The following is a 115,343-nucleotide window of genomic DNA, read 5'->3' on the forward strand; positions in this document are numbered from 1 at the left end:
CGAGTTTCATGGCAATACGAACAAGAACTACGGATTTGCGTCGGGCGGAGGTGGCGCAATCGCACACAGGCCCGATCTCATCGCAGAGGTCGATACGCAGCAACTTCGATTGAGCAATTGCCTCTTCGCGGACAACGCAAGCGTCTTCCCCGGCGGCGGAGCGATTCTCGCCGAGCGCGGCGCGAATGTGTCCGGCTGCACTTTCTATGCAAACGATGCAGGAAGCGGATCCGGTGGCGCAATCATGGTGGGTCGACTCGGTAGCGTGCAGCATTGGGAGGCTGTGCTCACGATCTCGAACAGCGTGCTCTGGGGCAACACAAGCGCAGATCCCCCTGGCGATCTTGAGCGGCAGTACGCGTGGCCCTTGAGTTACAATGTGACCCTGACCTCCGAATACAACTGCGTGCAGGCGTCCAGCGTGCCCGCGGGATCGGGCAACATCAACGACGATCCGCGATTTGTGAATGAGGCGACGCGGGATCTCAGGCTTCGGCGTTTCTCACCGGCCATCAACGCGGGGGATCGCTTGATTCGCCTGACCGATATCGAGGATGTCAACGACAACGCTAATGACGAGGAGCTCCACCCGCTCGACTTGGACCTACTGAGGCGAGTGCGTGGATCCGAAGTGGATATGGGCGCCTACGAGGGTCCTCCGTGCCTCGCCGATCTCAACGACGATGGGGTCGTGAATGGCGCTGATCTCGGAACACTGCTTGGCAGTTGGGGAGCCTGCCCGGGTTGCGAAGCAGATCTCAACGGCGACGGGACAGTGGACGGTGCCGATCTCGGCACCTTGCTTGGAGCCTGGGGATCCTGCCCGGGCGATGCCGAGGACGAGGAGGCAAGGATGTTGAGCTTGGGCGGAACTGGGCTTGTGCCTTCGGACCTGATGGAGCTCCTCGGGGCATCGACGATCGAGGATTTGGTTGAAATCCTGATGGAGCTCAGCCCGGAGGCCAGAAAGGGCGTCCTGAGTCTGCTTGAGGGATGGTGAGGCCGTTGTGAGGTTTGATTCGGGCTCCCTCGGGTTGATTCACGCTCGAGGGGGCCCGTGTTGCAACTCCCCCGGTTATGACCCTCCGCTCCGTGTCTCTGTTTCGCCTTCGCCCGAGTTCGAAGACCGTCCGACACGCTCTACTTCGAGGCCGGCTGCAAAGTGGACCGGCCCACCGGTTCAGACGAAACGCCGCCGAGAGACCTCGGCGGCGTTTCTGCTTTCTCCGCAGGGTTTCGGGGGGTTGGCGGCCGGGCGGGGTGTCTCTGGTCGCCCCGTGGTCATCACCAGCCGGGTGGCCTCGCGGCGCGACGGAGCGCCGATTCGGGCCAAAGTCCCTGAGTCTCTACTCGAGACTCGTGCACGGGTTATGACGGGGTTGGTCTCCCTGTAGCGCGACCAACCGGGGAGGTTGGGAGCGGACAGCGCGAGCAACACTGTTCGAGCGTGCGCCGGTGGTGAACGCGCCGCGCATCGCGCGAGCGCGCGCGCGCCATCACCAGTAATGGCCTGCTCTCGATTTCGATCTCATCAGGCTCTTATCGTGCAGAGGCCGATCTCGACCGCAACGGCGTGATCAATTCGCTCGACTCGACGCTTGCGAACCGCTCGGCCAGCGCGCTGCCTGTCGGCGACATCTCGATTAGTTCAAGCGGCGGCCCCGACAGTTCCGTCGGCTGGAGCGGGTATGTGTTCAACCGCGTCACCCAGCAGTACCTGGTGAGGTTCCGCACCTACGACACCGTGCTCGGCCGGTGGCTCGAGCGCGATCCCGCGGGAGCGGATACACTCGCGATCGGAATTGAGGTAAAGGAGTTCCTAGAGGCAGATTCGCAGGAGCGATACGAGCGGTGGGAGCAGGTGCGAAACCAAGTGTGGGAGGACTCTGACGAGTCGATCAATGGAAATCTGCGCCCTAATGAGGATCCGTTCGAGGAGCTCCTCCGGTTCCGTGGCGGGCACAGAGACTGATTGCACCCTCCGTGCCGAAGCAGCCTCGAGACACAAGGAGTGCTAATGTGATGGGCGCACCACAGATCGAACTGCGATGTATCTCGCGTTCTCGTTTCCCAACCTCGGAAGAGCGGGAGCGCATGACGCTAAACGCACTGGGTTGGAGGAACCTCCAAGAGCATGTGTATTTCACGGATGTACTCTGCTTACGCGAAGGCACCTCGACCATGACGGACTGGTGGGAATCCCCAGGTCGCCTCCGACTACGGCGAACTGGCAGAGCATGTCCCGGCATAATCTTCCATGGCGCGTGGCCGCTGCTGCGTGAAGATGTGCTTGCATCAATGCAGGAGGTCGCGGCCGTGGACGCTCGAGAGACGATCACGGAGGCGCTTGTCGATGTTCCGGTTGAACCTCGGGGCGATCTTGCCACGGCTCCGGTCTGGTTCTTCAGCGATCAAGCCGAGATTATCGCCAAGCGGGATGTTCCAGCGCTTCGAGTCGGCGCACCGAAATACTATGAGCTTCTAATCCCCTCGATCGCTTGCAGCCGAGATCGACAGGATGGGGAGGTACTTGACCTTGAGATAGCGGAGTCAATCGACCACAGGGAGGCTGAACCGCCGCTATTGCGTCAGTTCAAGCATCAGACAGCTAGTACGGAATGGCTAAGGCGAAACGAGATCTTTGAATTCTGTGGATTGTGCGTGTCGCTCCGGCTCTTCGAGCTTCTTGAGCCACATACGCGCACCGATTGGCTGGCCGTCCATCGTGTTAGTGCAGTCCGGTGTACGAGCGCGTGAAGTTGTGAGGTCGCGATTGAGACGGACGCCAATCCCGAGTACGGAGATCAACTCACTCAGGTCGCGTTCCTCCGAAAGATGCGCTTGTCCGGCTCCCCGAAATGTCCGCGTGAAGTGCGATTGAGTTGAGTGGAGTAATCGGCGGTCTCCGCAAGAAGAACAAGCCCACAGTCAGGATCTCCCAATCGATCCCCACAGCACGGTGGCGACCGAATGAGCGGTCCGACCGATGAAACTGGCGCGCGACATTTCGCATTCTGTCCGGTTCCCTCTACTTCGAGGCCGGCTGCAACAGAGACCGGCCGCAGAGATCACGCGAGACGCCGACGGCCAGCCCTGCTGGCGCCTTCCCCGTCTACGAGTCGTAAGGCAGCGGTGCTCGATGTGTCTACGACCCGGTCAAGACAACGAGGTCCTCGTGGTCGATGGACACGCGATCGCGTGCGGAATTCGCGGCCTTCCTGCCTTCTGCGCGCCGTTAGCGGTCTAGCTTGGCTTCATGACGCGGGGGCTTCTGAAGCATGGGCTCCTCCCGTGGTGGGCCATGGGAATGGTGATGGGGACTCTTGCCGGAGTCACCCTGACTGAAGCGGCATGGGAGCAGGCGCTCCTTCGTCACCTCGCCCACAGTCCCGGAGCGGCTTGGCGCATTCACGATCTGCTGATCGATGGCGCGCTCATCGCCTTGGCCGCGCTGATGGCACTCGCTCTGATCGCGTCATACGGGCTCCCTGAACCCCGAGAAGATCCTCGGCACGGCGTGACCATGATGCAATGCGCAACCGTGCTGATGATGGCGCTCCTTCTCGGATTCGTGAATGGATCAATGCATGGCGCCTATCGATCGGCGCTCGATCCCGATTCGCTCACACCACGCTCGGCCACACTGGTCTCGGTCGAGGGAGTGGTGCTCAGTGAGCCGATCACGCAAGGAAGGGCGCCGGCGACCTCGCGCGCGACCGATCTTCTTGCCTCTTCGCGGGGATGGGGTTCGCAACGCACCGCCTTTCTTCTCGCCTGCGGAACATCCGGTCTTCGCCGAGTGCAGGTCCAGTGCACTTCTCTTCCGTTCCCAGTCGAACCAGGACATGGTCTGCGCGTGCGCGGATGGCTGACTCCTGATCCGGACGCGCGAAACCCGGGCGGCTTCGACACACGCTCATGGCGTGAGCGACAGGGGGTTTCCGGCCTCCTGAGAGTGGACCACTCGGCGCTGATCGAGCGAATCGACCCGCCCTTTGCACGATCGTGGGGCGATCGACTTCGGTCAACGCTTGCATCGCAACTTCGCGATTCGCTGCGGGGTAGTGCAGATCCGCTCTCGCGCGATCTCGTGCTGGCCATGACGCTTGGAGTTCGGGGGGAGGCGACCACTTCCATTCGATCGCTCTTTGCTCGAACGGGCATGAGCCACTTCATCGTGATCTCGGGGTTTCATCTCGCGGTGATGGCGGCGGGGGTGCTGATGGTGGCGCGCTCGCTTGGCGCTTCGCCGCGCCTCTGTGGCGTTGCCCTGCTGGCCGCGTCACTCGCGTTCCTCATCGTGCTCGACGCGCATATCTCCGTGATCCGCGCGGGTCTCTGCGGTGTGTTGACGGGAGGCGCCATGATGCTCGATCGCCGCTGGTCGGCGCTGAGCATCCTGGCGCTCGTGGTGAGTGTTGTCCTGCTCATTGATCCCCTCGCGGTCATGGAGGCCTCATTTCAGCTCAGCTTCGCCACCGTTGCTGCGCTACTGACCGTTGCCGCTCCACTGGCTCGGCTCCTGCAAGGCTGCGCAGAGGCGCTTCTTGCGCCGCGAGCGTGGTGGATGCACCGCTGGAAGGCGCTCCCTCCACGGCGCCAGAACGCGCGTTCGACGCCCCACCCCGATGCGTACCGCCGCGTGGTCGCGGCGCGGATCGCGGCACGCCCGCTGGCCGCAGCCATCGCCGCATGGCTCGTGGCAACTCCACTCACTCTCCATCACTTCGGTCATGCGAGTTTCTGGGCGATTCCCGGCTCGGTGCTCCTTGCGCCACTTGCGTCCTTCATCACCATCGTCGGCATGTCCGCCGCGATCGTGGGGTGCCTCCTGCCAGCAGTGGCGCTGATCCCAGGAGTTCTCACTGCGTGGAGCGCGGCCTGCTTCCTTGGCGCGGTCGAGTGGATGGCCACGCTGCCGGGCGCCTGTGTCCAGCGCGCCCTTCAACCTGCGTGGTGGGTCATCACGATGATGGCGCTCCCGTTCCTCGGGTCACTTGCGATCAACCGAAGTGGTCGAATGGCACCGCCGTGTCGCATCTCACTGCTGGCGGCGCTCGTGCTTGCGTGGATGATGCTCGCAGGCCGGCCGTGGTGGCACCATCCGCGCGGTGACACGCAGGTCGTCGCGCTCGATCTCGGGACTGGTCGGTGCGTGGTGGTGCGCCATCGCGGAGTGACCCTCGTCTTCGATGCTGGCGCGGAGTCGAGTTCGGCGGGATCACGCCGCATTGTTCCGGCGCTCGCCGCCATGGGGATTGATCGTGTCGATCTTCTGGTGGTCTCGCGCCGTGCCGTGACCGCTCTCAGCGGTGTGCCCGAAGTGATGAAGGCGGCGCGCGTCCGACGCGTGGCCGTGGCCGATGCGCTTCTCGCCGCTCCGAGCCGCTCCATTCCGTGGCGTCTCCTTCGGTGGTTCGAGCAGGAGGGCGTCCCGCTCGAAGTGCTGCGGGTGCCGAGCGAGATGGTCATCACACCCGGGCTCGTCCTCTCGGCAGTCCCTGGCGCGACGGGCGACAGCACACTTCAACTGCGCGCCGAGGACGGTGCACTTGATCGCATTCTCGGAGCGGCCTGTGGCCCAAGCGAGCAACCCGGCGCACGACGATGGACGCACGATCCCGTCAGGGGCTGGCGGATGGAGCGCTTCTCGGCGGGTCGCTGGGTGATGGCGCCGTGCGAGGCAGCAGCATGGCTCGCTCCATCATGACTCCATCCTGAATGGCGCCACCTCCCGTGTCGATGATCTCGAACTCCACGGCGGGGGGGTCGACTGGCGCCACCACCGCAACGGTGCGCGAGAGACGGTTGAAGCGCTGCCGAGAGAGCTCCCGATCTCCATTGCGGACGATCAGCTCGAAGTCGCCGAGGCTCGCGCGATCCCTCGGCAGGTTGAGCCGCAGCGAGAGGATCGACGGTCGACTCACTTCCACGCGCAAGGTCGCCGGTCCATCGAAGCCGACCGCGGGAACGCCGAGAACCCACGCGTCAATCTCATCGGCCGAGGGGGGCATGCCCGTGTCCAACGCCACGCGCTCGCCGCGCCAGGTGATGAAGTCGGGCGGAGTCATCGCGTAACGAAGCACCGAGCTCTGTTCACTCTCGACAGCCTTCATCGGTCGATGAACCAGCGCCTCTCCCTGAAGGTCGCCCGAGATTCCAGCCAAGCGACGCAAAGGAATGTCGAGTCGCTTGCCGTTCGCAGCGGCGACGCCATCGATCAGCAGGCGATCGCCCTTGAGCGCGAGACCCGTTGCATCGAGCGTCGTGCCCTCGTTGAACCAGATGCGGCGCGCGCCAGGCTTGCGATCGGGCGCACCACTGACGAAGGCGATCGATTGCACGCTCTCGATCGGCAGTCGTGTCACCGCGCCACCCGCCAGCGCTTCGATGGCGATCGGGTCGGCGATCTGTGAGACGAAGCCATCGAGTCGATCACCGGTGCGCAGCCGCACTGAGTCAGCGTCAGGACGCGCGGTGACCGCGGGACCACCATCAAGCGACAGCCACTGCATCGAGTCCGCGCGAAGATCGACGGCTCCAAGCCAGCGATGGAGCAGTCGAACGCCCGAGGCGTTGGCCTCGAGTCGCCCGGGAAGTCGCTCGCCCGTGGCCATCCTCACCGTGGCGAACCCGGGAATCGTGTCTCGATCAAGCGGAGCACCGGTGATCACGCCAACCACCGACGCCCAGGGCAGGCTCCGCATGGAGCCGTCGCCGAGCCGCAGGGTCACCGCGTCGTCGTCGATGGACTCGAGCAAGCCCTCGATCTGCTGACCCGAGCCGTCGATCACCTCGACCATGAGCCGATCGTCGAGCGGGAGATCGTCGTCGCGCGTCTCAACTTCGGGCGGAGCACCCTGAGGCGTCGCCGACGCAGTGCCGACACCTGCAAACCCGGACGCCAGCATGCATGCGAGCGCGATCACACCAGCGCCGCACAACCCCGCACCGCGCCGCGCCGATCGGCACACCCGGTCCATCCACATTCGATGCGTGCTTGTGCGGTTCACTTCTGGAAGATCGGCAGATAGCGCTTCGGCATCTGGAGAATGATGAGCGCCATCGAGGTGGAGTAAGCCGGACCAAAGGAGAAGTCAGACCACGAACCGCTGTCGTCCTGTCGCATCACGATCTCATCCCGGATCGCCGGCCACCACCGTGCCCAGCGTTCGCTGCCTGCCATGTACATCGCTTGCACGGCGTAATAGTGCCCGTAGAAGTAGTGCGTCTGAGCGCCGGGGCCACCTCCATCGGGGAAGGCGCTGCGCACCAGATAGTCGAGCCCGCGATCAATGGCGTCATCCTGGTAGATGCCGGCGTAGTAGAGGCTCGCCACCCCTGCGGCGCTTCGCGGCCAGGCGCTCTGTCCGGGCTGTAGCATGTATCGGAAGCCACCGTCGGGGTTCTGGCAATCGCGCACATACTGCACGGCGCGATCGATCGTCTCGCGCGAGACCTTGATGCCTGCGTTTCGAGCGCTTCGCAGGGCCATGATCTCGCAGATCGTGACGCTCACATCCGCATCGTTGGGCACCGGGTTATATCGCCATCCACCCTCGTTGTTCTGGCTGTTCTGAATGAGCTGCACGGCCCGCACGAGCGCGTCGCGCACGCGCTCGTCGTCGGGATTCATGCCGTAGATCTCGCCCAGAAAGAGCGCCGCGAAGCCGTGGCCATACATTGGACCGTGAGATCCCTCGGCGACGATCAGCCCCGTCTCGGTGCTCGACGCAAGAATGAAGTCGAGCGCACGACGCACCACTTCGCCATAGCGACCGCGATCGGGAAGATTGCCGTCGGCCATGAAGGCCAAGCCGGAGAGCGCCACCACCGCGACATTGCGCGAGTAGCGCCCTCGCCCGAAAGTTCCGTCGCTGTTCTGGATGGAGGCGAGATAGCGAAGCCCGCGCTCGACGGAATCACTCCACGCGGCGTTCGTTTCTCCAGCCGTCGGGTTGTTCTGAGCGCTCGATTCGGCGCGTTCGATCGGCTCATCCGTGGCCGGGACCTCGGGCGCTCGTGGAGCCTCCTGAGGATCGGCTCGCGCATCCTCTCGGGCGAGGACCACGGAGGTCACGAGCACAAGCGCGAGGAGCGCGCTGCCGTGGAGGAGCGCTCCGCGCGAGCGAGTGAGGAGTGGCCACAGTGAACACATGATCATCGCGAGGCCTCTTCCGCCATGCGACGGTAATACTCCTCGGTCAGCCGCAGATAGAGGCTGGACACTCGATCGCGCCGGCCCTGTTGCACCAGGTCTCGAATGCGCGGAGGCAGTGATCCCCATTCGACACGGCCCTCTTCCATCACTTCGTTGAGCGCGCCTTCCTGGAGCTCAGGTGGCTCAGCTTCACCCTCGCGACCGGCGTTCTGTCGCGCCTCGCGACGAGCGGCCGCATCCTGACGCCGCTCCGAGGGACGAGACGCGGCCTGTTGCTGCTCCTGCTCCGCCTGATCCTGTTGCTGCTGCTGTTGCTGCTGCTGATCCCGCTGCGACTGCGATTGCTGCTGCTGTTGCTGGCGCATTCGCCTCGCCGCGTCAATGAGCGCATCGAGGCGACGCACCGCATCCTCCTGCATTCGCTGCGTCTCGATCCCTGGGTCCTGATGCACGCCGAGGCGCTCCATGGAGCCCCGCATCGAGGCGACGGCCTCCTCGAAGGTGTCCTTCAGTTCCTCCTCGCGCAGTGCACGATCCAGGCGTTCGCGCCGCGCACCCTCGCGCGGAGGCTTCGGGACGCGGTCACTTCCCGGCGCCTCTGATGGCGCCGGTTGTCCCGCACCGCCTCCGGGCGGTGTGATGCCCAGAAGGTCGTCAAGCGTTGGTGGAGCGGCGGGCCGAGGCGCGGCCTGCGAAGGTGGTGAAGGCGCCGCCGGAGAAGGGGAGTCATCGGCAACACCAGTGGCTGAAGTGATCAGGATCGATGACGCGACGAACATCACGCGCACCTGCGTGCGCGCCCATCCATGTCGGTTGCTCCCGACACTCGCCGCGCGGCACTCACGGTCGATCGACCTGATGCTGGCGGCAGATGACTCGGCTCGATGTTCACTGCGGTTCATGGTCACCTCGCTCGCCGGGCCCTTCGCCCTCCGGTGCGTTTCGATTCTCCGCGCCGCCACCCTGCTGCCTCAATCGTTCCGCCCACGCCTCGCCCTGTTCAAGCAACTGCTGTTGAAGAAGGGCCAACTCGCGAAGCGCCTCGGTGCGCTCGGCGGGCACGACGACGATCTCATCCACCATCCGCGTCCGCCGCGACAGTTGCGCCTGGGTCTCGCGCAGCAATCGAAGCTCGGCGATCGGCGGAATCTGCGGAGCGCCTTCGCCTCCCGCGCCGCCGGCGCCGCCCTGCTCACCAGCCTCGGCCATCGCCTCCGCGAAGGGGTCATCCGAAGCACTCGGATCAGCCAGCGCCTGGCCCATCATGGCCAATGTTTCCGCGGCAAGGGACTGATCCATGAGTGTGCGTTCCGAGACTGTGACCTGGGTGAGATGCTCAGCACTCCGGCGCATCCACTCATCCAGGCGTGCGCACGCCGACTCGAACAGTTCGCTTGCCGCGATTTCCTCGTGATCGCGTCGAAGGTCGGCCACCGCGCTCCGGATCAGCTCCTGTTCAACGCCCAGTCGACGGCTCTCGACCAGTCGCCTGCGATCACCCGCCGCGGCGCCGACCAGCGGCTCTGATGCGCTCCGAACTCCAGCCTGGCGCTCGGAGAGCGCTCGCAAGGTCGCGGCGAGTTCTCGGCGTCGCTCCTCGGACTGCTGCGCTTCAGCCTGCCGACGCTGCTCACGAATCACATCGAGCGCCTCGGCGAGAAGTCCGCGTGATCGAGCCAACGCATCGTCGCCGCCAACCAGATCGGCGGGATCGACGCGAAGCCTCGCTGCTGCCGTCGCGCTGCGCTCACCCGCGCGGTCGAGGAGTCGAGCGACGCGCTCAGCGCCACCACCGGCTCTGGCCTCATCGGTGACCGCGCCGATGTTCCGGTCGAGCGTCACGACCCGCGAGGCGACCGAAGCGATCTCACTCCCCAATGGCTCGGCGGGAAGCCCGCGAAGGCCCGCAAGTCCGGCGTCAGCCTGTGTGACCAGGCGTCGGACACTCTCTTCGAGCGATGCGAGGCGCCGACGGAGTTCCTCGACGCGCGAACGCCGGTCATCCTGGATCGCCTCTCTCATGCTCTGCGCGGCTTCAAGCGCTTCGCGCAGCGACTGCTCCGAGTTCGTCGGCTGATTCTGCGCCGCCTGTTCAGCGGCCTCATCGAGACGCCGCGCGAGATTGCGCTCCTCGCCGCGTCGCGCGGCTTCCTGCATTCCCGCCGCCCGCGATCGATCCGCTTGTGCAAGGCGCTCCGCACGATCTCGCAGCTCGTCGAGGGTCTCGCGGGCCTGGTCCGCGGCCACCCGGTCGCGCCCCGCAAGGCGCTCGATCTCGATGCGCTCCTCTGCGGAGAGTGACTCGAGCGGTCGCCCCACGGTGCGCTCACCCACGCGACGGGTCTCTTCGAGCAGTCGCTCGACATCCTGGACCAGGCGCTCGATGCGGCGAGTGGCGACCCATGCATCCTCGTCTCGGTCGAGAAGCCGCACGAGATCCTCGAGTTCGGCCCGGACATCCTCCTGCGAAGCCTGTGCCGCATCGGCACGGGCCTCCGCTTCCGCGAGCGCCTGGGCTGCAGCCTCAGCCGCGGCCTGGGCCGCGTCGCTCTCGCCCGGGCCCGCCTGCGCCGCCCGCTCCTGCGCTCGTGCCGCCTCAGCCTCAGCGGCAGCCTGCGCTCCGAGCTGGGCCGATGCCTCGGCGCTTGCTTCGCCCGCCGCATCAAGAAGGTCCTGCGCCTGACGCATGATCTCCCCGAGTGCTTCGCGCTCCAAGCCTCCGGCTCTTGCGCGGCTCTCGAGCGCCGCGACCGCATCGCGCATCGTGCGCACCCGGTCAGAGAGCTGCGCCTGCCGACGCGCCTGATCTGATGCGGGTGAACGCTGTTCACCCTGCTCCTGTCCCGCCTGAATGAGGTCGCGCTGCGTGGCTTCCGCGCGCATCGCCGACTGCCGAACCGACGCAAGCTGCGCCCGGAGCTGTCGAGTGAACTCCTCTTCACCGACGATGCGAATACGCCGTGGCGGTGACACGGTCGGCAGCCGGCGCTCACCATTCAGCTCGTAGCCGTCGCTGGCCACGGCGAAGACGAGCAGCGTCTCACCCGGACCTGCGCCAAGCGACTCCGGGGTCGTGGTCCACTCGACGGAGCCGTGGTCGGCTCCGATGCGACGCTGCTCCTCGCGCGGATCGGCACCAGCCCGCTCCACACGCAGCGCGAGGTCCACCAAGGCGACATCGTCATGCGCCTCGGCGACGAGGCGAATGGTGGCCGTGGGTAGGACCACTTCGTCAGCCGAAGGTTGCGTCACCGACGCGCTTGGCGCCCGGTCGGGCACCACGCCGATGCGGTATCGCGCATTGTCCACGCTCGCAATGCCATGCTGATCCCGAAGCATGACCGGCAGCGTGAGATCGTCACGAAGCTGGGCACGAAGCTGCACACGACCTTCGAGTGGCGCCGCACGGTGCGCATCACTTCCTGCACGAGGTGTCGCAGCGTCGCCCGAGGCGCCATCACCTGGCGTGATGATCTCGATCCCCTCGGGAAGCTCCGAACCAAAAGTCGCCCGCGCCCATGCCGATCGCGCCTCGGGTTCGGCGGGCACAGGCACGGGCCGAGTGAGTTCGAAGTCGATCTCCACCGTGCTTCCCGAAAGGATCGGTGTCGCCAGAACGGCGCGAGCATCGGTGCCGCTCCCGAGTTCGGCGCGGCGACTTTCGATGAAGGGCGCCGCATACTCGGGCGGTGTCGCCGTCACGATCGCCTGACGCACGGCTGGCGGCGGAACCAGCTCGATCGTGGCGGCGGCGGTCATCGCATCGGCCGTGCCGAAGGCGAACTCGATCGCCTCCGCCTCGGCGTCAATCGGTCGCTCGAAGATGCCGCCCTGCTGCCGTGCAAGCGCCGCTTCGCGCCACGGACCCGGCCGACCCTCACGCACCAGTCGGTAGCGCACGAACGGTCGCATGCGCGAAGGATCGCCGCGCACCGCTTCTGCGCGAAGGAGCACGGCGTCTCCGCGCGGCAGATGGGTGACGCCCTCCATGAGCGAGGCCACCATCGTCCGCGCGGGCCACTCGGCGCCGCTCCATGGAAGGAGAGCGCGCCGAAGACCGATGCCTGCCGAGTTGGGATCGGCGAGCACCAGCGCGGCACCAACCGCAACCGCGAAGAAGAGCCCCACCACCGCGCGAAGCAGGCGATCGCGTCGAAGCGCGCTCTCGAACCGAGCGCGCCCAGCGGCCGACTCCGTGCGGGAGATCGTTCGTGATTCAAGTGCTCCCGAGGTCGAGCGCTGCTGGAAATCGATGCTCGAGGCGAGGTCGCCCGCCAGTTCAGGGTGATGGCGCTCAAGCCGCAGCGCAAGCTCGGTCAGCGGGGGATTGAATCGAACCGCAGGCCACCACCAGCGCAGCACCAGCAGCGTCAGAGAGCCGGCACCCACGAAGAGCGCCGCGAGTCGGATGGCGAGAGGAAATCGCGCGAGCGCGTCAAGGAGAATCCACGACCCCAGCACGGCGAGCGCGAACGCCAGCAGGACCGCCGTGCGCTCGATGACCAGCACCGCTCGGGCGCGGCGGCGAAGGCGCTCCAGTCGCCGGACAAGGGTGGTCACGGGCGGATCAATCCTCCGTAGGGTGGGCTCACCGAAATGGGCTCGCCCCTCGTCAGGCTAGCCTCGACCATCTTCGGACACTCCATTCGATGGCTGGAATCACAATGAGCAGGATGAGGGCGAGGGGGGTGTCCCACAGGGGTTGTGTCAATGGATGTTCAACCGTCACCGCCCGATTTGGAAGCAGTTCGGGTCCGGAGAGCAGGGGGATCTCCCTCCGCGTGAGGACCTCGCCCCCCGTGGCTTCCGCAATCTGGCTCAAAAGAGCATGATCCGTCTCAGGCTGAGCCAGTTCGAGGTCGCGGCGCACCACTTCCAATTCGCGGGGTTGAACTGATGGATCGCCCGAAACCGTGATCCGATAGGTTCCCGGTCGATCTGGGAAGTAGGTCGTCGCAGAGCGATCAGGCGCGTCGACGATCGGGGTGAGTTCCATCGTGACCGGCTCGCGCGATGGGTCGGTGGGCAGAAGCGTGTCGGGATCGACTGTCTGAAGTTCGATGGTCGTTGCGCCGCTGCGACGCGTCAAATCGAGTTGCGTCACCTCGATCCTGACGGGATCGCCCACCTCGACCCGCCTCGGTTCGACCGAGAGGATGGCCCCTTGGCTGCTTCCGTCGATCGACGCGCGCGCGAGGTGACGAAGAAGCTGAAGCCAGAATCGCTCGGGCAGAGTCTCGCCTCGCCCGTAGCGCCAGCGCCAAGTCTCATCGGTGGCCAGGTACATCGCCTGGCCAGCGCCGTAGCGCATCGAAACAAGCAGCGGCATGGCAACACCGCCATCACCCGATGCCGTCTCCGCGATGACCTCCGCGGTCGGCTTGAGATCTGATCCTTGAATGCGCTGTGCCCACTCGAGACGCGACCATCCCGATGCCGCAGAAGCGAGTTCGGGCGGCCAGGTCTCGTCGGCGTCGCGCGAAATCCGAAGTAGCCCGAGGCGATCGGCCCGCGTCGTGGGCCGCATCGTCACGGCCTCGTCGTGACGCTCAAGTTCGAGCGAACCTCGCAAGGGCAGCACCTCTTCGAGTCCACTGCCCTTCCATGATCGAGGCATGGCTCGGGAGCCGGCGATCCACAGGAGACCGGCGCCGCGCTTGGAGACCATCTCGCGGATCGCCTCCATCTGCGTCTGGGAGAGCGCTCCCGCAGGAACATCGCCGAGAATCACGAGATCGAATGGCGCGAACTCCGCGGCGTTGCGCGGGAGGCGCGAGATCGGCGCGTTCCCTTCCTGCGCGAAGTCGCGATCGGCGGAGAGGAGCATCACTGAGCTCTCGATGCCGCGCTCGCGAACCAGAAGGTTCTTGAGATAGCGGTACTCCCAGCGCGGATAGCCCTCGATGTAGAGGACTCGCATCGGTCGATCGACGATCTCCACGCGGAAGGTGCGACTGTTGTTCTCTTCGATGAGGTCGCGGCCATCGGGCTCGATCTCGACGCGCCACTGACGCTCGCCCGGTTCATCGGCGCGACCCACCAGCGTGACGCTGCGCCAGCCCATCTGTGAGTCGTCGAAGGAGCGGGCATCGAGCACTCGACCGGTGGCTTCATCGACAAGCTTCACACGAAGGGCGCCACCCACCGTGGGCGAGCGATCAAGATCGACTTCGACGGGAATCTCATCCTTGATGAAGGCGCGCTGGGGCGCTTCAACGCCTCGAACGGCGTGGTCGCCGCTCGGTGTCTCAGAGCCGAGCGGCACCACATGCACGCGCACTCCCTCGGCCTGAAGTCGTCGAAGGAGCGCTCGATCGGGCGCGGCGGTCGTGCGGCCATCGGAGAGAAGGATCACTCCACTGACCGGGCGCGAGGCGACCCGCTCCATGGCACCCGAAAGCGCGGGGCCGATCTCGGTGGCCACACCATCAGACTCGCCCAACTGCGGAAGACCCTCGTCATCGGTCGCGAGCTCGCGTACGCCTGCGTCGAAGCCGAGGTAGAGCACGCGTCGCGCCGTCGACAGCGAGCGCCAGATCTCGGCGTGGTCGGCAAAGACGCGCGCCAACTGTGATTCGCGCGTCATTGGCTCGCCATCGAGCGTGACATCGGGAATCGTCAGCGAACGACTGCGATCGGCGAGCACCAGGACCCAATCCGGCTCGGTCCGCTCGCGTGGCAGCGTGAGCTGCGGACCACTCATGTAGAGCGCCAGCAGCATCAGTAGCAGCCAGCGCAGCGCGCCCACCGTGACGCGGCGTGGGGTGGAGAGTGTCACTCCGCGTAATGACCAGATCACGCCGAACACGAGCGCCGCCGCCAGAAGCAGCCACAACCACGCCGGCATGGGACGCTCGAAGGTGATGCGCCAGTTCGAGAGATCGCTCTCGGTGGGCAACCGAAGCAGCCAGTCGAGTGCCGCCTGCCATGCGCTCATGACGGCACCTCCTGCAATACCGAGCGGCTCAGGATCCGACCGAGCACCATCTCGCCCACAGCGATGACGGCCGCCGCGATCAGAAGCACCAGGCTCCACGGCGCCGGCTCACGCGAGCCGGCACTCTGGGCTTCGTCATTGGAGTCATCCACCGCCATCCACGACCCCGAGGCCTGGAGCCAGGAGTCGACACCGGCGCTCGGGTTCGGCTCGATGTCTGCTCGACGCGGATCGACATTCACCGCCACGGCGCCGATGCGACGACCAGCGCTGTCAAAGGCCTCATAGAGGCCCGGAATCACCACGGCATCGCGAGTTCGGCCATCACCAGCAATGGGAATAGACCCTGTCTGCGCAGCAGCGCCGACACGCGGGCGTTCCGAGAGTTCGCTGGGTCCCCGACGCAGCGCAAGGGTGGCGCTACCGGGCGGCGCCGCAACGCGTGTTCCGACGAACGCCGCTTCCTCGCGTCGAGCCAGCGAACGACCCTGGCGCACAAGCTCCTGCATGAGCGGCACCATCAATGGCCGCACCACGAGGTCACTCCAGGAGAGCTCCGGCGCCACGGTGAGAAGCGCGATCCACCCTCGACCTCCGGGGCCATCGCCGGCCACGAGCATCGGGGCACCATCCTCAAATCGCAGCACGACTTCCGCCTCGGTGGCGGGAACTTCAACCCGCATGCGCCGCTCTGCCGTCACAGCCGAGGCGAGCAGAGACACTTCCGATCCGAGCATGCGGAGTGTGGCCGAGGGCGGTTGCTGCGGCGCCAAGCGCCATGGCGAGGCGGCCGGGTCGGTCAGCATCTCGATATCCGCGTCGAGTCGCCATGACGGCGCCAACGATCCACGAAAGGCCTCGACCCAGCGCTGTCCCACATCATCGGTCGTAGGAGTCACCACAAGCGCGCCACCGCGATCGACAAACTCGCGCAGCAGCGACCATCCCTCGGGCATCAGCAGGTCGGGCCGAGCAAGAAAGACCACTTCACTTCGTGCGAGGAGAGTGCGGTCGAGTGAACCCGGGTCAATCTCGTCGACCTGCACACGACCGCCGCGCCCAGGCTCGATAGCCCGGGCCATCCACGCGCCCGCCGAGAGACGCTCAAGGTCGCCACGACCCGAGAAGGTCCGTCGATCGACGACCATGACGCGCGGCGCCTGTTCGACAGGCAGGACGAGAAAGCGCTCATCATCGCGCGGCTGCGCATCGGGGTCGAGCTGGATCGAAATGAGCTCGCCCTCTTCGGGCGTCATCGAATCCTGGCGCAATCGAAGGTCAACCCCCGCTCGGCGCTCCCCGCGCTCAAGGGGCGCATCGACAGCCGAGGTCCCGACTCCGACGGCGGTCACGCGCCGCTGCGAGCGCGCCAGCCCCGTGCCGCTTCGCTCGATGGCCAGTCGAATGGGGCGCTCCTGCTGGGAGAGCGCTTCATCGCCGCGGCGCAGCGCCTCGATCTCGGCGATCCATGCATTCTCCGATGCCTGCCCGGGCGGTTGAAGCGCCAGCAGTCGAGCCCCTCTCGGAAGCGCGCCTTCTAAGACGGGCGGCGGCGTGCCCAAGTCGAGCGACCCTCGACGGAACGCGCTCAGGAGAAGAATCTCCATGCGACCTTCATCGCGGCCATCGGTGGAGCGCGCCGCTTCGCGCAGCGCCTGCGGAAGATCGCTGCCGGTGAACGCCGGCGTGAGTCCGTCAAGGAACGAGAGGACGCTCTGGAGATCGGCTGTGGGTGGATCGATGGCTCGACGGACCGGCTCGGCCGCGGTGATGACACCAACGCGATCTCCGGGAGCGAGCGCGGCGATCGCGCGCTGCGCTTCATCACGACTGCGCGAGAGTGCCGTCCCGCCATCGGGAAAGCGCTCCGCCGAAGCGACACCATCGTCGATCACCAGCCAGAGCGTGCGCGACATGCGTGGGCCGCCTGCCGACGATGCCATGAACGGCTGCGCAATGGCCACTCCGGCAAGCGCAAGCAGAAGGCACCGAGCCGCGAGGAGCAGCCATCGCTCCAACCGCTGCCGACGCCGATCGCGCCGCATCGCGCGGGCCAGCAGATCCATCGCCGCCCACTGGATGACGCGCTTGCGCCGACGAAGAAGCAAGTGAATCAGGATGGGCACGGCCACCGAGGCCAGTGCCGCCAGCGCAAGGCCCGGGTAGAGCACGCTCATCCGCCGCGGCTCCGACGCTCGAAGGACTCTCGCCTCGCGAGCAGCGCCGAGAGCGCAGGCCCGACCGAGTCATGGCTGTCGAGCGACACACGGTCGTAGCCGAAGCCGCGCACGATCCGCTCGATCTCTCCCCGGTGCCGCGCGAGCTCCTCGAGATACGCACGGCGGACCAGCCGGGCATCGGCGACCACTCGGCTCTCATCCTCAAGTCCCTCAAAGACCGTGGGGTCATCGAGCTCGAAGCGAATCTCCTGCCTGTCGAGGATCTCAACCAGCACGACATCGTGGCCGCGATGCCTGAATCGGGCGAGCGCATCGCGCAACTCTGCCGGCGCATAGAGAAAGTCGCTGAGCACGAAGAAGAGACAGCGATTGGTCACCTTGGCGAGCGCCTCATCGGCGGTGCGCACGATGGCTGTCGGACCACCCACGCGCTCCGTGGCCAACGCCTGCACGATCTTCCGCCATTGGTCGCGCACGCCGGAGCGTCGCAGCGACGCCTTCACCCCATCGGAGAAGAGTGACATGCCCACGCGGTCGCGCTGGGCGAGGCAGAGGTACGCCAGGGCCACGGCCGTCGCGGTGGCGCAGTCGTACTTCGTCCAGCGATTGTTGGTGTTCCCCGCATCGGTTCCGCCCCAGCCGCTCTTCATGCCCAGCGTGCCGAAGCGCATCGACGCGGAGCAGTCGAGCATCAGCATCACATCGAGGTTCGTCTCCTGCTGATAGCGCTTCACATACAGCTTGTCGCTGCGGCCGAAGACTTTCCAGTCGAGGTGCCGAAGGCTCTCACCCGGCGTGTACGGACGATGCTCGGCGAACTCGACCGCCAGCCCCTGATAGGGCGATCGGTGCATGCCGCTCGTCACGCCCTCGACGATCATTCGAGCGCGCAGCGTGAACGGCGCGAGTTGCGCCAGCGTCTCCGGAGCGAGGTACTGCTCGGCTCGCATGACTTAGTTGAGGACGCGACCCACGGGACCTGCGGTCGCGACATCGTCGATGGGAATCTCCGAGAGCAGCGCCTCGATGATCCGATCGGTGGTCACCCCGTCGGCCTCGGCGTTGAAGTTGGTGATGATGCGATGCCGCAACACGGGCAGCGCCACCGCGTGAAGGTGGGCGGGGCGGACATGGTCGTCACCTTCGAGCACGGCAGTCGCTTTGGCCGCAAGCACCAGGAACTGGCTCGCTCGCGGGCCAGCGCCCCACGCGAGATAGTCGCGGACGATCTTCGGTGCGTCATCGCCCTGACGGGTCGACCGGACCAGTCGAAGGGCGTACCGAACGAGGTGATCCGCAATCGGAACCTGGCGCACCAGCTCCTGGATGCGCATGCAATCCCGGGCATCGAGAACGGCCGTCGGTTCGACGGGAGTGCTGCTGGTCGTTCGCTTCACGATCTCGAGCTCATCGGCCTCGTTCGGATAGCGCACGCGGATGTTGAACATGAACCGATCGAGCTGCGCCTCGGGCAGCGGATAGGTCCCCTCCTGCTCGATGGGGTTCTGCGTGGCCAGGACGAAGAAGGGCGCTGGCAGCTTGTGTGCCACGCCTCCCACGGTCACCTGACGCTCCTGCATCGCCTCGAGAAGGGCCGCCTGCGTCTTCGGTGGAGTGCGGTTGATCTCATCCGCCAGCACGACATTCGCGAAGATCGGACCGCGCACGAATCGCAGGCTTCGCGAACCGCTCATCTTGTCCTCTTCGATCACCTCGGTTCCGGTGACATCGCTCGGCATCAGGTCGGGCGTGAACTGAATTCGGCTGAACTCCAGGGACAGCGACTTGGCAATGGTGCTGATGATGAGCGTCTTCGCGAGCCCCGGAACTCCCTCGACCACGGCATGGGAGCCGCAGAAGATGGCCACCAGAATCTGCTGGAGTACCTCATCCTGCCCGACGATGACCTTGTGAATCTCACTCTGGAGGGCGGCAAAGGCGGCTTTCGCCTCCGCCAGCGCCTGCACCGGATCCTGGCTTCGAACATGACCACCGGGCGATGCCTGATTCATGGGCGGAGTATAGGAAGCACCCATGCCGGAACTTCCCGAAGTTGAAGGAGTTGCTCGGACCCTTCGCCGCTCGATTCTCGGAGGGATCGTCACCGGCGTGTCACTGCAGCGAATGGACATGCTGCTCCTCGACACGCAGGGTGAGCCGCTCCGCGCCGCGATCAGGCGGAGAAGAGCGGGGACCAGGTCGGACTCTCCAGCCATCCGCTCATCCAGTGCACCCAGAACCGAAGGGGCCATGCTTCATGGCGGCCGAGTGAAGGCGATTCACCGCCAGGGCAAGCAGTGCGCAATCGAAGTGGATGATGGACGGGTGCTGGTGGTTCATCTCGGGATGAGCGGACGCCTTCAACTGCTCCGTCCCCGTGACCCGATGGCGCCTCACACCCACGCGGTGTGGACGATCTCGACTGGTGATCAGACGAACGAACTTCGATTCGTCGACCCGCGGAGGTTTGGCGGCCTCTGCGCCATTGCCTCCTTGACGGATCTTCGTGAACGAATCTGGTCGCATCTCGGTCCCGACGCCCTGACCCTCTCGGGGAAGGCTCTCGCCCAAGCATGCTCGGCTCGTCATCGTCCGATCAAGGCGCTTCTGCTCGACCAGGCATGCGTTGCGGGAATCGGCAACATCTACGCCGATGAGATCCTGCATGCCGCCGGCATCCATCCCCTGGAGCCAGCTAATCGCCTCGTTGCTCAGGCCACCCTCATCGCTCGTCTGACGCGTTCGATCTTGGCCGATGCCGTTCGGCTCGGCGGCTCGACCATTCGCGACTACATCGATCCTGCTGGTCAGGGCGGCTCCTACCAGCAGCGCCACCGCGTCTATGGACGGCTCAATGAAGCCTGTCGAGGAAGGAACGGCAGACCGTGCACCGCGAGAATCGAGGCGGTGACCGTGGCCGGGCGGACATCCTGGTTCTGTCCTCGCTGCCAGAAGTTATCCACAGGTCATTCAAGACCAGTGGAGAAGTCGATCAGGTCGCCCGTAAAGGCTCGTTCGCGTGCGTCTGGTCGGTCGCTCTGACTTCTGGAAATCCACCACTGAGAGATATCTCTCTATTCCCTCGTAGAGAGTCCCGGCGTTTGGTGGATATGTCTAGGAGAGACGCATGTAAATCTCGGCTCCAGATCGCCTTATGATCACCACACTGGTCGTGGATCGCCTGTCATCTGGGCGTCACTCCGAGACTCTGGCGGACAGGTGCGGCCGGGTGGCGGCGTGCGGAGGCGTGGTCCGGCTCACTTCCGGCAGTCTGAGATGACGGTGAACGACACGAACGGGACAACTTGTCAACAGGTCCTCCCTCGCTCTGATGACAGGGCGCTCCCTGTCAGCGCTCGCAGCCGGCACCGATTTCGACCAGCCTCGTGGCAGGGTTACTCCTGTGCAGGGGTCTCTTCATCGCGTCGCGCGAGGGAGCGCTCGAGCCTGGCAACATCGCTCGAGAGCGAGCCATCGATCTGCCGGCGGTGATCGACGGTCCGCACCGCGTGAAGAACCGTGCTGTGGTCTCGGCCGCCGATGTGACCGCCGATCTCCTCCAGACTGTACCGCGTGTGCCGGCGGGCAAGCCACATGGCCACCTGGCGCGGCAGCGCGACCGACTTGTGCCGCTTCTTCCCCAGGAGGTCGGTGACCTTCAGGTTGTAGTAGCGGGTGACGGCCTCGATGATGACATGGATACTCGGGCTTCGTTCCGAGTCGCGCCGCGGCTCCTGCGCGAGCGCCTGCTTGGCGACATCCAGCGATACGGGCGCAATGTTCGCCTGCGCCATGGCGCGGATCCGCGCGAGGGCTCCCTCGAGCTCGCGGATGTTGGTGTCGATGCGTGCGGCGACATAGGCCGGCACATCGTCGGGAATCTCGAGCTGCTGAAGCTTCGCCTTGGCCTTGATGATCGCGACCCGCGTCTCAAAGGAGGGGCGATCGACCCGTGCCACCAGGCCCGAATTGAAACGACTCGTGAGCCGCTCCTCGAGGGCGGGAATCTCCGTCGGCGCCACATCGCTGCTCAGCATGATCTGGCGGCCGGACTGGTGCAGCGCGTTGAAGGTGTGGAAGAACTCATCCTGCGTCTGTTCATGGCGCGAGAGCAGGTGCACATCGTCGATGACAAGCAGGTCGACATTGCGGAACCGATGCCGGAACTCGGGCATGCGGCCCGCCTTCACGCACTCGTGGAAGGCATCGATGAAGGTTGCACAACTGATGTAAACCACCCGCGCGGAGGGCTGACGGGCCAGAACAGCCTGACAGACGGCCTGAAGAAGGTGAGTCTTGCCGAGGCCGACACCGCCATGAATGACGAAGGGGTTGTAAGCGCGGCCCGGTCGATCGGCCACGGCGAGCGCTGCCGCATGGGCGAGCCTGTTCTCGGGGCCGACGACGAACTGATCGAAGCTGAAGTCCGGGCTGAGCACCATCTGCTCATCGAGCGACGCTGGCGTGTCAGATCCGTCGAGCATCGGCGCCGATCCGATTCCGGAACTCCGGTCGGGGAAGCGTGTTGCCGATTGGCCGTTCAGTGGTGCCAGGAAGCGCACGGGGAGAAGGCGGCCCGTGACTGCCTGCGCAGCCTCGGAGAAGGCATTGGTGGCCGTCCGCTGCAGATATCGCAGGCGCACGGGCTCCGCCACCACAAAGCGAAGGACACCGCCCTCCACCCCGATCATGTCCAGATCGTCGAACCAATGCCGGCAGATGTCGCCGTGGTGCTTCCTGAGGTACTCCAGGATTTTCCCGCGCAGCTCACGGTCCGATCGTGCCATGCGAACGCGCACCTCAAGTGGACGGCCCACGCACGGCAAGGGCAAGGTGCCGACGCGAAAGCTCCACCCACCAATCTGTCCTCGACCGCAACTCAATGTCGAGGGATGTCTCGAAGAAGAACGGAACTTTGAAGCACTCGCGCAAGTGCCCACCAGCGCGAGGGCGAAATCTCAACGAGCGAGAATGTAGATCGTGATCAAGGCCGCGTCAACTCGATTCCACCGAGGACTCCGACTCGTTGATCGACGACTCCTGAACCGGCTCGTCGGGTGACTTGACATCGGCGCGTTCTCCACTCTCGAGAACTTGGCGGTCGTAGCGCGCTCGATTCGCGCGGTGGTCCATCAGCAGATGGATACGCTCCGCATCGTCGCCACACACTTCACGAAGGCGCTCACGCGCGAACCCGAGATGCGTGCGACGAGAGACATGAATGACGATGACTTCGCGAGCGCTCCAGACCTTCAGCAGCACCTTGAGGTCTTCGACATGCAAATGCTTGCCGATCTTCGCTCGATCTCGATGATCTGACTCGAAGAAAGTGCATTCGGTGATCACGATCGGCGCTTGCGCGAACTCATCACGGAAGAGGAACGGGCCGGCCTCCGTGTCGCCCGTGTACGCAATCAGCGGGATTTCCAGGGCTTGGGTGATGACCGTCCCCGCCAGCTTCAGTTCGCGAATCTTGTCCTGCGGGAGGTGATGGAACTCAGGTCGCAGCTTGCTGCGCGTCTCGATCGCGGCGAAACCGAGACTGGGACCGGTGTGGCTCACTTCGAGTCCGCGCAGGAGGAGATTCGGTCGCAGTTGCAACGACTCACCCGGCGCGAGCGCGGTGATCTCATGCGGCGTGCGCTGGCGCTCGAGGTCAACCCAGCTTGCCATCATCGAGCGCAGCGGATGGACCAGCTCCGGATGACAGACCACGCGACCGGTCCCGAGTTTCTGGAAAGTCCGCTGACTGAAGTAGTAGGGAATCCCACCGGAGTGATCCATGTGCGCGTGGCTCAGCGCGAGCGTCGACGCCGTCAATGTCGGGCGGGGGCAGAGACCCGCATCGAACGCGAGGTCCAGTTCCGGAATGTGAATCGAAGTCTGCTCGCCCGCGACGCTGATCCCCTGGATGCGATAGGGGGGCGAATAGATGAACCCGAGATGCCCCTCTCGGGGCGGTGGCTTCGGCAACACGGACAATCTCCTGGCGTTGCGCCTTCGCGCAACGAGGCGGGGTGGGTGGACGCTCCGATTGTAGGGTCCATGCCGGGGGAACCTGCTTCTCGGTCGATCGGAGGGGCGTCGGGGCCCGCCGAGTTGCCGATAGCGACTTCCGGCCTTGTCTCGGACCGGGCCGAAACGCACCTTTGACAGCCGCGCAAGGCGGAGGAGTTCACTCTTGATCCAGGCCAATCGCCCGTCGGTGGTGGGAGGAAGAGGCGACAATCCGTCTCAGGTGCCCGAGCCTCCGCTCATCAGCCGCTTCGTTGACGATCCCGAGATGGCGGAGATCATCGCGCTCTTCGTCGCCGAGACTCCGGAGCGGCGCCGCGAGTTCAGCTCGTCGTGGGATCGTGGAGATCTGCATCGCGTGCGCACGCTGGCCCATCAACTCAAGGGCGCCGCTGGCGGCTACGGATATCCCGAGCTGAGCGCCGCAGCCTCCGAACTCGAAGCCGCTCTCGACAGCCATGTCGCGGACCAGACCTCTGTGGCGTCCGCCTACGATGCGCTCATGGCCCTTTTGTCACGGGTGGAGGCCGCCTGAGCCGTGATGACCGAGGATGTGTTCAAGCCCAGCGTGCCGAAGCTTCTCGTCATTGACGATTCGGAGCTCATTCATCGGCTGCTCCGGGTGCGCCTCCAACATGAGCGCATCGAGATTCACAGCGCCATGTCGGCGATGGAAGGCCTTCGCATGGCACGACTCCTTCGGCCCGAGGTGATTCTCCTGGACATCGAGATGGATGAGATGGATGGCTTCGAGGTGCTCTCGCGCCTCAAGAGCGATCCGGAGACACAGCAGATCGCCGTCATCTTCATCAGTGCCACCAGCGACACGATGGACCGAGTGCGCGGCCTCGACCTTGGCGCCGTCGACTTCATCTGCAAGCCATTCGAAGTGGTCGAGCTCAAGGCGAGGGTCCGCAGCGCGCTGCGTATGCAGCACCTCGTCTTCATGCTTGAACAGAAGGCGCAGATCGATGGGCTCAGTGGTCTTTGGAATCGACGCTACTTCGAGCAGCGCCTCCAGCAGGAGGTGTCGGAGGCCATCCGTCACAAGCAGCCGCTGGCGCTCCTGATGTGCGATCTCGACCGCTTCAAGCGAATCAATGATCAGTACGGCCATCCCTTCGGCGACTCGGTGATCGAGCGCATGGCGCAGATCCTCTCCTCGGGTCGCACGAGCGACATTCCCTGTCGCTATGGCGGCGAGGAGTTCGGTGTCATCCTGCCGAACACGGGGCTCGACGAGGCGGCCGAGGTGGCCGAGCGGCATCGAGCCGCCATGGAAGCGCAGGTCTGGTCGATCAATCCCGAACTCGTGGTCACGAGCAGTTTCGGCGTTTGCGACCTTGAGTCGGTGAAGGGCCCGCAGACGGCGGAGACGCTCGTCGCCTGCGCCGATGCGGCGCTCTATCGAGCCAAGGAGCGAGGCCGCAACTGCGTCCACCTCTTCGGTCGGGAAGGGGCGCAGCGCCGCAGCTCCGAGAGCGGCTCGCCTCCGCGGTAAGGCGCTCCGACATCCGGGGTTCAAGGGCCGCGTCAGGCGCCGAGCGGAGCGCACAGGCGCTCTTCTACGATGCGCGACGCATGCCGGCCGTACGCGATGAGGGAATCTGTCTTCGGCACTGGGACTGGTCGGAGACGAGCCAGACGGTCTCACTCTTCGGTCGATCGCTCGGCGTCATGCGTGGCTTGGCCAAGGGTGCGCGGCGCGAACGAGGGAGTTTCGGTGGTGGTATCGACCTGATGGCTCGCGGCGCCTTCGGCGCGATCGTCAAGAGCGGAAGCGAACTTGCGACGCTGACGGAGTGGGATCTGATCGAGACCTTCCCGGCGTTGCGCGAGAAGCTCGCCCGGAATCGCGCGGCGTTCTATGCCGCGGATCTCGTCCTTCGCATGGTGCCGCCAGGCGATCCGCATCCGCATCTGCATGACGCGCTCGTTGAACTCCTGCGCACACTCGGGGAGCGCTCCGAGCGATCCAGTGATGGTGCCGTGAGCGCCACCGAGAGCGTTCGAATGGCGGTGGCCCTCCTCCAGTTCCAGTGGAGGCTTCTCCGGGAGACGGGATTCGCCATGTCGCTCGAGGGAATCACCGATCGCAAAGGGGGTCCGCTCTGGTTCGATCCCCATCATGGTCACTTCAGTGAGACGGCGCTCAGGGGGCCGGCATGGCGCGTGCGTCGTGAGACCGTCTCGCTTCTTCGCCGTGTGGATGAGCTCGAGCGGACTCCTGATCCGGTGAATCCGTCTGAACCGAGTGGAGCGATCGCCGCGGCGGCGCCGATGGTGATGGATGGCGGGCCCGCGGCTGCCGATCCGGGTTCCGCCGCGGAAGCGGTTGACCGAGCGAATCGTCTCCTCGCCGCGTATCTCCGCGAAATCATCCAAGCCGAACCTGCAACGCTCCGCGATCTCTTTGGAAATCTCGGCGTTCCATCAACCCGCCCTTCGCCGCGGTCGATCTGACTCCCGGGAGGAGTCGATGACTGATTCACGATTGGAGGGCGTACTCGCGGGACCGAGGTTGCCCTCATTGCCAGCCGTTGCCATTCATGTGCTGCGATTGTCGGAGCAGCCGAACACCACGCTCGATGAGATCGCCGCCGCGGTCGAGTTCGACCAGGCGCTGGTGGTCAAGATCCTGAGAACGGTCAACAGCAGCTACTACGGTCTTCAGCGGGAGTGCGGGAGCGTCGCCCAGGCGATGAGCTATCTCGGCCTTCGCGCCGTGCGATCGTTGGTGCTGGGGTTCTCACTTGCGAAGTCACTTGATGGCGGCGCTGAAGGGGAGATCGATTTCCCATGGCGCAACTACTGGAAGCGAGCCGTGCGCTCGGCCGCCGCAGCGCGGCTGATCGCGGTCAACCTGCAGGGCGTTGACCCCGACGAAGCGCAGGTCACGGGACTCCTCACGGAGATCGGCATGGTGGCTCTCTATCGCGCCTACGGCGATCGATATCTTCAGGTCATCGATGCCGCCCGAAACAGCCATCGACTTCTCGCGCTTGCGGAGCAGCGTGCATTCGAGGTCGATCATGCCGAGGTGGGTCGGCTGATGGCCCTTCGATGGAATCTCCCGGCGGATATGGCCGACGCGATCGGTGGGCATGAGCAGTTTCCCGACTCGAGCCGCTCAGCGCTCTGCCGAGTGGCGATGCTCGCGGGACTTGCTGAACGGGCGATCGGTGATGTGAATCCAACGGCCCGCGCCGAAGCGGAGGTCGCGTTCCTGAAGCAGGCCAGTGTGCAGCTTGGGCTTCCAATGCCCCGAGCGGAGAAGCTCCTCGAGTCGATCTCGCAGCGAGCCTTCGAGCTGGCGGCCATCCTCGAGCTCGACATAGGACCGGCCCACGACCCCGAGGCTCTCCTCACGCGCGCCCGCAAGCTGCAGGGGGATGGCGCCGATCGAGCCGCAGTCGCATCAGACGCAGTTGAGCCCAACGGGTTCGAGGAGCGACTCGCCACGGGCTTCGACAGTGCCGGGACGGAGCGCGGAGTGGCGATTGCCGTCATCGAGCCGGACGGGGCGGGCTCCGGTGCTCTTCGCACACGACCTGATGAACCGCTCATGGCGCGCCTCCAGGCGACGGTGAGTGATTCGATCGACACGCTCGCCTCGGTGCATCGCCTGTCACCCACCATGGTGGCACTGATCTTCGAGACGACCAATTCACGAGACGCCGAGCGAGGCATCCTTCGAGCCGTGGAGCGGCTTCGCCGCGACATCGAGGTTCGCCGCCTCACCTTGCGGGATGGCGCGTTGCTCACGGTCAGTGTGGGCGTCGCCATTCACGGCTCGCGCCGATTCGAGTCTCCCGACAGTCTCATGCGCGCCGCGATGCTTGCCCTCGGTGCGGCGCAGCGCAGCGGACGAAATCGAGTCGGCCACTACAAGGCCGCGTACGACCCATCGGCGATCTGACTTCTGGGGCAGGACGATCAGCTCTGTGGGGCGAGCGCGGCGGGCAGCAGGCGCCCGGTCAGGAGCGGTGCCGGCGGGAAGTCGCGCAGGCATGAGCGGAGATCGTCGAGAGTGAGGCGTTCGATCTCCACCATCTCCTCTTCGAGCGAACGATGGCGCCGAAGGAGCGTCCAGAGTGCGCCGATGCGGCTCATGCGCCCCGCGGGTCGCTCGCCGGCGAGTGCCGCCGAGGTCGCGATCTTCCGCTTGGCGCGGAGGAGATCATCGTCGGTCAGTGATTCGCCCAGTCGCTTCACTTCGGCTTCGATCGTGGCGCTGACCTCGTCGGCTGACTCCGGCGTGCAGGCCGCCGAAAGGACGAAGATGCCCTGGCCGTCGCGCGGATCGTGACCTGCGTCGGCTTCCTCGGCCAGACCCTTCTCGATCAGGGCCCAGTGAAGGCGTGATCCGTCACCCCCGCCGAGGATGTGCATCAGCACACCAGCCGCATAGCGGCGCGGATCATCAAGAGCCGGCGCTGGCGCGACGCCCATGAGGTACGCGCGATTGGCGGAGTCGTGGAAGTCGATGTGCGGCCCCGATCCAGGCGCGAACGGAAGTCGCTGTCGCCGGGGCGCCGTGCTCTGCCAGTCACGGCAGCGCTCCGCGATCTGCATGACGAAGGCTTCGAAGTCGAGCGCCCCCGCTGCAGCAACCACCGTGTTGTCGGCGGAGTACCGGGCGTCGAAGTACTCCTTCATGGCGTCACGGGTCATGGCCTCGATCGTCGACTTCGTTCCAAGCACGCGGTGACCTGAGGGATGAGCGCCGAAGTACCTCTCCATCGTTCGCTCATAGAGGCACCATCCAGGATGGTCCTCGTACATCGCGATCTCTTCGAGAATGACGCCCTTCTCCTCGTCGAAGTCCTCCTTGCGAAGGGCAGGGCGGAGAATCTCGGCGAGGGTGTCGACCGCCGTCGGCAGCGCCTCCGGCAGCGTGTGCGCGTGGAACGCGGTCATCTCCGTGGTCGTGAATGCGTTGTGATCGGCACCGATCGAGTCAAACGACTGGTTCACGGCCTCGGCACTCATGCGCTCGCTGCCCTTGAACATCATGTGCTCAAGGAAGTGCGAGACACCCATGAGCTCCGGGGTCTCATCACGGGCGCCGGTGCGCACAAAGAAGCCCGCCGCGGCAGTCTGCGCGGCGGAATCGACTTCCGCGATGACGGTCAGCCCGTTGGGAAGTGTTGCGTGGCGAAAGACAACGCCCATGGGGCGCTGAGTGTAGCGCCGGCGGTCACCCGAGGCGCGTGGTCCAGAGAAGCAGGACCGGAATCCACACGGAGAGAGTCAGCGCCAGGATGATGGCGATCGGAAGCTCGTCACAGGCCTCACGAGCGGCAACCGCGGCGCAGGTGGATGCGGTGACGGCGCTTTGGGCGGGCTCAATCTCGGGAGCCGCGCTCGCAACCGGCGCAGGCGCGGGTGGTGTTCTGGATTGGGCGACGGCGGTGGCGGTTGGCGCCTGTTCTTCATCGGCGGGAGCGCGTCCAGTCGACTCAGCACCGGCGGGGTGCCGAGTGATCGGCGTCGACTCCGGCTCCGGGTTCGGCCTGGCGTCGCGATCGTGCCCCGCTGGCTCGCGTTGCGGCGCGGCGCGGCGCTCTCGCGCAGGGAGCAGGGTGTGCGGCACGGCCACGCCATGCTGCGAAAGAGTGCCTGTGCAGCCTTCCAGACGGGAGAGATCGAATTGAGTCGCCTTCGCCATGTGAGCGCTTATCGGCGTGGGTCACGGGGTCCTGAAGCCGAACTACCCGAATGATCGATTGCACTCAACCGGGGTGCGACTTCAAAGGGACACAATCCTTGCATGCCTTCAGGACGGTTCGAATGGTTGGATCATGAGTTCACCCACGGAGTCCTCCGGGCCGGACCGTGAGCAACTTCACGGAGCAGCCTCTCACGCGTCCGCCAGCGAGATCGATCGACGGGCGAGTGTCCGGCGCCCCTATGACGGCACGATCCTGATTCTCTGGCACCATCGGCCCTATGAGCCGGTGCGTCTCATCACCGTCGATGTCAGCGAAGGAGGCGCCAGGGTGCGCACATCATGCGCCATGCCCGAGGGCATGACAGGAACGGCGGTGGAACTCCTGGGCCGGCCGGTGAACGACGAGTCCAATGAGAGCGACGAGGTGATTCTCGAGCGCATCCTGATCGGGAGAACCGTCACCGTCTGCTGGAGCAAACCGGTGCGCCGCGAGGACGGGGGGATTGATCACTTCGAAGCGGGCCTTCGCTTCTTCTGATCGCGCGGGGGCCGAAGCACTCGGACTTGCGGGGACTCGACTCGAACGGGATCGCCGCGCCGGCGGCAATCAGCTCGATGCCTTCGATCGACGCTCGGCCAGCACTTCCGCGCCCACTTCGTCGGCGTGATAGCTCGAACGGACGAGCGGACCGCTCTGGCAGGTGCGGAACCCGCGCTCGAGCGCCTGCTCCCGGTACATCGCGAACTGTTCAGGGGTGACCCAGCGGTCGACAGGCAGGTGATTCAGCGTGGGTCGCAGGTACTGTCCGATGGTGAGAATGTCCGCGCGACTTTCGCGCTGCACATCGTCCATCAGTTCGAGCACCTCGTCGTCGCGCTCGCCGATTCCGACCATGATGCCCGTCTTGGTCACAAGTCCACTCGCCTTGATCTGGGCGAGCACGCGAATGGACCGCTCGTATCGCGCCTGTGGACGCACGGCGGCGTGCATGCGCTTCACGGTCTCCAAGTTGTGGCTCAGGATCTCGGGCTTGGCGTCGATCACGACCTGAAGAGCCTTCTCATCACCACAGAAGTCGCCGACGAGCGCTTCGATGCTCATGTCTGGACACGCCTCATGCGTGCGATGAATCGTCTCCGCCCAAATGGCGGCGCCGCCGTCGGGAAGTTCATCTCGATTCACACAGGTGATGACGACATGGCGGAGCCCCATGAGTCGAAGACTCTCCGCCACGCGACGAGGTTCGTCGAAGTCGACCTCGGTGGGGCGGCCGGTCTTCACATTGCAGAAGCCGCAGCTTCGGGTGCATGTGTCGCCAAGGATCATGATGGTGGCTGAACCACGGTTCCAGCACTCGCCCATGTTCGGGCAACTGGCCTCCTGGCAGACCGTGTGGAGGCGATGCTCGTCGACGATCTGCTTCAGCCGCTCGTAGCCGGGTCCGCCCGGCATGCGAGCTCGAAGCCACTCGGGTTTGCGGCCGTTCTTGAGCGTTTGTGGCAGCGGGCCGTTGTTGAGCACCAGGTTCGTCAGGCTCACCACCGGTGACGGGAGGTTCCGTGCGGTGTCACCGCCGAGGGGCCTCGGGTGACGGGGGGTGGGCTGGGTTGGCGGTGACTTCATGATTCCGAGGGCGATCGTAGCCGCTTGTGGAGACAATTCGAGGCGAGCGGCCATGAGTGATCCGGTGAACGACGACTGTACGGACCTTACGAAGGCCAGGCAGGGCCACGAAGCGGCATACGGGCGGATCTACGACCGCCACGCCGCCGTGATTCTGTCTCTCTGCCGACGCTCGGGAGGATCCGCGACAGGCGTCGACACCGATGCCGACGACGCGCTCCAGGAGACCTTCATCCGTGCCTTCCACAAGCTTGACGAAGTCCACGATTGCCGCGGCTTCCGTGCTTGGCTCTACCGGATTGCACGACTGGTCTGTTCGGAGCGCCGACGCGCGGCGGGTCGCCGCCATCGACACGAGGGTGCTGCCATGGAACAGATCGCTCAATCATTGACCTCGTCCGCTGCGCCAACGCGCGGCACCATCAGCGCCGGTGGTGCGCTTGAACACCGAGAGCAGCTTGGGCATCTCTCGGCAGCGCTCGATCGGCTGGAGGATGACGAGCGGCTGGCGATCCATCTCTATTACCTCGACTCCGATCCCGTGTCGGCCGCCCAAGCTGTTCTTGGGCTGGGTCGAAGCGGGTTCTACAAACTGCTTGCACGGGCGCGCGAGTCGCTGGCCGTGCAACTCCGAGAGGTGGTGCAGCCATGACCGACTTCACATCGGACTCCAACGCGCGTCACGATCATGAAGGTCGCGATGCGGCCAACCGACGCCACGACTCAAGCGACGATTGCACGCTCCCGCCGCAGCAAGATGCGGCGCTTGGCGCATCGGCTCCCGGCGGAGCGTCGCCTGATGAGCCACCGCGGGATGCGACCATCGGCAACTCGGCATCCGGCGGTGCTTCGCCGAACGAGCCACCGCGCGACGAGCTTGATCGCCTGCTGCGCGCCTGGCACGAGGAGAGCGCGGTCGTCGCCAGGGCCCGTCGGAACGAGCTTCTGACGAAAGTCCTTGCTGAGCGCGGCGCTGCCACGACGGCACACCCGCAGGTCCACAGCGGGTCATCGCTCCCGTTCACGGCACCTCGCGCGGGCGGCGCGGTGCCGAGCGACTCGGGTGGCCTTCGACTCAACCGCACGCTGCGAGCCCCGGTGCTCCGCGCGGCCGCGGTGGTGACCCTTGCCGTCCTCGCGGTGGCCATGATCATGATCTTCCCGTCGCGACAGGCGAGCGCTGATGCAGGTGTCGTGCAAGTGCCCGATGGCGGGCGGCTCGACGCAGTTGATCGCGAGGGCAAGCTCATCGGCCCCTGTCCGCTGGAACACACCGATGTGCATGCCGAGATCTCCGGCTTCATTTCGCGCGTGACGGTGACGCAGAAGTACCGCAACACCTACACACAGAAGGTGGAAGCGGTCTACACCTTCCCGCTCAGCCACCGCGCCGCGGTTGACCGGATGCGCATGATCGTGCGCAGTGGAGATGACGAGCGCATCGTGGAGGGTGAAGTGAAGGAGCGCACGCTCGCGCGACAGATCTATGAATCGGCGCGTCGCGACGGCTTTGTGGCCAGTCTGCTGGAACAGGAGCGCCCCAATATCTTCACCCAGAGCGTGGCGAACATCGAGCCGGGCGCGGAGGTGTCCGTGGAGATCTCCTATGTCGAGACGCTCCAGATGCGCGACGGCCGCTTCACCTTCGACTTCCCGATGGTGGTGGGCCCGCGCTACATTCCGGGGAGCCGGTCCCAGCCGTCCGAGGGTCGCGTTCCGAAGGAACTCACAGTGCGGCGTGGAGTGATCCTGATTGCGCCCGCGCAGATTCGCATCGAGGGCGATGAGCCAGGGATGAACCGCAGTGCCGCAGCAGTGCTCGCGGCGATCGAGCGAGCTGTGCCCATCATGCCGCCGAGCGCGGAGTGGGTGCAGTCGAATGCGCCGGACTCGACGACCGCGAGAGCGATCTTCACGGTGCGCTATCCCGATGGAAGCGAAGAGCCCGGCACTCTTCGCGCCGATCGCACCGGCGAAGTGGCGGGCCGATGGTTCTACATGCCTCCGGTTCTCGACAGCGACCGCTCTGCACGCGAGGGCACGGGCTTTGCGCAGGGCACCGATCAGGTGCCCGATGCTGGCCGCATCACGCCGATGCCGGTCCGCCCCCCCCAGCGCTCGGGTCACGATCTCAGCATGCGCGTCTCGATCAACACGGGCGGTCCCGCGGTGACCGATCTTCGAAGTGATCTCCATCGCGTGACGGTGCGGGAGCCCGCCGCCGGCCGCGCCACCGTGGCGCTCGAGCGGGGAAGGACGATTCCGAACCGCGACTTCGTGCTCTCCTGGTCGCTCGCGGGCGGCGCCCTCACCGAAGGTGTGCTCACACAGCATGTACCCGGACGCGATGGCTACTTCCTGCTGTACATGGTTCCGCCCGAGCGAGTGGAGGCCGCCACCATTCGGCCGCGCGAGCTCATCTTTGTGCTCGACACCTCCGGCTCGATGTATGGCTTCCCGATCGAGAAGAGCAAGGAGGTCATGACTCGCATGCTCGGTGCGATGCGGGCCGACGACACCTTCAACATCATCACCTTTGCGGGCGATCACCATGTGCTGTGGTCGGAGCCTCGTCCGGCGTCGGAGGAGAACATCAGGATCGCGCGGGACTTCGTGCAGTCGCGCCAGGGCCGCGGTGGAACGGAGATGATGAAGGCGATCGAAGCGGCGCTGCGACCCACGGATCGCCCCATCGTAGCGCCTGCGACCAGGTGGACCCGAGACGAGCACGCATCGATTTCGACGCCTGCGCAGCGGACACCGAGTGACAGCTCGGCCCAGAGCGACGGCAATCCGCCTCGCGCCAGTGCCGCGGCCGCGCCGCCCATGCGCCTGGCGCTCTTCCTGACGGACGGCTATGTCGGCAACGATATTGCGATCATCGACGCAGTACGCCGCTACTCGGGCAGCACGCGCGTCTTCAGTTTCGGTATCGGCGACAGCGTCAACCGCTACCTGCTGGCTGAGATGGCTCGCGCGGGCCGTGGCGCTGTTGACTTCGTGCTCTCATCGAGTGAGGCGGATGCCGCGGTGGAGCTCTTCACCGAGCGAGTGCGCACGCCGGTGCTCACGGACATTTCGGTTGCCTTCGAGGGGCTTGAAACGGCCCATACCACGCCGCCTCTCGACCAGCTTCCCGACCTCTTCGACCGTGAGCCGCTGGTGATCGCAGGGCGCTACACCGCGCCCGGACGCGGCACGATTCGCATCCGGGGCATGACTGCACAGGGGCCGTGGGAGCGCTCGATCGATGTCGACTTCCCCGCAGGGGAGGGCAACTCGACGGTCGCGGCGCCGATCTGGGCGCGACTGCAGGTGGACGACATTCTGCGGCCTCACCTGAGTGCGCTTCAGAGCGGCGGTGTTCCGCGCGAGATCAGCACCATGGTGGTCCGCCTGGCGGAGCAGCACCGGATCATGTCGCCGTTCACCAGCTTTGTGGCGGTGGAGCGGACGCGCGTGACGCTCGGTGGCCAGCCCGTTCTGGTGGCGGTGCCGATCGAGCTCCCGCAGGGCGTGAGCTGGGAGGGCAACTTCGGCAGCGCTCGCGAAGCGTTCGATGCCCTTCGCGGTCGTCTGGTGGCAGTGGATGGTGGCCAATCAGACTCCCAGGTCCTTGCATTCAGGGCGGACATGCCGTCCAGTGAGCCCGCCACAGGCGGAGCGCCGGCGCGTCGGCGTGTTGGTGACCTCGGCGGTGGTGCTGCTGGTTCCGCGTTTCACTCCGCGTCGTCACCCGGTGGCGGCGGTTTCGGCGGGGGAGGTCATGGACCGTCGAGAAGTCAGCGTCTCGCGCGTTCAGACGCTCTGGGAGAGATGCGAGGCAATAGCGAATCATCTGGGATCGGCCTCGGCATCGGGGCTCTCTCTGCTGGTGAGGCGCCACCGCCTCCGCCAGCACCAATGCCTGCGGCGGCGCTGCCAGCTGTGGCACCCACACGGCCAGAATCGGCGCAGACTCCTGCTGCGAGATCCGCACCAACGGGGTCAGGGTCGGCGCTGGGCTCCGACCAAGGTTCGTCGCTCCCGCCGGCAGATTCCGCGCCGGCTCATTCGCCGCCACGGCCGCGCGATGATCGCGCGGGCGGAGTGGCGCCGCCGGCCGCTTCCAGCGACGGTCCTGTTCCAGCCGCCGACGCGAAGAGCCCCGGTTCGCTCGCGCTCAGCGACGCGCCCGCACCCGATCAGGGGCAGCCGCGAGAGTTCTCCGCCGAGTCGATGACGCTGCTCTCCAGGCGCGTGGAGCCATCGTTGCTGCTGGCGGGTTTCGAATCGCTCGCGGCGCTCGAGTCGAGCAAGGAAGCGCCGCCTGTCGAAACGGACGGAACCCGCGAGGCAATCGAGTCCAATCGTCCGAGCGGAGAAGCAATCCGTACGGCGGGCAAATCGTCCGGCGCAGCGGACGAACCGCTCCGCGTGGTGGCACGATTCACCGGCGTGGACGCCGCGCTCGAACGAGCGCTCGCCGCGCTCGGAGTTGTGATCGAGGGTCGGAACAACGCTCGCGGCGTGCTGGTGCTTCGCGTGCCGCGCAAGAGCCTTGTGGATCTGGGTCTGCTTCCGCAGACGATCCGTGTTGAGCCGCATGTGGAGAGTGCGCGGAGTGAGTCACCGGCGTCGGGCCGGTGAGCTCTGCGCACTCTCCACACACCACACGCGCGACCCGTCAACGGGTCATCGCAGTGAGACGAGCGCTCTGCCGTCCGTGAACCACCCATCGCCCGCAATCTGGCTCCGAGGAACATCGACGCCTGGCTCGAGAGGGGTGAGTTCGACCGTTGAACCGAGTGGAATGCTCCACTTCGCGGCGGCGGGACCAGCCGACACTGTGAAGCTGAGACCGGGAGTGTCATCCGCGAATCCGAAGCCAGCTTCGTTCCGCAGAGCATTGAACACGGGCCGATTCAGGAACAAGGGCGTTGGCTCCGCAAGAGCACTTGAGATCACCAGAACCTGAGCTGCAACGAACTGCGGTTCTGATGAGTGCGGGATCGCCGAGCCCCAGATGTCGGTCGTCGAAGATGCCCTTGCGGCGACACCGGCCGGGCGCGGGGAAATCACCCCGTGCATCAGGACGCTTCGCTTGCCGCCGCTGCTAGGCTGTTGTCATGGGGTCGTCAGGGCGGATGAAGGTCCTCGTTCCCGCGGTCGCGGCGGCGGTGGTGGCCGCGGCGATTGCGGCGTCGTCCAGGCCCCTGTTTCGCGACCGCACGGCGCCCTCCGAGGAGCCGCCCGCCGCGCTTCCGCGCGTGCTCGTCTTCTCGAAGACCGCTGGATTCCGCCACGACTCGATTCCCGACGGCATCCGCGCTGTGCGCGAGATCGGCGCTGGTCGCTTCGAAGTCGATGCCACCGAAGACTCCGCCGAGTTCACGGCGGAGAATCTCGCGCGCTATCGAGCGGTCGTCTGGCTCTCAACCACCGGCGATGTGCTCGACGATGAACAGCAGCGCGCCTTCGAAGGCTTCATCCGCAAAGGCGGCGGCTACGCCGGGATTCACGCGGCGTCGGACACGGAGTTCGACTGGCCGTGGTATGGCCAGCTTGTCGGCGCCTACTTCGCGACGCACCCCGCCGTGCAGTCTGCGGTGAATGTGGTCGAGATCCCCGATCACCCGAGCACGCACATGCTCCCCGAGCGCTGGGAGCGCACCGATGAGTGGTACTCGTTCCGCTCCAATCCGCGCGGCCAAGGGGGAATCCGCGTCCTGATGACGCTCGATGAGTCGACCTACCAGCCCGGCCATGCGTCGATGGGCGACGACCATCCGATCGCGTGGTTCCACGAGTTCGACGGCGGACGCGCCTGGTACACGGGTGGTGGACACACGAGCGAGAGCTTCAGCGAGCCGCTCTTCCGGGCTCACCTGCTGGGCGGAATCCTCTGGGCGGCAGGATTGGGCGACTCGATCGAGGCGACTCCGACGCCGCGAAGCAGTGAGCCCGCGCAGGCTCCTGAGGCCACACCTGCACCATCATGACCTTCACACTCGCATCAAGGCTGTGTGTCTCTGATCGAAAGTTGGGCAGCCTGCTGCGATTCCATGTTCCGCGAGTCATGTCCCTCGCGCTCGGTGGCATGCTTCTGTCATGTGCCAATCCACCGCAGGCCGACACAGCGCCACTCTCGGCGGAAGAGACCTTCCAGCGCCTTGAAGCGGAGCTGCTCATCAAGCCCGAAGTGCGTCTCGGGTATCGCATTGAATCAAGCGGCGCGTTCAGCGCGTCACTCGAAGGGGAGCTTCGGCTCTTGGGTCAATCCGATGTCGACCTCTCGGGAACGGGCACCTTCGGTGACGCGCAGGTGGAACTTCGCCTCGAGTCCGCAGCCGGAGTCCTGCGTGGCGGCAGTTCGGCGCTGGCTTTCGAAGAACCAGTTCCTGAGCACCTGCGGCAAGCCATCGTGATCGGCTTCACGCGCATGGGTCTTCTTCACAATCTCGCTCGCCTCAGCGCGGCTCGGGCACCTGACCATGCGAGCGGCGGCGTTGAGGAATGGGTCCAGCCGCGCCATCTCGTGTATGTGGAGCGCCCGCCAGACGGTGCGTCTCCCCTTCGTGGCCTCGCGTTCGAGATCGAGGTCGCGGGCCAGAACTCGGGCGAGGCGGAGTTGTGGCTTGATGCGCACGGCCAGCCGGTTCGACGGCAACAGATCGTTCGTTTCCCCGGAGGCGAGTTTCGCGTGGTCGAGGAGTACCGGATCCTCACGCCGTGAGCCCGGCGCGCACCGGCGCCTACGCCTCGCTGAAGTCGGTCGCGGCCATGTAGACGCCGCGCTCGAGCTTGACGATCTGCCGCAGCAGGTCATTCGCGAGAGCGCTCGCGCCGAATCGGAAGAGCGACGGAGTCAGCCACGCTTCGCCGAGAGTCTCCTTGACCATCACCAGGTAATGGAGCGACTGTTTGGCGGTGCGGATTCCTCCCGCGGGCTTCATGCCGATGCGCACGCCTGTGTGACGGAAGTGATCGCGGATCGCTTCGAGCATGACGAGCGTGACGGGCATGGTGGCGGCGGGCTGCACCTTGCCGGTCGAGGTCTTGATGAACACTTCGCCATCACCGATTGGACCTGCGCTTGCGGCCGCGTGAATGGCGAGATCGCTCGCCCGACGCACCATGTCGAGCGTTTCGAGTTCGCCGGTCTCGAGAATGATCTTGAGGTGCGCCGGGCCGCACGCCTTTCGGGTCTCGACGATCTCGTCGGCGACCTCGCGGAACCGCCCGGCCAGCAAGGCGCCGCGACTGATGACCATGTCGATCTCGTCGGCGCCATCCGCCACCGCGGCGCGCACATCGGCGAGGCGCACCGCCAGCGGATACTGGCCGCTCGGGAACCCCGTGGCCACAGCCGCAACCTTCACGGAACTCCCCTCAAGGGCACGCTTCGCGACCGGCACCAGATTCGGATAGACGCAGATGGCCGCCACGCTCGGAATCGGCGGCGAGACCTCACCTTCGTATGGACGCACCGCCTTGCGACAGAGGGCGCGCACCTTCTCCGGCGTGTCCTTCCCTTCGAGCGTGGTGAGGTCCACCATCGAGAGCGCCAGGCGAAGGCCCACGCGCTTCGAGTCGTTCTTGATGCTGCGCGTGGTGAAGAAGGCCGCGCGGCGCGTGGCCATCACCGTGTCGACGGGTGGTGAACGCCGCCACGAGGCCTCGTCGAATGAGTTCGAGCGCTCGTGGGGCACGGGGCGACCGTGGACTCAGCCGCCTCGAGCGGTTCGGAAGAGCTGGGGCAGTGACACGACCTGTCGAAGCAGAACGCGGCGCTCGGCGACATTCTCAATGAAGTAGATGAAGAGCGTCTCGCCGCGGCTGTCGATGATGTACAGCAGATCGTGCGTGCGAGTGTCCGGGCCGTTGCCGCTGCGGATGGTCGCAACGCTGTAGCCGAGCGAGCCGCTGTTGGCGCTCTCGTTGGCGTGGGCGGTCGAGGTCATTCGACCCGCCTGCATGAGCGTCAGCCCGGCCAGCACGAAGGCGCTGGCGCCGAGAATGGCGGAGGCGATGGTTGAACTCGGCCGCTCGCGCCGCGCGGGCGTGGCTGCGGTGCCGCTGTTCAGATGGCTGGCCGTGGTGTCGGTGGTGTGCTGCATGGGGCGCTCGTGGATCTCGTTCGATGCGGGAGGGAGAGGCGAAATCACGGTCGGCCGCCCTGGCCACCGCGCTGGGCATCGGCGGCAAGGTTGGCGTACCCGAGTCCGCCGAGCGTGCGATTGCCCTCGTTCCATGAGATGGCCACCATCTCCTGATTCACCTCATCGACGATGAACGCGACACCCGCCACCGTACCGTTGGCAGTTCCGCCAACGATGGTGTAGAGCCCGTTGCGCCGCGCCTGGGCACCGGCCTCGGGCGAGAAGGTCACGAATCCCAACGCTCCAAGCAGAAACGCATTGAGGGCGATGAGGCCGTGAACGGTACTTCGCTTTCTCTTCACGAGAGATCCTTTGATGGGGGCGAGGCCGAATGCACCACAGGGGCGGCCGCGCGAGGGTGTGGACTTGAGAGTGGGGTGAGGATGAATCCGACAGGCGTCGGATCAATCGACATCGGTGCGCTTCGACGCCCAGAGATTGAGAGTGACCACGGCCGCACCGAGAAGGAACATGATGGCGTAGCCAGGTAGCGGCGGCGCCCAGATGGAGTTGTCCACCGGCGAGTCCGGCTTCCTCGGAGTTCGAGCGCTACCGACTGGGACGCCGGGGCTGTCCGTTGTGATCGGTGCGGCTCGCGAGTCACCACTTCGGCGATCGAGCGCCGTCGGGTCGGCCAGCATGCCGGCAGCCTGTCGCGGCTCGGCGCTGGCGGCATTCGTCATGGTCATGATGGCGGCTCCCGCCGTAAGCAGCAGCGCGATGGCCGCGGGCGTCAGGGGGGACATTCTGGCAAGGCGTCGCATGCGGAAAGCATAGCGAATGGGGGCGGAGTTTCGCCGCACCCGTCCGCAGGAACTTGCCTTCGGAGAGCCGCCTAGGCCTTCACCAGCCGGGCCCGCATCTGTCGGGCGGGCACGCGGAGCATCGCGTTCCGAGTGTCCACGATCAGCTTCGAAGCCTTGCCGACGAGGCCGTAGTCCACGGCGTCGTGGTCGGTGATGATCAGCGCGCAGTCGTGTGCCTTCAGCGTGGCTGCGGTGAGTGGCTTGCTCTTGAGGTCAATTCGGTGCTTGCGCATCGATGGGAAGACGGCCATGTGCGGGTCGTGGTAGTTCACGGTCGCCCCACGATCGCGGAGCAGCTCGATGATCTCCGCCGCCGGACTCTCGCGGATGTCATCGATGTTCTTCTTGTAGGCGATGCCGAGCACCAGGATCTTCGAGTTCGAGAGGCTCTTGCCATCTTCGTTCAGGGCGTGCTGCACGCGCTCAATCACATAGTGCGGCATGGCGCTGTTGACTTCGCCGGCGAGCTCGATGAAGCGGGTGTTGCGACCCACCTCGCGCGCCTTCCACGAGAGGTAGAAGGGATCGAGCGGAATGCAGTGACCGCCGAGGCCGGGGCCCGGATAGAAGGGCATGAATCCGAAGGGCTTGGTGCTGGCGGCGGAGATCACCTCCCAGACATCGATGCCCATCTCCGCAAGCACGACCTTCATCTCGTTGACGAGCGCAATGTTCACCGCGCGGAAGATGTTCTCAAGCAGCTTGGCGCTTTCGGCAATCTCGGCGCTCGACACGCGATGCGCCGTCTTGACGACGCGGCTGTAAAGGGCCATGGCGAGGTCGGTCGCGACATCGTCGAGTCCGCCGACGAGCTTCGGAATCACCGCCGCCGTGCGGCCAACGGAGCCCGGATCCTCGCGCTCGGGGCTGAATGCAAGGAAGTAGTCCCGCCCATGCACCAGGTTCCGGCCGCGCTCGCTCGCTTCGAGGATGGGCAGCATCTCGTCGCGCGTCGTGCCGGGATAGGTGGTGCTCTCAAGGACCACGAGCTGACCTCGGCGCAGCACCTTCGAGACCATCTCAGTCGAGTTGAGAACAAACGAGAGATCGGGCTCCCGATGGCGACCGAGCGGCGTCGGTACACACAGGAGAATGGCGTCGGCCTCTTCGAGCAACGCAGGATTGGCCGTGGCGCGGAACTTCCGATCCTTCGAGAGATCCTTGAAGAAGGTGGGGCCGAGGTGCTGGATGTACGCGCGGCCCGCTTCAAGGTCGTCGATCTTCCGCTGATCGATGTCGTAGCCGATGACCGGGAAGCCACCGTCGCGGATTGCACGAATGAGCGGAAGGCCCACATAGCCCAGCCCCACAACGCCGATGACGGCGGTTCGGGATTCGAGCTTCTTCATCAACTCGGCGGCGGGACCACTCAGGCGCGCGGCCTTCGGTGTGGTCGGGGTCGCGCTCGGTGAGGACTTGAGGGTTCGCTTCGCAGTCGCGGGGCTCATTCGAGATCCTTGGAAATCAGGTGCGTCGCTGGCAGGGTGGAGCGAGGAGACCGGTCGGCGGGTCCGCGGGTGCTCATCGCCACCCTCTCACGGCCACCCGGCCGCGAGGGGGAAGCAGGGTACTCCACCCGTTCATCGGCGGTTCGTGAAGGATGCGTGAGCCCGGCCGGGAAGGGTCCAGGAATGGGCCTGGCGCCCCGGGATTGGTCACTTGGGGCCGGGGTGTTCGAGGCTGCACGAGCGGATCAACCGTCATGACATGCGCCGGCTCGCGGCGGTGAGGGTGGAGCGCTCGGCTGGTCGGGGGCGCCATCGACCTTGAATCAGTCGATCGCGCCAGAGGAGGAGCACCGTGAGTGGAATCCACGCGAGAAGCCAAGGCCACTGCGAGCGCCACGAGGGAAGCTCCGGCGCGACTTCAATCTCAAAGCGGAGCGAGGGCCAGGTCACGGCGGGGGGTACTGCGATGGCGCGGGGGGCCGTGTCGTCTGGCGCGGGCGACGCCGGGTCATGCTGTGGAGCGACACGCTCGGTTCGGGCAGTGTTTGTCACGACCTCCTGAGGCGCGGACGCGTGAAGGGCCTCGACCTCGATGCGCCATCGGCCGGCACGCGGAAGTGCGATCAGCGCCGAGCGAAGCAGTCGATTGCCCTGATGAGCGGGCGTTGCGACTTCCAAGCGCTCGATGCCGCTCTCCAGGTGGGTCGCGCGGATGAGCGGCCCATGCAGTGACTCTGGTGGCGTGGGGGAGAGGAGCACGCTGACATCGATCACGCCCACTCTCGGCACCATCGGCTGCACGAAGGCAACGGCATGCATCGCACCATCACGACGCGCATCCGCGGCGACTCCACCATCGGCCCGCACAACGCGCGTCAGGACGAACGCGACCAACACGATCAGCGGCACCAGCGCACCACCGAGGGCGCCACGACCTCCGAGAAGGGTCCGCAACCCGCGAAGTCGCGGTCGCCCCGCGCGGCTTCGACCACGGCGCAGGCGGCGGCTCATGGCATCACCTCGAAGCCGAGAGTTCCGCGCATGTCCATCGGCTGGAAGAAGACCCACACTGCGACCATCCACATCAGGAAGAGAAGCAGCGCTCCCGGCACATGTCGCCACCATGAGAGCGGCGATCCCGTGGTGACCATGGCATGCTCGCGCTGGTCAAGCACCGACCACTCGAGACGCCGCGCGAGCGTCCAGAGGGAGAGCGCCATGCCCACGGAGAGCGCAAGCAGATTCGCGGGAAGAAGCCACTCCGGCGCGTGAGCGCAGCAGGCGTCTGACCACGCGGGTTCCTGAGTTGTGAGGCCGAGGTCACCCATGGCGCGGACCACCACGGGAGTCGCCGTCTGCCAGCTCGTGATGAAGTGAAAGAGGAAGTGCGCGAGCCAGGTGGCTGCGCCGATCGGTAGTGTCGCTATCGAGATGGCGGTCAGCGACTCCCGGAAGCGCGGCGCGGCGCGCTCGATGCGTGTGTCGCCGTCGCTGACCCGATCGCTTCGACCCGAGCGCAACCGGCGACCGACGCTGGTGATGGCCGCCGCGAGGAGCGCGAGGGCCACCGGCAGCGCGAGCATGAGCGCGACGACGGCGATGGCGGCCACCGCCCGCGGCAGGCCGGTCGTGGTCGACAGACTCGCGATGAACTCGAGCACCGGGCCGGTCATGCCCGCCGCGTTCGCCACGGCTCCCGCTGAGAGCACCAACAGCAGCAGCGCGAGGTCGGTCCGTCTCGAGAGCCGTCCGAGGCTCGATCGCCATTCATCGCCGCGGAGCTCTCCTCCGATGGGTTGCAGCATGACTCCGATGTTGTCGTGCGGACAGGCATCGACGCAATCGAGGCAGAGGGTGCAGTCAAGGTTCCCGCTCTTGCGCGGCAGGAAGAGATCGAGCTCGCAGCCGTTGTGGGTGGCGCTCCCTCGAATGCACTCGTGCGTGGTGCACTCCGCGCAGCGTGCGGGTTCGCGCACCGCCACTGTCAACGGCGACAGGGTGCTCTGCGCGAAGTGGAACTGCCCCAGCGGGCAGACCCATTTGCAGAAGGCACCGCCTCGAGCGAGCGTGTCCACGAGGAACGCGGCGCTGAAGTAGCCGACGATCACCCACGCCGTCGCGAATGGGCTCGCCCAGAGGTCGAACGCCTCGTAGGTGATGAGCCACGCCAAAACCAGCGCGACGGCGAGCCACTTGCTGCGCAGCGCGCGAGGCCAGCGTGAGCGAGTGGACTTTGACGAGCGATCCGGGAGAAGTCGTCGCAGTGCCGCGGGCACCGCGCCGAGCGACATGCCGAGCACCGTTCCCGATCGCGCCGCCGCTGCATCGGGACCTGCTCCGAACAGGCGGACGAACTTCCTGGCCATCATCCTCGGCAGGATGAACGGGCAGCTCATGCAGAGGAAGTTCCCACCGACCAGGAGCAGCAGCACCGCCACGCCGCGCCAATGGGTCCACGGCAGTGTGCCCGCCATGTTGAGAGGCGCCTCGCGCGGTCCGAGGAAGCCATCCACCACGATGGCGACAGCGAGCAGGAGCATGACTGCCCGAAGCGCAAGGCGCACGCCGCGACGGGCGAGGAGGGGACCCACGATCGGAACGCGCAGAAGATCGAAGCGACGCGCAGGAGCGCGGGGCGCGGCGCGCATGGGCACAAGCTGCGGCAACGAGACGGTCACCGGTGGCGGTTGCCACGCCTTCGGTCTCATCACCTTGACGAGGATGATGGCGGCGGGAACCAGGTACGCGATCGAGCCGGGGACCCACATGATTGCACCTGCCGCGGCCTGATCGCGCAGCGCATCAACGCCGAGAGCCGGCGCCGTCGCGGCGTAGGTCTCGTAGATCACGCGCGGCGCGAAGGCGAAGGTGGCCGCGATGACCGTGTTCACGAGATCCGCCACCAGCAGATAGGGCACCATCGCCCAGCGCGGCCAGACAGCTCGGCTCGGCGCCGGCGCCACCACCGGCCACCAGAAGAGGAGTGCGCCCCCGAGCAGCGTCATGTGTTCGAGGCGATGCCAGAATGGATCTTGTAGCGCGAGCTCATAGGTTGGCGGCAAGTGCCAGGCGACAAGCAGGAGGTTGAAGATGAGCCACGCGGGAATGGGATGGGTCAGGGTGCGACCTACCCGGCGCACTCCGCGCGAGGCGAGGAACGGACCGATCGCTTCGCGACGAACGCCTGCAGGAAGTCCACGCACCAGCGGCAGGAAGGGCTCTCCCATCAGGAGCAGCGGAGCCGCCACCATCGTCAGCAGCATGTGCTGAACCATGTGGGCCGAAAGCAGGAGCGGCGCGAATGCCTCGACAGGTGAGGCGAGCGCGATCCAGATCGCGAGAAGACCGCCGAAATAGCACGCGAGGCGACCCGTGGTCACACCGCGATGAAGCGCCGGCGCCGCCTTCCACCATCCACCGGCGCGTGCATTGAACGACCGCTCACGCCAACGCACCGCCCCGCGCAGATAGAGGAGCGCCATCACGCCCAGCGCCGCGGCGAGCCACGGATCGAAGGTCCATGATTCGAGCACTCCTTCTCGCATGCGATCGGCCGATGGCGGTGAGATCAGCGGTGCGACCGCGAGGTCGGGCGCGCCGTCAGGGAATCATTGGAAGCCTCGAGCAGGCTCGGGCGCATCAGGCGTCGCCATCGGTGGCTGATCGCGGCCTGGGGAGACTTCGAGAGCGCCGGGAATCTCGCTCGCCGGCACATGATCGGGGCGCAGCGTGGCGAGAAACGCAACAATCGCCTCGGTCTGCGCGCTCGTGAGCGTCTTGCCGTACGCGGGCATGTTGCCGCCACCCTGCTGCACCTGACGAACAAGTTGGTCCCACGAGAGGCGCGTCGCCACTCGATCAAGCGCCGGTCCGCGCTCACCGCCGAGGCCACCAAGTGAATGGCAGTTGCGGCACTGCGCGAACTGGATCATCGTGGCGCCTTGAAGTTCGAGCGGCGTTCTGCCACGCACGAACTCCGCCGGAACCGGAGCGCTGGTCCACCCATCCATCTGGGGCGACCATGGACTGGTCACTCCCAACCATGAGAGCGTCACGAGACCCGTGACGATGACGGCGAAGAGGACCACCACCAGCGGCCGTCGTGATGGCGCTCGCTCCCCGCGCGACGCCATGATCGGAATCAGCAGCATCGCGAGCAGCAGCACCGGCGGTCCGATGATGAGGAGCGGCGTCTCCACGGCTGGCGGCAGCAGTGCCAGCGCCGCGAAGATCCAGAGGAAGAAGAAGTCCGGCCGCGGATTGGTGTCGATGATCGTCGGGTCAGGAACACCGCCGGGTCCGAAGGGACCGAACCACGCGGCGAGTCCGAGCATCACCAGCAGTGCAAGCCCGCAGAAGACCATGTCGCGGCGCGCCGCGTCGGGGAAGAAGGGCACTCCCGTGCGGTGGATGCGCTCCTCGTATGCGGGCTTGTAAGTGGCAGGGTCCACCACTTCGCCGGGCTTGGGCATTTCGCTGATGCCGTGGCGCAGGATGAGCATCATGTGCAAGCCCACCAGCACGATGGTCAAACCCGGAAGCACGAAGACATGCAGCGCGAAGAAGCGCGAGAGCGTCGCGCCGGCGATGATCGGCCCCCCAAGCATGATGGCTCGAAGTTCATTCCCGAAGACGGGAACCCGATCGACGATCGATGCCCCGATGCCGAGTCCCCAATAGGCATCCTGATCGAAGCGCATCACCTGCCCGGTGAAGGCAAGCGCCAGCGTGCACACCATGAGCAGCACGCCGACCATCCAGGTGAGTTCGCGCGGATACTTGTACGCCCCGTGCAGGAAGACCTGCGAGAGATGCACCAGCATCATCAGCACCATGGCGTTGCTCGACCAGCCATGGATCGCGCGGACCATCCAGCCGAAGGGGACTTCCTCGTCGATGTAGCGGAGGCTGTCATAGGCCTCGGCAGCGCTCGGCACATAGAGCGTGGCGAGCATGATGCCCGTCGCGATCTGGATCAGGAAGAACATGAGCGTCGCGCTGCCGAAGACATACCACCACTTCGCGCTGCGAGGGACCCGGTGGGTCATCACAGGACCGATCAACGCCGAAGCGCCGGAGCGATCCTCGAACCATGTGCGGATGCGCCGAAGAAGGCCCATTCAGGTCTTCTCCTCAAGCCCGGGAAGAAGGCCCGCCAGAATCTCGAGCCGACCGTTGGTCACGCGCCATTGGTGAGTGAAGAGGCCGCGTGGTGGCGGACCACTCGCGCGCGAGCCATCTTCGTAGTAGACGCCGCCATGGCAGGGGCACATGAAGAGGCGGCTCTGCTCGAACCAGCGCACCGGGCAACCGAGGTGCGCACAGTTCACATAGAAGACCTGGAAGCGATCATCGCCGAGGCTGCGCACCCAGCAAGCGTCGCGGGCTGTTTCGCCGTCGGTGGGTGCAGCGTTGGGGCTGGTGAAAGTCGCCAGGCGCGTGGTGCCTGCTGGGAACTGATCGACGGGGCCGAGGTCAGTCCAGCGCATGGGGTTGCCGCGCCGTGCGGGAGCGAAGAGCGTGCCCACGATCGGGATCGCCGCGAGCAGTCCACCAATGCCCATGAGGGCCGCTCCGGCGCCAAAGAGGAAGCCGCGACGATCACCCGCTGCGCCGCGCGCGGTGTCATCACCGGCGCGAGCGCTCTTCGGCGTGCCAGCGCTTCCCGATGGGCCGCTTGCTTCGCCATGAATGCGGAGGTCAGCGTGTCGACCGGCGCTCGGCTCGCGACCATCGCAGCAGCGTTGAGGTTTGGGCGTTTCGTTCATGGGAGCGTCTCGTCAGGAGCAGACGGAAATCGCGTGGCCATTGGCGCCATGAGGAGAGTCTTCACGGGCGGCCTCCGCGACGAATGCCAGCCGGGGGCCAGTTCTCGCGGCGCTGCTGCGCAAGCCACGCGACAAGGTCATCAACATCCGGCGGCGTGAGCGCCTCGTCGGAAGGGCGCCCGGGAAAGGGACCCGCGGCGCCGGGCTTTCCAAGGTCGGGCCGCCCGAAGATGATCGCGCTGCGGAGAGCCTGGTCGCTGACCAACTGGAGATAGAAGGGGTCGGTCACTTCACCCTCGGCGTGGCAGGAGGTGCACGATCGCGCGAAGATCGCGGCGCCGCGCGCCGGCTGACCGGCGGTGATGGGGGCGCTGTAGGGAATTGGCGACGGCTTCGCACTCGGTGCGCCCCACGCTCGACGCATGCCGGAGACGATGGCCTCGATCTCCGGCGGCGAGAGCGCACCGCCGAGATGCTGCGCGAAGGCGGGCATGAGTGTGCCGGCGGGTGAGCCCTCGGCGATCGCGCTCGTGAGTTCGGCGTCACTCACGCTGGCGAGGTAGAGCGGATCGCGCATCGGTCGAGCGGGACCAAGATCGCCGTTGGCGCCATGACATCCGGCGCAGTTCGTGCCCCAGAGGCGCGCGAACCCGGCGGGCGTGTCGATGCCCGGGGGCGGTGGTGGATTCCAAGTCAGCGGCACGCGATCGCATGCGGCGCCCATGGCAATCACGGCAAGCGCGCCCGCGATGCCGGTGCTGCGAAGCGCCCGGCCGACCACGGCACGCACTTCGGCTCGAGGGGCTCTCATCACGCGCCGCGTCACCGTGATTGCTCCTCAGAGCTCGCATTCGTCGCCTCGACGCCGAGGCGTTCCGGCAGCGAAAGGAACTGCATGGTCGGCACGCGATTGAAGCGCGAAATCACGAGGCCTGCGACGAGACCGAAGGCGAACTGGCTGGCGATGAACCAGGGCCAACTGATGTACTTCTCAAGCGCCGGGTTCACAATGCCAAGCGAAGCCCAGATGAGACCCGTCCAGAAGACCGGTGCAAGGATCCCGCCGAAGAGGATCGGTCGCCTCGGCATCATCGGCAGGGCGACCGTGTAGAGAAGCCCGATGAAGAGACTCCCGATCGTGTGAATGATCGCGGCAGTCAGGAGCCACCCCGCGTTCACTTCGCGCAACGCCTCGACCGGTGCGTTCTCGATGCCGGGAATGAAGATGCCCGCGAGGAGATTGATGGGCAGCCAGACGCTGCCTTCCATCACGATGCCCCAGAGGCAGGCGACGAACGCCATGGCTGCGCCGCCCGCGAGCCCGCCGTAGATGCCGGTGCGATAGGGGTGAATCTCAAGTGGAAGCGCCAGGCGACGGGGTCCGTGGTGGAGCTGGTGCAGGGCCTCGCGATCGAGCGCGCCCTGCGGCGAGGAGAGCGCGACCGACCCACCGCGCGACGCGCCTGCATCCGATGCCGCATCAGCGTCGCCGGTGATGGCGCGCTGCGGAATCGGCTCCATCTGCTCGTCGGGGAAGACATGCCGGAACCATGCCACCGCGCCACCGAGCGCCATCACGACACCGACGGCGGTGACCAGCCAGTTCGTGACCAGCCCCGCAAAGATCAAGGTGATGCCTGCCGCCGCCACCATTGGTGCGCCGGTCGGCTTCGGGATCGCATGCGAGTACGGCATCTCGAATGCCTCGCCCTTGTTCGCGCCTCGGGGTGCGTGGCTCATGTCGCTCCCCCGGGTGGCTGACGACCCACGATATAGACCGTGAAGAAGACAAAGATCCAGACGACATCCACGAAGTGCCAGTACCAGCTCAGCAGATCAACTCGTCCGTGGTCACGCTCGGGCTTCACATGACCCAGCAGGGAGAGCACCAGCGTGAGCGAGAGCAACAGCAGGCCCACCGTCACATGGAAGGCGTGGAAGCCCACCAGTGAATAGAAGGTGGTGCCGAAGAGATTGGTCGCGATGGTGAGCTGGTGATCTCGAATGAGGCCGTTCCACTCGACGCCTGTTCCATAGAGGAAGTAGGCGCCCAGCAGGATGGTCGCCAGCAGCCAGAGTCGGAATTGCTGGATCGCGCCGCGCCGCAGCGCGTGGAGCGCCATCACGATGGTCGCGCTCGAAGAGAGAAGCGCCACGCTGTTCACGAGGACCGGCGGAAGTTCGAGCACCTGCCACGGCGTGGGTCCGCTGCGATCGCGCCCGATGTAATAGAGGTACGCGACAATGAACGCACAGAAGAAGGCGCTTTCGGAGAAGATGAGGCACGCCACGCCCACGCGCCCGCGAGCGGGTCTCCAGGCACCATCGGCGACGAGTGCGGCTCCGCCCCCGGCCCCACCCCCCGCAGATCCGTGGTCCGGCCGAGGCGACGAGCGCACGGCTTCCCTTGACACCGGCGTTGCACTTTCGTGATGGCGGGCAGGGTCACTCATAGTGCTCATCGGGATCCTCGGGATGCTTGCGATCCCACAGTGGCCGACGACTGGTGCAGACGGGAACCTCGTGGAAGTTCCACTCTGGCGGCGGGCTGGTGGTCGCCCACTCGAGCGTCCACGCATCCCACGGATCATCACCGCATGGCTCGCCGCGCCGCAGCGTGCGGATGATGTTCCAGACGAGGATCGAGACGCCGGCGATCTGGAGCGGCACGCCGATCGTCGAGATCAGGTTCCAGAGTTCCCACCCGCGATCGGGCTGATAGGTGTAGATGCGACGCGGCATGCCCAGCATGCCCGAGATGTGCATCGGGAAGAAGGTGAGCGTGAAGCCGATGAGGAAGATCCAGAAGGTCCACTTGCCGAGGCGCTCATCGAGCTTGCACCCGAAGGCCTTGGGGAACCAGTAGAAGATCGCGCCAAAGATGCCGAAGAGCGTGCCGCCGATCAGGACATAGTGGAAGTGCCCCACCACGAAGTAGGTGTCCGACAACTGCCAGTCGAAGGGCACCACGGCGAGCATGATGCCGGTCAGCCCACCGAAGACGAAGAGCGCCAGGAACCCCGTGGCGAAGAGCATCGGGACATCGAAGCGGATGCGACCTCCCCACATGGTGCCGATCCAGTTGAAGATCTTGATGCCGGTGGGAACGGAGATCAGGAAGGTGCTCGCCGCGAAGAGTGCATTGAGGAAGGGGCTCAAACCCGCCACGAACATGTGGTGGGCCCAGACCCCAAGCGAAATGAAGCAGATGGCCACCGTCGCCGCGACCATGAGCGGATAGCCGAAGATCACCTTGCGGCTGAAGACCGGGATGATCTCGCTGATGAAGCCGAATGCGGGCAGGATGAGGATGTACACCTCGGGATGTCCGAAGAACCAGAAGAGATGCTGCCAGAGCAGCGCCGACCCCTCCTGCTGCGGATTGAAGAAGTGCGCCCCGAGTGAGCGATCGAAGAGCAGCATCACCTGCGCCGCGGTCAGCACGGGCATGACGGCCAGGATGAGCACCGCGACGACGATCATCATCCACACGAGCAGCGGCATGCGCATGAGCGTCATGCCGGGGCAGCGCATCGAGAAGATCGTGGCGACGAGATTCACTGCGGTGGTCATGCTGCCGAAGCCGCTGACCATGATGCCGAGGATCCAGTAGTCGGTCGCATTGCCGCGACTGAAGCTGCGCGTGGTGAGCGGCGCGTACATGAACCACCCGGCATCTGGCGTGCTTCCGGCGCCATAGAGACCCGCCGATCCGATGTAGCTGTAGTAGAGAAGCAGCCCGCCGAAGAGGAAGAGCCAGAAGCCGAAGGCGTTGAGTCGCGGGAAGGCCATGTCCCGCGCTCCGATCATGAGCGGAACGAGGAAGTTCGCGATGCCGAGCAGCACCGGCATGCCCACCAGGAAGACCATGGTGGTGCCGTGCATGGTGAAGAGCCGGTTGAAGGTGTCCGGCGTCAGGAAGTCGTTGACCGGGACGACCAACTGGAGACGCATGAGCGTCGCCTGGATGCCCGCAATCACGAAGAAGAAGAGCCCCGACGCGACATAGAGGATGCCGAGTCGCTTGTGATCGACGGTCACCGTCCATTCATGCAGCCGCGCCATCAGGTCGACACGCCCGGAGTCGCGCGCGGCGCCCGGTCGACGCGTGTCGGGAACAGACCCTCCCCCGGCTGGAGTGCTTGCACCGTGACCTGTGGAGAGTGTGCTCATCGGTGGGTGGGCGGTGGTGTCAGCGAGTCAGCGGGTCAGCGAGTCGTTGGGGCAGCGGGGCTGTAGATCATCGGATCATCGAAGGGTCAGCAGATAGTCGGTGATCAGGTCGAGCTCTCGGTCATCGAGCTTCAAAGAGGGCATGTTGCAGCCGATCTTGAGCTTCTGCGGGTCATCGATCCACGCGCGAAGCGTGTCGCGGGTCAGCGGCAGAATGCCCGATCCGATCGTCTCGCGGCTCGCGAGATGCGTGAGATTCGGACCGAACATCCCGGCGCTCACACCATCGATCGCATGGCAGTTCAGGCAGGCGAATCCAGCAAAGAGGCGCCGACCTTCATCGACGGCGGGGTCCACCACCGCTGGCGACGCCTGTTGCTCGAGCCACTCGCGGAAGGCATCGGGCTCCACCGCCGTCACGCGCAGCAGCATGTTCGCGTGCTGTGTTCCGCAATACTCGGCGCACTGCCCGAGGTAGAGACCCGGGCGACGAGCCTTGAACCATGTGACATTCGTCCGACCGGGAATGCAGTCAGTCTTCCCGGCGAGACGGGGAACCCACCAACTGTGGATCACATCGGCTGACTCGAGCTCGAGCCAGACGGGCCGCCCCACGGGCACGACGAGTTCGTTGGCGGTGACCACTTCGCGCCCGTTTCCGAGCTCATCGGGGAAGCGGTACTCCCACCACCACTGATGGCCGATGACCTGCACTCGCAGAGCGCCTTCGGGCGGCTCGGTGAGCTGCACTTCCCGGATGGTCCTGATGGTGACGAGCCCGAGCACAAAGACGATGAGGAGCGGAACGACCGTCCAGGCCAGCTCGATTGGATTCGAGCCATAAAGCTGGGTCGGCTCGGGCTCGCCGGCCAGCGCCGCCTCGCGCTTCCTGCGGCGGAAGCGCACGACAGCCACAAAGAGGAGCGCCTCGACGACCACGAAGATGGCGGCGCAGATCCCGAGGACGAGCCATGCCAGGTGACGGATCGACTCCGCAGGGGGAGAGTCGGCGCCGAAGATGCTTGTGACGCCCGCACCGCTGGTCGGCGGTCCCCCCAGCACGCCCGGTGCGCACACCGTCGTGGATGCGCCGGCGCCAGGACCGCTCGAATCCGCCGCCGCCGTACCCGCGGTCAAGGCCACGACGAGGGGGCCGACTACCAGCAGAAGCAGCGCCAAGAGCCCGCCGGGAACGCCCGGCACGCGAGCCACTCCACCGAGGATTCGTCTGGCGCGACCGTCAAGCATCCGGGGATCCCGACCTCCGACCACGGCGCGGAGTCTAGGGCACAATCGCTGCCCTCGCGCTGGGATCGGTCGGTGAACTGGTGAGAATCGGTCGATGGCTCGCCCGCGGTTCGGTGGGTCGACGCGCCGGGTGTCCGGGGGACGGACGCGATCGGCGCATTCCGATTGAGAACCCGCGCGATTGGCGGCACGAATCTCGATCTGCACGGCGCTACACTGACCCCCGACGGAGTCGCAGGAGGCAACTACCGGCAGATCGCTGGTGCGCCGGCGTCGGCGCACTGGTCTGCGGACCTCGAAGCGAGCCTCCGACACATGAGCCGTCCATGAGTGCAGAAGAGACCCGTCTCGCCCGCGCCGCCAATCCAAAGACCCCATGGCGCCTCTGGGGGCCCTATCTCAGCGAGCGACAGTGGGGAACCGTGCGAGAGGACTACTCCTCCGACGGCAATGCATGGGACTCCTTTCCGCACGATCACGCACGCTCCCGCGCGTACAAGTGGGGTGAGGACGGTCTTGCCGGCTACAGCGACGATCAGCAGCAGCTCTGCTGGGCGCTCGCCCTCTGGAATGGTCGCGATCCGATCATCAAGGAGCGCCTCTTCGGCCTGACGAATGGCGAGGGCAATCATGGCGAAGATGTGAAGGAGTACTACTTCTATCTTGACAGTACTCCGACACACTCGTGGATGCGCTGGCTCTACAAGTATCCGCAGCGGGCATACCCTTACTCGGAGATCGTGGAGAAGAACCGTGCGCGCGGGCGCCACGAGCCGGAGTACGAGCTGCTCGACACCGGGGTCTTCGACGACAATCGTTACTTTGATGTCGTTGTTGACTTCGCGAAGGCGTCGCCCACGGACACCTGCATTCGCATCACGGTGCACAATCGCGGTCCGGAGCCGGCATCGCTCCATCTGCTCCCGCACCTCTGGTTCCGCAACGACTGGTGGATGAACCCCGCCGGACCGAGACCGTCGCTCCGCATGGCGCGGGGGTCGTCGAGCTCGGTGTGCATCGCCGCCGATCACCCGCGGCTCGGCGCGATGTACCTCCACTGCGAGGGCGCGCCGGAGCTCCTGTTCACGGAGAACGAGACCAACTCGCAGCGTCTCTGGGGCCAACCGAACGCCACGCGCTTCGTGAAGGACGCGTTCAATGATCGCCTAGTGCATGGCCGCCGCGACACAGTCAATCCCGAAGGCGTGGGTACCAAGTCTGCCGCGCACTTCATCGTCGAGATTCCTGCGGGCCAGTCGAAGGTGATTCGACTGCGTTTGAACGATGAGGCGCCGGGCTCGTCATCCAGGCCGTTCTCCGACTTTGAAGCAACGATGCGCGCTCGTGAGAAGGAGGCCGACGAGTTCTATGAGACGGTGATTCCCGAGGGCTTCTCCAAGGATCGCGCCAATGTCATGCGGCAGGCGATCGCGGGCATGCTCTGGGGCAAGCAGTACTACTACTTCGATCTCGATCGCTGGCTCGACGAACACGGCGCCAACCCCGTCTCGGGCGGTCGGCGCAGCGTGCGCAATCGCGAGTGGTTCCACATGCTCAACCAGCATGTGATCTCCATGCCCGACAAGTGGGAGTATCCCTGGTACGCGGCATGGGACCTGGCGTTCCATGTGCTGCCAATCCAGCTCGTGGACCCGGAGTTCGCGAAGGAGCAGCTCCTGCTCATGCTGGATGAGAACTACATGCATCCCGGCGGTCAGATGCCAGCATATGAGTGGAACTTCGGCGATGTGAATCCACCTGTCCACGCCTGGGCGTCGTTCTTCCTGTACATGCGTCAGAAGAATCTCGGCAAGCCCGACCGGGCGTTCCTGGAAACGACGATTGCGCGGCTCACTCAGAACTTCAACTGGTGGGTGAACCGCAAGGACCCGGAGGGCCGGAGCCTCTTCAGCGGCGGCTTCCTGGGCTTGGACAACATCGGCGTTTTTGATCGAAGCGCACCGCTGCCCACGGGCGGCTACCTCCTTCAGGCCGACGGCACCGCCTGGATGGCCTTCTACAGCCATTGCATGATCCAGATCGCGCTGGAGCTTTCGGAGGAGGAGCCATCCACCTATGGACGAGTGGTCAGCAAGTTCGTGGAGCACTTCTTCTGGATCGCCGGCGCCATGCATCGCAAGGGTGACCAGGTCGACGATCTATGGGATGAAGACGATGGCTTCTTCTACGATGTGCTCGTTACTCCGGATGGACGCGCCCAGCGCCTCAAGCTCCGCTCGATGGTGGGCCTCCTGCCGCTGATGGCCAGCACGGTCTTTCCGGAGTCGTCGCTGCGCGATCTGCCGAAGGCGGTCGAGCGCATCAGGTCCTTTCAGCAGCGCTATCCCGAGCTGCACGAGAACATTCACCCCTTCGAGAAGCCCGGGGTGGCTGGGCGACACCTGCTCTCGGTTCTCAATGAGACCAAGCTCCGGCGGATCCTTTCGCGCATGCTCGACGAGCGCGAGTTCCTGAGTCCGTACGGCATTCGATCGCTCTCCAAGGCCCACGAGTCGCAGCCCTATGTCTTCACCTCGCATGGCACCGAATTCCGCGTGGAGTATCAGCCGGCCGAGTCCCTGACCGGGGCCTTCGGCGGGAACTCCAACTGGCGCGGCCCCATCTGGCTGCCGGTGAATGTGCTGCTCATTCGAGGCCTGATCAACCTGTATGGCTACTTCGGCGATGACTTCAAGGTGGAGTGCCCCACGGGTTCGGGGCAGCACATGACACTCTTCGAGATCGCCCGGGAGATCAGTCACCGGCTTGAGTCCATCTTCCTCACCGGACCGAACGGCCGGCGGCCTGTCAACGACTCGTTGCAGAAGTTCAGCGACGACCCTCACTGGCGCGACCTCGTCCTCTTCTACGAGTACTTCCATGGGGACACGGGCCAGGGTCTCGGCGCAAGTCACCAGACCGGGTGGACCGGGGTCATCGCGTTCCTGGCGGACTTCTTCGAACGCATCACACCCGAGTCGATGCGGACCGAGGGGCGCGCAAGCCTGGGACGGCTGAACTCTGGTTCGCGGCGGAGTGGCTCCGCGAAGAAGAGCGCCGTGCGGTGATCGCACCTTCGGGGGCGCTTCAGCCGAGCAGGTCGCCCGGATCTTCGAGCAGCTTCACCACAGTGTTGAGGAAGCGGGCGGCCTCGGCGCCGTCCACCACGCGGTGATCGCATGAAATCGAGAGCGGCAGGACCAGCCCGGCGTAGAAGCGACCGTCCTTCACCAGCACGCGCTCCTTCGCGCGCCCGACGGCGAGGATCGCCACCTCGGGATAGTTGATGATCGGCGTCGCGAACATGGCGCCGTAGCTGCCGACATTCGAAATGGTAAAGGTGCCGCCGAGACTCTCCTCGCGCGTGATCGAGCGATCACGGCAGCGGGCCGCCAGCCTCTTCACGCCATCGGAAAGCTCCACGATCGAGAGCCGATCGGCATCTCGCAGCACGGGGACCATGAGGCCCGCATCGGTGTCAACAGCCACGCCAAGATTGATGACGCCCTTGAGCAGGATCTCGGCATTGGCATCATCGACATTGGCGTTGAGCGCCGGGTGAAGCCGCAGGCCGCGACAGACGGCAGCCATCACGAAGGGAAGCATCGAGAGCTTGCCGCCGAGCACGCGCGAGTACTCGCGGCGCTTCCCGTCGAGTGCGGTGACATCGGCTTCGTCGGTGGCCGTGAAGTGCACGGCCGTGCGGACCGAGCGATCGAGCGCCTCGGCGATCTTGCGGCGCACTCCGCGGAAGGGAATCCGCTGGGAGACACCCTGGGCATCGACCGGCGGGAGCGCTGCGGCGAGCGCGCTGCTGCGGGCCGACACGGCTGCCGTGCGCTCCTGGGTGCTTCCGCCGCGGGCGAAGGCCGCGACATCGCTTGCGGTCACTCGACCGCCGCGACCGGTCGCCGGCACGGCGCTGATGTCCACCTTCATCTCGCGCGCCATGCGGCGCACGGCGGGTGTAGCAAGAGCCTTTCCGCGGGCCGTCTCCGCCGCGGCCGACTCCGGTGTGCGCCGCGCGAAGCGGTCGCTGACGGAGAGCGTGCCCGACACGCTGCCGACCACCGTGCCCTGGTCCTCGTCGGCGCCATTGCTGGCGGCCACCGCCGCTCCACCGCGCGAGTGGCCTCCCGATCCTGCGCTGCTGCGCGCCGTGGCTGAGTGCGTGGCTCCCGTGGACGCGCGGGCAGCAGCGCTTGACGCGGCCGCCGATGCCGGCGCCGCCGACGGCTTTGTCTGCGTGCCGGCCAGTGGCGCACTGCTCTTGGCACTCGCTCCGCCCACCGCGTAGCGAACGAGCACCGCACCGACCTTGATGACCTCGCCTTCCTTGCCGCAGAGCTCACTGATCACCCCGGTCCACGGACTGGGCACTTCAACGAGCGCCTTGTCCGTCTGCATCTCCGCGAGCGTCTGCTGCTCCTTCACTGCGTCGCCGGGCTTGACCTTCCAACTGATGAGCTCCGCCTCGGCGAGACCTTCGCCGAGGTCGGGCAGAATGAAGTGACTCTTGTCTGCGGGTTGCTTGACGCCGGCCATCGAGGTGTCCTCTGCTCAGTCGAAGGTTCGTGCCGCGGGGCGAGTGAAGATCGTTCGTCGGTTGACGCTCCTGTGCGGGCGTCGTGTGACGGAGCTGCGCTCCAGGTGATGGCCTCAGTAGGCCGCCGTCTCCTCGATGGCGCGGGCGATTCGCGCCGCATCGGGGAGGTACTCGAGTTCGAGCTTGTAGTACGGCATGATCGTGTCGAAGCCGGTGACGCGCTGGACCGGCGCTTCCAGGTGAAGGAAGCATCGCTCCATGATCCGGGCGGAGATTTCCGCACCCAGTCCACAGGTCTTCGGCGCCTCGTGCACAATGACGCAGCGCCCGGTCTTCTTGACGCTGGCTTCGATCGCGTCCATGTCGAGCGGATAGATGGTCCGCAGGTCGATGAGCTCGATGTTTCTCCCAGTGCGCTCGATGGCCTGCATGCACTGGATGACGCTGGAGCCCCAGCTCACCATGGTCATCTCCTCGCCTTCGCACACGACGCGGGCCTGCCCCAGAGGAATCACATACTCATCCTCGGGGACCTCCTCGCGGAAGGCTCGATAGATGCGCTTGGGCTCGAAGAAGATGACGGGATCTGGGTCGCGGATCGACGCCACGAGCAATCCCTTGGCGTCGTAGGGCGAACTCGGCATGACCACCTTGAGTCCGGGGGTGTGCGCGTAGATCGACTCGGGCGAGTCGCTGTGCAACTCCGGCGCGTGAATACCGCCGCCGACCGGCACACGGACCGTCATCGGCACGGTGAACGCGCCGCGCGTTCGTGTGCGCATGCGCGCCGCATGCGAGCAAAGCTGGTCATAGGCGGGGCCGAGAAAGCCCTCAAACTGGATCTCGGGCACAGGCCGAAGTCCCGCCATGGCCAGGCCGATCGAGGTGCCGATGATGCCGCTTTCGGCGAGCGGCGAGTCGACCACGCGATGGGCGCCGAAGCGCTTGTGCAAGCCCTCGGTGACGCGGAAGACGCCGCCGTTGGGACCGACATCCTCGCCGAGAATGATGACGCGATCGTCCTTCTCCATCTCCTGGACGAGCGCGAGGTTGATTGCCTGAACGAGCGTGAGATTGGCCATGGGTCGTGTGCGTTCGGAAGTTCGATTCAAGAGCGGTGGCGTGTCGCCATCCCGCAACGGAGGAGCGTCAGTGGGCGTGCTCCGGGTGGTCCAACTGCCGGACCTCGGCACCTTCGAGCTGTGCGGGGTCTTCGCCGAGACCGTGCGTCTGCATGGTGTCGCGCTGGCGCTCGAGGTCGGGCGGCAGCTCGGCGTACATCGCGTTGAAGAAGTCGTCGCGCGTCGGTGCCGCGATCGTCTCGGCTCGCTCGACGGCAGCGGCGATCTCCTTCTCGACCTTCTCCTTCAGTTCGCCCTCCTTCGAGTCATTCCAGATCTTGCGATCCTTCATGTAGGCCTTCAGGCGAGTGATGGGATCGCGGGTCTTCCACATCTCAACCTCGGCGGCGTCGCGATAGCGACGCGCATCATCCGCCGTGGTGTGGTCGCCGAGGCGATAGGTGACGCCCTCGATGAACGCCGGCTTGCCGGTCTCCCTCGTGTAGGCAGCCATGTCGCGCACGCACTTGACCACCGCGAAGAGGTCGTTGCCGTCGCATTGCACGGTCTTCATGCCGTAGGCGATCGCGCGCTGAGCCACGGTCGGCGCCGAGCACTGAATCTTGCCGGGCACCGAGATCGCCCAGAAGTTGTTCTGGCAGAAGAAGATCACGGGAATCTCGAGATTCGCCGCGAAGTTGCACGCCTCGTGGAAGTCGCCCTCGCTGGTTGCGCCGTCGCCGAAGAAGGTGCAGGCAAGGCGCTTCTCGCCGCGATACTTGGAGGCCCACGCGAGCCCCGTCGCGTGAAGCATCTGCGTTCCGATGGGAATGGCCAGCGGCGTGCAGTAGAGCTCGCGCGGAATGGCGTTCCCGCGCTCATCTCCCATCCAGTGAAGGAGGATGAGCTCCATGGGCACTCCGCGCCAGAAGAGACCGCAGTTCTCGCGGTAGCAGGGAACCAGCCAGTCGTCCTTGTTCAGGGCGTAGGCGGCGCCGAGGCTGTTGGCCTCCTGCCCCATGTTCTGCGGGTAGGTCCCCATGCGACCCGATCGCTGGAGCCGGAAGGCCACCTCATCCAGGTGGCGGCAGGCCACCATGGACTCGTAGAGACGGAGGAGGTCGGCGTCGGGAATGAGACCCTTGCCGAGCTTCTCGTCGAACTTCCCGTGCTCATCGAGGATCGAGACGCGCTCGATTTCCGTGCTGAAAACCTTCGTGATGGGCATGCGATCCGAAGTCTAGCACGAGCCCTCGTTCGCTCCGAGTGCTCCGGGGCCGATGCGGGCCCGCCCTTGCACCCCCCGGACTCGAACCTCGCACAGGCGTTTCGGCGACGAAGCGATCGCCCCGCCTGCAACGGCGCACCCGCCTCGTGTGTAGGCCACCGCGTGATCCGCATTCCTGGCAGCGCAGCAGGCACGAGGATCCTGCGCGTGAGGGCGGGGGAGGGCCGGGCGTTGACCTGCTCTCTGGCGTACTTCGCGCTGGTTCTCTTCGGGTACTTCCTGCTCCGACCGGTGCGCGAAGCGATGGGGGTGGCGCGGTCGATGGATGACCTCCGGTGGCTCTTTGTCGTGACCTGTGGAGCGTCGCTGGTGGTGGCCTTGGCCTTCGGCGGCGTGGTGGCACGACTGGATCGCGCCAGATGCATCGTGGTGGGACAGCTTGGCGTGGCCGCGTGTCTCGTCGTGTTCGTTCCACTGCGGCTGCTCGTGGATGAGTCGACGCAGGTCGTGCTCGGATACTGCTTCTATGTCTGGCTGAGCGTGGTGAATCTCTTTCTGACGGCCATCTTCTGGGCGTTCATGGCCGATGTCTGGTCGCTCGAACAGTCGAAGCGGCTCTTTCCCGTCATCGCCGTCGGTGGAACGCTCGGCGCACTCGGCGGGTCATGGTTCGCCTCGCGCCTTGTCGATGTGATCGGCGCCTCGGGACAGATGGTGATTGCGGCGGCGTGCTTCGTGGTCACAGTGCTGTTGGTGCTGGCGATCGACCGGGTGGACCGCCGCATCACCCGGACCGCCGCCCATCCGGTCGGCGGGTCGTGGGGCGAAGGCGCCACTCGATTGGTGCGCTCGCCGTATCTCCTCGGCACCGCCCTTTTCGTGATCTTCCTGACCATCAGTTCAACACTCCTCTACTTCACGCGAGCGGAACTGGTGGTCGATGCGCGGCGCGAACTGGAGGCGCGCATCGCCCTCTTTGCCCGAATGGATGCGTGGACCCAGGGCGCCACGCTTGTCATGCAGCTCTTCGTGACGGGGCAGCTCATTCGTCGGCTCGGAATCGGCTGGACGCTGGCGGTACTGCCCATGGTCACGGTGTCCGGCTTCGGTGTGCTCGCGTGGATGCAGCACCGGGGAGTCGAAGGATGGCAGCTCTTTGCGGCGGTCACGGCGTTCTCCGCGGTGCACAGCGCCGTGCGCTTCGCGATTGCCAGACCCACGCGCGAGACACTCTTCACGGTGGTCGAAGAGGCCGATCGCTACAAGGTCAAGCCGGTCATCGACCTCTTCGTCTATCGAGGCGGCGATGTCGCCGGCGCGTGGCTGACGGCTCTCGTGGCGGGAATGTGGGGAATGTTGATGCTGGCGCTGCCGCTCGGCGCGATCTGGGGCGGTATGTCCCTCTGGCTCGCGGTCGCGCAGCGTCGCCGCGCCGCCGATCGGCGGGATCGAGATGGCCCGCCGAGTCAAGGTGTTCCTTCACACACTCTTCCAGGAGTTCTCCAGTGACGACGATTCGAACCGCGCTCTTGACCGCACCACTGCTGGCCCTCGCACTCGCAGGGCCGGCAATGGCGGCGACGACCGCGACAGCGCAACCGATCATGAACGACCCACCACCCGCACCGAAGAAGATCCTCATCCTTGGAGGCACGGGCCTTCTCGGGCCTCACATCGTTGAACGGGCGCGCGAGCGCGGGCACGAGGTGACGCTCTTCAACCGTGGTCGTTCGAGTCCAGGCCTCTTCCCCGAGGTCGAGCGCATCGAGGGCGATCGCTACAGCGATCTATCCGGACTTGAGAAGGCGGTGAAGGATGGACGCCGCTGGGACGCAGTCATCGACACCTTCACCTATGTGCCCAAGACCGTGACCGATGCGATGGACATTCTCAAGCCTGCGATGGATCACTTCGTGGTGATCTCGACCATCTCGGTGTACGCCTCGAATGACGAACCCAATGCCGATGAGAGCGCGCCCTTGGCGACGGTGCCCGATGAGGTCGCCGCGCAGATCACCACCCATGAGCAGGTGGGCCAGCACTATGGCGCCATGAAGGCGCGCGTGGAGAAGGCCGCCGAGGAGAACTTCCCGGGCAAGGTGACGATCATTCGGCCGGGGCTCATTGTGGGGCCGCGGGACACCACCGGGCGCTACGCGTACTGGCCGATCCGTGCGTCCGAGGGCGGCCGAATGGTGGCGCCGGGTGACGGCAGCGATCCGATTCAGATCGTCGATGCGCGCGATCTCGCCGACTTCATCGTCACCTGTGTTGAGGAGCGGCACCTTGGCGTCTACAACGCGGTGAACCCCGCAGGCTCGCTCACCATGCGCGAGGTGGTTGACTCCGCCTGCCGCGTGGCTGGTGGAACGACCACGCCCGTGTGGATTCCCTTCGAGTTTCTCGCCGAGCAGGGCGTCGCGCCCTGGCAGCAGATGCCCGCGTGGGTGCCGCCGACGCTTCCGGGCTATGCGGGCTTCGGCCGGGTGAACACCGATCGCGCGGTGAAAGCGGGGCTCAAGTCGCGCCCGATCGACGAGATCAACCGCGCGATCTTGGAGTACTTCACCACTCGATCCGGTGAGATCCGCGAGGAGCGGGGCGAGGAGTTTGCTGCGCAGTGGCGGCAGCGGATGCGCGGTGGTCTGCCGAAGGAGAAGGAAGCCGAAGTGCTCGCCGCGTGGGACTCGAGGAACGCGGCCACTCCATGAGCGTTGCGCGCAGCGAGCAGCTGACGCGAACACGGCATCCGTCACCGCGCCTTGCGACGCCGACACAAAGAGAAAGCCGCACGCGTCGGGGCCTGCGGCTTTCGATATCGAACTCGAAACGGACTGACTTCGCGATCAGCGACGACGACGCGAGCCGCACAGACCGGCCACGCCGAGCAGCGCGAGGGCACCCGGCACGGGGACCTGGGTGTAGCTCACCGAGTCGATGCCGATGTAGTTGGAGTTCGTGCCGGTCGGCCCGCCGTTCTCAACAAAGTAGCGAAACGCGAAGCGACCCTGGGCGGGGCCACCAAGGCCCGAGACCGTCACGCTGAACTGCGTCCATACGGTCGGATAGCCGTTCTGGCCTTGGTAGTTGGGATTGATGTCCAGAAGCAGCGTGCCGAAGTCCCCCACGCCGGTTCCACCCGCCCCGGTGTTCACGCTTGCGCCGTTCGTGCTGAGGCGGAGCTGGAGGCGATCCGGGAAGTTGTTGCTGATCGACCGCGTCCAGAAGCTGAATGTGTCGCCGTTGTTCAGCGTCTGCTCGGGCGTCATCAGCCAGGTGTTCAGCGTGGTCGTGCCGGAGCCGCTATTGAAGTTCATGGCAGCGTACGAGTTGTTTGTTCCTGCCTGAGCCGCGAAATTGGCCGGGACGCCTTGGAACACCGAACTGAGTCCTGCGCTCTCACTCTGGTTCTTGGTCCACCACTGGCCGCTGCTCAGCGTCACGAAGGCACCGGCAGTGTTCGGAGGTGCGGGCCAACTAATCGGAGCCTCGAAGCCCTCGAAGAAGTCAGCGCCTGCCCCCGTCGTCAGCATCGCTGCCGCAACAAGAGCGCCGCCCACGATCTTCTGAATCTCCATGCTCAGTCCTCCCTGCTTGGTTCCCTCCCAATGGCGGCCTGGGACACGCATCCCCAACCGCTCCCTCGACGCGGAGTGTATTCCGAGGCGCTTCCCGGATCCCCTGAAAAGAGCGAATTGCGGTCGCAGCGGTCTGTTGAGGAGCCCGGGTGACCTTCATTTGCACAAGCTCCGGTCGGTCGCTGGTCCTACCGGTGATGTGCGAGACCGTCAGCCCGCCGTCACGGCTCGCTTGTTTGAGCGACCGGCCTCAATGCGGCGCTTCGCATACTCGACGGCCGCATGGTGCGTGCTCGCTGAACTCGAGCCTTCCTTCAGAACCGCGAGCGTGGTGTGCTCGATCGCTTCGACCTTGCGGTCGATCTCCTGCTCGCTCATGCCCAGGTAGAGACCGGCGAGCCGGATGAGTCCGCCTGCGTTCACCACGAAGTCCGGACCGTAGACAATGCCTCGCGCCTTGAGGCGCGGGCCGTCCTCCCCCGGGTGCAGCAGCTGGTTGTTCGCGGTTCCGCAAACGATCTGGCACTGGAGGCGATCGATTGTCGGATGATCGAGCACGCCGCCGAGCGCGCACGGTGCCACGATGTCGCACTTGGTGTGGAAGAGGTTGTCGTCGGTGCCGAGTGCCTCGATTCCGAGATCCTTCACCGCGCGGTCGAGTGCAGCGCGATTCACATCGGTCGCGATGACCTTGGCCCCCGCATCGCGGCAGAGCTTCGCCAGCTTGTAGCCCGTCGCGCCGACGCCCTGAATGGCCACGGTGAGCCCCGAGAAATCGACCTTCTTGCCGAGGTGCTTCAGGCACGCCTTCATGCCGTTGAAGCAGCCGAGCGAAGTGAAGGGCGACGGGTCGCCGCCGTGGCTCACGGTTTCACCGCCCATGATGTGCGGCGTCTCGGTCGCCATCCAATCGCAGAACTGCGTGTTGACGCCGACATCCTCGGCCGCGATGTAGGTGCCGCCGAATGTGTCGACGAAGCGACCCATGGCGCGAGCCTCGGCCTCGGTCGGATGGGCTCCAGGCTTCGCGAGAATGACGCTCTTTGCGCCACCCATCGGCAGTTCCGCCGCGGCGCTCTTGTAGGTCATGCCCTCGGAGAGGCGAAGGACATCGCGGATGGCTTCCGCTTCATCGGTGTACGCCCAGCGCCGGGTGCCGCCGAGGGCGTTGCCGAGCACCGTGCTGTGAATCGCGATGATCGCGCGGAGGCCGGTCGCCTGGTCGTGGTGAAAGGCGAGGCGCTCGTGTCCGTGGCTGGCGAGGAGCTCGAAGATCTTCATGGGAGGGAGGAGCCTAGCGAAGGGTCTTGATCACTTCCAACAGCGTCCCACGAAGTTCAGGTTTCGCACCGGGTGTTCACACCGGTGTCACACCTTGCCGAGTCGAGCCGCGTCGAACTTGCTTCCGCTGCCGAACTGCGGAATCGCGGGATCGTCGACGCGCCGTCCAGTGCCCCGGACTTCCTTCACCGGCGTCTTCTCCGGGATGGCGTAGTCGCTGGCCGGGAAGGTGTCGATCCGCCGCAGGGCCGCGTCGGCCGCCTTGCGCATCGAGCGATCGGCATTCGTCCGAAGCAGGCGCACCTGCTCGTCGAAGCCCATCTCACCCAGAGCGAAGAGATGCTCGACCACGCCCATCTCGTACTCGAGGTCCGCGCCATCGAGGCCGCTTCGCATGTTGCGGTCGAGCTTCGACAGGCTGCAGGTCATCGCGTGGATCCAGAGGGCGGCCATCGAGAGACGCTCATGAATGCACTCGGCGGTCACGAGCTTCTCCTCGTGCTCCTTGAACATCAGCTTCACCTGATGGCTGAACTCGCGGATCAGCATCATGAGCTCGTGGCCGAAGCGCGAGAGGCGCGGATCAAGCTTGGAGAAGGTCGGAAGGCCGCGTCGCACACCAAGGAAGAGCTCCGAGCCGATCTGAAGAGCGCTGCCGATCGACTTCATCGGGTTCTTGCGGATCCCGAGCATCCACTCGCCGAGCTGCTTCGAGCCATAGGCGAAGATAAACGAGTGCATGACCTCGTTGGCACCCTCAACGATGATGTTGATGCGCGAATCGCGCCAGATGCGCTCGACATGGTTCTCCGTCATGTAGCTCTCGCCGCCCATGATCTGCACGCAGTCATTGACGACGCGATAGCCGAACTCCGAGCAGAAGACCTTGCACATGGCGGTCTCCAGCATGATGTCGGAGTCGCCACGATCGAGGAAGCCGGTGGTCATGTAGAGCATGGCGTCCATGGCGTAGGTGTACGCGGCCATGCGGGCGAGCTTCTCCTTGACCAGGTCGAACTCGCCGATCGCGCGATCGAACTGGTAGCGGTACTTCGCCCACTTGCACGCCTGTTCATAGGCGAAGCTGGCGCCGCCGAGCATGCCCGCCGAGAGCGTGCAGCGCCCGAAGTTGAGGCAGCTCATGGCGATCTTGAAGCCCTGACCCTCCTTCGCGAGCAGGTTCTCCCTGGGCACCTTCACATTGGTGAGCCGGATGCGCGCCTGCCAGGTGCCGCGGATGCCGCACTTGCTGCGGTTTCGACTGAAGATCTCCACGCCCTCCATGTCCGGCGTGCAGATGAGCGCGGTGACGACATCCTTCTCCTTGCCCGACTTGGGGTCGCGGATCTTCTGCTTCGCCATGACGGTGAAGAGGCCGGAGAGGGCGCCGGAGGTGGCCCACTTCTTCTCACCGTTCAGGATGTAGTGGGAGCCGTCGGCGGAGAGCTCGCACCGGGTCTCCTGGTTGCCCGCGTCGCAGCCGACATTGGGTTCGCTCAGGCAGAACGCGCTGAGCGTGTCCTTGGCCATGCGCGGAAGGAAGCGCTTGCGCTGATCGTCGGTGCCGAAGAGCATGACCGCCTTGCAGCCGATCGACTGGTGGGCCGAGACGAGCACCGCCGTGGAACCGCAGGAGCGACCGATGCGCTCAAGCGCGCGGTTGTAACTGGTGATGCCGAACCCGCCGCCGCCGAACTCCTTGGGAATGGTCATGCCCAGCACGCCGAGGTCGAAGAGCTTCTGGATCACCCATGTGGGGATCTCCTGCTTCTGATCGATCTCGATCGACGGGTGCTCCTTGCGGAGATATTCATCGAGCCGGGCGAGCAGTTGGTCGCAGCGAGCCGACTCGTCGGCTGCGGTGGCGGGGTAGGGGAAGACGAGCTCCTCGCGGAAGTTGCCCCAGAAGACATTCTTCAGGAACCCCATGGAGGTGGGATCCGGGCCGAGCATCTCCTGCGCCTGCTCGATCTGCTTTCGATCCTTCTCGGAGATGTTCTTGAGGTCCTTGGCGAGGTCGGTGCTCATGTCGGTGGTTCCAGACTCGGGGGAATCGGGGACGCGCGCTCCGAGGGCGGGCGGGCGGTGACTGGTAACGGTCAGCGGCCCGCGCGAGGCCGCGAGCCGCGCTCCGCAGGCGCGGGCCTGCGGCGATGGTGCAGTGCGGGTCCTCTGCGGAGTCGCTCCGCAGAAGAGCCCGGATTCGGAAGCGTAGCGGCTCCGCCCCAGGAATCGAAAGGGGGGAGGTTCCCGGGCCGCTCAATCAAGGGCGAGCGGTCTGGTGCCGGGGGTTGCTCGAGGCCGGTCGCCGCGCGGGTCGGCGCGTCGGTCGCTCGAAGTGAGCAGGCCAACCCCTTGACGATCCCTCCGAAGATTCCGCCGCGAGGGTCGGTGCGTCGGTCGCTCGAAGTGAGGCACCGCGCCGTCTGGCGCCGGGGATACTCGAACCGAGCGATCGCGCGGTGGAACGAACCAAGGCCATTGCCCCGAGGCCCATCGCCTGCGCAGAGCTACTTCTTCAGGAACGCCGCCATCTTCTCCCTCGCGGGCGGGGTGTGACGCAACCGGATGAGTTCGCGCTGCTCGAGTTCGAGCGCCGCGGCGAAGCCATTCTGAATGCCGGCATGCACGCACTCCGCAACGGCGCGGGCGACCTCGGTGTCGGGGAGCCTGGAGCGCACCGCGGTGAGCGCCTTGCCGACGGCGGCAGAGTTCGTGTGATCGATGGCCCGAAGTGGTCGCAGCGGCAGGTTGTGCTGCGCGGCAAGCCACTTCCGCGCGAGCACCCGAGCATCGTCAATGGTGTCCGCAGTTGCTTCGAAGAGGCCGTCGGGAACCTGCGTCGCTTCCCAGAGCCGACCTTCGGACGCGGCGAGAATGGCGGTCGCAGGGTCGATGCGCGCGGGGAGCATTTGCGTTCCGCCCCAGCCCGGGCAGACGCCGAGTGTCGCCTCCGCGAGACCGATGCGCCAGGGCTTCTCGCCGGCGGCGGGCCGAACTCCAATGAGCGCGTCGCAGTGGAGCGGCAGTTCGAATCCTCCGCCGAGCGCAGCCTTGTGAACAATGGCGACCGATGGGCACTTCAACTCGCGAATCAGCCCGAAGGCATGCGAGCCCGCCTTGAGGAACTCCGCGAGCTGCGGATCGCTGAGACCGTCGAGCTCGGCGATGTCGGCGCCGGCCACGAAGACTCGGGTGCTCGCGGACTCCAGGATGAAGCCGCTCGGCGCCGGCCCCGCGCGAATCGCGTCGAGCGCAACGCGAATCTGTTCGATCAGCCAGCCATCGAGTACGACGGTGCCGCCGCGCGGCTTCGCGGGATTGATGTCGAGCGTCAGGGTCACGACGCCGTCGGCGTCCCGAACTGTGCGAAGAGCGGTCATGGGACGGAGATCGGAACCTCCCGCCGCGCCGCCGTCAAGATGACGGGGATTTGTCCTTGACCAATGCAGGAGAGCGATTGCTCTCCACCTTGTGCCAGCCGCGATCCGGGCCATGTCGCGGCATGTGGTTGGCTTCCGGTCCGGGAAGTGTGCAATGACTGCGGATTTAGACCGCAGTCGGGAAAGGCGGGACAATCGATGGAGTTTCTTGACACGCGGGAGACCGAGGTGATGATCGGTCGTCGGTCGTCGGTCGTCGGTCGTCGGTCGTCGGTCGTCGGTCGTCGGTCGTCGGTCGTCGGTCGTCGGTCGTCGGTCGTCGGTCGTCGGTCGTCGGTCGTCGGTCGTCGGTCGTCGGGTGCGGGGTGGGTCCTCGCGCTGATTGTTGCGGTGGTGTTCGCGGGGTTCGCCGAGCGTGAGGCGATGGCGCAGTGTCCACCATCAAGTGATCCGGAAATTCGATATGTGAAGATCGGGGGTACCGGCAGCTTTGGGCTGTGCTGGGACGACGCTTACGGCACGCTTGAAGAGGCGCTGGCGGATGCCAACAACAGTTCACTCGGAATCACAACCATCAGAGTTGCGCAGGGGACCTATCGGCCGCTCGCTCAGTCGGGGTTCGTAATCTTGGCGGCGGTCACGATCGAGGGCGGCTACCGGGGATTCACTGACAGCGAGGGCGATGCCGATGATCGGGATCTGTGTGAATTCCCAACCGTCCTTTCCGGAGACCTTCTCGGGGACGATGATGGGACACTTGCCAACATGGTGGATAACGCGATCCATGTCCTTCGCGTGTCGTCGCTTTCCGGGGTAACTCCTGGAGTGTTAGATGGACTGCATGTCACCGCGGGATGTGCCTTGAACGCAGAGTCAGCATCCGACCGAATCGGCGGCGGTCTTCGTCTTGACGAGACCGGCGAGGAGACGGTCGTTCGGGTGCAATCATGCCGCTTCTACGGGAATGTTGCGAACCTGGGGGGCGCAATCGGATCCCGAATGAGGATGATTTGCCGAGATTCGCTCTTTGAGGAGAACTCAGCGCTGCCGACCACTCCGCCCAGCGGACCGGGCACGACCAACGGCGCTGGGGGTGCGATCTTCGGCACGACGACCTTCGATGTGGTTCACTGTCGGTTTGACGGTAACGAAGCCGACGGCACTGGTGGGGCCATCGTGATTAGTCGAGGAACTGCGCTCGTTGAGGAAGGCCTCGAGGAGCCTCCACCCGCAGGGACGGAGGGGCCGGATGGGTATCCATTTTGGGTCACCAGCAGCGTCTTCGTCGGGAATCAATGCAGCTTCACAGGTCCGTGGAGGGGTGGTGCGATCGGTGTCCAATATCAGGCGATGCTGCTCGCAACCAACTGTGTATTCCAGGGCAACACGGCTCCGTATGGTGGCGCTATCGGCGTCACTTCAACACTCCCGCTCTTGGAGGCGCAGGTTGTCCTCACTAATTGCACACTCACCGGAAACTTCGGTGGATCCTCAAACGGAGGTGTTGACTCGCCGACCGCTCAGATTGCGAACTCGATCCTCTTCGGGAATGGAACTCTGGGCGACCCGGAATGCGGGAGCTGGGAGACTGACGAGGGAATTGAGGTCTTCGATCCTGACCTCTGCGCGCAGATCGGCGGTGTGGACCCGGTGAACTTCCACATCAGCCACTCCTGCGTCGCTGGGATCAGTTGGGCGGCATCGTTCTGGACCACATCGTTCGGCCCCGGCAACATCGATCTCGACCCACAGTTCGTCGATCCGGCATCGGGTGACTTGAGATTGGCACCAGGCTCCGCTGCAATCGAGGCAGGCGACAATCTCGACATCCCGGCCGATGTGACCGATGTCAATGACAACGCAGACATGGCGGAGCAGTTGCCGTGGGACATCAGGCGGTTCGTGCGAGTCTTTGGCTGCGACCAGGTCGTTGACATGGGGGCTTACGAGTGGGGTGGATGCACGGGGGATGCGACAGGAGACGGATCCGTCGATGGTGCCGACATTGCGTTGCTGCTGGGGAACTGGGGATCATGCCAAAGCGCCCCGTGCGCAGGTGATTTGGACTGCGATGGGGAGGTCGCGGGTTCGGACATGGCGCTGGTGCTTGGCAACTGGGGGCCGTGCCCCCCGCTGCCATCGGCGCCGTGTTTCTGGCCATTGTCTGCACAATCCGAGGCGATGTCGCTGAAAGTAGGGGCGGGAGCGACCCCGGCGTCACTGATGGAACTGCTTGGCATGTCAGGAGTCGAGCAGCTTGTCGGGTGGCTGTCATCGCTCGAAAGTTCGACGATGAAGGTGATTCTTGAGGCCTGGTTCGGACTCTAAGAGACTGTTTCAGAACCGGACTGCATGCGATTTGAGGCGAGCATGAACAAGCAGTGCGGCGGCCAGCTCGTGGAATGCCTGGAAGTGCTGCGCCCAGCGCTCATAGGAGTGCCTGATGCGTCGGAAGTGCCCGACGCAGGCCAGCGATTGCTCCACGACATAACGGAGTACGCCAAGCCTGCTGCCGTGGATCTTGCTCAGGCGAGCGGCGAGCAGATCGCCAATCCCCTTGCGCTTCAGCATCGTCTTGACGGCGCGCGTCCCGTAGGCGCGATCACCCAGGAGCGACTCGGGCTTGCATCGCGGGCGTCCCCGACGACCGGCGACTGCGGGATACGACTCAAGAAGCGGGGCCACCTGCCGCTGATCCTGAACATTCGCCGGAGTGGTCTGGATGGTCAGGACGACACCGGAGCCATCGGTCGGGATATGGCGTTTGCAGCCGCGTTTTGCACGGTCCGTCGGGTTCGGGCCCGTGCGCGATCCTCCCTGAGCGCGCGCACGGACTGCGAGTCCACAACCGCCCGATGGTCGATGCCCACCGCAAACTTGAAGACTCTGAGCAGCTCTTGGTGGAGCCGAGTCCAGACGCCAGACTTCCACCACTCCTTGAACCGCCGCCAGCACGAAGAGCCGCTGACTCCGAACGCCTCCCGCGGCAACGCCTGCCAGGGAATGCCTGTCCGCAGTACGAAGATGATGCCTCGAAGCGCCGCACGAGAGTCGACTGGTGGCCGCCCACCCGCCGATGTACGGGGCCTCGGTCTTGGCAGAAGCGGCTCCGCCGCCCGCCAGAGATCCTCTGAAACGAGTTCCTTCGCCATGATTGCGCCTCCATGCGCTGTTGAAGAACTCTCCCTTCATCGGTCGATCAATGCCCTCTGAAACAGTCTCTAAAGCGAAGGGTCCAAGGGCCACCATGTTCCCTATTACCATTGGAGGTTTCTGAAATGAAGCGTGCCCCTCAACTCGCGGTGATGTCGATTCTGGCACTGAGCGCGTTGCCTGTAGCCCAAGGGCAGTGCCAGTACACCGTGAAGAGCTGGGCTCCATGGCCGTGCTCGGGTGGTCTGCCCATGTACTCTGTTATTACAGGGTTGAACAACCTTGAGGCGTGGTGTGGCTACAGGCCGAAGTGCCATGGGGCCACCGGGGACATTCCCGTGTATTGCCCTCCGGGTGGCTCACCGCAGGAGCTTCCCCTGCCGCCCGGGGCTGGCCCGAAGGGCGCGCAGGCGGTCGCTGTCAATGACTTCGGTGTCGTCGTCGGGTTCTCATTCCAGGGGACGAGTGGGACCGTCAAGATCGGCTGCATCTGGAAGCCCGACGGAACTGTCACGACCATTGCCCCCTTTCCGGATGGTGTCATCAGCCCGCCCTACGCGGTGAACAAGCAAGGCACCGTTGTAGGCACTTCGGCGGGTAAGCCCTATGTCTGGTCAAACGGGGAGATGACTCTGATTCCAACACCTGTCGAGTTTCCGGGCGGTTACGCCACGGACATCAGCGACAGCGGCTTTGTGGTGGGCGAGTATGGTCATCACTCCAACGGTTCATTGCGTGGCTTCCGCTGGCGGGATGGAGAGTTCGAGGTGCTTGAGCCGGCGGAGTCGTACACGGTGTGTCGTGCCCGCGGCGTGAATGATGCGGGCGTGGCGGTGGGATCATCGAACGCGTATGTGATTGGCGTATGGGTTGGGTCGGTCGCGACAGTCTGGACGAAGGACGAGGTGATCGCCCTGCCGTCGCTGCCGGGGCACCCGTTCAGTTACGCCATGAGCATCAACTCGAGTGGTGTCATCATTGGCGCCGCTTCGCTGACCGGATATGTGGACACTCAAGTTGCCGTGGTGTGGATCAATGGGGAGCCGCACAAGCTCACTGATCTCATGGCCCCTGGGACGCCGTCGATCGGAAACGCGCCCCATAGGATCAACGAGGTGGGTGAGATTCTCCCGTACGGATCGAACCGTATCTTGACCCCGCTGTCCCCCCTGGCCGCCGACATCACCGGCGATTGCGCTGTCGATGGCAAGGACATCGCGAAGGTGCTTGCTGACTGGGGCGTGACGCCATGGTCCGCCGCGGATTTGGACAACGATGGTGTCGTCGGCGGGCGTGACCTGGCGCTCATTCTCGGTGAGTGGACGGGGTCGCGGTGAGACCGGCGTGACCAAATGCCACGGTATTTGATTAGCGGGCCATCGTCGTAGAAGTGGAGGGAGCGGCTGCGGTACATTGATGGAGGATCTTGATGGCGGAGCCGTCGAACAGTCCTTCTTCTTGTCCGCGATGCGTCGAGCAGGAGCGCGAGATCGCCGGACTCAAGGCTCGCGTCGCCCAGCTCGAACGGCTGCTCGAAGACATCACCCGCAAGGGCAAGCGGCAGGCCAGCGCCATTCTCGCGAAACACGCCCAAGGCGGATCCGAAACGACCGGGACGCAAGCCCGGCCCGGACTACGGCACGCCGGCGTTCCGCGCGGCGCCGCCGGCTGGCGCCATCGACGAGATCCACGAGGCGCCGCTCCCCGATCGATGCGACTGCGGCGGTCTCGTGCGACACACCGGGTCGGAGCGCCAGTACCAGGTCGAGCTGCCGCGCCGTCCCATCCACCGGCAGTTCAACGTTCACATCGGTGAATGTGCCTGCTGCGCTGGCCGCGAGCGAATCCGCCGCACGAGCGGTTCGCCGGGCATCTCCTCCGGCATCGCGATCAGTTGTTCACACTCCTCGAGCCGGGGTCCGTGGGACTGGACGCGACGAACTACCGAGCCGAGCAGGCGATCCGGCCTGCGGTCGTGAATCGCAAGGTGTGGGGCGGGAGCCGGACCGAGGCCGGCGCGCATGCCCAGTCGGTGCTCATGACGGTGCTCCTGACCTGCGCTCAGCAGCATCGCGATACCCTGAGGTTCATCGGTCGGCTCCTGCGCGGTGAGCGGCCAATTCTACAACTGGCGTGACCCGCTCATCAAGTACATGTCACGATTCGAAGGACTCAGAAGATCCTGATGATGGAGTATGAGTTCACACGGGAGTGCTTGGCGGTGGTGGTGGCGCGGATCAACACCTTGGCGATGGTGGTGGGCGATACGCGGAACCTGTTCGCAAGTGTGCGGGAGGCGCTGGTGGTGATCGGCGACTTCCGCGAGGACTCCAACCCGCGTCAATTCATCAACCTCGAAGCCAAGCTCGGATTCTCGGGTCGCTGTGTGCCTTGTATCAAGCGACCGCGCCCGGCGGATCCCCTCGTCCCTCGCGTCATTGACGGGCGAAGAGCGCCCGGAGGCGCGACTGCGCTTCAGCACCAGCGATCACGCGGGCCGAGATCGCGGCTGCTTCGTCGGCGACTCGATCGTCCATTGATCCATCGAGTTCGTTCAGAAGCCGCTTCGTCGCAGCCAGAGCGTGCGCGCCTCCCTTGACCAGCGTCATGGCGAACGCCTGAACCGCCGTGGGGAGCTCCTCTTCCGGCACCAGGTGCGTGGCAAGTCCGGCGCGGAAACCCGCCTCGCCACTCATGGTTCCTCCAGCGAGCAGCATGGCCCGTGCGGGACCGGCACCGATCTTTCGGATGAGCCACGGTGCCACAACGGCCGGGCAGACGCCGAGATCGACCTCGGGATACCCGACCTTGGCCTCGGCATGCGTGAACGCAAAGTCGCAGACCACCATCAGTCCGCAACCGCCTCCGACTGCCGCGCCCTGCACCTGTGCAATGGTCGGAACTGGCAGGCGCCGGATCGATCGATTGACGCGCGAGAGTTCACGCAGCATTTCGCCCATGGCGGCGGGATCGGAGGCCACCGCCTTCAGGTCCATGCCTGCACAGAACGCTCGGCCGCGGCCCGACAGCACCAGCACGCGAACCTCGGGCGCGGTGCCGCCATCCGCGCCAGGGGTGCAGCGAGGTGCGAGTTCCCGCACCGTCGCGCCGAGGGCTCGAATCAGGTCGAGTGAAAGCGCATTGCGAGCATCAGGTCGATTGAGTTCGAGCCGGGCGATGCCGTGGTCGACCGTGCAGATGACCAGGTTGCTGGAGTTCGTCGCGGCTGCAGGGGTGGCGCTCATGGGACGAAATCTAGCACCACTCTGCAGCGAGCTCGCGAATGAGCACCTCGACTCCGCGGAGGCACTCTTCGCGCGTCATGCCTTGGAGGGGCGGGGCCGCAGGCTGCTGGCCCGCCTGCTGCCGGGTCACCCGCGAGATCTGCTCAGGCAAGCGCGGCACATGAACGAAACCGGCGCCCCGCATCCGTCGTTCGGCGGCGAGGGAGATTGCGTGGAACATGATCTCATTGCAGAGGAAGCGGCCCGCGTTGGTCGACGCCTCCGCGCGCAAGCCGGCGCTCTGCAGTGCAGTCACCAGTCGGGTGACTGGCAACGAGGCCGCCAGCTCGCTCGGTGCGCCAGCGATCACCGGCTCGTTCTCGACGAGGGCTCCCGCGTTGTCTGGAATTCGGTAGTGGCGCTGATTGACGGCGACGGCCTCCACGCAGATCGAGTCACGCGAGCCTGTCTCGCCCAGGCAGAGCAAGGCATCGGGCCGACAGCGTTCGACGGCCGCGAGGAGGGCGCCGGCGGCCGAACCAGGGCCCATGCCGCCGACCACCGGCAGAATCGCAGTCTCGAGATGGACACGAGTCACGAACGCTCCGCGAGCCGACCGGGTGTCGATCTCCTTCGCCGCGCCGGCGGGCCACTCGCGAGCGAGCATCGCGAGCACTTCCCGCGATGGGTTGACGGGGCTTCCACCGAATGGCTCGAAGCCCGTGACCAGCAGACAAAGCGGTGGTTCGGAACGGCTCACCCGTGCCCATGATCCCTCGAGGGAATCGCATGATCAAGCCACCTCAAGCGTGACCAAGCTAGACCAAGCGCGACAGACCATGATCAAGCAGGTTCACGCATGACCGATCGTGTCCAAGCAAGCTCAAGCGCGACCGGGCGTGGCCGTTCACATCAATCACGACGCGGCCTGCACAGGGCCGCTTCTGACCATGGAGCCTCGAGTCGGCGGGTGTGGTGCCTCGCCCGCCGAGACAAAGCCCGCCCCGCCTCCGTCCGATCGATGCATGGCGCCGGCGCGGGAATCGGTCAGAATCCGCAGCCGTGATCGGTTTCCTCCGACGCCTTCGGCACGACATCAACTACCACTCCGCGCGGCGCAGTGCCGACCGGTGGAGCCGGGCCAGCGATGCTTGGCTCTTCGTCAGCTTGCCTGTCGCGGTCATCATCGTTCTGGTGATGAGCGTGGTCATCCGACTTGACGAGACGCTGAACCTTGCCGCCGGCGTCGTCGTTCGGAATTCCCAAGGCGTGATCGACGCGACGATCACGGGGCCCTCGCAATCCGTGCCGTTGGTCGGAACCTTTGTCGCGTCAGTCGAGGTCAAGCAGCGACGCGAAGACACAGGTTGGCCCGTCACTCTCTGGCAGCGCGTCCATCCACCCGAAGTGCTGATCAGCACCGCCACCGGCTTTGAGGCGATGGACCCCGACTCCGCTGATCCGCGCGCTCGCGCCGTGCGCGCAGCCCTGAACCGGAGCATGCCAGCGGTGGCTTCGGAGCTTGTGTCGCCGGTGAAGGATGAGTGGCGCTTCGGTGCGGTCATCGGCACCATCGCGGTCATCTGGCTTGTGCTCATTCCGATTGGAGTGGTCGGCATCCTGTTGGCGCGCGGCGTGGCCGCGCTCGGTGCGGGCGTGATGGAGAGTGTTCGACGCACGCGTCGCGCCCGGGGGCTCTGTCCGCGCTGCGGCTACCGCACGCGCGGACTCGAGTTCAAGGAAGCGTGTCCGGAGTGCGGTGAACTCCTGACCTGAGCTCGGCGGTAGCGGGCGTTTGAGTCAAGTGGTTCCTGCCGCGCTCGCGTTGGCAGCGGCGGACTCGATGCATCGGGCGGCGGACCGGACCCGTGAGTGGTCGCACCGACACGGCCGATGCCGTCAGCTTCGGCGAGCGCTCCACGCCGCGCGGAGCATCGTCGTGCACTCATCGTGGTTGCAGCAACGCACACTCGCGTGCATGGCGTCGTCGCACCGATCGTCGTCGTCTGAACCCTCGAGGCGATTGAGCCAGCGCTTGGTTTCTAGGAGCGCCACGGGACCCTTCGCTCCAAGCTGAGCGAGGAGGTGCTCCGAGGCGGCCCCGACTTCACCTGGCGCTACGGCGTGCGTCACGAGTCCGCGCCGCAGCGCTTCGGCGCCGTCGATGCGCTCACCTGAAAGGAGGAGACTCCGTGCCGCTCCACTCCCGACCGTTGCCGAGAGAAAGGGCGCGGTGACGGCGGGCGAGAGGCCCAGGCGATGCACCGGGTAACCGAAGAGTGCGTCGTCCGCGGCAACCACGAAGTCGCATGCGGAAAGGAGCGCACAACCTCCCGCAAGCGCCGCGCCACGCACTTCGGCCACGGCGATCCAGGGCCCTCGGCGCAGTGCGCGGAGGACCCCTGAGAGCCGCATGAGGAAGTGGGCCAGCACCTCGCCGCCGTCGCCAGCGGCGGCCTCGGTGAGATCGAACCCGGCGCAGAAGGTGTTCCCGCGCCCGCGCAAGCGAAGCAGGCTGGCGCCGCGGTCTTCATTCACGCTCTGCGCAGCTTCTGCGAGGGCCTGCTCGAGCGCGTCAAACATGGCCGTGCCGAGGGCGTTGCGCTTCGCTGGCGCGTTCAGCGTCAGCGAAACGACCGACTCCGAGCGCTCCACGATGACGAGCGGCTCCACCTCAGTGCCCCCTTGCGAAGAGATGCTCGGTCCAGTCCCAACTCCAGATGACGCGGCTGGAGTGTTCGAAGCCGAGGATCGACACGCTGTCCGCATGCAGTCCGAAACTGCGGCCGCGAGAGGCTGGAAGCTCAAGCCACGCGGTCAGAAAGACACGAAGGAAGTGGCCATGCGAGAAGAGCGCAATGTCACCGGCCGCTCCGCTTCGATCGAGTGCCGTGGCACTCTTCGCGCTGTCGTGCGCGGTGGTCGCCGGCGACTCCCGCAGCGCCATCAGCACGCGATCAAGAACACGGTCGGCGCGGCGCCGCACCGCGTCGAGCGTCTCTCCCCGCGGACACCCATGGCGCCACAGATCCCACCCGGGGACTTCGCGCTGGATGGCCTCGGTCGTAACGCCTTCGTAGGCGCCGTAATCCCATTCCGTCAGGTCGGGATCAATCTCCATGCGCGGAGCAAGCCCCACGATCTCGCAGGTCTTGCGGGCTCGTTGAAGCGGACTGCTCCAGACGCGCGAGAAGGCGCGATGCTCGACGATCGGCGCAAGGCCGCGCGCCATTCGTTCACCGTCGGGCGTGAGAGGAAGATCGGTCCGACTGGTGTGACGACCGGTGCGGCTCCACTCCGTCTCCGCATGTCGGATGAGCCAGATGAAGGGTGCGGTCATGACCCGTTCATCCGCCCGATCGCGGGGTGGGTGCCATCAGCGAGTCGCGGTGGTAGATGAGTCGCAGGCCGCGGGGGCCGGAGAAGCGAAGCTCATGATCGGTCACGGTGCACTCAAGGAGCGCGTCGAAGAGCCGCGGCGGCGGATCGACCACGATGCGAACACCGCCGGTTGCGCGGCGCCATGATCCGCGTCGACCGCTGTCGGTGGCGAGCAGAGTTCCATCGCGGGAGAGGATGATCGTGCGGCCGATCATCTCCTCCGGGTTGCTCTCACTGTCGCGTCCGCTGGCTGACGCGCGCTCATCGAGCACCCACCGGCCGATGATCGGATCGATCGAGAGCCTCGCCCCGGAGTCCTGCGGTCGCGGGGCCGTCGGCGTTTCACTGCGGGTGTCGGGCGCCGATGTCTTGCCCCTGGTGGACCCACTCGAGTCGCAGCCGACCGCGAGTGGAGCGAGCAGAAGCAGCATGGCAATCGCACGCATCGAAGGGGCATGGTACCCCACCGCCCCCGAGAAGCGGTCGGCACACTGAGAGTTCGCTCATGTTTCGCTGACTGACGGACTTCGTCGGCGCGTCACCCTGTGTGGCCCCGGGTGAGGCCCGCCCTCACGCGCGCTCGGTGATCGGCAGCACCGGCGGCATCGGCGCGCCCAGAAGCGCCACGGCGGCCCGGAGCACCTCCGCTTCGGAGACGGTCACCACTTCGTCGCTCGCCACGCACTCGGTCGCTGCGGAGACCACGAGGTCGCGATCCACGGCACGAAGTCCAGCGAGTTCCTTGATGGCCGCGTCGAGGCGGTCGAGCGTGCAGCTCTCACGCGATGGCAACGGCGGAGCGGGAATGCCCGCGGCAATGTAGCCCGCCATGAACGCGGCGTTTGCGCTCTCAGCGTCACGCGCGCCGCTCCAGGCGAGCGTGCCAAGGAGTTGCGCGAGCGCTGGAAGGCTCTGCGCGAGCCGGGCGCCGCCACCGGCTGGCTCTCGGAAGGGCTCGAAGGCGCGACGAAGCACGGCGCGCGTCGCCCACTCGAAGAGATTGAGTTGCTGATCGACGGCGATGAGATCTCGCACCGCTTCCGCGAGCACCTTCTCCTGGCTTGCAGAAAGTTGCCGCAGCGAAGGAACACAGAGATCGACCAGCGGCAGTCGAAGGTCCCGTGGAATGCGATCAATCGTCGGCGCGAGGCGCAGCGTGAGTTCCGCCATTCCCTCGCACCCCGGGCGACGGAGCAGGTCGATCTGCCGCTGGCGCACTCCCGGCTCATCGGAGAGGAGAAGCGCCGCAATGACGGAGCGGGCATCGAAGGGTTCATGCGCTGCGTTGACGACACCGGCTGGCAGGCGCGCCCGAACGGCGCGGGCGAACTCAATGGCCTGCGGCTCGACCGAGCCGATCACCCCGGACGCATGCTCGATAGGTGCCCGGCCGCGAGCCGAACTTGCAAGCGCGCTCACGAGCGGCGACGCAGGGTGAACTCCCTCGTCGCCCGCCGAGGCGTCGGTGCCGGTCGGTGAGCTCGCGCGCGCGCCTCCAAACTCCGCGAGCGCCTCGGGCGACGGCCTTGATGGCGTCATGCGTCCGCCCTTCAGTTCGGCGGCGACCTCCGCCACGGGTCGTCGCTCGATCCGCGCGATGCGCTCGGCCAGCGGGGGGTGGGTGGCGAACATTGAATCAAGCGCGCTGGCGAAGAACATGTGACTCATCTCGGCGACGCCATCCCGATCCATCCGGTTGGAACTGATGGTGGCGATGCGACGCAGCGCGCTGGCGATCCCCTCAGGATTCCGCGTGAACTGCACGGCGCTCGCATCGGCAAGGAACTCGCGCTGCCGGCTCACGGCGGACTGCATCAGCCGTCCAAAGAGCTGTCCGATCCAGCCGATGATCATCAATCCCGCGCCCGCCACGAGGATGATGAGCAGAATCGCGCCGCCGCTGTTCTTGTTACCGCCGCTGCTGCGCACGCGCATGCCGCGCGAGGAGTGGAACATCACGCGCATCAGGGTGGCCCCCACCAGCGCCAGCACGCCGAGGCCGAAAATGGCCGAGATCAGCCTGATGTTCAGGCGCATGTCGCCGTTCAGGATGTGGCTGTACTCATGCGCGATCACGCCCTGCATCTCGTCGCGCGAGAAGGCGGTGAGCGCACCTTGCGTGACACCGATGACCGCCTGTTCCGGTCGATAGCCCGCAGCAAAGGCGTTGATGCTCGGATCGGGTATCAGGTAGACGGGCGGCACGGGCACGCCACTGGCGATCGCCATCTCTTCGACGATGTTGATGACGCGGCGCTCCGCGGGATTGCGCGTGGCGGGGTCGATGAGGCGCCCGCCGAGCGACTCGGCGACGGCGCCGCCACCTGATGAGAGTTGGGAGTGCTTGAAGAGCCAGCCGAGGCCGACGATGAAGAGCGCGACGAGGGTGCTCACGCCGAAGAGCCCGGTGTGAAGGACTGGGTCGTCCATGCCCTCGCCGTGGAGCATTACGGCGCCGATGATGAGTCCGATGAAGTAAGTCGACGCAATCAGCGCCGACACCCCCAGCACAAAGAGGATGACCAGCCTTCCGCTGCGCTTGCGGGCCTGCGCCTGGTGCTCGAAGAAGTTCATCGCCATGCCGGGCCCGCTCGATCAGAGCTTCACGGAGGGAAGAGCGCGGGCGGAGTCATCCGCCTGATAGAGCGCCGACTCGGCGAAACCGAAGAGTCCGGCGACGAGGTTCTGTGGGAAGACCTGACGCGCGGTGTTGTAGGTCATGACGGAGTCGTTGTAGGACTGTCGCGCGAAGGCGACTCGATTCTCGGTGGAGACGAGCTCTTCCTGGAGCTGCATGACATTCTGGCTCGCCTTCAGGTCGGGATAGCGCTCCACCAGCCCGAAGAGGCGGCCCACGGCGCCGTCGAGTGTCATGTTGGCGGCGGCGAGCGCGCCGATCGCCGCGACATCGCCTGGTGCTGCGGTCAGCGCCGCCTGCATCGCCTGCGTCGCGTTGGCGCGGGCGGCGATGACCGCTTCGAGCGTCTCTCGCTCGTGCGCCATATAGCCCTGCACGGCGCTGACCAGATTCGGAATCAGGTCGTAGCGACGACGGAGCTGCACATCAATCTGCGAGAAGGCATTCGCCACGCGAACTCGCAGCGTGACCAGCCGGTTGTAGATGAGCGCGAGCACCACGAGCGGCACCACCACCACCAGCGTGAGGCCGAGAATGACGATCGCCGCCGGTCCGAGCAGCGCCAAGGTCGTGACGGTGAGTGGCACGGCCGCGGAGTTGTACCGCGCCGCGCGGCCGAACGACCCTTCGCTCGAAGGCACTCACGCCTTCGGCGAGGGGTCGTCTCGGGAGAGTGCACGCGGCATGAACCGATCGGGCGACCATGGAAGGTTCGTTTGACCGACCGTGGTCCGCGTGCGGTGTGCCCTTTCTCAAAGGGCATCTGAGACAAGAGATTGCATCGAGCCCGGCGCTTCGCAAGAGCTCGGCGATGGAATCGCGCGAAATTGATCAGGTTGCGACGATCAGCCGCGCGTCGAGTCCGGTCCCGTGGGCGACGCGGAGGCTTCTCGGTCGCCCGCGCCGAGCCGATCGCGAACCAGGTGCTCGACCGCGTCGACGGCGGCGGCAAGATCGTCGTTCACCACGAACGCGTCGTAGGTGCCTTCGCGCCGCGCGCGGGCCATCTCGTGCGTGGCCTCGGCGAAGCGTCGTTCGATCGCGGCGGCGTCATCGCGGCGGCGCGACTCAAGGCGCCGTCTGAGTTCCGCCTCGCTCGGCGGCAGGATGAAGACCGAGAAGGCGGCGGGGCGCTTCTGGCGCACGCTTTCGGCGCCTTGAACATCGATGTCGAGCACCGCGATGCGCCCCTGGGCCACGGCCTGATCGACGGGCTCCGCCGGGGTGCCATACCAGTGCCGTCCGAAGACCTGCGCGTGCTCCAGGAAGCGACCCGTGTCGATCCACTTCTGGAAGGTCGCCTGATCGATGAACCAGTAATCCACGCCGTCACGCTCGATGTCCGACTTCGGGCGCGTGGTGGCCGAGACGCTGAAGTAGCCGTCGAACCGGCGCACGATCTCGCGCACGATGGTCGTTTTGCCCACCCCCGATGGCCCCGAGATGACCAGCAGCAGTCCGGCGCGGCTCATGCGCGCGATGGTACCCGCGCGTCTTCGTCATCGTCATGCCTTGGTGCCCTTGAGCGGTGCACACCATCGGCGCCACTCGAGCCTCCGCGCTACTCCACGATCGTCGCCCGATGGAGCAGGGTCCAGCCCGCGGGCCGAAACGCGGGGAAGCGACCCATGGTCCCGATGAGGGCGCGCACCTGATCCTGGTCGAGCAGGAGCGGCTCATCGTCAGTCGACGACTTCGAACCCCGGGGCGCGGAGTTGACCGGGAGCGCGCCGGGCGCGCCCCACCGGCGCAGGTGCTCGAGCGAGAACGCTCGCTCCCGCAGCGCCCACGATCCGCTGCGCTCGGCGATCTCGAGCACCTTGTTCGTGAAGATCCCCAGCGCGAGGTTCTGCGACTCGCCCTCGAGGTGCGCGAGTGCCAGATTCGCGCCATAGACGCACCACCAGCCCCATGCTTCAAGCATGGGCCCGGGCGTGCAGGTCAATGGATCAATCACGGCATCGAGGCCGCCCATGATCTGGTCGATACCGCGCTCCGCGGCGAGCATGCCCGTCTCGACTTCACACTCCACGATGCCGCCGCGCGCCGTGTGGGCGGCAGCAAGAAGGTGTTCAAGGTCGGCGCCGTCAATGGTGAGCACGACGGCGTCGACTCCCTCGACACCCTCGATGAGATCGCGGCATGCGGCCTTGGCCAGCACGGGTTTCATTTCAGGCTGCATGCGCATCAGCCGTCGCTGGGCATGACCGCGCACGACGCGTGCAAGCGCCACCGCGCCTGCGGCATCAGCGGGAAGATCGCCGCGCTCCTGCTGACGGAGCAGTTCCGACGCGAGCGCCCGCGCCTCGGCGAGGTGCCAGAGCGTGAAGTGCACCTGCGCGAGTTCCGCGTGCACTTGCGCCCGATCCAAGCGTGACAGCGAACCATCGAGCAGCGCTTGCTGAAGGAGCGAGACAGCCATGTGCTCGAGGCCCTGCCGCCGGCAAGCCCGAGCGCGCTCTCCAAGCGAGCCGGGCGCATGCGGTGAACCTGGCGCGCCGGGAGCCGCGGACGCATTGTCGAGAGAGCCCTCGAACAGTCCCGGGACAGCGCCCTCGGCGCCCCAGAGGCAATCGGCGACATCACCCACGGGCCACTCGAGCAGGCGCGCGATGCCGACCACCAGATCGAGCTTCGGGTTCCCGCTCTCGGGAATCATCTTGGCGGGTTCCCGACCGAGAGCAGCGGCGACCTCCTGTCGAGTCCAGCCGCGATAGAGACGGGCGAGATCGATCACATGCACCAGGCGATCACGACGACACTCAAGAATGGCCATTGCAAACTCCTTCGCTTGGCGTGCCGCGCGATGGACCGCGCCCCACGCGTCGGACCCGATCGGTCCCGACAAACCCGCCCACGAGCGAACTGAATAGCGGAGGCCTGGTGCGCGTCGAATGGCGCTGGCGGAACTTCAACGACAGCCGATCGCATTGGCCGCTGCGCGCGACAGCCGAAATCGGGACCTGCGGCGTGGAACGCGCGTGGATGGCGCGTGGACGAGCGGTCGATCAGGCGTGGATCATGCGGCCTTCGATGCCGAGCGCCGCCTCGTGGATCGACTCGGCCATCGTCGGATGCGCATGCAGCGTGCTGATGATGTCCTCGGCGGTTGCTTCGAGGCGCCGCGCGAGGCAGATCTCATGAATGAGCTCGCTCGCATCCTCACCGAAGATGTGCGCGCCGAGGATCTCGCCATAGGGCTCGCTCGCGACGATCTTGACGAAGCCCTCGTTGGCGCCGACAGCGATCGCCTTGCCATGCGCCTTGAGCGTGTACTTGCCGATCTTGAGCTTCAGGCCCTTGGCCTTCGCGTCGCGCTCGGTAAGTCCGACGGAAGCGATCTGCGGATTGCAGTAAGTGCACCCGGGGATCGACGCGTAGTCGATGCCCAGCGTGTGATGACCCGCCATGCGCTCGACGGCGGTCACGGCCTCTTCGCTCGCCACATGCGCGAGCCACGGCGGTCCGATGACATCGCCGATCGCGTAGATGCCGGCAACGCTCGTCTGGTAGGTCGGTTCCTTCTTCTCGCGATAGTCCGTCCAGATGTGGTCCTTCTCGATGCGAATGCCGAGCGAGGCATCGAAGAGTCCGTCGTAGCGCCCCTTGACGCCGATCGCCACCAGCACCACCTCGGCCTCGATCTTCTGCGACTTCGATGCGTCCTTTGCGTCGACGAGCGTGACGGTGGCGCCGCCCTTCTTCTTCTCGACGCTCTTGACGGTGGTGCCAAGATGGAAGGTCATGCCCTGCTTCTCGAAGACGCGCTTGGCTGCGGCGGAGATGTCGTCATCTTCTACTGGGAGAATGCGATCCATCATCTCGACGACCGTGACCTTGGTGCCGAAGGCGTTGTAGAAGTAGGCGAACTCCATGCCGATCGCGCCCGATCCGACGATGACCATCGAGGCCGGTCGCTTCGGCAGGTTCATCGCCTCGTAGCTCGAGATGATCGTGGTCCCGTCGCTCGGTGAGCCCGGGAGCTGGCGCGGCGAAGCGCCGGTCGCGATGAGGATGCGATCGGCCGTGACCGTCTCGCCCGCTCCTTCGCCGGTGCCGCCGTAGTAGTGGCCGGTCGCCTTCGAGATCTGCACCTTGCAGGGGCCCGAAGCGCTCTTGCCGGAGAGGACCTTCGCGTGACCGATGAGGTGGTCGATCTTGTTCTTCTTGAAGAGGAAGGCGACGCCGCCTGAGATCTGCGTGGTGATGCCGCGGCTCCGTCCGATGACGCGCTCCCAGTCGACCTTCACCGCATCGGGCTTGATCTCCAATCCCCACTCCTTGCCGTGCGTGATCGCCTCGGTGTAGAGCTCGGCGTTGTGCAGGAGCGCCTTCGTGGGAATGCAGCCCCAGTTGAGGCAGACGCCACCGAGCTTGTCGCGCTCGACGCAGGCGACCTTCATTCCGAGTTGTGCGGCGCGAATGGCGCCGACATAGCCGCCGGGCCCTGAACCGATGACGAGAAGGTCGTAGTGGCGTGCGCTGGCCATGGGAGTGTGCTCGCGGTGGGCGGGTTCGAGGATGGCGCCCGGTGGCGGAGCAAACGGCTGACCGACTCCGAACGGGGCGCGAAGGGCGGATATCCTAGGGTTTCCGCGAATCGTGCGTCCGCGGTTCGGCACGCGGGTGCCGGCGGCCGCCGGGCCAGCGCTGGGTGTGGAGCGAACGGGCCACTGAGGCGACTTGTGTTCGACACCAATCCACAGCGTGACCACGATCGCCTGGAGCGATGCCTTCGAGCGGCCCGAGCCGGTGCCTTCGAGATTCTGCTGCCATCGAGGGCGGTGCGCTTTGGGGTGTCGCTGCGGTCATTGCTTGGGGCGGATGCGCAGAGCCTGCCCGATGCGATCGAATCGCTCGAAGCGCGCATCCACCCGGAGGACCTCGATCGAGTTCGCTCGATGCTTGATGAACAGGCCCGTGCGCCGGGGCCGTTCGTGGTGGAGTTCAGGGCCCGCAACGCCGCCGGTCGCTTCGTGTGGATGGTCGCGCTAGGTGAAGGGCAGCGCCTGGAGGCCTCGCGGGCTTGGAGCGCCGCCGAGGGCGAGTCGCAGGGGGGAGCGGCAAACGGCGCGGCGGCTGCTGCATCGACCATCCGCGTCTCCGGGATCGTGCAGGCCGCGCATCTCCGCCCCGACTCGAGCCACGAGCGGCGCGCGGCGCCGCGAGCGTCGTTTCTCGCCGCCATGAGCCATGAGATCCGCACGCCGATGACCGCCATCCTCGGATTTGCAGATCTGCTCCGCGAGGCGGCCACGCCCGACGCCGTGGCGACGGCGGCCGAGGCGATTCATCGCAACGGCGAGCACCTGCTCAGGATTGTGAATGATGTGCTCGACCTCTCGCGCATCGAGGCGGGGGCGATGACACTCGAAGAGATCGCGGTCTCACCGGTCGACCTCTCGCTTGAAGTCTGCGAGGCCTTCGAGCCTCGGGCGCGCGAGACGGGTGTTGAATTGCGCGTCGAGCTGCTGGGGCCGGTGCCCTCGCTCATTCGCACTGATCCAACGCGCGTGCGGCAGATCCTCTTCAACCTGGTGGACAACGCGCTCAAGTTCACGGAGCGCGGATTCGTCAGGCTCGGCCTCGAACGCGGGCCCGGCGAGAGCATCCGCTTTCATGTCAGTGACACCGGCATGGGCGTCACCGAGGAGCAGATCGGCCGCATCTTCAGGCCGTTCACGCAGGGCGATGCGACGACCCCGCGCCGATTCGGCGGCTCCGGACTCGGGCTCGATATCTCGCGGCGCCTGGCGCGAATGCTGGGAGGCGACATCACCGTGCGCAGCACGCCCGGTCGCGGCTCGACCTTCACGGTGGAGATTTCGAGCGGACCCCTGGCTGGCGTCCCCGAGGTGACCTCGATCGAGCCGCGTCGCGCGGGGCGACACCGCGCGCCATCGCCGTCACTTCGTGTGCTGCTTGCCGAGGATGGTGCGGACAACCAACGCCTGCTTCGGCACCATCTGGAGCGCGAGGGAATGTCGGTGGTGGCCGTGAGTGACGGCGCGGCGGCCCTCGAAGTCGCCACCGCAGCCGATCGTCGCGGACAGCCCTTCGACCTGGCGCTCGTGGACATGCAGATGCCGCGTCTCGATGGTCTCGGGGCGACTCGAGCGCTCCGTGACTCAGGATTCCGTGGGCCCATCATCGTGCTGACCGCCCACGATGTGGCCGGCGCCCGCGAGGCCTGCCTTGCCGCCGGGAGCAGCGAGGTGCTCGCCAAACCCATCGAGCGCCACCAACTCCTGGAGTCCATCCGGCGTCATCTTGAGCGAGCCGGAGCCTGAGGTCGTCCGCGTTTGGCCCGCACACTCACGCGCAAGGGGGGCCGGTTCGATCGACCTCGGGGCGATTCTCGGCGGAAGAGAGCCGTTTTCGAGTGGCGGCGATGCGCACTTTGACGCAGGTTCCCGCGTTCTTCTAGCATCCTCGACTCCGCCCCCAGCCGCGGCAGCCACTCGTGCGTATCGCCCTCATCAGTGACATCCACTCGAACCTCGCCGCGCTCGACGCGGTCCTCGCGGACATCGAGACGCGCAGCGTGAATCAGATCGTCTGCCTCGGGGACATCATCGGGTATGGCCCCGACCCGGTCGCGTGCATCGATCTCATCTCGCAGCGCTGTTCCTGGTGCCTGATGGGCAACCACGACTTCGGCGTGCTCTACGAGCCAACGAACTTCAATGCGGCGGCTGAAGCGGCGGCGTACTGGACGCGCCAGCAGATCGAGCAGGCCGCGCGGCAGAACCGCGACGATGGCGTTCGGCGCTGGGAATTCCTCGGTCGTCTCAAGGTGCGCGTGCTCTTCGATCGCTACCTGTGCGTGCACGGTTCGCCGCGCCGCCCGATCAACGAGTACCTCTTCCCCGAGGATGCGCTCAACAGCCCCGTCAAGATGCAGCAGGTCTTCGATCGCATCGAGCGCGCGTGCCTCGTGGGCCACACGCATGTGCCCGGTGTCTTCACGAACGAACCGGACTTCTATTCGCCGACGGACCTCGGCGGGTCGTACACCTTCCGCGAGGGTGAGAAGGCGATCATCAATCCCGGGTCGGTGGGCCAGCCTCGCGACCTCGATCCGCGCGCGAGTTACGCCGTCCTGACCATGGACAACGGCCAGCCCGGGCGCATCGACTTCCATCGTCTCGAATACGACGTGCAGTCCACGGTCGACAAGATTCACGACATTCCTCAACTCCACGATTGGCTCGGCGACCGCCTGCTCGAAGGTCGCTAGATCGAAGAACCCATGACTCCCGCCGTCCGACGCGCCGTCATCACGACGCTGGTCCTCTTCGTTGTCGCGGGGATCTTCGCGGTCGCCATCAAGGGCGGAGGCAGCCGTGCCAAGACACCCAATGCGGATGCCGCGGGCGCCGACAACGGAGCGCTCGTCGATCGCGGCGCTGCGGGAACCGACCGCTCGATCGCCTCGCCCTCGCCGACGACGACCGCGCCGAGTGCGCCGCTCGACTCCGCTGCATCGGGTTCACCAGCGACACCTGCGCTTGCTGACTCAGCCGCGCCCGATCAAGACCGCGCCGTCGCGAGCGATGCCACGGCGGGCGACACACTCGCAAGTGGCGCGCAGGCCGCGCCGGTCACCGACGCGGCGAGCCCGAGTCAGAGCGACGCGCCGTCCGCTGCGGTCACTCCGCCGTCAACCCAGGGCGAGAGCACTTCGCCGCCTGTGACACCGCGGGCACGCCCCCGAGCGCGGCCGGATGGATACTCCGCGATCTACGAAGCACGGGTGCCGGGAGGTGCGGAAGCGCCCGATGAGGCGGATCTCGTTCCGCTCGGGTCACTCGACCCCGCACAGGCCCGCTTCAGGGTCCGCTTTCATCCGCGCGGCGCGGGTGTCAGCGAGGTCGTCTTCTCCCAGTTCTGGAAGAATGTTTCCGAGCGCATCGCGTTCGAAGCGCACGAGCGGGCGGTGCGCGCGGGCCGACCGCCGCCGCCGCTGCCGCCCGACTCGGAGCGCTATGTGCTTCAGACGCTCCAGCGCTTCGGCAGCACCACGATTCCGCTCCTGGCGGCCATCGATGTGAATGTCGATGGCGAGCAGGTGAAGCTCCTCGATGATGTCTGGGGACAGGTGTCGCCCGGCGTCTTCGCGACGGAGATCGTCGACCTCGACGATGGCACGCTCGTGGCGCGCATCGAGCGCCGCTTCGAAGTCACCGGTGCGGTCGATGGCTTCGGCGCCGGTTACAACCTGCGGCTTCTGCATCGCATCGAGAACCACACGGGCGCCGAGGTGCCGGTGCGGCTTTCGCAGTGCGGACCGGGCGACCTGACGCTGGAAACCGCGCTCTTCATGGACACGCGCCGCTTTCAGTTCGGCTACCTCTACAGCCCGCAGCGCGATCCGAGCCGCCAGGCGGTCATTGTGCACGGCGCGACGGAAGAGCGCTCCGAGGTTCTCTCGCGGATTGATGCGGGCAACAACCTGCTCTGGCCGACGCCGGCGCAGCGCGAGGCGGGCTACGAAATCAGCTGGTACGGCACCACCAATCGCTACTTCGCGCTGGCGGTGCACGCGCCACTCGAACCGCCGCAGCAGACTTCGAAGAGCCTTGCCCACGCCGTCGAGCAGGTGCTGGTCACGGCCAGCCCCGGCGAACCCGCATCACGCGTCATCTTCAGCACCCTGCGCGCCCCCGAGATGCGGGTTCCCGCGCGCTCGGCCGTGAACCTCGAACTGGGTGTCTATGCAGGGCCTCTCGATCCGCGTGTGCTCGATCGCGTGGAGCCCTTCGCGGCGCTCAACCTGAGCGGTCTCATTCTCTACCAGATGAGCGGCTGCTGCGCCTGGTGCACCTTCGCGTGGCTCGCCAAGGGCATCGTGTCGCTGCTGATCTTCCTGCACGACCATGTCGTCTTCGACTGGGGATTGGCCATCATCGTGCTGGTGGCCATGGTGCGCCTCATGCTGCATCCGCTCACCCGTGCGTCGCAGATCAACATGCAGCGCTTCGCGCGCGGCATGCAGGAGCTGAAGCCGCAGCTCGACGCGATCCAGAAGCGCTACGCCGACGATCCCGAGCGCCTGAAGGCGGAGCAGTTCCGACTCTATCGCGAGCGAGGCGTCAATCCCGTGGGCTGTCTCGGGGGAATCCTGCCGACCTTCCTCCAGACGCCCATCTGGATCGCGCTCTACGCGGTGCTGTTCTTCGCCTTCGCGCTGCGGCAGGAGCCAGCGTTCTTCGGTGTCTTCCAGCTCTTTGGCGGCTGGATGTTCCTGGCCGATCTGAGCGCTCCCGATCACTTCATCAGTTTCGGGCGTTCGCTCAACTTCTGGCTCTTCTCGCTCGATGGCATCAACATCCTCCCGATCCTGATGGGTGTCGTCTTCTGGTTCAGCCAGAAGTACATGTCGCCGCCGCCCACCACCAAGCTCACACCCGAGCAGGAATCGCAGCAGAAGATGATGAAGTGGATGATGGTTCTCATCTTCCCCATCTTCATGTTCAAGATGCCGTCGGGGCTGACGCTCTACATCCTGACCTCGACCATCGTGGGTCTCTTCGAGAGCCGCGCGGTACGGAAGCAGATCGAGAGGATGGACCTCTCGCCGAAGCAGCCCGCGAAGAAGAAGAAGCAGGATCTGATGGGTCGCATGTACTCCGACGCGCTCGAGCGGGCGCGCGAGAAGCAGAAGGGCCCGCCGAAGAAGTACAAGGAGCGCTGAGCGCCGGCGTGGCGCAGCGCGCCATCGCATGGACCGTCACTCGATCATCGCCGCCGTGGGCTCGCCTCCGGGCCGGTCGTGGCGCGGGATGATCCGAGTGTCGGGGCCTGGTGCGTTCGACCTGCTTCGCTCGCTGGTCCTGAGCGGATGGCCCTCGAAGTCCGGCGCGGTGAAGTCGGGCGCGCTCCCCGCGGTCGCAAGCGAGCGGTCGGGAGCCGAACTTCGCCGGTGGCCTCGCGGCATCTTCCGCGTGCGCCTCCGCGAGCCTGCTCTCGGGTTTCCCGCGCTGCTTCTCGTGCTTTCTGCGCCGGGCAGTGCCACGGGCGACGACACATTCGAACTGCTCCTGCCCGGCAATCCGCTCTTTCTCGAGGGGCTGATCGACCGACTGGTGGCGCTCGATGCGCGAGTTCGCCGAGCGGGGCCGGGAGAGTTCTCGCTCCGCGCCTTCCTCAACGGTCGCATGACGCTCGATGCCGCCGAGGGGGTGGCCGCGCTCATCCGCGCCGCCGATGATGAGTCGCTGCACGCGGCGCAACGGCTCTCGCGCGGCGAACTCGCTCGGCGGGCGGAGCGCTGGGTCAGTCGACTCATCGAGGCCCTCGCCCTCATCGAAGCGGGCATCGACTTCACCGACGAGGAGGATGTCGTCGCCATCGCCCCCGCGCGCCTTGTGGAGACCGTCCGCGTGCTTCTTCACGAACTCGATGAAGGACTGCACGCGCCGAGATCGTCGACGGCATCCTCCGGACGCGCGCGGCGCTCTCTCGAGTGGCGGCCTCGCGTGGTTCTGGTCGGCAAGCCGAATGCGGGCAAGAGCACGCTGTTCAACGCACTCATTGGCCGCCGCCGCAGTGTCGAGAGCGCCACGGTCGGCACCACGCGCGATGCCGTTGAGGTCGAAGTCGAAGTGAGCGTCGCGGGCTCATCAGCACTTCGCGTTCTGCTGACTGATCTCCCCGGCGTGGATGCTCCGGGCGCCGCCTTCGACACAGACCCCCTGCACGCGCGCCTCCGATCCGCCGCGTTGAGGGCGGTCAGCGAGGCGGATCTGCTTCTTCACTGCGTGCCCGCGGGAGAGGAAGGCGCGTCGGGTGCGATCGATGAGGTGCTGAGCGCGAGCGTTCCGATCCTCATGGTCCAGACGAAGTGCGACGGCCGCGCCGGGGGTGGCGCGGCACCGAGTGCCGGTGCGCACGCATGGAACAAGGCTGGTCCTGACCACGCGATGGCGAGGCCGGTCATCGATGGTCCAGCCGTCAGGCCCAGTGACCCACCGACTCATGAGGGGACCCGCAGGGTCATTCGCACGAGTGCGCACCTCGGGCACGGACTGGGCGAACTCCGCAGCGCGATCGCCCTGGCCCTCGCCGACCAGGTGAAGGCGCTCCAGGGACACGCCGCACTTCTGCCGCGCCACGCCGCTGCGCTGGCCGCCGCACGACAGCATCTCGAGGAGTGCGCCGAACTCGCGATGCGTGAGCCGGCGATGGGGCCTTGGACTTCACCCGAGCGTGTCGCGGCGCTCCTGCGGCTTGCCCTCGATGCATTCGGACAGATCACCGGCGCGACCGCGCCCGATGATGTCCTCGCCCTGATCTTCTCGCGCTTCTGCATCGGCAAGTAGCGAGCGCGCCAGGCGGGACGCGCTCCCCTCGGATGCGCCCTCACGGGCGCGCCATCGGCGGACCAGTTGAACGCGCCCGTGCGCCCGTCGCCCGCCTTCAGACGCCCCCTGTCGGCCTGCCGATACGCTGGAGGCCGTGACCGGTTCCATTGACATTCGCGTGCGCTACTGCGAGTGCGACCCCATGGGCGTGGTGCATCACACGGTCTATCCCATCTGGTTCGAGATGGGTCGCACCGAACTGTTGCGCTCCACCGGGCGAAGCTACCGCGAGCTTGAGACCGAGGGCATCCTGCTCGCCGTTGTCAAGCTGGAGGTGCGATACCGCGCGCCCGCCCGGTACGACGATCTCGTGACTCTCGTGACCACCCTCACCGGGAGTGGTCATGTGAAGATCGAACACACCTACGAGCTGCGTCGAGGCGCCGAGGTGCTGGCGGTCGGGTCGACCACGCTCGCCTGCCTCGATCGCGACGGTCGCGCCCGTCCGCTTCCCGAAGGGTTGGAGTGGGCCGGACCTGCGAACCGATGATGGCGGGTAGCCTCTCCGTGACAGCCATGAGCGCCTCGACCATCGCCCAACTCGAACGACTGCGGAGCTTCCGAGGTCGCCGCGAGCGCGACACCGCCATTGCGCCGCTGCTCGAGGCGATTCGCCGCGATCTGAAGCGTCAGGATCGTTCCGCAGGTGGCGCGGATGAGGCCTGGCGTCGCCTGCTTCCCGCCGAGCTTCTCCTGACCACGCGCGTGATTTCGTTCGCGAGAGGCGTGCTCGTGGTGGCGGCGGACTCATCGGCAACGGCGTACGAACTCAACCGTTTCCTTCGAAGCGGATTGGAAGCGGAACTTCGCGCCGAACTTCGCTGCGGCTCGCTGCGTGTCCGGGTCCGCGTCGGCGAGTGAGGCCCGTTCACGGCGCGGCGAGCGGCGTGGCCGTTCGGGGCGCGCTCGGAGGCCGCGGGACCAGTCGATCGAGCCGCGACAGTTCGACCGATGTCGGACCAGCCACCTCGATGATCGCTTCCCGCAGGCGCGTGAGCCGCGCGGGCCACTCGGCACTGGTCGCGATCGCTGGATCTTGAGCGATGGTCGAAAGGAGCGTGGCGTAGAGCGACCACCACTCCACCAGGCCCGAGGGATCGGCAAGGATGTCCGCCGCCTTCGAAGCAACCTCGGCTGCCGCCTCGCGCCGTCCCGCGGTCAGCAGCGCTTCAGCGCGGTGGACGAGCGAGCGCCCGATGATCGGATGCCGGGGCTGATAGAGCGTCGCCAGTTCTTCGACCAGAACGGCGCACTCCTCGGCGCCGCGAAGCGCGACCTGCGGGTCCGGATCGCTCGCCAGCGCGAAGGCGGCTTCGCGCTGTGCGGCAATCGACTGCGTGCGCGCCGCACCTGGAGTCGCCTTGAAGAGATCCATCGCTCGCAGCGCCTCGTTGCGTGACGCGCCGAGGTCACCTGCGCAGCGCGCGGCAAACGAACGGAACACGAGGACATCCGCCATGTCCTCGTGATCGGCTCCCATCAGCTCGGCGACAAGTGTCTCGGTCTGCGAAAGATCCGCCTCGGCACCCGCCGCATCGCCGACGAGCGCGCGGCAGCTTCCACGAACCATGAGCGTTCGAATCAGGACGGTCGTCGGTCGCTCGGTGCGCGAGGAGTGCTCGAAGGCTTCATGGCTCATCGCGAGCGCTTCGAGCGTGTTCCCATGAAGGGCGAGCGCCTGCGCGAGCTGCAAGTTGACCCACGCCTCGTCCTCACCGCCGGGCCACTGCTTGGCGGCTGCCGTCGCGGCCAACCGGGTTCCTCGCATGAGCTCCACGGCATCGCCGAACCGTCCGGCGCGAGTGAGCCAGGGCGTCAGGGTGCCTCGCAGGCGAAGGGAGGTGGGCGAGTCGGGACCGTCGGCGGCCTCGGCCATTGAGATCGCCTCGCGCATCAGCGCAATGGCTTCATCAACGCGGCCCTGATGGTGGACCGCGGTCGCCGCGGTGGCGAGTGAGATCGCCGCCGCCCGACCTCGACGATGGCCCGCCTTCACGAGCTCGAGTTCGAGTTCGTGGGCATGTCGCGCCCGCGCTTCAGCTTCGGCATAGTCGCGTCGATCGAGGGAGATCAGCGCCAGGTTGTTCTGCGCCACCGATCGGTAGTAGTCCGATGGGATGGTCCCATCGCCAGGCCGCTGCGTCGGCGCGCCGGACAGGAGTGATTGCATGCGCTCCTCGATGACGCGCCCAAGCGCCGCCTCGGCCTCATCGAGCCGACCGCGGCGATGGAGGAACGACGCGTACTCCGTCAGGGCTCCAAAGAGCTGGTGGTCGCGCCCCATCGTGTTGGGATCGGGCATTGCAAGGAGCTCAATACTCCGCTGGAATGCCCGATCTGCGCCTTCGACATCGCCGAGCCTCGCGAGCGTTGTGGCGATGAGCTGACCGACCATGCCCTTCACCTGTCCATCTTCGCCCGCGTTGCCCTGCAGCGCTTCTGCGGCCACCTGCACCAGTTCGCGCACGGTCAGGTCCGGTCGCCCGCCCATCGTCGGGTCGGCCGCAGTCAGGAGATCGCGCAGGAATGCGAAGGAGTGAATGGAGCGGTTGTTCTCGACCTGCGAGTAGTGAAGCTGGCTCTTGAGATCGTCACGGGAGCGCTCCGCGTCCTTTCGCGCTTCGATGGCCAGCCGTTCCGACTCCTGCGCGGCGAGCTTGGACGCGACGGCCTCGGAGCGGGCCTCCTCGGTCTCCTTGAGCGCGCGCGTGGTCCGCACCGCGAAAGTGATCGAGGTCACCGTCGCCGCGATGAGCGCCACGAACGCGGCAGCGAGCCCAATCACGAGGGGCCGATGGCGCCGCGCAAACTTCGCGACCTGATAAAGGGTGCTGGCCGGGCGTGCAAGGATCGGCTCGTGCGCAAGGTGTCGCCGGAGATCGGCGGCGACTGCCCCGGCGCTCGGATAGCGCCGCGCCGGCTCCTTCTCAAGGCAGCGATCGACGATCGTCTCGAGGTCGCCGCGCAGCGAACGGTCGATGGAGCCGAGCCGCGTGGGCTCCGCGTCGGTGATCAGGCGCACCGCCTCGGGCAGCGAGCGCCCGGCCAGGTCGATCGGGCGCCGACCCGTCAGCACTTCGAAGAGCACCACGCCGAGCGCGTAGACATCGCTGTGAACGCCGACCTCCCGGCCTTGGCCCGAGACCTGCTCCGGGCTCATGTACGGAAGGGTGCCGATCACCTCGCCGGCGGCGGTCTCGACGGTCGCCGCATGGTCGCGATCGAGCGCACGAGCGATTCCGAAGTCGAGCACCTTGGGCTCGCCATGCTCGTCGACAAGGATGTTGGCGGACTTCAGGTCGCGGTGGATGACGCCGCGCGAATGGGCATGGTCGATCGCGTCGCAGACCTTCACCATGAGTGCGACGCGCACCCTTGCATCGAGATCGTTGCGCCTCACATGCTCGGCGATCGGTTCGCCGCGGACCAGTTCCATGGCAAAGTAGGGCCGAAGCGGGCCCCGAACGACGTCATCGCCCTCATGCTCGCGGGCGAGCCCGGCTTCGTGAATGAGCGCGATGTTCGGGTGCTGAAGACGGCCGAGCAGCTCCCCCTCGCGATGAAACCGCCTGACGGCAGAGGCGCCGCTTGCGCCTCGAATGACTTTGAGCGCCACGGTGCGCTTCGGAGACTGCTGCTCCGCCAGATAGACGACCCCCATGCCGCCGGCACCCAGAGTGCCCTCGATGCGGTAATCGCCGATCCACGGTGGCGTGCGCTCGTCGTGCGCAAAGCTGAGCTCATCGGCGAAGTCGCGGAGCGCGAGATCGAGCTGGTGTGTCACCGGATCGGAGGCTTCGGCCTTCAGATCGGCCGCCAGCAGGCGCTCGAGCTCATCGGCGAAGCCTGTGTTGTTCGCACGGATGGCGGCCAGTCGCTCTTGCCGGGCCTCGGGTGGCAGGTCTGCCACCTCGGCGAAGGCGCTGCGAAGAGCCGCCCACCGCGCTGGCTCACTGGTCGGCATGACCGAGTTCGTCCGCGAGCCATGCACGGGCCATGCGCCAGTCGAGTTCAACTGTCCTGGGCGAAACCTCGAGGGCATCGGCGACCTCGTTCACGGTCATGCCTGCGAAAACGCGCATCTCAACGACCTGCGCCTGGCGTGGATCGAGCCGCGCCAGGCGGCCCAGGCAGTCATCGACGACCAGAATCCGGTCTGGCGCCGAGGCTCGGTCGGGGGCGTCAAAGTCCTCGATGGAGAGCCGGCGGGCGCCCTTTCCTCGCTTGATCGCGGCCCGGGCCCGGGCGTGGTCGACCAGGATCTGTCGCATGGCGGTGGCGGCGATCGCCTTGAAATGAGCCTGATCTCGCGGATCAGCTTCGCCTTGCGCGAGCTTCATCCACGCTTCGTGCACAAGGGCCGTCGGCTGCAAGGTCTGGCCATTGCTCTGGTTCCGCATGATGGCTTCCGCGATCGCCTTCAGATCCCGGTAGAGCTCATCGTGCAGTTTCAACCTCGAGTCGTGCCGTCCCTGTCGAAGATCCCGCAACAGGGTGGTCGTCTCTTCGGCGGTCAACATGGTGATGATTCTACGAACGGGATTGCGCCATCCAAGCGCCGATTCCGTGAGAGGGAGTGGACGCCGGAACACTGTCGGATCGGCTCCCGGAGGCGGCCCGTCGTCGTCAGGACACCTCGTTAGGAGCTGATAAGTCATGAACACCTCACCGAATCTTCGTGCCGGCGGAATTGGAGCGTCCGGCGTCCTGCTGGCGGCCATGCTGGCGCTCCCCGCCTCGGCCAACAACTGCACCTGCCTTGCTGACCTGAGCGGCGATGGCGAAGTGAACGGCGCCGATCTGGCGCTGATCCTCGGAGGCTGGGGCACTGCGGCGCCGGCACTCGACCTGAGCGGCGACGGCGTGGTCAATGGCGCCGACATCGCGATCGTTCTGGGCGCCTGGGGTCCGTGCACCACCCCCGTGAACGACACCTGCTCGAGCGCGCTGCTGATCGTTCCGGGCACCTATCAGTTCTGCACGCAGAACGCGACGACCGACGGCCCGTCGCTTCCGAGCAACTCCTGCGGTCAGGCGACGATGGTTCACAAGGACCTCTGGTACCAGTTTGCTCCGCAGAGCAACGGCACGCTGACGGTGGAGACCTGCGGCACTGCGACCTTCGACACGGTGATCGCGGTGTACACCTCGATCTTCGACGGGTTTGCCTCGTGCCCGACCGAGGGACCGGGGCTCGCGGTGTTTGTCGGTTGCAATGACGACTCGTGTGGCAATCAGTCGAAGCTCACCGTGAATGTGTCGGCAGGCAAGATCTACAAGATCCGCGTGGGTGGTTACGCCGCGGGTCAGGGCGGCAGCGGCGCGCTGAAGGTCAGCTTCTCGCACCCCGGTGAATCGTGCCAGAACTCGATCACCACCGGATACCCGAACTCAGTGACGCTCTTCGGCAGCACGGTGGACAACGCGGTCCCCACCGACATCCCGAACAACTGCTTCGGCGCGCTCCCGAAGGGTCCGGGCGAATGGATCACCTTTGGCGCGGCGTGTGAGGGCGAGATTGTCGTCAGCACCTGCTGGCCCGGAACGGACTTCGACACCGTGGTGACCGTCCTTCGATACGAGTTCGACTTCAACTGCTGGACCACCTACATCACCTGCAACGACGACTCATCGCTCTCGGGGTGCCAGTTGAATGGACTGAATCGCAAGTCGTTCCTCTCGTTCCCAACCACCAGCGGCGAGGTCTTCCGAGTGATCGTCTCGGGCTTCAATGGCGCGGCTGGGAACTACCAGCTTTCGATCCAGATGAACTGCAACTAACGCGGTGTCCGCCACCCCGGTGAACTCGTGCATCACCGCACGGGCCACCGGGGCGCGGCAGAGCCGAGAGGTGGTCGGGACGCCCTTGCAGTCCCGAACCACATCCCGGGAAAGACTCCTCGGAAGGGAGAAGCAGCACGGCGGCGGCTCGGCGAAAGTCGGGTCGCCGCCGTGTTTGCGTGCGAACCGATGGCATGGATCTGTCAGCGCTCTGCGGGAAGGAGCACCACCTGTGACGCATCGATTTCGAGCGTGATGGTGGATCCGGTGCGATCGGAGCGACGCGGATTGGCCTCGAGAACCTTCAGCTCCGAGCGCTCCACTTCGACCAGGTGTTGCGCCGTCCCTCCGAGGTAGGTTGTCGAACGCACTCGTCCGGTCAGTCGATTGATGGCACCTGGTGCATTCGGCGCCGCAGCACCGGTCACCACACGCAACGCCTCGGGCCGCAGACAGACGAATCGCTTCGCGGCACCGTGCGCCGCCGACGCGAGCGCCTCACTCTCGGCGGGGCCGGCCACGGCCGTGCTCCTCAATGGTCCGGCTGGCGTGTCAATGACCGCGCCGTCACCGCTCCGCTCGCGAAGATCGGCCGCAAGGAAGTTCGCTTCGCCAAGGAACTCCGCCACGAAGCGTGAGTTCGGTCGCTCGTACAGTTCGCCGGGAGCGCCCTGCTGTTCGATTCGTCCGTCACGCAGCACGACCATGCCGTCGGCGAGCGACATCGCCTCGTCGCGATCATGAGTGACATAGACGGTCGTCATGCGGATCTCGGAGCAGATGCGCTTGATCTCATGGCGCATCTCGAGCCGGAGCTTTGCATCGAGGTTCGACAGCGGCTCGTCGAGAAGCAGGACTTCGGGGTTGAAGACGATTGCTCGGGCCAAAGCCACGCGCTGCTGCTGCCCGCCGGACAACTGGTTGGGGCGTCGCTCCGCGTAGGCCTCCATCCGCACCATCTCAAGTGCGCTGCCGACACGGCGACGGATCTCCTCGCCCGCGGCCCGGCGGACCCGAAGCCCGAAGGCGACATTCTCGAAGACCGTCAGGTGGGGCCAGAGCGCGTAGCTCTGAAAGACCATGCCCGCGTTCCTCTTCTCGGCGGCGAGCGTGGTGACATCGCGCTCACCGAAATGGATGCGGCCCGCCGTGGGCTCGAGAAACCCCGCGATCATTCGAAGGATGGTCGTCTTCCCGCAACCGGACGGTCCCAGCAGGAAGTAGAGGCTGCCCGCAGGGATCTGAAGATCGACGCCGTGCACCGCCACCGTTCCACCGAACTCGCGCCTGAGACCTGCAAGCCGGATGGGAACCATGGGAGGCGGAAGATACCCGGTCACTTGCTCAAAGCGGCAATGGTCGGACTGCATGCCCGCAAGTGCCGCGATGGCACCATCTTGGCGCGTGCCGCAGCGGACGGGCCACAAGTCAGCGCTGAGGCGGTGGCGTGGTAGGGCGTGAAAGGGCGTGAAGGAGCGAGAAAGGGCGTGAAGGAGCGAGAAGGGGCGTGAAGGACCGTGAATGGGTGTGACAGGGTGTGTGATGGCGTGTGATGGCGTGCGATGGCGACTGGGCCGGGTGGGAGGGCGGTCTCGAAGTCCCGCACATGCGCCACCGTCAAGAGGGATGTCTCTGCGAGTTCGATGTCGATGCGCAGAATTTCTTTGCGCCTCTGGTGCGCCGAGACCGTGTGGAGATTCGGACGCCGCAGTGCTCTCGGTTCGGCTCCCGGGGGCGGCCCGTCGCCGTCAGGACACCTCGTCAGGAGCTGATCATCATGTACCCCTCACAGAATCTTCGTGCCGGCGGCCTTGGAGCGTCCGGCGTTCTGCTGGCCGCCGTGCTGGCGCTGCCCGCCTCGGCGAACAACTGCACCTGCCTTGCTGACCTGAGCGGCGATGGCGAAGTGAACGGCGCCGATCTGGCGCTGATCCTCGGAGGCTGGGGCACTGCGGCGCCGGCACTCGACCTGAGCGGCGACGGCGTGGTCAATGGCGCCGACATCGCGATCGTTCTGGGCGCCTGGGGTCCGTGCACCACCCCCGTGAACGACACCTGCTCGAGCGCGCTGCTGATCGTTCCGGGCACCTATCAGTTCTGCACGCAGAACGCGACGACCGACGGCCCGTCGCTTCCGAGCAACTCCTGCGGTCAGGCGACGATGGTTCACAAGGACCTCTGGTACCAGTTTGCTCCGCAGAGCAACGGCACGCTGACGGTGGAGACCTGCGGCACTGCGACCTTCGACACGGTGATCGCGGTGTACACCTCGATCTTCGACGGGTTTGCCTCGTGCCCGACCGAGGGCCCCGGACTCGCGGTGTTCGTCGGTTGCAGCGACGACGACTGCGGTTTCCAGTCGAAGGTGACGGCGAATGTGGTGGCGGGGAAGATCTACAAGATCCGCGTGGGCGCATTCGCGGCGGGCCAGGGCGGCAGCGGCGCGCTGAAGGTCAGCTTCTCGCACCCCGGCGAGTCGTGTGAGAACTCGATCCAGTTGAGTTACACCGCCAGCGCCACGGTCATCGGCACCACGCTGGACAACCCGGTCGCCACCGAGATTCCGAACAGCTGCTTCGGTGGATTCCCGAAGGGCCCGGGTGAGTGGATCACCTTCGGTGTGCCATGCTTCGAATCGACTGAAGTGACCGTGACCACCTGCTACCCCATCACGGACTTCGACACCGTCATCACCATCCTCCGCTTCGACTTCGACTTCAACTGCTGGACGACCTTCATCACCTGCAACGATGACTCATCCCAGCCTGGATGCGATCTCAATGGCTTGAACCGGAAGTCGTTCGTCACCTTCACCGGCAGCGCTGGCGGCATCTACCGAGTGGTGATCTCTGGTTTCGGCGGCAGCGCGGGCAACTACCAGGTGGGTATCGGCATGACCTGCAACTTCTGACGCGGTCACTGTGACCCGGTGCGTCCCGTGCGTCACGGCACGGGGCCATCGGGGCGCAGGGACCGTTGGATGGAGGAGGACCGTCTCAGACCCACACCAAGACCGGGGACGGATCTCCAATGAGGGGAGGAAGGGCGCGGCGGCGGCTCGGCGAAAGTCGGGTCGCCGCCGTCTGCGCTGACTAGCGGACACCGTGGCCGACTGCACGGCTCCAGTGCGACGCTGCGTATCTGCCGAGCGCCGCGACGAGTGCGGCGAAGACCTCGTCGGGCTCGCGACTCGCGTCAATCACGAGATGATGACCGGGGTCGCGCTCCACTTGGGCGAGATAGCCGCCGCGCACCCGCCGATGAAAGTCGAGCCCCTTCTGCTCCATGCGATCGAGCAGCGGGGAGAGGCGCCGAGCGCTCGTCACTTCATCGACATCGAAGATGATCACCAGGTCCGGCATGTGCGAGCCGACGGCGACCTGCGCGACCTGCCGGATCTCCTGTTCGGAGAGGCCGCCTGCCGTGCCCTGATAGGCGAGCGTGCTGCTGACAAAGCGATCGGAGAGAACGAAGTCTCCGCGCGACAGGGCGGGCTCGATGCGCTCATGCACAAGTTGGGCGCGGCTCGCCATGTAGAGCAGCATTTCGCATCGGACCGTCATTTCGGTGTGCGCGGGGTCGAGGAGCACGCCGCGAATGCGCTCACCGATCGGCGTTCCGCCGGGCTCGCGGACATCGGTGACGGGAAGCCCGTGCTCGCGGCAGAGGGCAATGAAGCGCTGCATCTGCGTGCTCTTGCCGCTGCCATCGGGACCGTCGAAGACCACGAAGCGACCGCGCAATGCATGAAGCCAGGCAAGAGTGGCGGGTCCGCTGCTCACCCGCGCGAGAATACCGCCGGCGACGGCGCCGCCGAACGATAGGGCTCCCTCGTGAGACTCCCCCAGGCGTATCCTGCCCGCCATGCGGATCGATCTGCGCGATGCCGCGCGGCAACGCATCGGCCGCGTGAGCATTGAGTCATCGCAACGACCCACGCTGGTCCGCGTGGAGCGCCGTGATGATGCCTCCGACGCGCCGACGGCCCACGATGTCTTCCTCAACTGGGACCAGGCGGTCGACGACGCAGGGTGCCTGCGTCACTGCATCGCCTGCGGAGGTCGGGTCTTTCGATCGCGCTCGCTTCCGCAGGTGACACCCGTGGTGGTGGTGCTCGCGGTGGCGGGCGTGCTTGTCGCGGCGTTCGGACTAGCAGCGAATCCGCTGGTCTATGCGGCGCTGGTGGCTGTGCTTCTTCTCGATATCGGCGTGCTGCTGGTCGCGCGCACGCGACTCATCTGCTATCGCTGCGGGAGTATCTATGACCGCGTGCCCGTGGCGCGCTATCACACCGCGTGGAACCGGAGAGATGCCGAAAACGAGCAGATGGCATCGCCGCCGGAGGCGCCTCAACCCTCGTCGGCCTCGTCGGGTTGAGCGGGGGCACCGAAGATGGCGCTGCCGACCCGCACAACATTGGCACCGAACTCGATGGCGGCCTCGAAATCGCCGCTCATGCCCATCGAGAGAATGTCGAAGCTCTCGCCACCCGCCCCCGCGCGACGGACATCTTCATAAAGCTCGCGGCAGCGCTCAAAGGTGCGGCGCGCCGCGTCGAGCCCGCCCTCGAGCGGTGCCATGCACATGAGTCCGCGGACGCGAAGATTGACCATGGTGTCGATCTGGTCGATCAGGTGACGCACGGCTGCCGGCGCGGCACCCTGCTTGCTCTTCTCGCCAGCGACATTGACTTCGATCAGCACCTCCACTGGTTCCGTGGGGGCGTTCTTCGGATCGCGGTTCTCCCGACGCAGGGTGGCCACTTGGATCTCCTCGGCCAGACGGAGATTGTCGACGGAGTGAATCAGTCGCACCAGGTCGATGCACTTGCGCACCTTGTTGCGCTGGAGCGTGCCCACCATGTGCCAACGAAGGGACGCGGCGCTGCCACCAAGTTCGCGGCGCCGCGCAACGAACTCATCCATCACCGGCACCCGCTGAACGAGCTGCTGGACCCGATTCTCACCGAAGTCCACCTGTCCGAGCTGCACCAGTTCGCGAATCTGGTCGAGCGAGGCGCTCTTGCTGATGACCACCAGAAGCACCGACCCGGGTTGTCGACCGCTGCGTCGCGCGGCATCGGCGATGCGCGAGCGCACGGACTCCCAACGCTCGCGGAGCGAAGGCCCGGTGGCCGGTTGAGCCAAGGTCGGGGTTTCACTCATGGCGCAGCGACGGTACCCACCGCTGGCACGAAGGGCAAGCCGCACGCGCCGGATCACGGAGACGCGCTCCGCGAAGGCGCCGCGATCCAGAGGACGCGGGACTCGTTCGGCAGCCTCTAAGCTCTCTTCATGCGCGATGGGAGTGCCACCACGGCCGCAGCTCACCCACGAAATGTCCCCTGTGTTCTCCTGATCCGAGATGGCTGGGGGCGGAACCCGCACCCCGCGTTCGATGCTTTCAACGCGATCAAGTTGGCGAAGGCCCCGGTGGCCGACATGCTGGAGAGGGAGTGGCCCACCACCCTCATTCGTACGAGCGGCGAGGATGTCGGACTCCCTTCGGGTCCGGAGGGTCCCACCATGGGGAACTCCGAGGTCGGTCACCAGAACATCGGCGCCGGTCGGATTGTCGACCAGGAGTTGATGCGTATCACGCGCGCCATCAGGGATCACTCCTTCGAGCGAAACGAGACGATCCACCGGGCCTTCGAACACGCCCGCGTCGAGGGCACCCGCGTGCATCTTCTTGGGCTGGTGAGCGACGGGCAGGTCCACAGTGACATGGAACATCTCCGGGCGCTCCTTGAGGTCGCGAGGTCGATCCAATGGCCCGCCGATCGGCTCTTCGTTCATGTGTTGACCGACGGTCGGGACACCGCGCCGACCGCCGGCCGCGACTTTGTGCGAACGCTTGAGAGCTGGCTTGCGGGAGCGGGGGGCCTTTCGCGTGTCGGTCGAATCGCAACGGTCATCGGACGCTACTGGGCCATGGATCGAGATCACCGCTGGGAGCGCGTCGAGCGCGCGTGGCTCTGTCTGCTCGGGCGCAGTGCGTTGAAGGCCATGAGCGCCGATGCAGCCATTGAGCATGCCTACACCCACCCGGAGTCGCCGTCACAGAAAGGCGACGAGTTCGTTCCACCGACTCGAATCGAGGGCGTTGACGGCGCCATTCGAGACGCTGACTCCGTCATCTTCTTCAACTTCCGCGGCGATCGTCCGCGCGAACTGGTCAAGGCCTTTGTCCTTGATGACTCGGCGTGGTCGAAAGTGAAGGGCGGTGGTTTCACGCGCGAACCGCGACCGAAGGACCTCTTCTTCGCGACGATGGCGGAGTACGAAGAGGGGCTTCCTGTCTCACTCATCTTCCCCCGCCCCGCGAAGATGTCGCGCATTCTCGGAGCGTGGATCTCGGAGCTGGGGCTTCGGCAGTTCCGATGCGCGGAGACGGAGAAGTTCCCCCATGTCACCTTCTTCTTCAATGACTATCGGGAGGAGCCGTTTCCCGGTGAAACCCGCGTCATCGTCCCGAGCCCGCGCGAGGTTGCGACCTATGACCAGAAGCCGGAGATGAGCGCCGGATTGGTGCGTGACACCGTGCTTGATCGCTTGCGATCGGCGGAGTGTGAGGCGCTCCTGGTGGTGAACTTCGCCAACCCTGACATGGTGGGCCACACGGGCAACCTCGCTGCGGTGACTCGCGCGGTAGAAGTGGTCGATGCATGCGTGGGTGAGATTGTGGCCGCGACACTCTCCCGAGGAGGATCGCTGGTGGTGACCGCCGACCATGGCAACGCGGAGCAGATGATCGACCCGGCAACCGGGGCGCCTCACACGGCGCACACGAACTACACCGTGCCGCTCTCGGTCGTGGGCGAGGTGTTCAAGGGAAGGCGCCTTCGACATGATGGTCGGCTGGCGGACATAGCACCGACGCTGCTTGACATGATGGCGCTTCCGCAGCCACCGGAGATGACCGGGCAATCGTTGCTTTTGAGTTAGTTCATTCGTTTTCATCTTGACCGACGCAGGTGCGCGGGTACGCTCCGAAGCGTGCCAGCCGCGATCCGGGCCATGTCGCGGCAAGTGGTTGGCTTCCGGTCCGGGCAGAGTGCATCGACTGCGGCATGAGGCCTCGGTCGGGAAAGGCAGGATTTCGATGAAGTGTCTTGACACGCGGGAGACCGAGGCGATGTCGGTCGTCGGTCGTCGGTCGTCGGTCGTCGGTCGTCGGTCGTCGGTCGTCGGTCGTCGGTCGTCGGTCGTCGGTCGTCGGTCGTCGGTCGTCGGGTGCGGTGCGGGGCGGATTCTCGCGCTGATCGTCGCGGTGGTGCTGGTGCAGTTCATTGGCAAGCCGTCGCAAGCGCAATGCGAGAGTGAGGCGATTCGGTTTGTGAGAGCTGGCGCCAGCGGAGCCTCTGGTCAGTGCTGGGACGACGCCTACGGCACGCTTGAGCAGGCCTTGGCGGATGTCAACAATCAACAGCTCAGCGTCACCACCATCAGGATCGCGCAGGGGACCTACAGGCCGTTGTCGCAGTCGGGGTTTGTGATCTCCATGCCGGTCACCATCGAGGGCGGCTACCGCGGATTCACCGACAGCGAAGGCAACGCCGATGATCGGGATCTGTGTGAGTATCCCACCGTCCTTACCGGAGACCTCCTCGATGATGACGACGGGACAATTGGGTCGATGGCGGACAACGCAGTCCATGTCATTCGAGTGTCGTCGCTGGTAGGAGGAACCACTGGAGTGCTGGATGGGCTGATCATGACCGCCGGCTGCGCGTTGAACGCGGAACTGATGCCCGACAGATTCGGAGGGGGCCTTCGCCTCGACGAGACCGGCGAGGGTGCTGAGATTCTGGTGCAATCATGCCGCTTCTACGGGAACACCGCGACGACGGGGGGCGCAATCGGAGCACGGATGCGGTTGGTCTGCCGAGATTCGCTGTTCGAGGGAAATGCCGCCCGAGCGAGCGTTGCGCCAGGCGGCCTGGGATTGACCAACGGCAATGGAGGAGCGATCGTTGCCACAACGGCATTTGAGGTGGTCCACTGCCGGTTCGAAGGCAACGAGTCGGAGGGTAGTGGAGGCGCCATCGTCATCGCGCGGGGGACTGCCCTTGTCGAGGAGAGTCTCGAGGAGCCTTCCGAGGGCGGGCCGGAAGGGTATCCATTCTGGGTGACCAGCAGTGTCTTCCTCGGTAATCACTGCAGCTTCACGGGGCCGTGGCGGGGCGGTGCCATTGGCATCGGGGAACAGGCGATGCTGATCGCGACCAACTGTGTGTTTCAGGGGAACACGGCGCCGTTTGGAGGTGCCGTCGGCGTCGACTCGGAGTTCTTCCTTCTGGACGCGCAGGTTCTTCTGACGAACTGCACGCTCACCGGGAACCTGGGTGGATCGATGAGCGGAGGTGTTGATTCGCCGACCGCAGTGATTGCGAACTCAATCCTGTTCGGGAACGGAACGCTCGGCAGCGCGGACTGCGGAAGCTGGGAGACAGAAGATGGAATTGAAGTGTTCGATCCCGATCTCTGTGCCCAGATTGGCGGTGTGGATCCAGTCAACTTCCGCATCAGTCACTCTTGCGTCGCTGGAATCAGTTGGGCGGCGCCATTCTGGACCACAACCTTCGGCCCCGGCAACCTCGATCTCGATCCACAGTTCGTCGATTCAGGCGTGGGCAACTTGAGCGTCGCACCGAGTTCGCCTGCGGTCGACAGTGGAACGAACTCGGCCATCCCAGCCGATGTGACTGATGTCAATGACAACTCAGACAAGGCCGAGGATCTGCCTTGGGACTTCAGGCGGTTTGTCCGCGTCTTCGGCTGCGATCAGGTCATCGACATGGGTGCCTACGAATGGGGCGGGTGTCCTGGTGATGCGACAGGCGACGGATCTGTCGACGGCGCTGACCTCGCCTTGCTTCTGGGCAATTGGGGGCCGTGCTCGGGCTCACCGTGCGTGGGGGACTTGAACTGTGACGGGGAGGTCGCGGGATCGGACATGGCACTGGTCCTCGGCAACTGGGGGCCGTGCCCGCCTCTGCCCTCGTCGCCATGTTTCTGGCCAGCACCCGCATCATCTGAGGCGATGTCGCTGCGAGTCGGAGGAGGAGCGAGCCCGGTACTCCTGATGGATCTGCTTGGCATGTCCGATGTCGAGGAGCTGACCGATTGGCTCTCATCACTTGAATTCGCAACGATGAAGTCGATTCTCGAAGCGTGGTTCGGGCTCTGAATGTCAAGGGCCACGAGACAACGCGTGCCTCTTGGCCCATGGAGGACTTCGAAATGAAGCATGTCGCTCGACTCGTGTTGATGTCCACTTTGGCACTGACCATGTCGCCCGTTGCTCGCGGGCAGTGCTCCTACACCGTGAAGACATGGGCTCCGATGCCGTGCTCTATGGGACTAGACAAGTACTACGGCGGAACCGGCTTGAACAGCATTGGGGCTTGGTGTGGATACAGAGGCAAGTGCCACGGTGTCACCGGGGAGGTGCCCGTGTATTGCCCGCCCGGCGGTTCACCGCAGGATCTTCCTTTGCCGCCCGGTGCTGGTCCGAAGGGAGCAAACACGGTGGCGGTGAACGACTCCGGCGTGGTGGTGGGTTTCTCGTACCAGGGGACGAGCGGGAGCCAGTTGGTCGGCTGCGTGTGGATGCCGGATGGAACCGTCACAACGATTTCTCCGGCTCCCGGCGGCACCAGCAGCAAGACGAACGCGGTGAACAATCAAGGCGCCGTTGTCGGCTCGTCCGCAGGCAAGCCGTATGTCTGGTTGAACGGAGAGATGACTCTTCTTCCCATTCCTGCTGGGGTATTGACCGGCGGCTACGCCACGGACATCAGCGACAGCGGCTTTGTGGTGGGCGAGTTCGGTCATCACTCCAATGGCACCCTTCGCGGCTTCCGCTGGCGTGACGGTGAGTTCGAGGTGCTCGAGCCGGCGGAGTCCTACACGGTGTCCCGGGCCCGCGGCGTGAATGATGCGGGCGTGGCGGTGGGAGCATCGAACGCGTATGAGAACGGGGTGTATGTCGGCTCGGTCGCGACGGTCTGGACGAAGGAGAGCATCATCGCGCTGCCGTCCTTGCCTGGGCATCCGTACAGCTACGCGATGAGCATCAACTCAAGTGGCGTCATCGTGGGCGGAGCCTCGCTGAACGGCTACGCCGACACCAATGTCGCCGTGGTGTGGGTGAATGGAGAGGTCTACAAACTGGCAGAGCTCATGGTTCAGGGCACTCCAACGATCGGGACACTGCCCAAGGCGATCAACGCCGCGGGTGAGATCCTCATCTTGGGAGCAATCAAGATCGTGACGCCGATCTCCTCGGTCTCGGCCGACCTCACGGGCGATTGCGCCGTGGATGGCAAGGACATCGCGAAGGTGCTCGCCGAGTGGGGCGTGACCCCGTGGACGGTGGCCGATGTGGACCAGGACGGAGTGGTGGGCGGACGCGACTTGGCGCTGGTCCTGGGTGAGTGGACAGGGCCGAAGTGAGAGATGCGTGGTCGCGCGTCGCCGTAGCATCCGCCCTTGAGCGCCGCACGCGAGGTCGCCGAGCGAGGGTGATGCTGGCATGGATCGCGGCGCGCATGGCGTTGCGCCCTTCATGGGAGTGTCAGGGTTTTCATCTTGACCGACGCAGGTGCGCGGATAGGCTCCGAGGCGTGCCAGCCGCGATCCGGGCCATGTCGCGGCAAGTGGTTGGCTTCCGGTCCGGGCAGAGTGCATCGACTGCGGCATGAGGCCTCGGTCGGGAAAGGCAGGATTTCGATGAAGTGTCTTGACACGCGGGAGACCCAGCGCTGATCCCCGCGGATGTGACCGATGTAGATGAGAACAGCAACACGACCGAGGACCTTCCTTGGGATCTGGTTCGTGAGGATCGGGTCCGCGGTTGTGGGCCAGATGTCGGTGCGTTCGAGAGCCGCCCCTGCCCGGCCGATCTGAGTGGCAACGGTGTGGTCGATGGCGGTGATATCACCGTGGTGCTTGGTGCCTGGGGCGCCTGCGTCAGGTGCCCGGAGGACCTCAACGGGGATGGTTGGGTCAGTGGTGCAGATCTTTCAATTCTTCTTGGTCAGTGGGGAGGTGTCGCAGATGCAGATCTGGACTGTGATGGCGTCGTGGGCGGTGCGGACCTCGCCATCATGCTCGGTCAGTGGGGAGAGTGTCCATCGGGGTCATCTTTCAAGTTCCTCAGCGACGCCGACGACATTGGACTGACCTCGAGCGGCGTATCTCCGGAGCTGCTCGCACTTGCACTGGGGTTTGAGAGCCTTGAGGACCTGTCTGTCTGGCTTTCGGGCCTTGAGTTTGAAATGATGGTCTCCGTCCTGCTGCTTCTGGGTTCCGAGTGAGAGGACACTGGGACGAGCCCGGAGCCAGCATCGTTCCAGAAACTGGATGGTGTCTTGAACTACGGTGCACTCCAATGCCACATCGGCAGACTGACCAACCCGTGCTGAGAGGACCACTCCTTGCCCTGATCGGTGTGTGTGCGCCGATGTCCTTCGCCGCTCCGGCGATGGCTCAGTGTCAGTACACAGTGACCGAGTGGGCCCCGTTCATGTGCGGCGGGTGGATTCCATACTCATACGTTGCAAGTCGCATGAACAGTGTTGGCGGGTGGTGCGGGTATCGATACGCGTGCTTCCCGTCCGAGGCCCAGCTTCCCGTGTATTGCCCGCCCGGCGGACCCCCGCAGGTGCTCCCGATGCCGCCCGGTGCTGGTCCGAAGGGAGCACAGGCGGTGGCGGTGAACGACTCCGGCGTGGTGGTGGGCTTCTCGTACCAGGGGACGAGCGGGAGCCTCAAGATCGGCTGCATCTGGATGCCCGATGGTTCGATCGAGGTGATCCCGCCCGCTCCGGGAGCCTTGGCGAGTCAGCCCTTCGCAATGAACAACGCGGGTGCTGTCGTCGGCATCTCTTACAGTCAACCATATGTCTGGGCCAATGGAGTGCACACGGTCATCCCCATTCCTCCTGGGGTATTGACCGGCGGCTACGCCACGGACATCAGCGACAGCGGCTTTGTGGTGGGCGAGTTCGGTCATCACTCCAATGGCACCCTTCGCGGCTTCCGCTGGCGTGACGGTGAGTTCGAGGTGCTCGAGCCGGCGGAGTCCTACACGGTGTCCCGGGCCCGCGGCGTGAATGATGCGGGCGTGGCGGTGGGAGCATCGCGCAAGTACAGCAACGGGGTGTATGTCGGCTCGGTCGCGACGGTCTGGACGAAGGAGAGCATCATCGCGCTGCCGTCCTTGCCTGGGCATCCGTACAGCTACGCGATGAGCATCAACTCAAGTGGCGTCATCGTGGGCGGAGCCTCGCTGAACGGCTACGCCGACACCAATGTCGCCGTGGTGTGGGTGAATGGAGAGCCGCACAGATTGAGCGATCTACTTGTTGCAGGCTCCCCATTCATCTCCAACCATGTCCTGCACCTCAATGATGCCGGCCAGATTGTCATGGCGTACATCGCGCAGATCGTGACGCCGATCTCCGCGGTCTCGGCCGATCTCACGGGCGATTGCGCCGTGGATGGCAATGACATCGCGAAGGTGCTCGCCGAGTGGGGCGTGACCCCGTGGACGGTGGCCGATGTGGACAAGGACGGAGTGGTGGGCGGACGCGACTTGGCGCTGGTCCTGGGTGAGTGGACAGGGCCGAAGTGAGAGACGCGTGATCGCGCGTCGCCTGAGCCGACGGGAGGTGACGAGGCTGCCGGATTCCTCGACCCGCAGTGAAGCGGTGATTGATGCAATCATCCTTCGGTGTAGGCGGGCTATCCCCAGTTCGCAAGCAGCATGGCCAGATCGGCTCCGTCAATCACATCATCGCCATTGAGATCTGCCGGACATCCGACACAGAGCCCCCACTGACCAAGCAGCATCGCGAGGTCCGCGCCATCGACCGTGCCGTCGCAGTTCAGGTCTGCAAGCGTGCATGGCGGCGGACCGAAGTCGACGCATCCCCACTTCGCGATGACGCTATCTCCGGACGGTGATGTGGTGAAGTCCCCACCTGCGTACAGGGCGGGGCCGCTGCCATCGTCGAAAGTCGTCAGGGCATGGACCGTGCTGTTCATGCCCGTCCCGAGAGGCGACCACACCGACCCGTTCCATCTGGCGATGCTGTTCGCACTCAGACCGCCTGCGGTGGCGAAATCCCCGCCTGCGTACAGGGCGGGGCCGCTGCCGTCGTCGAAGGCTGCCAAGACCGAGACAGGGCCGCTCATGCCTGTCCCGAGGGGCGACCAGGCCGACCCGTTCCATTTGGCGATTCGGTTCACCACGACGCCACCAGCGATCGTGAATTGTCCGCCTGCGTAGAGGGCGGGACCACTTCCGTCGTCGAAAGTCGCCAGGGCAAAGACCCCGCTGCTCATCCCCGTTCCCAAGGGCGACCACGCCGATCCGTTCCATCTGGCGATGCTGTTCGCAGTGGCGCCACCGGCGGTCGTGAAGACACCTCCTGCGTAGAGAGCGAGCCCGTTGCCGTCGTCGAAGGTCGTCAAGGTACGAACCGTGTTGTTCATCCCCGTTCCGACCGCCATCCAAGCCGATCCGTTCCATCTGGCGATGCTGCTCGCACTCACACCGCCTGCGGTGTTGAATAGCCCGCCTGCGTAGAGGGCGGGGCCGCTGCCGTCGTCGAAAGTCGTCAGGGCAGTGACCCCGCCGTTGAGTCCCGTCCCGAGTGGCATCCACGCAGATCCGTTCCACCTGGCGATGCGACTCGCGGCCACACCGCCCGCCGATGTGAAGTACCCGCCCGCGTAGAGAGCCGGTCCGCTGCCATCGTCGAAGGTCGTCAGGGCAGTGACCCCGCCGTTGAGTCCGGTCCCGAGTGGTATCCACGCGGATCCGTTCCACTTGGCGATGCGATTCGCACTCACACCGCCCGCCGATGTGAAGTACCCGCCTGCGTAGAGAGCTGCACCGCTGCCGTCGTCGAAGGTTGTCAGGGCAAGGACCGTGTGGTCCACCCCAGTCGCGAGCGGCGACCACGCGGACCCATTCCACTTGGCGATCCGGTTCACCGTCACGCCGCCCGCGGTCCCGAAACCCCCACCTGCGTAGAGGGCGTTTCCGCTACCGTCGTCGAAGGTCGTCAGGGCACGAACCGTGAAGTTCATCCCCGTCCCAAGAGGCGACCACACGGATCCGTTCCACCTGGCGATCCGGTTCACCGTCACGCCGCCTGCGGTCCCAAAGCTCCCGCCTGCGTAGAGGGCGGGGCCGCTGCCATCGTCGAATGTCGTCAGGGCATTGACCACGCCACCCACTCCTGTTCCGAGGGGCGACCATGCTGATCCGTTCCACCGGGCGATTCGGCTCGCAGCCACGCCGCCTGCAGTGGTGAACTCCCCGCCTGCGTACAGAGCCGGGCCGCTGCCATCGTCGAATGTCGTCAGGGCATGAACCACGCCATTCACCCCCGTCCCGAGGGGCGACCACCCGGATCCGTTCCACTTGGCGATTCGGTTCACCGGCACGCCACCAGCGATCGTGAAATGTCCGGCTGCGTAGAGAGCGGGGCCGCTTCCGTCGTCGAAGCTCGCAAGCGCAATGACCGGGTCGTTCACCGCCGTCCCAAGGGGCGTCCACTCCGACCCGTTCCACTTGGCGATGCGATTCGCACTCACTCCGCCTGTCGATGTGAACCAGCCTCCAGCGTAGAGAGCCGGGCCGCTGCCGTCGTCAAAGGTCGCCAGGGCATGGACCTGATTGTTGACTCCTGGCATTCCACCGAATGTCGGAATCCACGCGAGTTCGCTGCACGCCTGCGCCCCATCGCTCGCGGCCAGGGTGATGACCACACCGCCGCTGCTCCCACCGGTCGATCGGACTCTGCTGTGGCCCACATGGTTGACTCCGTGCACGGTCGCAACCGCACCGATGCTCAGGAGGGCCGAACCGGCATCGGTCTCGAGCGGGAGTCGGAACGAACCGTCCGATCGGCTCACCGCCGTGCCGCCGACAGCCGAGACGATCACCGCATCCTTCGCGGGCGTGCCATCGGAGAAGAGGACCACTCCGTCGATCATGGTCGTCGCGGCCACGCCAGGATGGGCTGCATTGGCGATGCCGTTCAACGAGCAGGCCACCACAAGAGCGGCCATCAGGCGGATACCGATCGCCGACCCGTGCACGAGGCGTTGCATGATTCGTCGCATGGAGCTCTCCTTCCGGATTGCCGCCCCAGTCTCAGCGATTGACGATCGACCGATGCGCACCGACGCGCACCGAGCCGAGTCTCACGAACACAGGTCACAATCCGGAAACTTGATGGACAAACACGGAAGCGCCGAGAACACTTGAACCGACTGGCTGCTCTCAGCAGGACCAAGCCTACGGCCAGACCATTGCGTGCACAACAGCAGAGTCGTGAATTGGCGGGCTCGGCGACCCCCGGGGCTGCCCCGCGGGCGCTCGGAACCACCACCGATCAGGGGGTCAGTGACCCGCGACCCCTCCGCAACGCCTCACCGAGGCGTCCGGGGGTCGTCGCCAAGCGCATACGAGAGGCGAACTCCCGCAGCGAGCAGGTCGGCGCGGGCTCTCACCAGTGTTGAGCGGGCCGTAAAGAGGTCCGACTCCGCCTGGAGCAGGTCCGTTACCGTTCGAAGACCCTGAACATAACTCTGAAACACGGAGTCGTAGGCCTCCTGCGAAGCCGTCAGGAGCGCCTCACCGAACTGAAGCTGCACGCGTGCCGCGCGAAGCTCGAAGTACGACGCCCACACCTCGCTGGAAATCTCGAGGCGAAGCGACTCCAGTTCAGCGGTAGCTGCGCGCCGCTCGGCGTTGGCAAGGCGCAGGGCGAAGTCCCGCTCGAAGCCGTCAAACAGCAGCCACGATGCTCGAAGGCCAAGGAAGTAGTCGGGCAGCCCCGCCGTGTAGCGCCGATCGAGCGGTGGGAACGGCGCGCCGGGCTGCGTCGAAACGCTGTAGTCGCGATAGGCGCCGCCGACCATGCCTGCGAACGAGATGGTCGGTGCGAAGGCCGCCTCGGCCTCTCGCACGCGTGCGTCGGCCTGGCGAACGCGGGCCAGCTTGGCGCGGACATCGGGCCTGGTGAACATCGACTCCTCCACGAGTTGATCCACGCCGACATCGAGACCGGCGGGAATCGGAAGATCCCGCAGGGGCTCGATCGTGATCCACGCTTCCGCCGGGAGGCCGATCTCGCGGGCAAGCACGGCGCGGGCGCTGATCGAATCACTTCGCGCTGCTTCAAGGTCGAAGCGCGCTCTCGAGACGCGCTGTTTGGATTGCAGGTGATCGGGGAGCGTGGCCAGCCCCACCTTGAGACGCTCCTCCACCGCCTCGGATTGAGTGACGGCAGTTTCTAGATTCTGTCGAGCGGTCTCTTCGAGCGCAAGCTTGGCGTCGAGATCGAAGTACGCCTTCTGGACCTTGTAGACGATGGTCTGGATGGTCCGATTGAACTCGAAGTTCGCCGACACGAGCGCATGCGCGGCGGCGGCGCTCGCGGCATCGCGACGACCGAAGTCGAGGAGCACCCAGGTGAGCTCAAGCGCCCCGCCAACGATCGGGCCTCGAATGATCTCCTGGCCCTCGGTGCTGGCCGATGAATTTTGAAGCTGCCCGCCTATGCCCACCGCGTTCAACTGCGGGAAGTAGCGACTCTCCACCATGCCCATGCGAGCCTCCGCGCCCCGGGCGCGCTCCCACGCGGCCCGCGTGGCAGGGTTGTTCGCCAGCGCATAGTCGACCAACTCGGCCAGGGTGGCGCCATGCTCCCCGGCACCACGCCCTGTCTCGTTGCCCTCGGAGTCATCCGAGCGCTGCGCCTGACGCGGTGCGGCAATGGCCGACGGTGCGGCCACGAACTCTGTCCCGGTTCGACGCCTCAACCATCCGGGCTCCCGGGTCGAATCGCCGGCGCCGGCGAGAGCCGATGACGGCCGCCACGGTTGCGCCGGATCGGGACTGGTGTAGAGCGTGTCGGGATCGAACAGTCTCCGCGACTCGCAGGCCGTGTGCACTCCAGCGAGCAGGATCAGGAGCACCAGCGCACGAACCGAGCCACCACGCATCGGACGCATGGCCTGCATCATACGGCGTGGTCGGAGAGGCGATACGGCGCGGTCGAAGGCGCGGAGGGCGGTGCGGCTGAAGAACCGGCGCGGTCGGAGACGCGGAGGACGGTGCGGGCGATGGCTGTTCGCTCCGTCGGGCATGCTGCCGCAGCGAGGCGGCCGAGTGCTCGACTCGCGCGAAGCCGTAGACTGCCTCGCCGTGATGGCGCCTTCGCTTGCGAACATGCGTGCTCGGCGAGCGGCGCTCGCGGTGGCGCTGATGGCGCCGTGGCTTGCAGGCTGCGACCCGATCTTCTCGATTTCCGGCGCGTTCTTCCCCGCGTGGCTCCTCTGCATGGTCGGCGGGTTGATCGCGGCAGTCCTCATTCGAGAGGTGATTGCGCGGGTCGGCATCGAGCCGCACATCGGACCACGCCTTCTTATGTATTCCGCCCTCTATCTGGCGTGCACCTGCACCCTCTGGCTTCTCTTCTTTGCTCGATAGGCGCCCATGGCTCCGCCGGCACAAGCCTCGACCACACCAACCGCTGCGCCGCGACGGGCGGGCGTCGTGCGTCGCAGCGCCGGGGCGCTGGTCGGCGGGGCCATTCTGCTCTGGTGCGCATGGTCGGTCCTGATGGTGTTCGTCGTGCTCGACCGGCGACCAAGGACCGATGACGCCAATGTCACGGCACACTTGGTCGGCGTTGCCGCGCGGGTGCCCGGCTATGTCTCGCGGGTCGCGGTCGTCGACAACCAGGAAGTGAAGCAGGGCGACCTGCTCATCGAGATCGATGCAAGGCCCTTTGAACTCGCGCTCGCTGACGCGAAGGCGCGGCTCGCGCTAACCGAGCTCGAAGTGGCAGAGAGCGCCGATCTCATTCGTGCCGCGCAGGCGACCATCGAGGCGCGCCAGGCGGAGCGCGAGTACGCCGCCCAGTATCTCGCTCGCATCGAACCGCTGCTTGCCCGCCAGTTCGTCACTCCCGATCAGGTCGATGAGGCCAGGCGCAACCTCCGGGTCGCAGAGGCGAAGATTGCCGAAGCGGTGGCGGAGTTGCGGCGTGCGGAGAGCGCGCTTGGCCAGCTTGGCGATGTGAATGTCCGCATCGCCGCGGCGGTGGCCGCCGTGGAGCGGGCGCAGCTTGATCTTGACTACTGCGTGATCCGATCGCCCGTCGATGGCTTCGTGACGAACATGGCGCTCTCACCCGGGCGCTTTGTCCACCCGGGCGATGAGCTCTTCGCGCTGGTCGACACGAGCCAGTGGTTCGTGGTGGCGAATTTCATCGAGACGGAGATCGAAAGAGTGCAGCCGGGCGCGGAGGTCGAAGTCTGGCTCATGGCCTACCCTGGCCGCCGCTTCAAGGGCACGGTGCAGGGGCTCGCGTGGGCGGTGAAACCGTCGTGGACCCGCGAGTCGGGATTGGTTCCCGCGCCAGACCCGACGCTCGACTGGGTGCGCCTCGCGCAGCGCTTCCCGGTGCGCATCATTCTCGAACCCTTCAACCCCGATGCGCCCTATCGCATGGG

General features: G+C 65.7%; 90 protein-coding genes (1 of these 90 running past the window's edge). 36 read left to right on the top strand and 54 right to left on the bottom strand.

Features of this window, described 5'->3' with window-relative positions; all coding sequences use genetic code 11:
* From KF724_00005 to KF724_00015, 3 genes are all read left to right on the top strand, one after another.
* A partial coding sequence (locus KF724_00005) for a hypothetical protein (protein MBX3354061.1) occupies positions 1-1,000 on the top strand: 1,000 nt, incomplete at its 5' end.
* Between the two features lie 573 nt (positions 1,001-1,573).
* Positions 1,574-1,972, top strand: coding sequence for a hypothetical protein (locus KF724_00010; protein ID MBX3354062.1), 399 nt, complete (start codon positions 1,574-1,576; stop codon positions 1,970-1,972).
* A gap of 1,284 nt (positions 1,973-3,256) precedes the next feature.
* A complete protein-coding gene (locus tag KF724_00015) occupies positions 3,257-5,710 on the top strand; it encodes a ComEC/Rec2 family competence protein (GenBank protein ID MBX3354063.1) in 2,454 nt (817 codons plus the stop codon).
* Here KF724_00015 and KF724_00020 read toward each other — a convergent pair.
* The 8 genes from KF724_00020 to KF724_00055 are packed head-to-tail and all read right to left on the bottom strand — an operon-like array spanning position 5,625 to position 19,290.
* Positions 5,625-7,013 (bottom strand): hypothetical protein, encoded by a 1,389-nt coding sequence (locus KF724_00020; protein MBX3354064.1) that lies wholly within the window; start codon positions 7,011-7,013, stop codon positions 5,625-5,627. The genes KF724_00015 and KF724_00020 overlap by 86 nt on opposite strands.
* The gene (locus tag KF724_00025) at positions 7,010-8,158 is read right to left on the bottom strand and encodes a terpene cyclase/mutase family protein (GenBank protein MBX3354065.1); all 1,149 of its coding nucleotides are present in this window, start codon (positions 8,156-8,158) and stop codon (positions 7,010-7,012) included. Before KF724_00025 ends, KF724_00020 begins: the two co-directional genes overlap by 4 nt.
* A gap of 2 nt (positions 8,159-8,160) precedes the next feature.
* The gene (locus KF724_00030) at positions 8,161-9,063 is read right to left on the bottom strand and encodes a hypothetical protein (GenBank protein ID MBX3354066.1); all 903 of its coding nucleotides are present in this window, start codon (positions 9,061-9,063) and stop codon (positions 8,161-8,163) included.
* The gene (locus KF724_00035; GenBank protein ID MBX3354067.1) at positions 9,050-12,721 is read right to left on the bottom strand and encodes a hypothetical protein; all 3,672 of its coding nucleotides are present in this window, start codon (positions 12,719-12,721) and stop codon (positions 9,050-9,052) included. Before KF724_00035 ends, KF724_00030 begins: the two co-directional genes overlap by 14 nt.
* 52 nt (positions 12,722-12,773) lie before the next feature.
* Positions 12,774-15,098, bottom strand: a complete 2,325-nt coding sequence (locus KF724_00040; protein ID MBX3354068.1) for a hypothetical protein — start codon at positions 15,096-15,098, stop codon at positions 12,774-12,776.
* A complete protein-coding gene (locus KF724_00045; protein MBX3354069.1) occupies positions 15,095-17,275 on the bottom strand; it encodes a VWA domain-containing protein in 2,181 nt (726 codons plus the stop codon). Before KF724_00045 ends, KF724_00040 begins: the two co-directional genes overlap by 4 nt.
* Positions 17,272-18,228, bottom strand: a complete 957-nt coding sequence (locus KF724_00050; GenBank protein ID MBX3354070.1) for a DUF58 domain-containing protein — start codon at positions 18,226-18,228, stop codon at positions 17,272-17,274. The genes KF724_00045 and KF724_00050 overlap by 4 nt, the downstream gene beginning before the upstream one ends.
* Before the next feature lie 3 nt (positions 18,229-18,231).
* Entirely contained in the window at positions 18,232-19,290 is a 1,059-nt protein-coding gene (locus KF724_00055) for a MoxR family ATPase (GenBank protein ID MBX3354071.1), read from the bottom strand.
* 22 nt (positions 19,291-19,312) lie between these two features.
* Here KF724_00055 and mutM point away from each other — a divergent pair, with 22 nt between their 5' ends.
* Positions 19,313-20,320 carry a bifunctional DNA-formamidopyrimidine glycosylase/DNA-(apurinic or apyrimidinic site) lyase gene (gene mutM / locus KF724_00060; protein ID MBX3354072.1) on the top strand — a complete coding sequence of 336 codons (1,008 nt, stop codon included), beginning with the start codon at positions 19,313-19,315 and terminating at the stop codon, positions 20,318-20,320.
* Positions 20,321-20,673: 353 nt separating this feature from the next.
* On the opposite strand, the gene dnaA is transcribed toward mutM, so the two are convergent.
* Both dnaA and KF724_00070 read right to left on the bottom strand, forming a co-directional pair.
* Positions 20,674-22,065, bottom strand: a complete 1,392-nt coding sequence (gene dnaA / locus KF724_00065) for a chromosomal replication initiator protein DnaA (protein ID MBX3354073.1) — start codon at positions 22,063-22,065, stop codon at positions 20,674-20,676.
* Between the two features lie 208 nt (positions 22,066-22,273).
* Positions 22,274-23,254: a hypothetical protein gene (locus tag KF724_00070; protein MBX3354074.1), complete on the bottom strand. Its 981-nt coding sequence runs from the start codon at positions 23,252-23,254 to the stop codon at positions 22,274-22,276.
* Between the two features lie 205 nt (positions 23,255-23,459).
* Between KF724_00070 and KF724_00075 the strand changes: the two genes are divergently transcribed.
* The 4 genes from KF724_00075 (at position 23,460) to KF724_00090 (ending at position 27,212) form a co-directional block, all read left to right on the top strand.
* Positions 23,460-23,828, top strand: coding sequence for an Hpt domain-containing protein (locus KF724_00075; protein ID MBX3354075.1), 369 nt, complete (start codon positions 23,460-23,462; stop codon positions 23,826-23,828).
* Between the two features lie 6 nt (positions 23,829-23,834).
* The gene (locus KF724_00080; protein MBX3354076.1) at positions 23,835-24,794 is read left to right on the top strand and encodes a diguanylate cyclase; all 960 of its coding nucleotides are present in this window, start codon (positions 23,835-23,837) and stop codon (positions 24,792-24,794) included.
* An 80-nt stretch (positions 24,795-24,874) separates the two neighbouring features.
* On the top strand, positions 24,875-25,756 hold the full coding sequence (gene recO, locus KF724_00085) for a DNA repair protein RecO (protein MBX3354077.1): 882 nt from the start codon (positions 24,875-24,877) through the stop codon (positions 25,754-25,756).
* Positions 25,757-25,772: 16 nt separating this feature from the next.
* Complete coding sequence (locus KF724_00090; GenBank protein MBX3354078.1) at positions 25,773-27,212, top strand: HDOD domain-containing protein; 1,440 nt, start codon at positions 25,773-25,775, stop codon at positions 27,210-27,212.
* A 17-nt stretch (positions 27,213-27,229) separates the two neighbouring features.
* Here the strand turns inward: KF724_00090 and KF724_00095 are convergent, their stop codons facing one another.
* Together KF724_00095 and KF724_00100 are read right to left on the bottom strand one after the other, a co-directional pair.
* Complete coding sequence (locus tag KF724_00095; GenBank protein MBX3354079.1) at positions 27,230-28,468, bottom strand: insulinase family protein; 1,239 nt, start codon at positions 28,466-28,468, stop codon at positions 27,230-27,232.
* Positions 28,469-28,493: 25 nt separating this feature from the next.
* Positions 28,494-28,964: a hypothetical protein gene (locus KF724_00100; GenBank protein MBX3354080.1), complete on the bottom strand. Its 471-nt coding sequence runs from the start codon at positions 28,962-28,964 to the stop codon at positions 28,494-28,496.
* 133 nt (positions 28,965-29,097) lie between these two features.
* Between KF724_00100 and KF724_00105 the strand changes: the two genes are divergently transcribed.
* Positions 29,098-29,505: a PilZ domain-containing protein gene (locus tag KF724_00105; protein ID MBX3354081.1), complete on the top strand. Its 408-nt coding sequence runs from the start codon at positions 29,098-29,100 to the stop codon at positions 29,503-29,505.
* 69 nt (positions 29,506-29,574) lie between these two features.
* On the opposite strand, the gene lipA is transcribed toward KF724_00105, so the two are convergent.
* Complete coding sequence (lipA, locus tag KF724_00110; protein MBX3354082.1) at positions 29,575-30,591, bottom strand: lipoyl synthase; 1,017 nt, start codon at positions 30,589-30,591, stop codon at positions 29,575-29,577.
* A 52-nt stretch (positions 30,592-30,643) separates the two neighbouring features.
* On the opposite strand from lipA, the gene KF724_00115 reads away from it, so the two are divergent.
* Positions 30,644-31,243, top strand: coding sequence for a sigma-70 family RNA polymerase sigma factor (locus KF724_00115; protein ID MBX3354083.1), 600 nt, complete (start codon positions 30,644-30,646; stop codon positions 31,241-31,243).
* Complete coding sequence (locus tag KF724_00120; protein ID MBX3354084.1) at positions 31,240-35,220, top strand: VWA domain-containing protein; 3,981 nt, start codon at positions 31,240-31,242, stop codon at positions 35,218-35,220. Before KF724_00115 ends, KF724_00120 begins: the two co-directional genes overlap by 4 nt.
* A gap of 45 nt (positions 35,221-35,265) precedes the next feature.
* Here the strand turns inward: KF724_00120 and KF724_00125 are convergent, their stop codons facing one another.
* Positions 35,266-35,487, bottom strand: coding sequence for a hypothetical protein (locus KF724_00125; GenBank protein MBX3354085.1), 222 nt, complete (start codon positions 35,485-35,487; stop codon positions 35,266-35,268).
* 212 nt (positions 35,488-35,699) lie between these two features.
* Here KF724_00125 and KF724_00130 point away from each other — a divergent pair, with 212 nt between their 5' ends.
* On the top strand, positions 35,700-36,572 hold the full coding sequence (locus KF724_00130) for a ThuA domain-containing protein (protein ID MBX3354086.1): 873 nt from the start codon (positions 35,700-35,702) through the stop codon (positions 36,570-36,572).
* A 77-nt stretch (positions 36,573-36,649) separates the two neighbouring features.
* Positions 36,650-37,306 carry a hypothetical protein gene (locus KF724_00135; protein ID MBX3354087.1) on the top strand — a complete coding sequence of 219 codons (657 nt, stop codon included), beginning with the start codon at positions 36,650-36,652 and terminating at the stop codon, positions 37,304-37,306.
* A gap of 19 nt (positions 37,307-37,325) precedes the next feature.
* Here KF724_00135 and deoC read toward each other — a convergent pair whose 3' ends face one another.
* The 14 genes from deoC to coxB all read right to left on the bottom strand — a co-directional run bounded on the left by deoC (position 37,326) and on the right by coxB (position 52,175).
* The gene (deoC, locus tag KF724_00140) at positions 37,326-38,282 is read right to left on the bottom strand and encodes a deoxyribose-phosphate aldolase (protein ID MBX3354088.1); all 957 of its coding nucleotides are present in this window, start codon (positions 38,280-38,282) and stop codon (positions 37,326-37,328) included.
* Positions 38,283-38,297: 15 nt separating this feature from the next.
* Positions 38,298-38,690: a hypothetical protein gene (locus KF724_00145; GenBank protein ID MBX3354089.1), complete on the bottom strand. Its 393-nt coding sequence runs from the start codon at positions 38,688-38,690 to the stop codon at positions 38,298-38,300.
* A gap of 44 nt (positions 38,691-38,734) precedes the next feature.
* Positions 38,735-39,034, bottom strand: coding sequence for a hypothetical protein (locus tag KF724_00150; GenBank protein ID MBX3354090.1), 300 nt, complete (start codon positions 39,032-39,034; stop codon positions 38,735-38,737).
* 102 nt (positions 39,035-39,136) lie between these two features.
* Complete coding sequence (locus tag KF724_00155) at positions 39,137-39,496, bottom strand: hypothetical protein (protein MBX3354091.1); 360 nt, start codon at positions 39,494-39,496, stop codon at positions 39,137-39,139.
* Between the two features lie 71 nt (positions 39,497-39,567).
* Positions 39,568-40,986 (bottom strand): nucleotide sugar dehydrogenase, encoded by a 1,419-nt coding sequence (locus tag KF724_00160; GenBank protein MBX3354092.1) that lies wholly within the window; start codon positions 40,984-40,986, stop codon positions 39,568-39,570.
* 252 nt (positions 40,987-41,238) lie between these two features.
* On the bottom strand, positions 41,239-41,997 hold the full coding sequence (locus tag KF724_00165; GenBank protein MBX3354093.1) for a hypothetical protein: 759 nt from the start codon (positions 41,995-41,997) through the stop codon (positions 41,239-41,241).
* Positions 41,994-44,531 carry a cytochrome c oxidase assembly protein gene (locus KF724_00170; protein ID MBX3354094.1) on the bottom strand — a complete coding sequence of 846 codons (2,538 nt, stop codon included), beginning with the start codon at positions 44,529-44,531 and terminating at the stop codon, positions 41,994-41,996. The genes KF724_00165 and KF724_00170 overlap by 4 nt, the downstream gene beginning before the upstream one ends.
* 63 nt (positions 44,532-44,594) lie before the next feature.
* Positions 44,595-46,106: a cytochrome b N-terminal domain-containing protein gene (locus tag KF724_00175; GenBank protein MBX3354095.1), complete on the bottom strand. Its 1,512-nt coding sequence runs from the start codon at positions 46,104-46,106 to the stop codon at positions 44,595-44,597.
* Positions 46,107-46,754, bottom strand: coding sequence for a Rieske 2Fe-2S domain-containing protein (locus tag KF724_00180; protein ID MBX3354096.1), 648 nt, complete (start codon positions 46,752-46,754; stop codon positions 46,107-46,109).
* A 61-nt stretch (positions 46,755-46,815) separates the two neighbouring features.
* On the bottom strand, positions 46,816-47,565 hold the full coding sequence (locus KF724_00185; GenBank protein ID MBX3354097.1) for a c-type cytochrome: 750 nt from the start codon (positions 47,563-47,565) through the stop codon (positions 46,816-46,818).
* 11 nt (positions 47,566-47,576) lie between these two features.
* Positions 47,577-48,494 carry a hypothetical protein gene (locus tag KF724_00190; protein MBX3354098.1) on the bottom strand — a complete coding sequence of 306 codons (918 nt, stop codon included), beginning with the start codon at positions 48,492-48,494 and terminating at the stop codon, positions 47,577-47,579.
* Complete coding sequence (locus tag KF724_00195; protein ID MBX3354099.1) at positions 48,491-49,216, bottom strand: heme-copper oxidase subunit III; 726 nt, start codon at positions 49,214-49,216, stop codon at positions 48,491-48,493. The genes KF724_00190 and KF724_00195 overlap by 4 nt, the downstream gene beginning before the upstream one ends.
* Positions 49,200-50,927: a cytochrome c oxidase subunit I gene (gene ctaD / locus KF724_00200; GenBank protein MBX3354100.1), complete on the bottom strand. Its 1,728-nt coding sequence runs from the start codon at positions 50,925-50,927 to the stop codon at positions 49,200-49,202. Before ctaD ends, KF724_00195 begins: the two co-directional genes overlap by 17 nt.
* Before the next feature lie 75 nt (positions 50,928-51,002).
* Entirely contained in the window at positions 51,003-52,175 is a 1,173-nt protein-coding gene (gene coxB / locus KF724_00205) for a cytochrome c oxidase subunit II (GenBank protein MBX3354101.1), read from the bottom strand.
* Positions 52,176-52,501: 326 nt separating this feature from the next.
* On the opposite strand from coxB, the gene KF724_00210 reads away from it, so the two are divergent.
* A complete protein-coding gene (locus KF724_00210) occupies positions 52,502-55,243 on the top strand; it encodes a glucosidase (protein ID MBX3354102.1) in 2,742 nt (913 codons plus the stop codon).
* Between the two features lie 19 nt (positions 55,244-55,262).
* Here KF724_00210 and KF724_00215 read toward each other — a convergent pair whose 3' ends face one another.
* From KF724_00215 to pdhA, 3 genes are all read right to left on the bottom strand, one after another.
* Entirely contained in the window at positions 55,263-56,720 is a 1,458-nt protein-coding gene (locus KF724_00215; GenBank protein MBX3354103.1) for a 2-oxo acid dehydrogenase subunit E2, read from the bottom strand.
* A 114-nt stretch (positions 56,721-56,834) separates the two neighbouring features.
* Positions 56,835-57,803: an alpha-ketoacid dehydrogenase subunit beta gene (locus KF724_00220; protein ID MBX3354104.1), complete on the bottom strand. Its 969-nt coding sequence runs from the start codon at positions 57,801-57,803 to the stop codon at positions 56,835-56,837.
* A gap of 67 nt (positions 57,804-57,870) precedes the next feature.
* Complete coding sequence (gene pdhA / locus KF724_00225) at positions 57,871-59,010, bottom strand: pyruvate dehydrogenase (acetyl-transferring) E1 component subunit alpha (GenBank protein ID MBX3354105.1); 1,140 nt, start codon at positions 59,008-59,010, stop codon at positions 57,871-57,873.
* A 231-nt stretch (positions 59,011-59,241) separates the two neighbouring features.
* Between pdhA and KF724_00230 the strand changes: the two genes are divergently transcribed.
* Both KF724_00230 and KF724_00235 read left to right on the top strand, forming a co-directional pair.
* Positions 59,242-60,519 carry a hypothetical protein gene (locus KF724_00230; GenBank protein MBX3354106.1) on the top strand — a complete coding sequence of 426 codons (1,278 nt, stop codon included), beginning with the start codon at positions 59,242-59,244 and terminating at the stop codon, positions 60,517-60,519.
* A complete protein-coding gene (locus KF724_00235; GenBank protein ID MBX3354107.1) occupies positions 60,516-61,721 on the top strand; it encodes an NAD-dependent epimerase/dehydratase family protein in 1,206 nt (401 codons plus the stop codon). Before KF724_00230 ends, KF724_00235 begins: the two co-directional genes overlap by 4 nt.
* A gap of 135 nt (positions 61,722-61,856) precedes the next feature.
* Here KF724_00235 and KF724_00240 read toward each other — a convergent pair whose 3' ends face one another.
* From KF724_00240 to KF724_00255, 4 genes are all read right to left on the bottom strand, one after another.
* Positions 61,857-62,588, bottom strand: coding sequence for a choice-of-anchor J domain-containing protein (locus KF724_00240; GenBank protein MBX3354108.1), 732 nt, complete (start codon positions 62,586-62,588; stop codon positions 61,857-61,859).
* Between the two features lie 210 nt (positions 62,589-62,798).
* Entirely contained in the window at positions 62,799-63,869 is a 1,071-nt protein-coding gene (locus tag KF724_00245) for a Glu/Leu/Phe/Val dehydrogenase (protein ID MBX3354109.1), read from the bottom strand.
* An 87-nt stretch (positions 63,870-63,956) separates the two neighbouring features.
* Entirely contained in the window at positions 63,957-65,897 is a 1,941-nt protein-coding gene (locus KF724_00250) for an acyl-CoA dehydrogenase family protein (protein ID MBX3354110.1), read from the bottom strand.
* A gap of 482 nt (positions 65,898-66,379) precedes the next feature.
* A complete protein-coding gene (locus KF724_00255; GenBank protein MBX3354111.1) occupies positions 66,380-67,252 on the bottom strand; it encodes an enoyl-CoA hydratase/isomerase family protein in 873 nt (290 codons plus the stop codon).
* Between the two features lie 198 nt (positions 67,253-67,450).
* Here KF724_00255 and KF724_00260 point away from each other — a divergent pair, with 198 nt between their 5' ends.
* Positions 67,451-69,580 carry a hypothetical protein gene (locus KF724_00260; GenBank protein ID MBX3354112.1) on the top strand — a complete coding sequence of 710 codons (2,130 nt, stop codon included), beginning with the start codon at positions 67,451-67,453 and terminating at the stop codon, positions 69,578-69,580.
* 9 nt (positions 69,581-69,589) lie between these two features.
* Here the strand turns inward: KF724_00260 and KF724_00265 are convergent, their stop codons facing one another.
* The gene (locus tag KF724_00265) at positions 69,590-69,937 is read right to left on the bottom strand and encodes a hypothetical protein (GenBank protein MBX3354113.1); all 348 of its coding nucleotides are present in this window, start codon (positions 69,935-69,937) and stop codon (positions 69,590-69,592) included.
* A gap of 41 nt (positions 69,938-69,978) precedes the next feature.
* Positions 69,979-70,404, bottom strand: coding sequence for a transposase (locus KF724_00270; GenBank protein MBX3354114.1), 426 nt, complete (start codon positions 70,402-70,404; stop codon positions 69,979-69,981).
* Between the two features lie 126 nt (positions 70,405-70,530).
* Here KF724_00270 and KF724_00275 point away from each other — a divergent pair, with 126 nt between their 5' ends.
* On the top strand, positions 70,531-71,742 hold the full coding sequence (locus KF724_00275) for a hypothetical protein (protein MBX3354115.1): 1,212 nt from the start codon (positions 70,531-70,533) through the stop codon (positions 71,740-71,742).
* 557 nt (positions 71,743-72,299) lie between these two features.
* A complete protein-coding gene (locus KF724_00280; GenBank protein ID MBX3354116.1) occupies positions 72,300-72,542 on the top strand; it encodes a transposase in 243 nt (80 codons plus the stop codon).
* Between the two features lie 298 nt (positions 72,543-72,840).
* Here the strand turns inward: KF724_00280 and KF724_00285 are convergent, their stop codons facing one another.
* Both KF724_00285 and KF724_00290 read right to left on the bottom strand, forming a co-directional pair.
* A complete protein-coding gene (locus tag KF724_00285; protein MBX3354117.1) occupies positions 72,841-73,650 on the bottom strand; it encodes an enoyl-CoA hydratase/isomerase family protein in 810 nt (269 codons plus the stop codon).
* A 10-nt stretch (positions 73,651-73,660) separates the two neighbouring features.
* Complete coding sequence (locus tag KF724_00290; GenBank protein ID MBX3354118.1) at positions 73,661-74,389, bottom strand: hypothetical protein; 729 nt, start codon at positions 74,387-74,389, stop codon at positions 73,661-73,663.
* 302 nt (positions 74,390-74,691) lie between these two features.
* Here KF724_00290 and KF724_00295 point away from each other — a divergent pair, with 302 nt between their 5' ends.
* Entirely contained in the window at positions 74,692-75,405 is a 714-nt protein-coding gene (locus tag KF724_00295) for a hypothetical protein (GenBank protein MBX3354119.1), read from the top strand.
* Positions 75,406-75,528: 123 nt separating this feature from the next.
* On the opposite strand, the gene KF724_00300 is transcribed toward KF724_00295, so the two are convergent.
* The 8 genes from KF724_00300 to lpdA form a co-directional block, all read right to left on the bottom strand.
* A complete protein-coding gene (locus KF724_00300; protein MBX3354120.1) occupies positions 75,529-76,302 on the bottom strand; it encodes an enoyl-CoA hydratase/isomerase family protein in 774 nt (257 codons plus the stop codon).
* A 1-nt stretch (position 76,303) separates the two neighbouring features.
* On the bottom strand, positions 76,304-76,969 hold the full coding sequence (locus KF724_00305; protein MBX3354121.1) for a histidine phosphatase family protein: 666 nt from the start codon (positions 76,967-76,969) through the stop codon (positions 76,304-76,306).
* 7 nt (positions 76,970-76,976) lie between these two features.
* Positions 76,977-77,456, bottom strand: a complete 480-nt coding sequence (locus KF724_00310; GenBank protein MBX3354122.1) for a hypothetical protein — start codon at positions 77,454-77,456, stop codon at positions 76,977-76,979.
* A gap of 124 nt (positions 77,457-77,580) precedes the next feature.
* The gene (locus KF724_00315) at positions 77,581-79,590 is read right to left on the bottom strand and encodes a M48 family metallopeptidase (GenBank protein MBX3354123.1); all 2,010 of its coding nucleotides are present in this window, start codon (positions 79,588-79,590) and stop codon (positions 77,581-77,583) included.
* Between the two features lie 15 nt (positions 79,591-79,605).
* Entirely contained in the window at positions 79,606-80,208 is a 603-nt protein-coding gene (locus tag KF724_00320) for a LemA family protein (protein MBX3354124.1), read from the bottom strand.
* Between the two features lie 285 nt (positions 80,209-80,493).
* Entirely contained in the window at positions 80,494-81,120 is a 627-nt protein-coding gene (gmk, locus tag KF724_00325; GenBank protein ID MBX3354125.1) for a guanylate kinase, read from the bottom strand.
* A gap of 89 nt (positions 81,121-81,209) precedes the next feature.
* Positions 81,210-82,424, bottom strand: coding sequence for a hypothetical protein (locus KF724_00330; GenBank protein MBX3354126.1), 1,215 nt, complete (start codon positions 82,422-82,424; stop codon positions 81,210-81,212).
* Positions 82,425-82,656: 232 nt separating this feature from the next.
* Positions 82,657-84,138, bottom strand: coding sequence for a dihydrolipoyl dehydrogenase (gene lpdA, locus KF724_00335; GenBank protein MBX3354127.1), 1,482 nt, complete (start codon positions 84,136-84,138; stop codon positions 82,657-82,659).
* A 195-nt stretch (positions 84,139-84,333) separates the two neighbouring features.
* Here lpdA and KF724_00340 point away from each other — a divergent pair, with 195 nt between their 5' ends.
* From KF724_00340 to KF724_00365, 6 genes are all read left to right on the top strand, one after another.
* Positions 84,334-85,938 carry a response regulator gene (locus tag KF724_00340; GenBank protein ID MBX3354128.1) on the top strand — a complete coding sequence of 535 codons (1,605 nt, stop codon included), beginning with the start codon at positions 84,334-84,336 and terminating at the stop codon, positions 85,936-85,938.
* A gap of 173 nt (positions 85,939-86,111) precedes the next feature.
* Positions 86,112-86,888 (top strand): metallophosphoesterase family protein, encoded by a 777-nt coding sequence (locus KF724_00345; GenBank protein ID MBX3354129.1) that lies wholly within the window; start codon positions 86,112-86,114, stop codon positions 86,886-86,888.
* A gap of 12 nt (positions 86,889-86,900) precedes the next feature.
* Positions 86,901-89,345: a membrane protein insertase YidC gene (gene yidC, locus KF724_00350; protein MBX3354130.1), complete on the top strand. Its 2,445-nt coding sequence runs from the start codon at positions 86,901-86,903 to the stop codon at positions 89,343-89,345.
* A gap of 28 nt (positions 89,346-89,373) precedes the next feature.
* Positions 89,374-90,972, top strand: coding sequence for a 50S ribosome-binding GTPase (locus KF724_00355; protein MBX3354131.1), 1,599 nt, complete (start codon positions 89,374-89,376; stop codon positions 90,970-90,972).
* A 136-nt stretch (positions 90,973-91,108) separates the two neighbouring features.
* A complete protein-coding gene (locus KF724_00360; GenBank protein MBX3354132.1) occupies positions 91,109-91,504 on the top strand; it encodes an acyl-CoA thioesterase in 396 nt (131 codons plus the stop codon).
* 26 nt (positions 91,505-91,530) lie between these two features.
* Positions 91,531-91,875 (top strand): DUF721 domain-containing protein, encoded by a 345-nt coding sequence (locus KF724_00365; GenBank protein MBX3354133.1) that lies wholly within the window; start codon positions 91,531-91,533, stop codon positions 91,873-91,875.
* 7 nt (positions 91,876-91,882) lie between these two features.
* Here KF724_00365 and KF724_00370 read toward each other — a convergent pair whose 3' ends face one another.
* Both KF724_00370 and KF724_00375 read right to left on the bottom strand, forming a co-directional pair.
* A complete protein-coding gene (locus tag KF724_00370) occupies positions 91,883-94,978 on the bottom strand; it encodes a serine/threonine protein kinase (GenBank protein MBX3354134.1) in 3,096 nt (1,031 codons plus the stop codon).
* Positions 94,965-95,534, bottom strand: a complete 570-nt coding sequence (locus KF724_00375; protein ID MBX3354135.1) for a sigma-70 family RNA polymerase sigma factor — start codon at positions 95,532-95,534, stop codon at positions 94,965-94,967. The genes KF724_00370 and KF724_00375 overlap by 14 nt, the downstream gene beginning before the upstream one ends.
* 136 nt (positions 95,535-95,670) lie before the next feature.
* Here KF724_00375 and KF724_00380 point away from each other — a divergent pair, with 136 nt between their 5' ends.
* A complete protein-coding gene (locus KF724_00380) occupies positions 95,671-96,795 on the top strand; it encodes a hypothetical protein (GenBank protein MBX3354136.1) in 1,125 nt (374 codons plus the stop codon).
* 203 nt (positions 96,796-96,998) lie between these two features.
* On the opposite strand, the gene KF724_00385 is transcribed toward KF724_00380, so the two are convergent.
* Positions 96,999-98,111, bottom strand: a complete 1,113-nt coding sequence (locus tag KF724_00385; GenBank protein ID MBX3354137.1) for an ABC transporter ATP-binding protein — start codon at positions 98,109-98,111, stop codon at positions 96,999-97,001.
* A 461-nt stretch (positions 98,112-98,572) separates the two neighbouring features.
* Here KF724_00385 and KF724_00390 point away from each other — a divergent pair, with 461 nt between their 5' ends.
* Complete coding sequence (locus KF724_00390) at positions 98,573-99,706, top strand: hypothetical protein (protein ID MBX3354138.1); 1,134 nt, start codon at positions 98,573-98,575, stop codon at positions 99,704-99,706.
* A gap of 181 nt (positions 99,707-99,887) precedes the next feature.
* Here the strand turns inward: KF724_00390 and tmk are convergent, their stop codons facing one another.
* Complete coding sequence (gene tmk / locus KF724_00395) at positions 99,888-100,577, bottom strand: dTMP kinase (GenBank protein MBX3354139.1); 690 nt, start codon at positions 100,575-100,577, stop codon at positions 99,888-99,890.
* 82 nt (positions 100,578-100,659) lie between these two features.
* On the opposite strand from tmk, the gene KF724_00400 reads away from it, so the two are divergent.
* On the top strand, positions 100,660-101,172 hold the full coding sequence (locus tag KF724_00400; GenBank protein ID MBX3354140.1) for a hypothetical protein: 513 nt from the start codon (positions 100,660-100,662) through the stop codon (positions 101,170-101,172).
* Here the strand turns inward: KF724_00400 and KF724_00405 are convergent.
* Entirely contained in the window at positions 101,145-101,960 is an 816-nt protein-coding gene (locus tag KF724_00405; protein MBX3354141.1) for a YggS family pyridoxal phosphate-dependent enzyme, read from the bottom strand. The genes KF724_00400 and KF724_00405 overlap by 28 nt on opposite strands.
* A 129-nt stretch (positions 101,961-102,089) precedes the next feature.
* On the opposite strand from KF724_00405, the gene gpmI reads away from it, so the two are divergent.
* The 5 genes from gpmI to KF724_00430 all read left to right on the top strand — a co-directional run bounded on the left by gpmI (position 102,090) and on the right by KF724_00430 (position 109,437).
* On the top strand, positions 102,090-103,742 hold the full coding sequence (gpmI, locus tag KF724_00410) for a 2,3-bisphosphoglycerate-independent phosphoglycerate mutase (protein MBX3354142.1): 1,653 nt from the start codon (positions 102,090-102,092) through the stop codon (positions 103,740-103,742).
* Between the two features lie 157 nt (positions 103,743-103,899).
* The gene (locus tag KF724_00415) at positions 103,900-105,987 is read left to right on the top strand and encodes a hypothetical protein (protein MBX3354143.1); all 2,088 of its coding nucleotides are present in this window, start codon (positions 103,900-103,902) and stop codon (positions 105,985-105,987) included.
* A 167-nt stretch (positions 105,988-106,154) separates the two neighbouring features.
* Positions 106,155-107,255 (top strand): hypothetical protein, encoded by a 1,101-nt coding sequence (locus tag KF724_00420; GenBank protein ID MBX3354144.1) that lies wholly within the window; start codon positions 106,155-106,157, stop codon positions 107,253-107,255.
* Between the two features lie 323 nt (positions 107,256-107,578).
* Positions 107,579-108,118, top strand: coding sequence for a hypothetical protein (locus KF724_00425; protein ID MBX3354145.1), 540 nt, complete (start codon positions 107,579-107,581; stop codon positions 108,116-108,118).
* Between the two features lie 251 nt (positions 108,119-108,369).
* The gene (locus KF724_00430; GenBank protein ID MBX3354146.1) at positions 108,370-109,437 is read left to right on the top strand and encodes a hypothetical protein; all 1,068 of its coding nucleotides are present in this window, start codon (positions 108,370-108,372) and stop codon (positions 109,435-109,437) included.
* A gap of 110 nt (positions 109,438-109,547) precedes the next feature.
* Here KF724_00430 and KF724_00435 read toward each other — a convergent pair whose 3' ends face one another.
* Positions 109,548-111,941 carry a hypothetical protein gene (locus tag KF724_00435; GenBank protein ID MBX3354147.1) on the bottom strand — a complete coding sequence of 798 codons (2,394 nt, stop codon included), beginning with the start codon at positions 111,939-111,941 and terminating at the stop codon, positions 109,548-109,550.
* Between the two features lie 309 nt (positions 111,942-112,250).
* Complete coding sequence (locus KF724_00440; GenBank protein MBX3354148.1) at positions 112,251-113,837, bottom strand: TolC family protein; 1,587 nt, start codon at positions 113,835-113,837, stop codon at positions 112,251-112,253.
* Between the two features lie 133 nt (positions 113,838-113,970).
* Between KF724_00440 and KF724_00445 the strand changes: the two genes are divergently transcribed.
* Complete coding sequence (locus KF724_00445) at positions 113,971-114,315, top strand: DUF1656 domain-containing protein (GenBank protein MBX3354149.1); 345 nt, start codon at positions 113,971-113,973, stop codon at positions 114,313-114,315.
* A 6-nt stretch (positions 114,316-114,321) separates the two neighbouring features.
* Positions 114,322-115,343, top strand: the 5' portion of a protein-coding gene (locus tag KF724_00450) for an efflux RND transporter periplasmic adaptor subunit (protein ID MBX3354150.1). Its footprint extends 133 nt past the window's final position; 1,022 of the gene's 1,155 nt are visible here — the first part of the coding sequence; the start codon lies at positions 114,322-114,324; the stop codon falls past the right edge of the window.

The organism is Phycisphaeraceae bacterium (genome assembly GCA_019636735.1).
In the GTDB taxonomy this organism is placed as follows: domain Bacteria; phylum Planctomycetota; class Phycisphaerae; order Phycisphaerales; family SM1A02; genus VGXK01.

What these genes read in the sequence shown, in the direction of transcription:
- KF724_00100 (MBX3354080.1), bottom strand. Translation starts at nt 28,964, where the DNA reads ATGGCGAAGGCGACTCAATTCGATCTCTCCCGTCTGGAAGGCTGCACA.
- coxB (MBX3354101.1), bottom strand. Translation starts at nt 52,175, where the DNA reads ATGCTTGACGGTCGCGCCAGACGAATCCTCGGTGGAGTGGCTCGCGTG.
- KF724_00380 (MBX3354136.1), top strand. Translation starts at nt 95,671, where the DNA reads ATGAACACCTCACCGAATCTTCGTGCCGGCGGAATTGGAGCGTCCGGC.
- KF724_00400 (MBX3354140.1), top strand. Translation starts at nt 100,660, where the DNA reads ATGCGGATCGATCTGCGCGATGCCGCGCGGCAACGCATCGGCCGCGTG.
- KF724_00120 (MBX3354084.1), top strand. Translation starts at nt 31,240, where the DNA reads ATGACCGACTTCACATCGGACTCCAACGCGCGTCACGATCATGAAGGT.
- mutM (MBX3354072.1), top strand. Translation starts at nt 19,313, where the DNA reads ATGCCGGAACTTCCCGAAGTTGAAGGAGTTGCTCGGACCCTTCGCCGC.
- KF724_00270 (MBX3354114.1), bottom strand. Translation starts at nt 70,404, where the DNA reads ATGGCGAAGGAACTCGTTTCAGAGGATCTCTGGCGGGCGGCGGAGCCG.
- KF724_00055 (MBX3354071.1), bottom strand. Translation starts at nt 19,290, where the DNA reads ATGAATCAGGCATCGCCCGGTGGTCATGTTCGAAGCCAGGATCCGGTG.
- KF724_00405 (MBX3354141.1), bottom strand. Translation starts at nt 101,960, where the DNA reads ATGAGTGAAACCCCGACCTTGGCTCAACCGGCCACCGGGCCTTCGCTC.
- KF724_00145 (MBX3354089.1), bottom strand. Translation starts at nt 38,690, where the DNA reads ATGCAGCACACCACCGACACCACGGCCAGCCATCTGAACAGCGGCACC.
- KF724_00255 (MBX3354111.1), bottom strand. Translation starts at nt 67,252, where the DNA reads ATGACCGCTCTTCGCACAGTTCGGGACGCCGACGGCGTCGTGACCCTG.
- KF724_00365 (MBX3354133.1), top strand. Translation starts at nt 91,531, where the DNA reads ATGAGCGCCTCGACCATCGCCCAACTCGAACGACTGCGGAGCTTCCGA.
- KF724_00155 (MBX3354091.1), bottom strand. Translation starts at nt 39,496, where the DNA reads ATGCGACGCCTTGCCAGAATGTCCCCCCTGACGCCCGCGGCCATCGCG.
- KF724_00420 (MBX3354144.1), top strand. Translation starts at nt 106,155, where the DNA reads ATGGGACTAGACAAGTACTACGGCGGAACCGGCTTGAACAGCATTGGG.
- KF724_00355 (MBX3354131.1), top strand. Translation starts at nt 89,374, where the DNA reads ATGGACCGTCACTCGATCATCGCCGCCGTGGGCTCGCCTCCGGGCCGG.
- KF724_00025 (MBX3354065.1), bottom strand. Translation starts at nt 8,158, where the DNA reads ATGTGTTCACTGTGGCCACTCCTCACTCGCTCGCGCGGAGCGCTCCTC.
- KF724_00445 (MBX3354149.1), top strand. Translation starts at nt 113,971, where the DNA reads ATGCTGCCGCAGCGAGGCGGCCGAGTGCTCGACTCGCGCGAAGCCGTA.
- recO (MBX3354077.1), top strand. Translation starts at nt 24,875, where the DNA reads ATGCCGGCCGTACGCGATGAGGGAATCTGTCTTCGGCACTGGGACTGG.
- KF724_00330 (MBX3354126.1), bottom strand. Translation starts at nt 82,424, where the DNA reads ATGGCCATTCTTGAGTGTCGTCGTGATCGCCTGGTGCATGTGATCGAT.
- pdhA (MBX3354105.1), bottom strand. Translation starts at nt 59,010, where the DNA reads ATGCCCATCACGAAGGTTTTCAGCACGGAAATCGAGCGCGTCTCGATC.
- KF724_00275 (MBX3354115.1), top strand. Translation starts at nt 70,531, where the DNA reads ATGAAGCGTGCCCCTCAACTCGCGGTGATGTCGATTCTGGCACTGAGC.
- KF724_00015 (MBX3354063.1), top strand. Translation starts at nt 3,257, where the DNA reads ATGACGCGGGGGCTTCTGAAGCATGGGCTCCTCCCGTGGTGGGCCATG.
- KF724_00105 (MBX3354081.1), top strand. Translation starts at nt 29,098, where the DNA reads ATGAGTTCACCCACGGAGTCCTCCGGGCCGGACCGTGAGCAACTTCAC.
- KF724_00375 (MBX3354135.1), bottom strand. Translation starts at nt 95,534, where the DNA reads ATGTTGACCGCCGAAGAGACGACCACCCTGTTGCGGGATCTTCGACAG.
- KF724_00040 (MBX3354068.1), bottom strand. Translation starts at nt 15,098, where the DNA reads ATGAGCGCATGGCAGGCGGCACTCGACTGGCTGCTTCGGTTGCCCACC.
- KF724_00415 (MBX3354143.1), top strand. Translation starts at nt 103,900, where the DNA reads ATGAAGTGTCTTGACACGCGGGAGACCGAGGCGATGTCGGTCGTCGGT.
- KF724_00260 (MBX3354112.1), top strand. Translation starts at nt 67,451, where the DNA reads ATGGAGTTTCTTGACACGCGGGAGACCGAGGTGATGATCGGTCGTCGG.
- KF724_00195 (MBX3354099.1), bottom strand. Translation starts at nt 49,216, where the DNA reads ATGAGCACTATGAGTGACCCTGCCCGCCATCACGAAAGTGCAACGCCG.
- KF724_00310 (MBX3354122.1), bottom strand. Translation starts at nt 77,456, where the DNA reads ATGCGTGCGATTGCCATGCTGCTTCTGCTCGCTCCACTCGCGGTCGGC.
- KF724_00165 (MBX3354093.1), bottom strand. Translation starts at nt 41,997, where the DNA reads ATGAGCCGCCGCCTGCGCCGTGGTCGAAGCCGCGCGGGGCGACCGCGA.
- KF724_00180 (MBX3354096.1), bottom strand. Translation starts at nt 46,754, where the DNA reads ATGAACGAAACGCCCAAACCTCAACGCTGCTGCGATGGTCGCGAGCCG.
- KF724_00170 (MBX3354094.1), bottom strand. Translation starts at nt 44,531, where the DNA reads ATGCGAGAAGGAGTGCTCGAATCATGGACCTTCGATCCGTGGCTCGCC.
- KF724_00185 (MBX3354097.1), bottom strand. Translation starts at nt 47,565, where the DNA reads ATGAGAGCCCCTCGAGCCGAAGTGCGTGCCGTGGTCGGCCGGGCGCTT.
- KF724_00435 (MBX3354147.1), bottom strand. Translation starts at nt 111,941, where the DNA reads ATGCGACGAATCATGCAACGCCTCGTGCACGGGTCGGCGATCGGTATC.
- KF724_00285 (MBX3354117.1), bottom strand. Translation starts at nt 73,650, where the DNA reads ATGAGCGCCACCCCTGCAGCCGCGACGAACTCCAGCAACCTGGTCATC.
- KF724_00030 (MBX3354066.1), bottom strand. Translation starts at nt 9,063, where the DNA reads ATGAACCGCAGTGAACATCGAGCCGAGTCATCTGCCGCCAGCATCAGG.
- KF724_00240 (MBX3354108.1), bottom strand. Translation starts at nt 62,588, where the DNA reads ATGGAGATTCAGAAGATCGTGGGCGGCGCTCTTGTTGCGGCAGCGATG.
- KF724_00440 (MBX3354148.1), bottom strand. Translation starts at nt 113,837, where the DNA reads ATGCGTCCGATGCGTGGTGGCTCGGTTCGTGCGCTGGTGCTCCTGATC.
- KF724_00050 (MBX3354070.1), bottom strand. Translation starts at nt 18,228, where the DNA reads ATGCGAGCCGAGCAGTACCTCGCTCCGGAGACGCTGGCGCAACTCGCG.
- KF724_00080 (MBX3354076.1), top strand. Translation starts at nt 23,835, where the DNA reads ATGACCGAGGATGTGTTCAAGCCCAGCGTGCCGAAGCTTCTCGTCATT.
- KF724_00045 (MBX3354069.1), bottom strand. Translation starts at nt 17,275, where the DNA reads ATGAGCGTGCTCTACCCGGGCCTTGCGCTGGCGGCACTGGCCTCGGTG.
- KF724_00095 (MBX3354079.1), bottom strand. Translation starts at nt 28,468, where the DNA reads ATGGGCGTTGTCTTTCGCCACGCAACACTTCCCAACGGGCTGACCGTC.
- KF724_00390 (MBX3354138.1), top strand. Translation starts at nt 98,573, where the DNA reads ATGTACCCCTCACAGAATCTTCGTGCCGGCGGCCTTGGAGCGTCCGGC.
- KF724_00115 (MBX3354083.1), top strand. Translation starts at nt 30,644, where the DNA reads ATGAGTGATCCGGTGAACGACGACTGTACGGACCTTACGAAGGCCAGG.
- KF724_00245 (MBX3354109.1), bottom strand. Translation starts at nt 63,869, where the DNA reads ATGAAGATCTTCGAGCTCCTCGCCAGCCACGGACACGAGCGCCTCGCC.
- KF724_00135 (MBX3354087.1), top strand. Translation starts at nt 36,650, where the DNA reads ATGTCCCTCGCGCTCGGTGGCATGCTTCTGTCATGTGCCAATCCACCG.
- KF724_00370 (MBX3354134.1), bottom strand. Translation starts at nt 94,978, where the DNA reads ATGCCGACCAGTGAGCCAGCGCGGTGGGCGGCTCTTCGCAGCGCCTTC.
- gmk (MBX3354125.1), bottom strand. Translation starts at nt 81,120, where the DNA reads ATGAGCCGCGCCGGACTGCTGCTGGTCATCTCGGGGCCATCGGGGGTG.
- KF724_00130 (MBX3354086.1), top strand. Translation starts at nt 35,700, where the DNA reads ATGGGGTCGTCAGGGCGGATGAAGGTCCTCGTTCCCGCGGTCGCGGCG.
- yidC (MBX3354130.1), top strand. Translation starts at nt 86,901, where the DNA reads ATGACTCCCGCCGTCCGACGCGCCGTCATCACGACGCTGGTCCTCTTC.
- KF724_00090 (MBX3354078.1), top strand. Translation starts at nt 25,773, where the DNA reads ATGACTGATTCACGATTGGAGGGCGTACTCGCGGGACCGAGGTTGCCC.
- KF724_00190 (MBX3354098.1), bottom strand. Translation starts at nt 48,494, where the DNA reads ATGAGCCACGCACCCCGAGGCGCGAACAAGGGCGAGGCATTCGAGATG.
- KF724_00215 (MBX3354103.1), bottom strand. Translation starts at nt 56,720, where the DNA reads ATGGCCGGCGTCAAGCAACCCGCAGACAAGAGTCACTTCATTCTGCCC.
- KF724_00250 (MBX3354110.1), bottom strand. Translation starts at nt 65,897, where the DNA reads ATGAGCACCGACCTCGCCAAGGACCTCAAGAACATCTCCGAGAAGGAT.
- KF724_00305 (MBX3354121.1), bottom strand. Translation starts at nt 76,969, where the DNA reads ATGACCGCACCCTTCATCTGGCTCATCCGACATGCGGAGACGGAGTGG.
- KF724_00160 (MBX3354092.1), bottom strand. Translation starts at nt 40,986, where the DNA reads ATGAGCCCCGCGACTGCGAAGCGAACCCTCAAGTCCTCACCGAGCGCG.
- KF724_00220 (MBX3354104.1), bottom strand. Translation starts at nt 57,803, where the DNA reads ATGGCCAATCTCACGCTCGTTCAGGCAATCAACCTCGCGCTCGTCCAG.
- KF724_00210 (MBX3354102.1), top strand. Translation starts at nt 52,502, where the DNA reads ATGAGTGCAGAAGAGACCCGTCTCGCCCGCGCCGCCAATCCAAAGACC.
- dnaA (MBX3354073.1), bottom strand. Translation starts at nt 22,065, where the DNA reads ATGGCACGATCGGACCGTGAGCTGCGCGGGAAAATCCTGGAGTACCTC.
- KF724_00385 (MBX3354137.1), bottom strand. Translation starts at nt 98,111, where the DNA reads ATGGTTCCCATCCGGCTTGCAGGTCTCAGGCGCGAGTTCGGTGGAACG.
- KF724_00315 (MBX3354123.1), bottom strand. Translation starts at nt 79,590, where the DNA reads ATGGCGATGAACTTCTTCGAGCACCAGGCGCAGGCCCGCAAGCGCAGC.
- gpmI (MBX3354142.1), top strand. Translation starts at nt 102,090, where the DNA reads ATGCGCGATGGGAGTGCCACCACGGCCGCAGCTCACCCACGAAATGTC.
- KF724_00175 (MBX3354095.1), bottom strand. Translation starts at nt 46,106, where the DNA reads ATGGGCCTTCTTCGGCGCATCCGCACATGGTTCGAGGATCGCTCCGGC.
- lpdA (MBX3354127.1), bottom strand. Translation starts at nt 84,138, where the DNA reads ATGGCCAGCGCACGCCACTACGACCTTCTCGTCATCGGTTCAGGGCCC.
- KF724_00430 (MBX3354146.1), top strand. Translation starts at nt 108,370, where the DNA reads ATGAACAGTGTTGGCGGGTGGTGCGGGTATCGATACGCGTGCTTCCCG.
- ctaD (MBX3354100.1), bottom strand. Translation starts at nt 50,927, where the DNA reads ATGAGCACACTCTCCACAGGTCACGGTGCAAGCACTCCAGCCGGGGGA.
- lipA (MBX3354082.1), bottom strand. Translation starts at nt 30,591, where the DNA reads ATGAAGTCACCGCCAACCCAGCCCACCCCCCGTCACCCGAGGCCCCTC.